The organism is Bacillus sp. ok061 (genome assembly GCF_900108285.1).
GTDB classification, from domain to species: Bacteria; Bacillota; Bacilli; order Bacillales; family Bacillaceae_G; genus Bacillus_A; species Bacillus_A thuringiensis_S.
This window is the reverse complement of the sequence record NZ_FNUW01000005.1, coordinates 146,128-261,470: the sequence shown is the minus strand read 5'-3', so window position 1 is coordinate 261,470 and position 115,343 is coordinate 146,128. Positions and strand designations below refer to the sequence as shown.

Sequence of the window (115,343 nt, the reverse complement as noted above, 5' to 3'; positions counted from 1 at the left end):
CCGCTTCAACAGCTTTTTCAACATCTTCTTTTGGAGATAGTGGAACGTAAGCGATAATTTTTCCAGTCGCTGGATTTGGAACTGCTTCTACTTCCGTACCTGTCGATTCAACCCACTCACCGTTAATGTGATTTTTTACTCGTTTAATTTCAGTTGTAATCATTGTATTCTCTCCTTTGTATAATTTATTTTTGATTAGAAATTAATTGCTCGCTAACTTTCTTATATAAAGCAGCCATATCGTTTTCACCATATCCAGCTTGACTCGCTTCGTCATATACGTTTAATAACATTTCGCTTACCGGTAAATGGAGTTCGCTTTCCTTAGCTAAGTCAACTGCAAATCCTAAATCTTTCTTCAATAAGTTCACAGTAAATCCTGGCTCGTAGTTTTCAGGTGCTATAAAACTTTTAAAATTACGTTCATAAATTCTACTTTGACCGTAACTTACATTTAAAATATCAAACATTTTATCTAAATCCATATTGTTCTTTTTTGCTAATGTTAAAGCTTCACTCACACCAGCTGTATAAAAACCAATTAATAAGTTATTAATTAACTTAACAGTTGTACCACTATCAATCTGCTCACTAACGTGGAAAATATTCGCGCCTAGTACGCCCATGATAGATTCCGTTTTCTCATATACCTTTTTTGATCCACCAACCATAAACGTTAATGTACGGTTTTCGGCTCCGATTACTCCACCACTCACAGGTGCTGCTAAAAAGTCTACTTTCTTTTCCTTTGCAGCTTCCTCTAATTGTTTGTTTAACTGCGGCGATACCGTACTTGTATCAATGAAAACTACATTCGAGTGACCATTTTCAAATAATCCTTCTGCTCCAAAATATACCGCTTCAACAGCGCGAGGTGAAGGTAAACTTGTAAAAACTACATCACATGTTTCTGCTAGTTTTAAGATTGATAGACCGATAATTCCGCCTTCTTTTTCAAAGGACGCTTCTGCCTCTTTATTTAAGTCCACGCCATATACTGTGTAACCTGATTTAACTAGATTTTTTGACATCGGAAGACCCATGTTACCTAAACCGATAAAACCAATCTTTTTCATATCGCTTTCCTCCTATTTACACAATATATTTCCCACGATTTATAATAGCTTTCGCAATTTCTCTCTTCTTCGTAAATACGTTCGTGTATAAAGGTACTAATAATTGACGGATTTCAGCTAAAATCACATGTCTATCTTGTTCTTCTGTGACAGCCGCTGAAAGTACAGAAATCGCCGCTTCTTCTACTTTACGATATCCTTCTTCACAAATAACATCCGTTATTTGTTGCTTCGTACGTTCTTTTTCCTCACCATTTTTACTTACTGCTTTTCTCGTACGTAAAAACGCTGATTCCATGACGTACACGTCCGTCAACATATTTGATATTACACGTGAATATTCTTGTTCTTGGTCGATTTTTAGACTTGGAGTTTTAGAGAGCGTTTTCAAAGATTGTTTCAACAATTTTTTCGCTAATAAAATGTAACGATGGTTTCTTTCGACATTTGCTACATCACTTTCTACTTCAGTATCTTCTAATGGTTCGATTTGCTTCATTAACATTTTGGCAACTGTTAATCTATTAATTTCGTTCGTTCCTTCAAAAATACGACTAATTCTAGCATCACGATATAATCGTTCTACCTCATACTCTTGCATATAACCGTAACCACCATGAATTTGTATAGCTTCATCTACAATATAAGCAAGTGTTTCAGAAGCATTTACTTTATTTAGTGCACATTCAATTGCAAATTGAGACATTTTTTTCATAAGATCTTCATCGCTCTCATGAATTGCTTCATCAATTACACCTGCTGTACGGTAAGCTGCACTTTCTGCTCCATATGTAGCAATGATCATATTTGCAATTTTCTCTTGAATCATCGTAAAGTCTACTAATTCCGTTTGGAACTGTTTTCGCTCTTTTCCATATTGAACTGACAAACCAATTGCTTGTTTTGCTGTTCCAATATTTCCAAAAGCAAGTTTAAGTCTAGCAAAGTTAAGAATATTAAGAGCTACGTGATGCCCTTTCCCAACTTCCCCTAAAACATTTTCAACAGGGATGACAACATCTTCTAAAATAAGAGTCGCCGTTGAAGAACCTTTAATACCCATTTTCTTTTCTTCTAACCCAATGGATACACCTTCACATGTTCTTTCGACAATAAATGCTGTCATTCCTTTATTTGTCTTCGCAAAAACAACGTATACATCTGCCATATGAGCATTTGTAATCCATTGCTTCTCACCATTTAACTTCCAAGCTGTTCCCTCTTCATTCAATACTGCGCTCGTTTTTGCACTTAATGCATCCGAACCAGCATTTGGCTCAGTTAAAGCATAAGCCCCAATCCATTCTCCCGATGCGATTTTTGGTAAATATTTTTCTTTCTGTTCTTTCGTTCCGTAATATATGTAAGGCAATGTACCGACACCAGCGTGTATATTAAATGAAACGCTAAATGCACCAGCGTAACCCATTTTCTCTGCTACAAGACCTGAGACAGCCTTTCCTAACTCGAACCCGCCATAATCTTCTGGTACCTCAATGCCTAATAATCCAAGTTCCCCAGCTTTCTCAAATAATTGACGAGAAACTTTATAGTTATGTTGTTCAATATTCTCCATTTGTGGAACAATTTCTTGTTTAACGAATTGTTCTGTCGTTTTTGCGATTAAATCTTCATCACCTGAAAAATCTTCTGGTGTAAAGTAAGTATGATTTATATCTTTATTGAGTGAAAAAAATTCATCCCATGGTAACTTCGTTTGCTCCATATGTATCCCCCTATCATTCGGCCTTCATAGCTTTTTGCTTATGCTCGTCTACGATGAGTGGAATATCTTTTTTGAAAATAGAAGGCGATGATTTTTCACATCAAGCATTTTATTTTGCCAAAGATGTATTTTCATCGCCTTCACTGCTTTATCTATTGATCTTCTGATAATACTGTTTTTGCAATACCAGTATCTAACTCTTCAAAGTCATGATATGAAATTGTTTCGTATAATTCACTTCTCGTTTGCATATTAGAAAGTGCATCTTTTTGAGAACCTGTTTCTTTAATTAAAGTAAACACATTTTCATACGCTTTCGCTGCAACGCGAAGTGAAGTTACAGGATAAATAACCATTTGGAAGCCCATGTTCGCAAATTCCTCTGCACTATAATATGGAGTTTTTCCGAATTCAGTCATATTCGCAAGTAAAGGTGCATTTACCTTACTATTAAATAGACGGAATTCTTCCTCTGATTGAAGCGCTTCAGGGAAAATTGCATCTGCACCTGCTTTTACATATGCATTTGCTCTTTCAATTGCTTCATCTAATCCTTCAACGCCGCGAGCATCAGTACGTGCTACAATGTATAAGCTCGGTGCAACTTCTTTAATCGCTTTAATTTTTTGAACCAATTCTTCTGTAGTAACAAGTTTCTTACCATTTAAATGTCCACATTTTTTTGGTAATTGTTGATCTTCAATTTGGACAGCTGCTACTTTCGCTTCCACCATTTCTACAGCTGTTCTCGCTACATTTAGTACACCACCAAATCCTGTATCAATGTCAACAAGAACAGGTAAGTCTGTAGCTCTTACTAAATCTCTTGCTCTCTCAGCCACTTCAGTAGACGTCACGATACCTAAATCTGGTAAACCTTTACTTGCAGTATAAGCAGCTCCGGATAAATAAAGAGCTGAAAAACCTGTATTTTTTGCAACTAAAGCCGCCATTGCATCATGAGCACCTGGAATTTGCAAAATTTCATTTGCTTCTACTAAAGCTCGGAATCGATTCGCAAGCTCCTCTTGTGTTGACTGCTTTTTCACAACCCAAGCCATTCTAAATTCCCCCTATTATTAAATTAAGAATAGATCTACAAATTCGTTTACATTCATATTTTCTAGTTTTTCTTCATTTAAACAAACTTCATGAATTTCTTCTTGTTGCTTACTAGAATAATGACCTGCCATATTTGCAGTGAATTTTTGAATAACTTTTGGAATTGCTTCGTCTCTACGGAAACGGTGACCAAGTGGATATTCACATTCCACATTTTCTGTTACTGTGCCATCCTTAAAGTGAACTTGAACAGCGTTGGCGATTGAGCGCTTGTTCGGATCAAGGTAATCTAAACTGTACTGTTTGTTTTCAACAACAACCATCTTATTACGTAATTCGTCTACACGTGGATCGTTTGCTACTGCATCTTCATAATCGTCTGCAACGATATCTCCTTTTAATAAACCAATTGCGGTAATGTATTGTAAGCAATGATCACGATCAGCTGGGTTATTTAATGGACCTTCTTTATCAATAATACGAATTGCTGATTCATGAGTTGTAATTGTAATACGGTCAATTTCACCTAATCTTTCTTTAATTTCCGGATGCAACTTCACTGCACATTCTGCAGCTGTTTGTGCATGGAATTCTGCTGGATATGATACTTTAAATAATACATTTTCCATTACATAAGACTCTAGTGGTCTAGCTAATTTTAATTCTTGTTTGTTAAATAATACATCTTGGAATCCCCATCCTGGTGCAGATAATGCTGTTGGATAACCCATTTCACCTTTTAGAGCAGTCATTGCAAGATGAACACCGCGGCTTGTTGCATCACCTGCTGCCCATGATTTACGTGAGCCAGTATTCGGAGCATGACGATATGTACGAAGACTAGAATTATCAATCCATGCATGTGATAATGCATTAAAGATTTCTTCACGTGTTCCGCCAAGCATTTTTGCAACTACGGCAGTTGTAGCTACTTTTACATACAATACATGGTCAAGACCAACGCGGTTTAAGCTATTTTCTAAAGCAAGCACGCCTTGAATTTCATGTGCTTTAATCATCATTTCTAGTACTTCACGTACTTTTAAAGCTTCTTTTCCTTCTGAAATACGAACGCGACTAATATAATCTGCGACCGCTAATATTCCGCCTAAGTTATCAGATGGATGTCCCCACTCTGCTGCAAGCCAAGTATCGTTATAATCTAACCAACGGATCATACATCCGATATTAAATGCACCTTTTACTGGATCTAGTACATAAGACGTACCTGGTACACGTGTACCATTTGGCACGATTGTTCCTGGCACAACTGGTCCTAGTAATTTCGTACATTCTGGATATTGCAGTGCTAAAATTCCACACCCAAGTGTATCAAGTAATACGTAACGAGCTGTACTGAATGCTTCTGCACTAGTAACCTCTTTATTCAATACATAATCCGTAATCTCTTCTAATAATGCATCTTTTTGCTTAATTTCATTTGTTTTAATCATGCTATCCTTCCCTTTCTGTCGAAAATTCGTTATTATTAATGATGGGTGTCGGTCAAACACCCATCTGGCGGGCGGCGCTAACAACTCCCCAGTTGTTCTTATTTACTAAGTACATGTCGCTCGCCAATATAATTTACACGTGGACGGAACAAACGATTATTTGCATGTTGCTCAATAACGTGCGCACATAATCCTACTGTTCTAGAGCTAAAGAAGATTGGTGTATAAAGTTGAATTGGAATACCTAACATCCAATATACTGGAGCTGCATAATAATCAAGATTTGGATAAATTCCTTTTTCCTTCTCCATAATCTTTTCTCCAGCTTCACACATTTCATATAGTGTATAATCACCTTTTACATCGCATAACTGTTTTAAAGCTTCCTTCATCATAAGTGCTCTTGGATCCATTTTCTTCATATAAACACGGTGTCCAAAGCCCATAATTTTTTCTTTGTTATATAGTTTCTTCTGTAATAACTCTTCAAATTTCTCAACATTACCAGCTTCTAAAAGCATGTACATAACCGCTTCATTTGCACCGCCATGTAAACTTCCTTTTAAAGATGCAACTGCCCCTGTTAAAGCACCATATAAATCTGATTGTGTTGATGCAATAACGCGAGCTGTAAATGTAGAGTTTGGCATTTCATGTTCACTATATAAAACAAGGGAACGATCAAAGATCTTTTCCTCAAGTTCAGTTGGTTTTTTTCCAGTTAACATATAGAAGAAATTCGCACTATAAGATAATTCTTTAAGAGGTTCGATTGGCTCCTCATTATTTAAAATATGATAGCTATTCGCTACAATGTTTGGCACTTTACTTAACAGCTTGTACCCTCGGCTTTTATTCACTTCTAACGAACGGTTTTCGATATCATTATCGTAACCAGCTAATGCCGACACACCTGTACGTAATCCATCCATAGGATGCGTCTCTTTAGGCAATGCCTTTAGTACGTTGAATACACCTTCTGGTACTGCATATTCTTCTTTTAATTTCTTTTCAAGTGTTGCTTTTTCATCCTCATTCGGTAGGTGTTCCTCCAATAAAAGGTGCACAATGTCTAAATACTCTTTTGTTTTTGAGAGTTCGATTAAGTCATACCCTTGAATTACAATTTCACCTTTTACTGTGTCAAGAAACGATATCTTCGTCTCCGCTGCCACTATACCATCTAATCCCGGGGAAAATTTTTCTTCAGCTTTCATCATTATTTCCTCCAATCCTAATAGATCTTCGTGCACATAACTGTAAGCCTTTACAATATTGTGAAACTACATTTCTATTTCAATGTATCAGAGTTTTTAGAAGATTTCAATTTATTTTATAATGATAAGTTTCCTACACTTTTCTTACTGTAACAATACAATTTTTTGAAAATAATTCTTATGTTTTATAAAGAAAGAATAGACTTCTTTACGTATTTTTAAAAACAAGATATAAAGATTCTTCATATAACACCGCCAAATATACTATTATTCTAATTTTATTTGCGAAATAGAAAAAACGAGCTGTACACAAATACAGCTCGTTACTATATGATATTTATTTCACTATCTCTTAAATATAATTTTTATATAAAATTTATTCATTTTTAATAAAGTTATTATTTTACATAATTAAATTGAATTTCTTCCATTTCCTCATGATAACTTACAAATAAATCATAGTTTTGAAAATACCAAAGATCATCAGAATCTACAAAAAATATAATACCTTCCTTCTCAACTGACACTATTTCCCCATCTAGTTTCTCTGCAACAACCCCTAAAGAATATCCGGGCTGAATTGAACTACCCCCTCCATACCTTACAGTAAAACGTACAGATTCACCGTGCTTTATACGTAATTCTTCCTGGAACCATTGTAGAGCTTTACGATCAATTGAAATTTCCATCTTTATTCCTCCAGTTTACGCAAACTCTTTTTTTCCTAATCGCTGTTTTACAAAGAAGACGAAAATAATTAAGGCTATTAATGCTGAAATTGCACTCCCTGAAAATAAAATACGATAACCAAACATTTGTGAAACCACTCCAAGTAAAATAGCACCTAACCCGATTCCTAAATCAAACGCTGTAAAAAATGAAGCGTTCGCAACTCCTCTCTTACTCGGATCAACAATTGTAAGCATTGCCGCTTGCAAAGCTGGCTGCGCTGAACCAAATCCAATACCGTATAATGTTGCTGCGATAATTACACCTATCAAACCATTCGAAATAGTTAAAACAACTATAGCTAAAATAGTAATACATAATGCTGGGAGTATGATGAATACTTCTCCATATCTATCTAATAGTTTTCCTGAAATTGGTCTTACAATTGTTAATGCAATTGCATATACAAGAAAGAAAGTTCCCGGATTCACATGAATTGATGATGCAAATAACGGTAAAAATGTTGTTATTCCTCCATATGCAAACGATAAAAAGAATACTACAATCGTGATTGTTAATACGGATTTCTCAAATAGCTGAATTTTCCCTTTTTCTTTTTGTGGCGTAAATGGCATCTTCGTTATTAGTGATAATACGACTGCCATAAAAGATAACAACGTCGCTAATAAAAATAGACCATTAAATGAATAATTTTGCACAACCCATAATCCAATCATAGGTCCGATGGCCATTGCAATTGTCATCGCCATCCCGTACCAGCCCATTCCTTCTCCACGGCGTGAATCTGGAATAATATCAGTTATCGCTGTTCCAACAGCTGTTGTAGAAACAGCCCATGTTACTCCGTGAATAACACGTAAAACAGCTAAAAGGACAATAGTCGATGCTATATTATAGGAATACATCGTTAATCCAAAAAAGATGAGTCCGAAAATAATAAAGGATCTTCTACCATATTGATCTAGCATTCCTCCAATAATCGGTCGTATTACTACAGCAGCTATTGTAAACATCCCCATCATGAGTCCAACTTGCGATTCATTGCCACCTATCTCTTTAATAAAGAGCGGTAGCGTTGGAACAAGTAAATAAAATCCTGTAAATAAAAATAACATTGCGAAAGTCATTTGAATAAATGATTTCGTCCATAATCGTTCCATAAAAATACCTCCATACACTCGTAAAATATTACGATTAACAACCTCATTGTACATTTTATTGATCTCTTTTCCCTCCGCAAATAGACGTATCTTTTCATATTAAATAGTCCACCATCAGCTTACATTAGTCTTAAGACTTTGTACGCATGTTTTAAACGAAAGTCCTATATATGTACCTTTATAAGCGTGAAAAGAATATACTAATTTATTAACACAACTTAGGAGTGAATATTTTATGTGGGTATTATTAAGAGTAACTGCCGTAGTTCCTTCGACTCCTGGGATACATGTTCCTGCAGTTCATACAGCTAGCTCCGATGTAGGAATTGAACTTCCCGCCACTTGGCAACAATATCAAATTCCCGGTCAAGTTACCCCCTCATTTTGGCATCATGGTACACACCCCAGTAGTACTACCATTTATAGCCATAGTTATCCTCCACTACCTCCGACTCAAGTCTTTTATCATTTCCCTTCAATTTATTTTCAAAATTTTTATGGTACGTTTAACATTTAATAGCTATCACTGTATTACCCCTACATTTTGATAAAGCGAACCTTTAATCCAGTTTCAACATAAAAAAGTCGAATTCCTTAAATAAGAAATCCGACTTTTTAATTGTTTTCCAAACTAATGTAACCGTTAAAGAAAGACATTTATTAAAGATTTGAATATAATTCCCACTTGTTTAATGCTTTATGTAATCCATCACAGTTAGTCCCTTTCCGGGATAACCCACACGTACAATCATTTCTCTCTTTACGTTACATTCCACATAAACTACATTCACTCTTTTTCTTCTATCTAGCCCTTAACATAAAATTTTCTATAGCAAAATAAAAAAAGCACTTAAGATTGTAAATTCCCACAAATCTTAAGTGCTTTTTTGAAAACTTTTCTATAAATTTTTCTTATTGTCCATTATTGGCAGGAACCTCTCCTGCATTTCCACCATTATTTGGTTGTCCTGTTGCAGGTGGGGTCGGAGTTCCTTGACCTCCATCATTATTCGCTGGAGGTGTCGTTCCTTGGCCTCCTCCGCTATTTGCTGGAGGTGTCGTTCCTTGGCTTCCTCCGTTATTCGCTGGAGGTGTCGTTCCTTGACCTCCTCCGTTATTCGCTGGAGGTGTCGTTCCTTGGCCTCCTCCGTTATTCGCTGGAGGTGTCGTTCCTTGACCATTTCCGTTATTTTGTTCATTTTGTTTCTTTTCTTCTTCTAGTTTCTTTTGCTCTTCTAGTTTCTTTTGTTCTTCTTGCTTCTTAAGTTCCTCTTGTTGCTTTTGTTCTTCTTGTTTTTTCAGTTCTTCTTGTTTCTTTAATTCTTCTTGCTTTTTCTCTTCTTCAGTTTTTTGCTGTTGATTTTGTTTTGGTTGCTCCGTTGTATCCGGCACGCTAGTATTTGGCGATGAATCACGTTTTTCACCTTTTATACGTAGCTCACTACCTTCTTGAATAACGCTACTTGGCATTTTAAAGCGTGATTTATCTGTAGCCATTTCGCTCATCATTTCTTTAAAGATCAACTGTGCAATTTTCGTATTTTTACTACTAATATACTCGTCTTTACCATCTTTCATATACCCAGTCCATACTGCCATCGTATATTGCGGTGTATATCCAGCAAACCAGCTATCACGAGTTGCACTTTCTGGAATTTTATATTGAGCTAATTGTTTTGATGAGTAGTTTGTCGTACCCGTTTTACCAGCTACATCTAAAGATGCTACATTTGCAGATGTACCAGTACCTGATGTAACTACAGAACGAAGCATATCTGTAATCATATATGCTGTAGAATCTGTCATAACTTGTTTTGGTTTTTGTCCAAAACTTTGTGACTTACCATCTGGATAAACGACTTTCTTAACAAAATGCGGTTTCGTATATTTACCCTCATTACCAAATGCTGCATAAGCGCCCGCTATTTCAGTTGGTGATACTTCATTTGTACCAATCGCTGTTGATTCAGTCGGTGCTGCATTAAATGTAATGCCTAATTTCTCAGAGAAGTCTTTTGATTTATTAATTCCGACTTCTTTCGCAGTCTTAATTGCTGGGATATTTCGTGACTTTTCTAATGCTACACGCATTGTAATTGGACCCATGTGACTTCTATCTGAATTTCGTACTTCTTGTCCCGTTGAATACTTAAATGGAGAGTCATCAATTTGATGGTACGTAGCCCATTTTAAATATTCAATTGCAGGAGCGTAGTCGAAAATCGGCTTCATCGTTGAACCAGCTGCACGATCTAATTCAATTGCCATATTGTGCCCTTTAAATACAGCTTTATTTTCTCCACGGCCACTACCTATAGCACGAACTTCTCCTGTTTTCGTATCCATAAATGTAAATGCACCTTGGAATTTATCGTTCGGATAATCAATGATATTATTATTTAAAATATTATCAGCAAGTTTCTGTGCTTTCGGATCTAACGTTGTATAAATTTCTAAACCGTCAGAACCGATATTAGCATCTGGCAATTCTTTTTCTACTTCTTTCACAACTGCATCCATAAATGCAGGATATGGCATTGTTTGTAGTTGAGTTGCAGGCTTGAGTCCCTTTTCTACGTCAACTTTTGATGCTTCTTCCATTTCCTGTTTTGTTATATATCCATGTCGATTCATTAAGTTTAGAACAACATTTCTTCTTTCTGTTGCTTTTTGAACATTTTCTTTTTTCGTTGGATCATAGTTATTCGGTGCTTTCGGTAAACCTGCAAGCATCGCAACTTCTGGTAATGTTAAGTCCTTCAATTCTTTACCATAGTAGTTTTGTGCTGCTGTTGCGATCCCATATGAACGGTTTCCTAAGTTAATTTTATTTAAGTACATCTCTAATATCTCATGTTTTGAATACTGTTGTTCTAGCTTATAAGCTAAATATATTTCTTGCGCCTTACGCTTTGGTGTTTTGTCCATTGATAAGAAGTAGTTTTTAATAACTTGCTGTGTTATCGTACTTCCACCTTGAGAACCATAATCTCCTTTAAGACTTACTAGAACAGCACGGGCAGTACCTTTAAAATCTACTCCGCTATGCTCATAAAAACGTGAATCTTCTGTCGCTAAAAATGCATTTTCTACTAATTTAGGTATTTGCTCATACGTAACATTCGTCCTTTTTTCTTTTCCATATTCATATACCAAATCCCCGTTTTTATCATAAATTTTTGAGGATAACGGATTAACAAGTTTTGCTTTCTCAAGTTTTGGTGCATCCTTAATCATTACAAAAAAGGTAGCAACCCCCGCCACTAAACCAACAATACCAAGTAATAAACAAGTAATTAAAAACTTGCGAAAGAATGATGTTTTACCTTTTGGTTTTTGTGTTTTAGAAGCTGGCTGTTTTTTCTTTTTAACTTGTCGTCGTTCCTCTCGAGAACGATAATTTTCTGACATGTTACTTTCTCCTGCCTTTCAATTCTCCCGTTGATTTACTTAAAAATATTGAGGTCACTTTCTAAAATGAATTTGATTAAGAAAGTATATTGACCTGGAGCATTCAATATTTTCCCAATTCACAGATTATAATTTTTAGAATACTTCTTATACAAACTATTTTCACTTCTATTTTTCCTAATAACGCTGCCCCTTTAAGCATAGAATGTAAAAAGTGAATTTTTAATACCTCGTATAAATAATATACCTTTTTTTCAAATGGTCAATATTTTCTTATTTATAAATCAAAGGTGAAATAAAAATAGCACAACGATATGTACTTCGTGTGAACTTCCTTATAATTACGTATAACAAACATTTAATATATTGCATATAAGTATAATACCTCTTAAATTATAAGGATTTCAACTTCACAACCTCAACATCTACAAGAAATTATTAAAAATAAAAAGTGAGGAGTTGCGTAATGATGAAGCTATCTCCCGTGATTTCAAAAAATATAGTTGCTGTTGGCTATAATCCTTTTTCTATGATTTTGCGAATCCAATTAAAGAATGGTATGTACGATTTCTTTAATGTACCAGAAAGTATTTATATTGGCCTATTACATGCACAATCTAAAAGTTATTACCATAAAACTTATATTAAAAATTCTTTCCGCCACACAAAAATTTAAACTTAACACCCACAAAAAAAGGAGGTTAATCCTCCTTTTTTTAAAAATATTTCACAGATGAATTATCTTCGATTCCTCTTATTAATTTCATCATATGCTTGAATTTGTTTTTTCAAACGCCGATCAGCTTTTTTATCATGCACTACAAGAATTGCGTGTATAACTCCTGGAACCCAAAATATTAATGTTAATATGAAATTTATGATTGCCTGAATTGGTTTTCCACAAAATAATACAGCAACAGGTGGAAGAAAAATTGCTAATAAATACATCATCCCTTGAAAACTCCTTATTTTGTATTTTATATATCACTTTTCAAAATATACGCAAAAAAACCTACTACCATTTTAATCTTAACCTGCCTCTAAAATCAATGTATCTCCTTCTATTTATATAAGTATTTCAGACTTTTCATTGTTTTCTAGCCTATTTTCTTCCTCTATTGCAGTTATTCCAATTGCAGAAATTAACGTTCCTATCGCTTGTATCCAAATACCAATGAGTGCAATGATTCTCTCATCCTTCTTATCAAAAATACTATCTTTATTTTCTTTCTCATCTTTCAATACATTTAAAACACCTTGATACGCTTGTAATCCAGCCCCTAAACTTTGCATGGAGTTACCTAGTATAATAATTTTCTGTAATACATTTATATCCACCAAAGCTGCTTCTACCCCTAAAAAGGCACCAATCGATTGTAAACTGTTCCCTGTAATGATAAGATAATCATTTTCTTTCAATTGTTCATTTATATTAAAATATATTCCTATTACATTTGATATATTTCCTAATGCTAATAACTCAATTCCTATTTGATCAAGTAATTTACTTTGATTCTCTCTTTTTTCTTCCCCATCATCATAATTGCTCGCAATGATTTGTAATATATACCCGAGGGCTTGTAATGAGCTTCCTACAATAACAAGTTCCGATTCAACTTTCTCTTCTCCCATAAATCCTCTTGTCGTTCCAATAGCAGCTGTAAGATTCCCCCCTACTTGAAACCATGCCCCTGTCAATTTTAAACTGCTTGGATTCATTTTTATCACCTATTCAAATATTTTCTAAAGCTTTCAAAACAAACAAATCTCACCCTTAATCTTTTATTTTATTTTTCAGATGTAATTTTGTGAATGATCTAATGTGCTACTAATATAAAAAGCACCTTAAAGGTGCTTTTTATACGCATGCTGGGCATGTCAATGAATCTCCATTTTTATCTATTGTTATATTCAATATATATTCAATTGCGTTATGTGACCAAGTTTCAGGTGTAGGCGATTCATTTATATATTGTGGCGCACATGACTTCAGCATTGGAGTACTAATACTCCCCCCCAGGATCTAAAGCAACTACAGCCATGCCATGGGGTAATTCCAGGGCCATAGATTTAGTGATACCTTCAATTGCAAATTTCGAGGCACAATATGGCGCAAGCTCAGCTTCACCTTCTCTCCCCCAACTAGAACTCATATTAATGATAATTCCTTCTTTCCTAGCTACCATTGCGGGAACAAACGCTCTTATTACATTTACTACACCATTCACGTTTACATTCATTACATTTTCGAATTCTTGAGCCGTAATTTTCCAAAGTTGTGCATTTTGATTTACAATCGATGCATTATTTATTATCAGATCGGGAGCCGTATGTCTATTAAATATATAATTTGCCCAGTTATTAACTTGCTGAGAATCTGAAACATCAATTACTTGGAAATCATGTATTTTACTGTACTGTTTTTTTAGTTCTTCAATTTTATCTTTTGAACGTCCACAACCATATATGTTCCACCCTAATTCATGAAATCGATCAACCATCGCACGTCCTAACCCTTGTGTCACACCTGTAATAATTACAGATTTACTAATTTCTTTTCGCTTCATTTCTCTCATCCTCCTTCCCTATATCTTACTCTCTTCATTTTTATTCAGCGATTTACTATAGTATCAACTCAACTCATACTTTAGTAATGGTTTTGATATTGCATACATAAGTAAAAAAAGTAACCATCATGGTTACTTTTTTCTATATATCTAAAAATTCATTGTTTATTTCATTATTGTTTTTACATTTCAACTTCTCTTTTCCACATTTCTCACACCGGTAAATATAAACTACACCTAATGTACCTTTTTTAAAATCCTCATTATCCTGCATCTTAATAAAAATATATTTATGTTTACAATGCGATTCACCCAAATAATTTTTAAACCACTTTTTCAACACAACACATTCCACCTTTATGATAGAACCTTTATTTAGCTGCTTTATTATATACTTTTATTTAAATGTTCAATCTCATCTTGCAATTTTTTAAATTGCTCAAAATGCATGGTAATAGATTGGCTACTACCATAATCAACATTTTGTTTCACTAATATAACACCCGTATCATGAAAAAGCGCTTCAAGTTCTTTCCTAATAGACACTTTCGCAATATGGGCTGTTTTAATTGCAGATAAAATTGCAATTTCATTAAACTTTAATTTTATTTCATTTGGACAAAATGCGTCTTCAACTAATATAACTTCATTACTATAAATTAATGCAACAAGATTACTTGATTTGGCATCTGTTAAATCAACTTTTTTCATAATATCTTTCATTACATTTTGCCTCCTTTATTTTCATATATATCAATTATACAAATTTTTTAAAAAAATTACTCAACTTTATTATATTAATTTTAACACACTTTTATTGAAATCTACGCTCCAAACGTTTTACTATTCCACAATTTTTATTGTATGAACCATCTGGACTATAACTCCATATAGTAATGTTAACAACTTATTATAAAGCAGGTGAAAATTATGCCATCAGTTGTAGGAAATTTAGTTGTACAAAATAGCAATGGATCATTTAACTTAGGTGATTTCTACAACGTATCTCCGAAAGAAAATACGAAAGCTTATAATGGTTCCGGCGCATCAAACGTTGGTTTTGTTGTTAATACTTTTAGCGGTGTTAGCGCGACCAATACATTTGATTCTGACCTTGCAGATCAAAACCAAGTGGGTACAGCCTAATCTTATGTTCAACTTTCTGTATAGAAAATTTTAATTTGTCTATACTATAATCAGGCTGTTTGACAGCTCTTGTTGATTTTGGAGTACCCTATCTTTTTCTCCCTTTCCCTGGGGCTCAGCAGCTAGCACGAAGCTAGCTGCTTTTTCTTGTATTATTTGTCTCATAAATCAGAAATAAAAGAAGCTGCCATTTAATATTCAGCTTCTTTTACGTTATTTCAATAATATCCATAGCGTTAAATACGTAAGTTTTATAAAAGGCGTCTGTACAAATTACAATTTGTTTTACCGGATTGATATGTACAACAGTCATGTAGCTTGTTAGTATGTAACCATCTTCAAAATATGTTACCAATATTTCTTTCTCAGACAGTAATGACGTTAATAATTTATCAGAAATTCTCTCTTTTGCTTCATTTGTTAAAAGCGGTTTTTGTACTTTTAATTTCTCTCCAATAATCTTTCTCATATTTAAAAGTTGTTCGGACATTACTGTAAACGGAACCCACTCTCTTTCTTCTTTTTGTATCTTTACATCGTTCATTTTTTATCTCCTTGATCATTTATACATTTATTTAGCCATACTATCCCTTAGTTATTTTTAATACTTACTAAACTCGGATTTACTTCTAAACTATAATTAGGTTACCTCTTAAAAGAACATTCGTTCCTATTATACACGAACTTACGTTCTTTTGAGAAGAGCCATACTTATTATTTCTTAACAAAAAACATAATTTTATTTATCTCCATACTTTTTTCCTTTATCAAATAAACTTCTCATTTCTTATATAACATGCATATAACAACTAAAAGGCGACTTCACCCAAAGTGAAATCGCCTTTTTCTAAAAAATATTTCAAAGCTTATTTTTCTATCCTAACTAATGTTCTTTCTGGAATACATAATTCATCTATATTAAAATGATTTATTTTTAAGTTCAATTCCCCTACTCGTTCCTTATCTTCATCACCAACCCAACAACTAAATAATTCAAAATAGTCTCCATCTTCCAAATAACCTTCCATAATCTTGCATAAAGTTAAAAGTTTTTCTTTCGCTTCTTTTTTCCCTTTACATTTTGCCACTCGACAAGTTCAATTCCCCAACTAGTTGAAACCTCATATGTGTAATTTGTTTGGAATTGATAATCTTGTACAATTTCAAGCATACTTTCATCTGAAAAACACGGTCCAAAAACAATTAGATTATTAGAATCCGGATCCGTTAACGGAATTTCTACATTACAGCCTATGTAACTTGCTAAACTCATTTTATACTCCTCCAGTATTCGTATAAAAAATACTTCATAGTATATTTATTTACTTAAATATAAAATCCCTGCCTAAACGAAAAAGTTTTAAATTTTTATCGTTTATTAACCATCTATAACTGAAAACATATACTATGATGAACGAACTCACAAAGCATAAGAAAAGAGAGCATTTACAACACTCTCTTTTCTTACATACTCTATGGAACTTTACAAAACTGAATCAATGATTTTTATTATTATATTTTATTACATATACTTAGGTTGTACTATTATATGTAACTCTCTCTCTGTATCCGCTTTTTTCGGATGACGAAAATAATTAAGTTCGTACTTTAACACTTTATACTCAACCATCCCGATTTTAATCCCTTTCGTTTCTTTTAATATAGCCAATAAATCACTTACATTTTCATCATATGACTCAAAAATTTTCGCGCCGCCCTCTCCTTGAAAGATTACTTTCATATATTCTCCACCACCTTAATTTATTGATGTGGTAAATGACGCGTTTAAAACGATTCATTCTTTATCCTAAAATTTTCATATGAAAAAGAACATCCTTTCCAATCGAATGCTCAGCTTTTTACTAATTATCCATGTTAAATATTTATTCAAAAACATTATATGTATTATTTTTTAAATTATGTTCGATATCTATTATTAAAGAGTAAATATATGTAATAAACTTGCATAATGAAAACCGTAGAATATCCACTTTCGTTGAAATAATTATAATCCATAATTTCCCATTGTAATTCTTAATATTTAAATGTAATATTGTATTGTCTTACTATCTATTTATAACTCACACACTAATTAGAAAAAGGGAACTCTATATGAGTTCCCTTTTCTAATTATGATTACAGTCATTATTTCTTTTCTAGAAATTTAAATGTATCTTTAAATTCTTTATTATTCACTTTAATATCAGCGTCTTTCAATAAATCATTGACTACTCGTTGTTTCCATTTACCTGTCGTATCTTGTAGTCTTTGTTGTTCTATATCTTTACGAATTTTATCCTTTACTTCATCAAATGGCTTCAATTCTTTTTTATCCGTCACTTTAATAATATGGTAACCGTAAGTTGTTTTAACCGGCTCACTTACTTGGCCTGCATCTAATTTATACGCAGCTTCCTCAAATTCTTTCACTGTTTGTCCAGGGGCAAAACCAGATATTTCCCCGCCCTGTTCCTTTGAACCAGTATCTTCTGAATACTGTTTTGCTAAGGCAGCAAAATCTTCACCATTATTTACTTTCTCCTTTATTTCTTTAGCCGTTTTTTCATCTTTCACTAAAATGTGACTTACTTTCATTTCTGGTTTATAGTTATCTTTCACATCTTTATCTGTAACTGTTGCTTTAATTGCTTTCTCAAATGCAATTTCTGGCTTCATTTTTTCTTTTAATTCATCTTCATTTTTCAACCCAAGTTGTTCTAAAGTCGATTTAAAGTTTTCACCCATTTTATCTTTTGCTTCTTCTACTTTCTTTTTTGCTTCCTCATCTGAAACTTTATATTTATCTAGCAATGCCTTACTTAACATCATTTGATATAAAGTACTTTCTCCATATTGTTGTCGTAATTCTTTACTTAATTCTTTCTCTGTAACATTTCCTACTTTTGATGTTACTACGTTGTCTGAGGAACCACATGCAGATAATGCTAGCATCATGCATGAAATAATTGTTCCAATAAATATTTTCTTCTTTTTCAATTCAAATACCTCACTTTTATCATTATGCAAATTAACTATACACAGTCATTGTGAAAACAGTGTGTTTTCTACATGTAATTCATTTCATATGAGTAGACTATGTATCATGTATTTTCACTTTTAAATATAAAGAGTCTTCTTACTATGTATAGTAAGAAGACTCTTTATATGCTCCCCAAAAAATATAGCTTCTATAGTTACTTAATAATTACATGTTTTTCAGGTATCCAACTATTCTGCCCGATATCTACCGCATTTCCCACTCTACCCCACACTCGAAAAGATGTCGATCCATCTATATTTCCTTTATAATTCATACATTCAGGCTCTTCATAATAATTTACTCCGTAACCGACAGGATATTTCGAAGTTGCATAAAACCATTTCACATTAAAATGTTTTAAATATGCCCACTGCTTATCGTTCCCTAAACAAATCATATCTTGCTCACCGCCTCCCCAATAACCTGTTAAGATTAAATATGGAATTTTCTGAGTGAGTGTACCTGTAAATTGAGGATTCATGGGGTTTTCATATAAATTTATTCCGTATCCATCAGGATATTTCGAAACTGCAATACCAATGCCATTCGGTTGCTGTGTATACACTATGTTAGATTGATTTGCTTTGTTGGAATCTATAAACCAAGAAAGTGACTTATTTCCTACTAACCGATTCAGATCACATTTCCCAATCCCAGGAACATTCCCTGAATCCGTATATTGCCACATATCGCATGGATATGCTGGCTTATTCCCTCCATAACGAGGGATCCATACGAAATCAGCTTCAATATTACGTGCTCCAAATGATAAATACGTGTGATGCCCTACATATAATCCTACTTTTTCCGCACCTAAACGGCGTAATTCATCAATAAATGCCTGTGTCCCGCCTTGCATATCTACCATCGTTTGAACTTCTATGTCCGCTACCCAAAACTTAGCAGATTGATCACCACGATTCCAAAAATCTTGTGCCTCTTTCTTTGCATCAGCAATAGATATAAAACGGCAAAAAGCATAATTACCGAATGGGATACTATGCTTTTTCATTTCACTAACATAATTTTGATACATAAAATCCACCGTATTAGAGCCATCTTGAACTCTAGCAATCACTAAATCTAGCTGAGATGCTGCAATATCCCAATTAATAGTTCCATTCCATTTTGAAATATCTACAATATACCCCATACATTCCAGCTCCTTTTGAATGTCCTATTCATAGCTTGTTTTATTGTAAGCCTCCTCTCTCTAAAACTAGCTATCTATAATATAAATAAAAAGAATCTTTACTGTTTTTCAAAAAATATTCTCATATTCGAAATATACCCTACTATTCATTTATTATGTAATCTCGTCCTATCAATTAAGGTATTAATCATTTTTACGGATATTAGAAAAAATTCCCCTATATTATTAAATTAAAACTTCCAATATCAATTCCCTTTCAGCTAATATAAATCATTTCTCATTTTCTATATATTCTTAAATCAAAATTACTATCTTTCCATGAAATTTGAGATTTAGAAAAATTTTAATTAATTGAAGATTATTCCTGTTAACCTACAATTGTCCAACCTGAACACTATTGGTGCATAAAAAAGACATTTTCTATTACTAAAAATGTTTTTTTATAGTCTAATAAAACAATTTTGGTGTTAAATCTTTATTTTGTAATTGTGTATTTTCACTGTTCATAACACAACTTGTAGAAAATAATATTGGGCTATCACAAACCTCATCATTCATTACATCACGAAATACATTGGCAGCAACACCTGTAAACGTTTGACATAAGTTAGAAATATCGTCATTGAAAAACTGAATGACTTCCGCAGTGAAAACCGGAAAGACAACATTCGGTCCGCCAGGGAACTGAGGCTGTACCACAACTTGTTCAAAATAAGGATTATTTTCTAGTGCTACTTGAAATAAATGAGCTATTTCAAATGCATCTAGTGGACAAGGAAATGGATTTACAATTTCATTCTCATTATTCGTTACAATAACTGTCACACTTACATTCCCAAATTGTACAAAAGATTTTAAAAACGTTGCTAACGCTCTCGCTTTTTCATTACTTAACGCATGCACTAAAATAATATAATTACCACCAACAGGAATAAGCGGCCCAACTGTAACAGTTGGATCAGCACCTATTGAATTTTTTAATTCATTAAAATATGTGATCCAAGGTGGCGAAAGCTGAACTTGTACATTTTCTTCCAATATTTTATACTACCTCCTTATACAATTCTTACTAACATAATATGTAACAAACTAAAAAATGCATTAGTTATATTAATTAAACATTTTATTTCACATTCTCAATTTCCCCTTTACATCTTTAAGCACTTTTACTACTATGAAATTCTTTATTATAAGCAAATCCACTGAAATTTCATATTATACTAATACGACTCTATATCCTTTAAATTATAATACTCAATATTAGGAGCTGATTTCATGGAAAAAAAACCTATCGTTTTCAAAATCCCACCAAATTCAAAACTAAAAGTTACATTTTTCGGTCCTTGTAACGAAGTAATTACAAATGTCTCTATAATTAATCAACTATGCACCCCTAAATGTCAAACTATCACGCAATATCCAGACTTTAAGAAATATGTAACTGAAGTACGATCGTTATCCCGTTGTTAGTCCGCATAATGCACGATTTTCACAACTTCGTTACCTAAAATAACTGAAAAAGAAAATAACTGCATTCCTAGACTAAAATTACTCATTTTATGATATTCCATTGATAATTCATTGATTTTTTACACGTTTTTATTAAAAGGACATATATTATCGTATGGAGATTATCCACTCATAAAACCTATCTTTCTTTGGAGCGTACTTTTTATGTATGCTCTTTTTTTATGTAATCGTCCCCCTTCTAACTTGACCAACAATATATTAAAATTCTTTATGTACTTAAGGAGGTCAAATATGTTTAAGCTGCATCCAATACTACTCATCTTAGGATTGATTTTATTTTTATATAGTGTAATCGCCTTTATGTTATTCTTTTCAGTGTATTAGCATTACCTACACAAATCTATGTCCAATATGTAATTTCTATATAGTAAAGAAAAAACGTAATAATACGATATTTTATGTATTCCGTCTTTCTTGTTCTATAAGAAAACTAGTAAACTTACTAACACTGAGCTTTCACAAGCTTGTTACTTATTTACATATTATTTTGTTCATTATCTGAAGAAGGTTGAAGCCTCTACAAATTAAACTATACTTTACCTATTTACTTATATATTTTAGAAAGACAATAATAATCCCCCACCATTTGGTAAGGGGATTAACTAAACTTACTAAAAAACATTTAATGATCTGTTTTATTTAATTGGAGAAGGAAATCTTGCTGCTTCAAAATGTGCCCCATCTTCTAAAGGACTTAAAACCCCATCTATACTACTTTGTGCATAAACCTCAACTTCATCCCCTGCATTCAATTGAACAATCGTCGAAACACTTACGACATTTCCAAAACTTATTGGACCAAAAAAGTCATTATCTATAGCTATCGCTGCGTTTCCATTCACACGAATTTCTACACGCGCTCTATAATTTAAAGTTGGATCGTTTGGAAAAAAACCAATCGTTCCAATAATAGAATATACTCCTTTAGTCTTCGGCATAAAAATAGATGTTGCTGGATTATACTCATTCGCTAAATCAAATTGTTCATTTTGAAATAACACTTTCACAAAAGTATTAGCAGGAACATTTTGATTCACAGTATTTCTAGCTCTAAATGCCGATGCTCTAACAAGATTGTCCTTGTTATCATGACACTTACTAGTGTTCTTACAACAATCATGATGCTTATCTTTATACTCCTTACAATACTTACAGTAGTAATAACAAGACATACGAATTCCCCTTTCAAACTTATTACTATATATTATGTAAGATTGATTTATAAGGTTTGGACTAGCTATTTTTATTATTCATAAGGGCGCTATTAATCTGCACCCTTATTTATATATACCACTTCATTCCTTACTAGTTATAAGTTGTACACAGTTCCATATGGAATAGTAAGAAAAGAACTTCCGTACGGTGTAACATGATGTACTGGGTAAAAATACTCTACGGATGAGTAATATGGTTGTACTCCTTGCTGCTGCATTTGCATTTGTTGTTGCATTTGCAATGCTTGTTGAATAGCTTGGACTGTACTTTGTGCTCCACTATACGTTATAGATGTACCATATGCTGGTCGCATGCCAGCTTCAGAATTAAAATATGAATAAAACATGATTTTCAACTCACTTCCGTATAATTTATTACAAATTATATTATGATTCTTTATTTCAGTGGGTACTATAAAGCTAGTCCGCTCGCTTATATTCAAATGACAAAATAAAAAAGTAGCTGCTAGACTACTTTGAATTCTTCTTATCACCAAATAAAATGATATACATATTCTCCTGTTACACGCTCATTAATTCCCGCAACCCTAACGAACCTCAGTAAATCCGCTCCTTGAAGAAAATATACCGAAATCGTAACCGGTACTTGTGACCACATGAATTGATAAAGCTCATTCATTCTCTGATTCGTCGTAACGATTAAATCATTTACAGGTCCATGATTCCATGCAGAGGTTTGAACTGAAGTGAAAGAAAGGTCTTTCCCATTAACCACTATTCTTGATACGCTTTGAGTTATGTCCACAATAATCCCCTCCAACATTACAAAAATTGGACCTTTTTTAGTTCATATTATTATAAATATTCTTGACTGTAATAAATGTTTAAGGCAAATCCCTAATAAAGTGAAACTTTAATCAATGGGGGTCTTACTGCCCGTTAATGCGGGATAAAAATTTTTAAATAATATCCCTTAACTCCCATTACAATCATATAATTTCTAACCTTATTCAATTTTTGTAATTAATATAAAAAGGCATCTTAATTAGATGCCTTTTACTTATCTTTCACTACAATTCTACTATTAAAATAGCAACGCCAAATCCAATACATACCAATCCTATTAACATGAATAGCAATCGGAATCCCCATAAATCACTGATTATTTCTATAATATGCACCAGCACAATAATAATAAAGTGAAACTTTAATCAGTGGGGGTTTTGTTTATCCCCACTGATTATTAGTTGAACTAATCGGGCTTTTACGGGCAGTTGATCCCCCACCTAACTTCTTTGCTCCCGCTGAATTTTGAGGTGGAGGTCTTACTGCCCGTTAATGCGGGATAAAATCTTTAAATCCACTGAAACCATGTTCCTTTGTCTCTCTGATTCCATCAATTACAGTCAGACAAACAATAAAAACACCTAAACTAATTAATATAAAACTTAATACAAGCATTCATATATCCTCTTTTTCTTTTATCTCGCATTAACGAACACTTCCACTTTAAAATTCAGTACATACGAGGACGTAAGGTGAAAAATTAACTACCCGTAAAACCTGATTAGTGCATGCTAATAATTAGAGGAAGGTGGTTCTCTCTTTACTTTATATTATCATGAAAGGATATGAGCTTCGGAGTTATTTCTTTATAAAATAAAAAATAGCTAATTCAATACTTAAAAAGTTAAAAGAGCATCAGATTGACTAGTATGTAGATGGTTAAATGAATGTAAAATACTTTTAAATTATCTACTCTTTTTTTAGCTCGGAAGTAACTCTCATTTCGTTACCTCCAATTAACGCTTTTGTTCAATGTAGTTAGTTATTTTCTTGTATAATAAAAGTTAATTAATCTAGAAGGGATTCTGAGAAAAAGCGAAAAATCAGCTGGAAAGCTTATCGATTTAAATATTTATTCGAAATTAATAAGCGATTAATTTTAGTCACTCTGCCCATACTTAATCAAAGTGCCGGCTTCTTTAATTTCTGTATAAAATTCAAAAGTTTGACACAATCCTGGAAAAAGCTTATAAAGAAAAGTGAGGTTCCGTTATTTTCACACTTAGTAGCGCAGTCATGTTACATACAATTTTATAAGTGTGAACGAACTACAAAACTAAAAAACAAATAATAAGTTTGCAAATACGAATTTTGCATATAAATTCGTGTGATATTGAAAGGAGTTTTACTTATGAAAGAAATTAAAACAGAACAAGAATTCAAAGACATCATCGCAAGCGAGGAGCCAGTAGTTGTTAAGTTCTTTACTACATGGTGCCCGGATTGCGTACGTATGGACAACTTTATCGGAGATGTAATGGAAGAGTTCAATAAATTTGAATGGTATTCTATCAATAAAGATGAGTTTCCAAGTATCGCTGAAGAGTATCAAGTAATGGGTATTCCAAGTTTACTTGTATACCAAAATGGTGAGAAGCTAGGCCACTTACATAGTGCTAATGCAAAAACTGAAGAGCAAGTTACTGAGTTTTTAGAAGCATACTAAGATGAAAACCCTCTGGAAAATATTTTTCAGAGGGTTTTCATCTGTTTTCACAATTATCTTTTGACGTTTTTCATCGTTTAATGAATTACACCTTGTCATTATAAGAATAATACATAGTAAGAAAAGTATTCGTTTCTTCATCCTCCTATCTCTTTAGTAAATAAACTCCAATTCGGTTTACCCCCTGACTTTGTACTTTTCAACATATTTTTCCTTCACGAAACTTTGTTATCCCCTTCTTAAAAAGCTATAAAACGTCAACAATGTTTGTATAGACCCACACGACTTTCATTTGATACTCTATTTATAGAAAGAAATTCCTTTAAAGAAAGGTGAGTGATTAAAATGGATACTCTTTCTCATAAAGAAGCTGATAAAGGTGCTATTGTCAGCATTATGGCCTACATATTTTTATCCTCTATGAAAATCATCATCAGTTATATTACCCTCTCTAGCGCATTACGTGCTGACGGTTTAAATAACTTAACGGATATCGGTGCTTCTTTAGCGATATTAATTGGTCTAAAAATATCTCGTAAACCTCGTGACCCAGATCATCCGTATGGGCATTCGCGGGCCGAACAAATCGCATCACTTGTTGCGTCCTTCATTATGGCAACAGTCGGATTAGAAGTTGTTATTAGTGCCATTCAATCTTTCTTAAATCCGAAGCAAGCAGCACCTAATGTACTCGCTGCATGGGTTGCTTTATTTTCTGCTGTCGTTATGTACTGCGTGTATTTGTATACGAAAAAAATTGCAGCACGAACAAAAAGTAAATCATTAGAAGCCGCTGCAAAGGATAATTTATCAGATGCACTCGTAAGTATTGGTACTGTAGTAGGTATTGTCGGTTCTCAGTTCCAAATGCCTATTTTAGACCCTATTGCCGCTTTAATTGTTGGTCTTATTATTTGTAAAACTGCATGGGAGATTTTCGTAGAATCTTCTCATATGCTAACAGATGGAATTGATCCTGATAAAATGGAGGAATACGCTGATGCTATTGAGCATATTGGCGGTGTGGAAAACATTGTAGATATTCGAGCACGTATGTACGGGAATCAAACGTACGTTGATATTACAATTGAAGTAGATGCTCGTATGGATGTTGGAGAAAGTCACTGTATTACTGACAATATCGAGGCTATGCTTCGCAAAAAGTTTGGAATTTACCATGCACACATTCATGTTGAGCCAATGAAAAAAGAACCTATTATGACATAGGTTCTTTTTTTATGAACGTTTTATGAAATATAACACATAAAACGAGCCAGCTACCGCCAGCTGCCCATCCTGCTAATATGTCAGATGGATAGTGCACGCCAAGATATATTCGGCTAACTGAAATAGATAATACAACAAAGCTTGCTATAAGAATAATTAACAATTTTTTATGCAACGAAATACGATCTTCAGTAATTGTGACGTATGCAATAAATCCTAAAAAAGCAGTAGCATTCATCGTATGACCGCTCGGAAAACTATATCCAGTTGCAGTAACAAGCTGCGTAACATCAGGTCTTGCTCGTTCGTACCATAGTTTAAGCAGACTGTTTAAATAACGAGATCCGTAGTAATTAATTGTTAGAAGCAATGCACTAAGCAACTTTTTTCTAACGAGAAAATACATTACAAGAATAATGAGTAATGGGAAAAATATCCTTTTAGAACCGATAAAAGACACCCAAGTAAAATAGGTCGTCAAATAATCGTTTCGAAAGCTTTGAATAAAATGTGCGACTATATTGTCAAAATTCTCAATACAAGCGGTATGATACGAAAGTGATAATACGACAAAACAAATGAGTAACGTAAAACTTAGCAAGTATAAATGTCGATATCGTTTCACATACATAACCTCACTATGCAAAAAAATGGAGCGGTTGTTTTAGTTTTCCTCTCCATTTCTTTTTTATGCATAGTTTATTAAAAAATATAATTATTAATTTTTTGCTTCATCTCAGGGATATCTTCTCTTGTTACGGTAAAACGAATCACCTTCTCATCAAGATCAAGCGCCTCAGCGAATAATCCAGCTAAGCCACGGGATTTTCTATCTACTTCCATAATAATTTCTAGTCGATCGTATGCACGTGGCAAGATTAATAATTCTAATTCATCTAATTTCCCATAATACTCTCCAGAAACTGGAATAAACTCGAATTCTTGTGCGAATGGAATTTGCTTACGTAATCGATGCGGTAATTCTTCACATTCTATATGACGTGCTTTAAACCCTAATTCATTTACACTATCTAAAACACTACTTAATAATGCATTGGGTAACACTTGAACGTAGTCGCGGTCACTTGGGTCTATACTACGTTTAATATCAAGACCTGTATGAATCCAAACCATTTTCATACCAAGTGTAAGTGGTGCTTCAATTGGCATTGGAAAAGAAAATGGAATTTCAACTTTTTCATTCGGTTCTATAGAAAATGGTTCTGTTAAGCGTACTCGCTCTAAATCATACGTTGCTGTTACTTTTTTATCATCCACTTCTCGTACATACGACGTCGATAATGTTAAGTAAATGCTTTCAATTTGTTGGCTAACTGAACCTCCAGTTATATGAACCTTTCCAACTATTTCTTCCCCAACAATATACTCATCTTTTTCAAGAACAGTATCTACCTTTGCACTTCCAATACCAACGCTTGCTAAAAACTTTTGAAACATGGAGTCTCCATCCTTTCTAAAGCAGAAGCTACATCTTGTTTTAAATCTTGTACATTCTCATAGTACGGCGTTTTTATTTGTAACATTCGCATAAGCATTTCGCGATTATAATTTTCCAAAGTTAATTCTTCGTACCATGGTTTTTCCTGGTTTTCATTAGATTCATATCCTGCATATAATAAAAATAACGAGAAATGACCGAGTGCATAAAAGTCGCTACGAAAGTGGACTTCTCGCATCAAAGCTTGTTCACCTTCGTAAGTTGTAGCTCTCTCATCACCCTCACCTTTCCATTTAGCCAATCCAAAATCAATAATACTAATTTGATTTTCTTTCATTAATATGTTTGGAATGCGTAAATCTCGGTGAATAATGCCTTCACTATGAAACACCGATACAATTTCTAATATTTCATATAAAATCTCAAAAACTTCACGTTCTGTATATACATACCCATCTATGAAAATATAATCTTCAAAATTTTTACCAGGCATGTACTCCATCACAAAGAAGCTCTTTTTCTCCCATATGAAATGATCATACAGACTAGGAATTGCATGATGATTTAATGTTTGTAAAATCATTTTCTCTTGTTCAAATGATTTTCTACCAGACTCATATCTTTGTTTACTTTGTCTTAATTGTTTTAAGACTTTATATCTATTTATTTGTAAATCATTAACGACATATGTAACCCCATAACTGCCCATTCCAATTACTGATTCAATTTTATAACGTTCTGCAACAATTGTATTTTTTCGCAGTGGTCTATCAAATAAAGCTAGTACACGACGCCATTTCATCAGCTACTTGAAAAGAAGCTACGGCTTTTACGTTTTCTTTTATAATGTTGATGTCCATAACCAGATGAGCGTCGTTTATAATCGCTACTTGAATAAGAGCGCCCTCTACGACGATAATCACTACTTGAATACGAACGATATTTTTTCTTTCCTAATAAAGAATCAATAATTTTTTTGAACATCCCTTCACCTCTTGAATAAAATTTCCTTTTAATTATACCAATAATTATTGACTATATTTGTGACAGGTTTGTAAAGAGTAAAAAACGACGAGTTATGCCCGTCGTTACTTTCATTCATCCTCTTCATCAAAAACTTCATCAATCATGCATTTCTCTAATAAATACTCAAATGTAATATCTGCGAGATCTTCAATTTCTTCTCGTTTGGGGACGTACCCTCTTTCAATTAGTTGCTCATAAAAAAACTCCGCAATCTCTTCCGTATCAATCACGACTTCAATTTCCTTCATGAGCATCACTCCTTTATTTCTGTTTTATGAAAAAATCTCAAAATTATGTATATGAGATTAGAAAAATAGATTTTATTTTTTTATAGGTCATAAGCTTTGGACGAGATGCATACGATTGTAGTACAAGCTATTCAAAGGGGGAAATAATAATGGAAAATCAATATGAAGTAGGACAAACAAAAGAAGAGTTCATGCATGAAGATCAATGGGCAGACTCTCTTATAAAGTGGCTTTTTATTTTTTTAATAGTTGTAGGCATACCTTATACTGCATATGTTGTTGTTCAATTTATTCTCTCTTTCTAGTTAACTATTTTTTCTCTGTCAATTTAACTAAATAATTATGAACAACATCCATTACAATTTTATATTCTTCATCTTTAAATGTATCGAACAATAATTGATAATCGTTATAAATGTCAAGTAATCCATCAATGATTTCTTGACGATTCGTCTTAACACTCACTTTTTTCGAGTTGTTAATTGACTTTAACTTTCCTAAATCCAATTTATTCATACCTGCTTTATCTTGTTTCATTTTCTTCAAAATTGCATTTGCCGTTTGAGCATTGGCGAGTAACGTTAAATCTGATTCATCCGCTTCTAACCATTCACCATCCGTAATCCGTGACAATTCATAAATTGTATCTTCCCATGCGTCATTCTTATATCTCCATACTTCTGTACGAAAACCAACAATACGGAAAACATCTTTATCATATCCAGTTACTTGCACAAGATCACCAAACGTGAAATTATAATTTAATTCAATCCACTCCGTATCGCCCTTTTTCATATCTTGCTCTGTAACGTGCTGCAATGTTTGCTCTACGTAAAATCCATCGTGATTATTGACTTCGTATACATAAACTCCATCTAAAACCTTCATATTTGTGATTTTCCCAACGGTTCCATATAGCGTAATCACGACTATGTCCCCTACGTTGTATTTAGGTTGTTTTTTTCTTGCCATCTCTATCTCTCCTTTTTTTGACGTCGTGATTTTGATATCAGTATATGCAACCTACATAAAAACGCTTATCACAGAAGCTTATATTCATAAATTTTTTCAATAAAAAATATAATCTTATAAAATTTACATTACAATCAAAAAAAAGCTAGTAACTAGACTAGCTTCAAATCAACAAATTTCGTATAAAAAAACATACAGAATACTTCACTTTAAAAAAGTAACGTATTCTGTATGTTTTCAAATAGTTTTTATCTATCTTGTATGTATAAATCCCAGGCTTCATCAAATATAGACATACTTTCTAGCATTCCGCTCAACTCTAGGTATGAACTAATTTCATCATAGTCTTCAGATTGCTTCGGAAAACTTAAGTCATCATACATCGCCTCTGCTAAATCTGAAATTTCATTTCTAAATAAAGCTGCACGATGCTTCATCATATAATGGTAAAATGTCTTTTTCAAAAATATTCCCTACCTTTCTAACTTGGGTACATTATACAAGGCAAAAAAGAAAAAAACCAGCATAAAAGCTGGTTAAAAGTCGAAATAATTTCTTTTTAATAGACGCGGTCTTCCCATTAATTCTTCATATGTTAGTTGTTTTGGTAAATCTTTCGTATAAATTAAAAATAACTGATCTTCAATTTCTTTTACTGTATGGTCTGATTGATAGTCCATCCCGCACGAGGAACAAGAAATACATGGTGTCTTTTGGATTTCAATGGCTTTCGTACCATCTGGTAATTCCCAATATACAGTATTCAAGCTTTCTTTCGCTTCTGTACTGTCACACCACATACAATTCATACTGCATCACCCTCAGTTTTTTTGTCGTTTTCTTCTAATTTAGCCATTTGCGCTTGATATTTTTTATCTTTTAATTGATCGCGCTTATCACGTTTATCTTTTAAAGATGCATGAGTATCATTATCTTCGTAGTCTTTACGACGGTTCATACGCTGTAAGTCGTCTGGAACGAGGTTAAATTTCTTATCGCTCATAAGACCTGCGATACCAACATCTGAACGTTTTTCTTCGTAGTTCGGATAAATCTCTTTAAAGTATCCTTCCGCTCTTCCTGGAATATAGCTCTCTGGCTCTGGATACGTCGTAATAACACCTTCAAAGTTACGAAGTACAACTTTATCTGCACTTTGTGAGATTAAATAGTTTGGTTGAAGTGCAATTTTACCGCCTCCACCTGGCGCATCAACAACGAATGTCGGAACAGCGTAACCAGATGTGTGCCCACGTAAACCTTCAATAATTTCAAGACCTTTAGATACTGGTGCACGGAAGTGACCGATACCTTCAGATAAGTCACATTGATAAATGTAGTATGGACGTACACGGATTTTTACTAAGTCATGCATAAGTTTTTTCATAATTGGAACGCTGTCGTTAATACCAGCTAAAATTACTGCTTGGTTTCCAACTGGAACACCAGCATTCGCTAACATTTCACATGCCTTTTTCGATTCTTCAGTAATTTCAATAGATGTATTGAAATGTGTATTTAACCATACTGGATGGTATTTTTTAATAATGTTACATAAGTTTTCTGTAATACGTTGCGGGAATACTACTGGTGCTCTCGTTCCGATACGAATAATCTCAACATGCGGAATCTCTCGTAAATTTTTTAATACATATTCTAAAATTTTATCGTTAATTAGAAGTCCGTCACCACCGGAGATTAATACATCTCGTACTTGTGGCGTTTCACGAATATAAGCAATTGCATCATCTAATTGTTTCTTCGGTACACCCATTCCAATTTGTCCACTAAAACGACGACGTGTACAGTAACGACAATACATAGAACATTGATTTGTTACTAAGAATAGTACACGGTCCGGATAACGATGTGTTAGCCCTGGAACTGGTGAATCTTCGTCTTCGTGAAGTGGGTCTTCTAAATCATATTTTGTTTTATATAACTCTTCCGAAATCGGTACTGATTGCATCCGAATCGGACAGCGTGGATCATCAGGATTCATTAGCCAAGCATAGTACGGTGTAATGTTTAACGGGATCGTTTTCGTTGAAATTTTAACGCCTTCTTCTTCTTCAGGTGTTAAGTTAATCACTTTTCTTAAGTCATCTAACGTTTTGATCGTATTCGTTAATTGCCAAACCCAATCATTCCATTGCTCTTCAGTAACATCTTTCCATAATTCGATATCCTTCCAGTGACGATTTGGTTTGTATACATCATGTAACATTGCTATTCCCCCTTTTTATACGCTCATCCTTTATATAAGCAATAGTTATGCCAACTTTGTATTGTTGATAAGTAAATGTGCGGAGAACCCTATTACATAAGCGAAAAAATATTTTTAAGCGTTGTATGAGATCAATAATTAACATCACATTCATTACTTTTTATATATGTAAACGCTCTTTTATTGGTGCAAACACACAAAAACCGCCGATTATTCGGCGGTTTTGTCGTACTTGCTCAGTTTATATTGAAGCGTTTGACGAGGGATACCTAACATTTTTGCGGCTTGTAGTATATTCCCTTCCGTTTCAATCAACGCTTGATCTATTAATTCTTTTTCTGTTTGATGAAGTGCTTCTCTAAGTGGCATTATACCTTTTTTCTTCGAAAACTTCTCTTTCCGAAATGTACGTGGTAAACAATTGGCTGTTAATGTATTCCCTTCTGCAATAATAACAGCATGTTCAATCGTATGTTTTAACTCCCGGACATTTCCAGGCCACTGATAAGCTTGCAGTCTATCTTTTGCTTCCTCATCAATTTGAAGTACACCTTTTTTATAACTTTTATTATATTCTTTCAAAAAATAAGATGCTAATAATAATACATCCTCAGTTCTTTCACGAAGCGGTGGGATATATAATGAAAATACGTTTAAGCGATAATATAAATCAGTACGAATTTTATTCTCTCGTAAACATATTTCTGGAGGCTGGTTCATTGCGGTAATAACACGAACATCTACTTTTCTCGTCTTATTATCACCAATTCTTCTAATGACTCCATCTTCTAACACTCGTAACATTTTTGCCTGCAAATCAAGAGGCATCGAATTCAGTTCATCTAAAAATAATGTACCACCATCAACAAGTTCAAATAGCCCAGCTCTTTCAATCGCTCCTGTATAGCTTCCTTTTGTCGTTCCAAACAATAAACTTTCTAATAACGATTCTGGTAAAGCTGCACAGTTTTGTGCAATAAATGGCTTGTTTTTTCTTTTAGAAGCTTCATGAATTGCTTGTACGAACAGTTCTTTTCCTGTCCCTGTTTCACCATATATTAAAACATTTGCGTCTGTTGGTGCCACTTTTTGTGCTAACTCTTTCGTCTGTTTAAACCGCGTATCATTTGTCACTATCGTCTCAAATGCAGCATGCTTTTTAATCAATTTTTTTCTAGATGACCGCTTTATTTTCGACTGTAAATCAACAATTGTGTCAGTAAGTTTTTGAATTGTAGAGTAATCCTTTGCAATTTCAACAGCTCCAGCAATATTCCCATCTATAAAAATAGGTAACGTCGTATTTACTGTACAAACATCTTCACCATTTAAATTTTGATAATGCTGTACTTGATGTACGATAGGTTTTTTTGTATCTAATACTTTCATCAATGTACTCGTTTCCCTTGATAAAGACGGGAACACTTCTAACAAATGCTTCCCTAACACTTTTTCAATCTTGGATCCATCGTGTTTTGCAGCTACAGAGTTATAAAATATTGTAATTCCATTTTCATCTACAGCGTGTATAGCCTCATCAATACTGCCCAAAATCGCTTCAATGACTTCTTGTGTCGAAACTGCTAGCAATGTCATCCCCCCTTTTGCCGAAAATTCAGCAATTACATGCCGAATTTTCGGCATACCTATGTGCGATTGTAAGCATGACGATTCCGTTCTATAATTTTGATCAATTTTATATTTTAATTAGTACGGCTTTTTCGAACACCCAGCTCCACCTAACTATTTTGCTTTACAGCCGAATTTTGAGGCGGAATTTTTACTGCTTTCGAATAGCTAGATAAATCTTTCACCCATATATTCATATCTTCCAACTTATCGAAAATGTAGCAATTATTCGCCAGTCTTCCTGTATAAGTATAGCCTAATTGATGAAATGCAGCATTCATTCCGAAAGAAAGCGATCGAGCAATTGTATAGGAACAGAAAATAGATCTTTCTCGGAGCTCTTCCTCTAATTTAATTAGTAAACTTTTCATAAATCCATGTTTACGATATTCAGGTAAAGTAGCACAATTTGTTAATTCTGCATTCCCTTCTTTTATATTCATTTCTGCAGATGCTGTACTAATAATTTCCCCCTCAAATTCATACACGTAGTAAATTGTATCGTCTTCTTTCATCGTCTGTAATACATAACTCGCTTCATTTAAAGGTGTCGGATACACTTCAAATACTTTTCCAAAGACAGTCGCCAATTCTTCTGCATCTTCTTCAGTCGCTTTTCTCAGCAGAAATTTCTCTGGAACTACTTTTTCTTTTATTTCTTTTCCTTTTACACCGCTTAATATAGTATCCTCCTGAGTCCAATGCATACTATTTCGTCTTTCATCATTATTATATTTCACAAAAAAGTATGCATCGTGTCCTTGAAAATAATGAGGTATCGTTGCTTCCAACAAAAAACCGAAAGAGAGCCATGTTGAAACATGCTCTCCCTTTCCTTTAATAATACATTTAGTGAAAGAATGTTTCTCTGCTAGTTCGTCAATTGTTTGTATAATACTTTCAACATTTCCTGTATAGTGGTCTACTCGGATACGTTTATTAAAATAATCTAAAACGCCTTCTACTGTATAACAATTCGTCTGTTCTCTAAAACATTCATAGTATTTCATTTTTTCACCTCACACCAATCTAGTAATGTACATGCAATAATTTTTGCGGCAGCTATCATTTTATCAACTTCTATATACTCGTTTGGATAGTGTGCTACTTTTGTCTCTCCTGGACCAAATACTATAGTTGGTACTCCTGAGATTTGTGTAAATAAACCTCCATCAGTCCCCCAAGGAGAGGCTTCAATAATTGGTTGGTTCCCTTCGATTTCGACAAAGTTATGATGAAGTGCGGTAATGAGTTCATGATTTTCTTCTAATTCACCAGGAACCCATCTCGCTCCAAACCATTCTACTTCTACCGGATTTTCAACAAACCAATTGTCCACATCATTTAATTCAGCAATCCAATTCTCAAACTCTTCTTTTGCCGCCTCTATAGTCTCATTCGGCGCAACACCGCATCTTCCTTCTAAAATTAATTCATCGGGAACAGAACTTGGCCAACTCCCTCCTTCAATTTTCCCAATGTTAATTGGAATTGGAATCGGAATTCCTTTAAATAACGGATCTGTGATTCGACTATTTCTTTTCTCCTCTAACTTTCTTACATGTTCTATAACAAACATACTTTTTTCAATTGCACTAACCCCTTCATAACGCGTTCCACCGTGTGCTGCTTTCCCTTTTACACGTAGACGAAACCACATGGAACCTTGTTGTTTCGGGAAAAACTTCATATTAGTAGGCTCTGGAATAATGACACCATCTGCCTTATATCCTCGTAATATAGTTGCTAATGTTCCTGCTCCGCCACTTTCCTCTTCTATTACACTTTGAAAATAGATGTCTCCTTTTAATTCAATGCTAGATTCAATAATCGCTTCCATCGCAAGCATGAGTGCGACATTTCCCCCTTTCATATCCGTCGTTCCACGGCCATATATACGATTTCCTATTCTCTCACCACTATAAGGATGATGTTCCCACTGGTTCACATCCCCTTCTGGAACTACATCAATATGCCCATTTAATATCATAGATTTCCCGTCGCCACTTCCTTTTAAAGTTGCTACAATATTTGGGCTATCTGAAAAACTTGTACGGGGTGATACAAAATAAGGATGATCTTTCATTTTAGAAAAAGAAGGCTCCCATATATCGAGGTCTAAACCTAATTCACGTAATTTTTCAATCACAATTGCCTGCGCACCACTTTCATCACCAGATACGCTCTTTTCTTGAATTAATCGTTTTAAAAATTTCACACTTTCCTCTTCATGGCTCTCAATATAATCACAAACTTGCTTTTTTAATTGCTCCATATATTACATCTCCCTTCATTCAATTACTAGTAAGTTAGAACTAATTTGAAAATCAGCTTCTGTATGTCGTTTTACATCTTCTACTGTGTATGGGCTCATTAATTCTTGTAATATAAGTCCACTCGGAGTTACCTCCATGACCGCCATATCAGTAATAATTAAATCTACACATTTCTTTGAGGTTAATGGCAATGTACACTCTGAAACAATTTTTGCATTACCGTACTTATCAACATGATTCATCACAACAACGACCCGCTTCGCTTTTTGTGCTAAATCCATTGCTCCACCAATACCTGGAACACGTTTTCCAGGTACAATCCAGTTAGCTAAATCACCGTTTTCACTTACCTGTAATGAACCAAGAATCGTTATATCTAGCAAACCTTTCCGAATCATACCAAACGCTGTGCAGCTATCGAAATAACTCGCTCCTGTTATAAGAGAAGTTGGTAAGCCTGCTGCGTTACACAAATTTTCATCTTCATTCCCTTTACTTGGCGTTGGTCCCATGCCGACGATTCCATTTTCCGCATGAAACATAACATTTATATCGTCAGGCAAATGATTTGGTACAAGCGATGGTATGCCAATACCTAAATTTACAATCATGCCATTTTGTATTTCTTTCGCCGCTCGCCTAGCAATCTTATCCCTAACTTCTACGCCCATACCCATTTCCAGTTCACTCCTTCCGACGGTACAATATAATTTACGAAAACTCCTGGAACGACAATTTCCTCTGGATCTAAACTTCCTAGCGGGACTATTTCTTCTGCTTCTACAATTGTTATATCCCCAGCCATAGCTACGTGAGGATTCATATTTCGTGCACTTTTGTCAAAAACAAGGTTACCAAACGGATCTGCCTTTTTCGCATATACAATTGAAACTTCAGCAGTTAATGCTGTTTCAACTAAATATGTCTTACCATTCATTTCAACTGTTCGTTTTCCCTCTTCCACAATCGTATCAACACCTACATCAACTAAAACACCACCAAGACCAACGCCACCAGCACGAATGCGCTCTGCTAATGTTCCCTGCGGAGAAAACTCAATTTGTAATCTTCCCTCGTTTAGTTGCCTTCCTGCATTTGGATTGGAGCCAATGTGAGAAGTAATTAGTGATTTAACTCTTTCATTTGTAACAAGACGACCGATACCTACATCAGGAAATCCAGTGTCATTTCCAACCAAATTTAAATTTGTAACGCCTTTTTCTAAAATTGCCTGTATTAAAGATGGAGGGGATCCAATCCCTCCAAATCCCCCAAACATTAATGTCATATCATCATGGAACAAAGAAATTACTTCCTCAATTTCTTTTAATTTACCGAATGTATTTGTAATAGTTGTCATGCGATACTATGCCCTCCTTTTTGCATCATCTCTTCCACACTTTTAGAGAAAATTGAAAGTAATTCATCTAACTCGGAATATGTAGTTGTCATTGGCGGTGCTACAAGCAGTGCACTATCTTCTTTTCCTGCTTGCCCTGAAACTGCTTGGTATAAAAGCAGGCCATTTTTAGCTGCAACCGAAATAAGCTCCGACGCTTTTGTAAACGGTTGCAATTCTACTCCAATCAGCAACCCTTTTCCTCGCACATCAGCAATGATTGTCGATTGTTGTTGAACTTTCTGTAAGCCTTTTATTAAATACTCTCCCTTTTCTGCTGTTTTTTCAGGGAGATTATGTTTCTCCATATATTCAATAACAGCTAAAGCCGTTGCTGCAGACAATGGATTTGCACTTAACGTATGACCGCTCATTACTGAACGTGATCCACGTAATATTGGTTCCATAACACGATCACTTACAACTGTCGCTGCCATCGGTGTATATCCCGCTCCTAACCCTTTACCAAGTGTCATAATATCAGGTTCTACACCCCAATGCTCCATCGCAAACCATGCTCCCGTACGACCAAGCCCAGTCATTACTTCATCCGCAATAAATACAATATCGTAATGGTTGCAAATATCTTTAACGACTTTATAATAGTCTTTTGGCGGAACAACCGCGCCTCCAGCTGCTCCGATAATCGGCTCAGCAATAAAAGCAGCAATATGCTCTGCACCAATTCTTTCAATTGATCTTTCTAATTCAGTCGCACATGCCAGCTGACAAGTTGGATATACCTTTTGAACAGGACACCTGAAACAATATGGAGCTGGTATAGTTGGATAATCTTCCAAAATAGATACGAAACGTTGTCTACGTAGTGGGTGACCAGACATCGATAACGCACCCATCGTAATACCGTGATAACTCATCCATCTTGATAAAATTTTATGTTTCCCTTGAATACCTCGCTCTTGAAAATGCTGAATTGCAATTTTCATAGCTGTTTCATTTGCTTCCGTACCACTATTTACAAAGAAACTCCAGTTCAAATCTCCTACACTTAAATCACTTAACTTCTTCGCTAATTTTTCAGCTGGTTCACTCGTAAACTGTGATCTATAAACAAAAGCAATCTCCTCAGCTTGCTTTTTAATAACGTCTGCAATCTCCTTTACGCCATGCCCAATACCTGCCGTAATTGCTCCTGACGAACCATCAAAATATTTATTACCATTTTGATCATACAAATAAACACCTTTTCCATGTGAAATCATTGGATACGGCTGACCAACAAGTGGTTTAATTAAGTAATCGCGCATAGCGCTCCCCCATTTCTCCAATTTGTATATATATATGAAGAAAATTGACGTTTCTTTCATAAAAAAGAATCCTCTGCAAAAGCAGTGAATTTATCAAAAAACTATTATAAAATATACAAATGAGTGCTTAAAAATACCTATAAAACAGAAAATTCAGAACTCAAAACGAAGACCAACCCTTTTCTATACGCCCAAGTAACCCTCCCTTTTATATGAAATGACTACATCACCAAATGTTTTTATAGCATAATGCCACCTGCCCTCAAATGCCGACATTCTGTACACTTCGACGGAACTCCCGTTAAACTCCTTCCTATTATCCTACTTTAAATTGCATATTTTAAAACAAATTTCGACAACGCTACACCTTTCTAATCAGTTCAGATTCATATTTAATATGTGAATTTTTCATTTTTAAACTATAAAAAAAGAACCGATTAACCACATTAATCAGTTCGTCATGACGCTCTCTTATGGGTTAATACTGTCAATTGCTAAAATAAATAGAAAAATCAAGTTTACAAATTCATCCTACAGCCTATAACACAAAACCTTTTCATAACTTCATTCACAATTACTATCAGGATATCCCTATCCCGAAGTGGCATCCCTTTCCTCAGATTCAAACTACCTTTCCTTTATAATTTATGTAGGACAATTATCACTTTGTATGTGTATTTGCCTATAATTTAAAAAAACCCTAGTTTTCTAGCGATTGCTGGACATGTATTCAATATGTTATTGAAATGCACTTTCAATTTGGCATTTATTTTACTTTCGTGCAATCATATGTACTGCTTTACTCTGCGAAATACTCGTAAGCACAAGCACCTCTTTATGACAACATATTTGTTGTAAATTTTTAATTTTCCCCTTTATAAAATCATTTTTTCGCATAACCGCTTTCTTGCTTCGCATATAATTTTAATGATGACAAAGGAGGAATGTTCATGTCTCAATCTGAAATTGAAAAATATGGACAAGAAGTTACGCAATACGAACAGCTCGCACGTTACTATCAGTTTCGTGATCCTAAAAAATATATAGAATTATATATGAAATATTGCGATGCACTTTCAAAACTTGTACAGGCGCATGAAACAAGGGATTCACAAGAAGCTACTTTACCGTCACATATAAGAATTTTTCATGCCGATCCAAATATACCGGCGGTTGACATTTTAGTAAACGGACAAAAAGTTATTAAAAATATTTCATTTAAGCAATTCAGCCCTTATTTATCATTAGTACAAGGTAAATACCGTATAGATATTGTCCCTGTCGGAAATGAAACTCCAATCTTTTCAGCATTGGTACCAATAATGGGAAATCATACTTATACTCTTGCTGCAATAAATAGTGATAATCACCTACAATTACAACCTATACTTGATAATACACATTTACCAGCTGGTCAAGCCAAAATACGCTTTGCACATTTCTCTCCAGATACCCCTGTTGTAAATATCGATTTAAAAGATGGAGATCATTTATTTGAAAATGTACTCTTTAAACAGATAACAGATTTTTTGCAAGTTAGCCCCGGTACAGCGGATATTGAAATTTCACTCGCAGATAATAAAAACGTTTTATTGACTATACCGAAATTCAATGTTGAACCAAATGTTATTTATACAATTTCAATAGTAGGTTATTCAACTAAAGATCCTAAATTAGAAGCCGTTATACTCACAAATTAAAACAGTCTACACCATTCATTTGGTGTAGACTGTTTATTTTTGAAATGCAATTTGAAATTCTGTCCAATCGTTATCTGATCGACACATAATGGACCCATTATGTTTTTCCACAATTTGTTTACATACAAATAAGCCAATACCAGTTCCTAACTTTTTAGTAGTTACAAACGGTTCAAAAATCGTTTCTACATTTTCAGCTGGAATCATTGGTCCATTATTTTTTATCACAATTCGAATAGCTTGATCTTCTTCAAATACATCAATGATAATTTTTCGTTCTTCTTTCATTGATTCAAGAGCATCAATTGAATTCATTAATATGTTTAAAAATACTTGTCTTACTTCACTTCGATAACCAACAAGCGGAATTGGATACGGTAAATTCTTTTCAATTGCAACATTCGCATTGACCAAACTCGGATATAAGAATTGTATAATGTCTTGAAACAAGTCATTAAGCCAAAACCGTTCCGATTCATTCCACATTTCTTTTTTCGATACGAGTAAAAATTGCGAAATACGAAAATTTAATTGATCTAATTCATGCGAAATAATATCTAAATACGATAAACTCGGATGATCTGCCTTTAATAGTTTGACAAATCCCATAATGGAAGTAAGCGGATTACGAAATTCATGTACAAAACTAGCTGACATTTGCCCTAAAATCGTCAGCCTTTCTTTATGTGTTTCATTAATATATTGCTGTTTTTCCTCTAAATTCTTCGATATAATTTCCGAGTATTTTAAAACAGTATAATAAATTAATTTGTCAAAACAAGTATGTATTTTTGCCATAATTGGTTTCAATTCACGAGCGCTAACATCTAATTCACACATCGCTTCGAAAAGTTCATTTCTTCCCACGTTTGCGTTATAAACAAAATCTCCAATATTCGCATCTGCTCCAGCACGTTCAATAGCAATTTTCTCGCATAACGGTTGAAGATAATTTATATCTTTATCTTCCATAGTAAGTTCGATAATCAACTCTAGTAAATCCTCTCCATTTTGAACTACTTCTAGTTTAAATGGATCTTTTTCGGAAATTATCATTTTGTTTTTCCAGTTCTCTACGAATTGGTGCCTATTGTTTTTCAAGTGTGAACAAAATATTTCTTTAATATCCTTATCGATTGGAAAAACCTCCATTCCCTCCATTTCCATACGACGAATACCCTTTATATTTTGAATATTAACACAAAAAAGATGATTCGTTAATAGATTTTTGTCACATTTTGTTAATTTCTGTTGATAAAATTATTTTTTTCTTTCTTATTTAACTAATTGTATGCAAATACCCTTTTTCCTTCACACATTTTCATTATTTCCGTAGTCAACACGACTTTTTTTGCATCATTTTTAATTCTTGCGTACAATAGAAAATGAAAGGTGTGAAAAATATGGTAAATAAAAATGTGGAAGATTATCTCCAAGAAGGCATTTACGGCCAAAAGCAAAACAAACCAGAAGAACGTAATATGTATTTAACTACATTACGTGAGCGTGTAGAAATCGCTTTAACGATCGGTCAAGTAATGCAAAGTAATGTATACTCTGAAGTGGCGGGTAGCATGCGCTCTTCTCAATCATTACAACTCCTCCTAAATGGTGGCATTGCTTACCCACATTTATCAAAATACATTAAATTAGCAAACGAAAAAAATGTTCCTTTTACAATTGTTCAAAATAAAGATACAAAAACACCAATCGGTTTAGTATTAACTCATGCTACTGCTGTAGATAAAGAACAAATTTATGTAGAAGATACTATTTTCAAACAAGAAATGAAGTAAAAGTTACACTTAATTAAATAGTTACTAGAAGCGTAAAAAACGAGTATGGAATCGTAAACATTTCCTACTCGTTTTTTTAGCGCAAAGTCTAAGTTTTTCTAATTTATTTTTTAATACATACTAATTTCATTTCTGTCATTTCTTCTATTGCATATTTAATTCCTTCGCGCCCCGTGCCACTTTCTTTCACACCACCATAAGGCATATGATCTACTCTGAACGTTGGAATATCATTAATCATGACACCACCAACCTCTAACTCATCGATTGCACGCATTGCTTTAAATAAATTATTTGTAAATACTCCTGCCTGTAAGCCGTAACGCGAATTATTTACTTGCTCAATCGCTTCATCAAATTCTTTAAATGTATTTACTGTCATGAGTGGACCGAATACTTCTTGGCACTGCACAGATACATGATCTGGAACATTTGTTAATACAGTCGGTTCAAAAATTCTTGCATCCCGCTTCTTACCACCGCATAAAACAGTTGCTCCTTCCTTGATTGCTTCTTGAACCCACATATCAATTCGCTCTACATCTTTTTTTGAAATTAAAGCTGATACATCCGTTTCCTCAAGCAGTGGATCACCAACAACAACTGATTCCATCGCTTTCTTTAGCTTCGAGAGAAATTCATGCATTTTCGTTTCATGTACAAAAACACGTTGTACGGAAATACAAACTTGCCCATTATTAACAAATGCTCCCCATTTTACACGTTCAATTATTTCATCTGTTAACTCTACATCTTCATCAATAATAACAGCAGCATTTGAGCCTAGTTCTAACGTAACTCGTTTGAGCCCAGCCTTTTGTTTTATTCCGATTCCAACTTTTGGACTTCCGGTAAAAGTAATAGCAGCAACGTAATCATTTTTGACGATTGCCTCACCAACCGTAGCGCCAGGGCCAGAAATGATATTTAAAGCTCCATTTGGCAATCCTGCCTCTTCAAATAACTCAACTAATGCATAAGATGATAATGGCGTTTGATCAGCTGGCTTTAATACAACTGTATTTCCAGCAGCAATTGCTGGTCCAACTTTATGCGCTACTAAATTTAACGGGAAATTAAATGGTGTAATAGCCCCTATAACCCCAATCGGCTTTCGGATTGTATATGCAATACGCCCATCCGCACCAGGTGCGGCATCTAATGGCAATGTCTCACCATATATACGCTTCGCTTCTTCAGCTGCAAATTTGTACGTTTGAACAGTACGATCTACTTCTCCCCTTGCAGCACGTATTGGTTTTGCAGCTTCTTTTGCAATAATCTCTGCAAATTCTTCTCTTCTTTCATCCATTTTTTGTGCAACTTTCTCTAAAATAGTCGCACGATCATATGCAGATAATTTATTCATTTTTATCATTGCATTTTTTGCAGAAGTAACAGCCTCTTTTACATCTTCTTCCGTTCCTTGTGCAATTTCCGCTAATGTTTCTTCAGAATATGGTGCGTATAATGGTTTATACGTGTTTACAGATTTCCAATCTCCATTTATATATAAATGCTTTTTCATACTTCTTCTCCTTCCAAATATATGTATACAACAATACTTCACCTAGTGAAAGGTCTGACTTATGTCATTGTATCATAGCCCCTATCCCTCAAAAAACATTATGCTCAAAAAAACTCTGCTATTTAGCAGAGTTTACGAGCTAATTTGCTCTTGTAATGAAATTTGTTTTTCATCTTCTAAAATAACAATCGATTCTACTATCTTTGTAACTTCCAATCTTTTTATATAGTGTCCATCTAATTCTTTCACACAAAACTTATAATTTTCAATTTCAATGGAATCCTCTTCAGCAATCTCTATATTCTTCGTTAAAATCCAACCACCAATTGTATCAACACCATCATCATCAATCCCTAAACCAAATAACGTATTCACTTCACTAACAAGTACTTTTCCCTCTAGTATCGTCTTCGTTTCACTAACTTGTTGAATTTCTGGCTGCTCATCCGTATCAAACTCATCCTGAATATCTCCAACAATTTCTTCCAGAATATCTTCAACAGTAACAAGTCCAGATGTCCCACCATATTCATCTATCAATATAGCAATATGTGTTCTTTCTTTTTGCATTTTTAAAAACAAATTATGAATTGGGATAGAATCGATAACTAAAATAATTGGTCTCATATATTGCTCTACTGTCTTTTTATTAACAGCTTTATGTTGTACAAACTCAGTAAAAATATCTTTAAAATTCACAAAACCTATTACGTGGTCTTTATCGCCATCAACTACTGGATACCTTGTATATTTTTCACGAGACATTTTTTGCAAAGCTTCTTCAGCAGGCATTTCTTTACTTATAATATTCATTTCAGTTCGAGGTACCATTATTTCTTTTGCAATCCGATCATCAAATTCAAAAATTTTATTTACATATTTATATTCAGATTGATTAATTTCACCATTTTTATAACTCTCTGAAACTAACAACCGTAATTCTTCTTCTGAATGAACCTCATCATGCCCCTTCGGCGGTTTCAACCCTAGCAGCTTCGTAATGATTCGAGCTGAACCATTTAATATCCAAATAAATGGGAATGCAATACGATAAAAGAAAATTAACGGCTTAGAAACAAGCAAACTTACTTGTTCAGATTTTTGAATTGCAAATGTTTTTGGGGCCAATTCCCCTATTACAACATGTAAAAAAGTAATTAACAAAAATACTAAAATTACAGCAAAAATGTCTGCTAGTTGAGTAGAGATATTCCAATTTGCAAAAAGCGTATCAAACATTTGCTTTAACGCAGGTTTACCAAACCACCCAATTCCTAAAGCTGTAACAGTAATTCCTAGCTGACAAGCAGATAAATATTCGTCTAAGTTTGTAATGACTGTTTTCACCGATGTTGCACGATTATTTCCTTCTGCAATTAAATAGTCAATTCGTGAACTTCTCACTTTAACAATTGCAAATTCTGCTGCAACGAAAAATGCCGTTAAGGCAATTAAAACAATCACTATACTTATACTATATATGTCCAAATACTTTTCCTTACTTACATTGTAAGCAAGGAAGCCACCTCCTACTTAATTTTATTCAAGTGAAGTAAGCATTCTAATACTCTAACAAAATTCTACATTAGCAACCACCTTTTTATATATTATATGCATACATAAAAAAGATATTTATCATTATGATAATCTAATTCATTTACACTAGTCAAATTATTCTAAATGTTACGATAAAACATTTTTATTTAAACGAACTATTCTTCTCAACTCAATTTCGTGAAAAAACACTTTCTTTGCCGATTCCACACTTCTTTTGTCGCACTTGAAGGGAACTTACTTCATAGCTCGAAATCATTCAACAGGATATATATAGGAGGGATTATTTTGGAATATAAAACACCATTTATCGCAAAAAAATTAGGTGTTAGCCCAAAGGCTGTTGTCCGGATCGCGCAACAATTAAATCTTACGATAGAAAAAAACAAATATGGCCACTTTATTTTCACACAAGATGATGTCGATCAAATGTTAGAACACCATCTATTTCAAATAGAGCAGTCTCAAAATCCTCAACCTACTCAAAAGACTTCCTCAAATGAGGTTGAAGAATTAAAAACTCAAGTCAATACAATTGTTCAAAACATATCATCGAATGATTTTGAACAATTAGCTGATCAATTAAACACTATGACGAGAAGACTCGATCGAATGGAAGAACAAATGCAAGATAAGGCAAATGATGTCGTCACGTACCAACTTTTACAACACCGTCGTGAAATGGAGGAAATGTTAGAACGAATTCAAAAATTAGAAGCTGCCCTAACGAAAGAAGAACCCATTTATATTACTCCTGATTCAAAACCAACATACGAACGAGAAAAGAAACCGAAGCGCCGCAAAATGATTTTTAGTATATTTGGATTATAATTTTTAGACCCTTATTAAAATAATAAGGGTCTTTTTTAATGAAGAGTTATATCTTATAAAAATATTATTCTCTTTATTATACATATTCACTTCGTTTTATTTCGTTAACATAATATTTTTACTGTATTCTGCAATTAATGCCTGTGCATGAGCATTCCCTTGAATCACATCACGAAATTCTTTTAAAGAATACAAATGCGTAACCCCTTTTCGAGCATGAATTCTTACTGGTACACCTTGTAAAGTATCATGAAACTGAAATGGATTATCTATCGGTTCAATTGGAAAACCGAGTGTAAGTAAATACATATACATTCTTTTTGTTACTGCTGCAATGTACCATTCAGCTTTTGTTTCTAACGCATGTATAAATAAAATAGCTGTTAGCCTTTTGAAATGTCCTCTCCCACGAGACGTTTTCGAAATACTTAACTTGCCTATTTCATACACATTCTTCAAATCTTTTACTAAATCATTTTTAGAAAACGGATAGAAAAACTCAGAATTTGATTGTTCAGGTACCGTATACTTAATACATTCTACTGTACCAATAGGATGTTCATCTTCTATTAATAAAAATCGTGATGGATTTAAATTACGTTCTACGAACATTAAGTTTCTTTCTTCACAAAAATCTCCCCATAGTTGCTCGAACCCAAAATGTTCTTCCTTTGTTTGAACACGCTGGAACATATTTAACCGCCTTTCCCATCGTCGCTCTGTTTTTGATAACGCTTTCACTATCTATCATATAAGAACAAATCTTCGTATGCAACTAAAAATATTTATTACTTATTATATTCTGCAAAATGAATTAGATTCCAATTTAATCGACTTTTATCCCGCGCTCACATTCCTTTTAATAACACATTCGTATCACTTTTCAAATCTAACTTACAATATGTTTCTTTCCATACAGCATATAATTCTTCTTAATCTAAAAAAATCCTTTATGAAAAAGGATTTCTTTTACTTCTCAATGCTTTTTAACCACTTTTCAAAAATTTGTACCATCCCATGTTTTCCAGCTAATTTCTCTTCCCCTTGTTTCGTCTTATATGGATATAACTGTAAGAAAACACCACATCCAGACTCAATTTTTTTACTATGCATATGGCTTCCTGGATATACACAAATGACTTCATAAATTGACCTTCGATAATAGACTCGCTTTCCATCCTGTTCTTCTACATACTTTATAGACCAATACTTATACATTTGCTCAGTTGCTTTCGTATTTCCGACGTGCTGAAAAATATTGTACATTGGACTATACTTCACTTCAATAATAATAGAAGATTTATATACGTATTTCCCATCTTCTTTTACATAACAGTCTAAGCGAATATCTGGCTTCTTCGTATCCTCACCATTGTAAAAATTACTCCCTTTACTTAATGCAATAAGAGGATGTGTTTCAATTAAGTCATTAAATGCGACATGCACCTTTAAATCATCTCGTTGTAAAACTACTGTCGTTCCATCTTGTAATCCATCTACATAAAAATGTTCTTGTATTTGTTCACGAATGGAATTTCTAGCCTCAAAACCAATTTGCTCTAAAATTGAAATAACGATAAAAAAAGCGTAATATTCATACACTAAAAACGTTGGCTTATAAACAAATAATAACGATGGAGATTGATCCGTATACTGCGGGAGTACTTCTAAATGATGTAGTAATTGTTGATGTGGTATCGGTAGATCATGTAAGTTCATGTTACTTGTTTCAGTAACTTCCCTCCAAAACGAGGAGTGCATTAACATTTGAAAGTATTGTACATTTTCATGAACAATGTGCGCCAATATTTTATATTCTTGTATTTTCATTGAGCTCTTTCGTAAATCGGCTTCTTTTAGTAAATGTATATTTTTATATTTTTGCTTCTCTCTATCGGTTACTGATCCATTACGCTCAATTGTTTGTATAATTGTTTTTACGGCTTGAAACTCTTCTGATTTTTTCTTTTTTTCTCTTTCTAATATTTCAATTGTTTGACGTAAAAAACTTTTAGCTTCAATTAAATAGTGATAAAATTGCATCGATTTATATTTAAGAAATGCATTTTCCTTACTATTTTTTTGTTCTATAAACTTACGATTATAATGTTTTGCATAAGGTTTTCTTTCTGCCACTATGGTTCCTTTTCTTGTTGGCTTTCTCTCTTTTCCTTCCCATTTATATACATTTATAAATTTTGAGCTTGATTCTATTTTCTTAAAGATTTGCTTTATCATCTTCATTTTTTGGGGTAACTTTCTAAGCAACACTAAATAAGAAGAATCCTCAATATCGCTAAGTGCAGAGAAAGTCTTTTTATAATAACCTCTATCCAAAATCAACTCATTTAAAATTGACTTCACATAGTCTTGAATCATTTCAAATTGATCATCAAAAAAGTTTTTCGGTACGATTTGAAAAGCACCATAATACGTTGTATCTTCTATACGAACTTCAAAATGGTATAAACCACAGCGCCATGGATAAAAGAATTCTGTTTTCCCATGTTCATATATTAATACTCTTTGTTTTTTTTCATTTATTTCATATTGAGCCTCTTTTATATTTTTCTGTCCCTCATATACTTTATTCCATATAAAAGTAATATTCATTGGGATTTCATAATTGTACTGCAATCTAATCGGTTTTAATTCTTGTACTTTATAAATGCATTGAACTAATGCTGTAGTAGATGTACAAAGACGATTTAATAAAATATAATCTCCTTTCCCCTCATTTCCAATGATTAACTTTAATACAAAAGGGAGCGTTTCATTCGTATCAACGATTTTTGTTTCGTAACGCCCTTCATTTTGCATATCCATACAGCTCCAGTTCCCTACGTTTTTCTCGTATATATGCTAAAGAGTGTTCAAATGTAGATACTCTGTTTGCAAGTGCAGATTGCAAAAGAGGTACTAAGGTCGCTCCCCTTTTTGCTTCTTCAGAAAGTAAAGAACCAACCATCATTTCGGTCCCTCTGATTTTCGTCAATACACGCTGCTTTATTTGTAAATCAAACCCTTCTTCTCTACTGATCATATAGGTATGGTTATTTTGGAACGGTATATTTTGCAAATAAGTCGCAATTGCGTTTGCACATCGGAAAGAAATTCCCTTAGACGCATCATGTGATGACAATACGACATGCAACTTATCTAATAGCTCTAATTCTTCTTCAGAAAACACTTCAATCATCGCTTTATTTCTCATCCAATTTATCCGAAATTCTCCCGCTGTTACTTTCAAAGGTGGGTGTAATACGACTTTCCCCAGTTCCATGCCCATCTCACAAAACGGAATTTTTTGTAACGTTATTAAGTTCGTTCGGTCTAATAATCGATCGGAGAGCTCTTTCGTTGTTTCATCAAAATTCACAGTACCTACAAATATAATATTTTCTCCAATTTCAATTGTTGATGGAATTGAATTCTCAATGTCCTGAACACCCTCATACAAGTTTAAAATACGATTTTTTGTTTCAAGTTGAAGAACAGATAAAAATGGAGTAAACCAATGCTCAATATGTGACATGTTCATTTCATCAAAAACGATTATATACAGTTGATTGGGATTTTCTTTCGCCTTCATTAACGTCCTAACTAACTTCGTTTCACTTTCAATAAAAGTACCATTTGGATGAAGGTAACCAAGTAAATCATGTGGTTCTTGATACGATGGTGAAATTGGAATCCAAACCAATTCTTCCCCATACTGTAATCCTAATGCTTCTGCATAAGTTTGCACAAAACGTGATTTCCCAACGCCCGGTATACCACCAAGAATCGTTAACATATTTGTTTTTACACTTATATGGAAATTATAAATATCCGTTGCATCCAAATATAGCCCTTTATTATGCACCATACTTTGTACATACTGTAAAAAGGACGATTCACGCTCATCCCATTCCCATTCATCTTTTTGCACTTTTATATCCTCTACTTCAACTAGCTTACCTTCTTCATGCATTCGTTTTTTTAATTGCTCATACACATGATCACTTACAAAATATAATTGATCTTCTACCGCTATTTCTACATACTTCGTCCAGTCACTGCAGTTTATATATTTACATTCACGTTTCTGTTCAAAATATGCGATTGAGCTAATTGATGACTTTAAGGATATGTTTCCATACAGTCTTCCATCGTGCCACAATAATTCGGGAGGCTCAAAGTCCTTCGGAAATTTAGGCATTAGGAATGATAAATAACCGTTGCTAAGTTTTCGTTCTAAAGATTCTCTTTTTTTATTATTTGTAACTTTAGGTGCCGGAATCATTTTATAGCTGCTTGCTATTTCTTTCGGTTCTTCTGTACATATTAACTCCACGTATACATTTCCTCTTTCATAATAAAGACGAAACATCACTAATTGCTTTTCTAATTTCCTCTTCTTTAATTCCAAAAAGATTTTTTCATTCTTTTTATTACTACATAATCCTTCAAATACATAGGGTTCATTTGCAAATTGTTCCTGTAAAGTGAATGGTATTGGCGATAAGCATTGTACAAAGAAATTCTCTCCACTCTTCTCTTTTTCAGCTTTTGTAAATTTCCCTAAAAATCTCATATAGTACATTCGTTTTATAAAACTTGGCTGAAGAGCTTTATGTAATTTCACCTTAGTCACCTTCTTTTTTCATACTATTCTTAGTGTATGAAAGAAACGAAAAACTAGAAATAAAAAACCTGACGTTATCCGCCAGGTTCAAAATTAAAACGTATATTAATGAGAAGGAAATGCTTTTTTCTCTTGTAAAATTGCATTATGAGCAATTTTCATTTTAGCAAGTACGTAACGTAATCGATCTTCAGCGTTTTCATCTTTACTTTTTTGCAATTCCGCCAAATTTTCAACAGAACTTGCTAAATTCTCAATGACTCCTCTCAGTTCAGGATGATGATTAAAAAAAGATTCTTGCACTAATACTTTCCTTAACTCACTAGCTAAATCAATTATTCTAGACAACTGTTCTTTTTCTTCCATTCTCATCCCTCCTGAATATCTTATGTAGTAAATATTCTCTAAACAAAGAAAAAAGCCCTTTAAATGAAAAGGACTTTTTACATTTTTATATTTCCAGTTAATAACATATACAGTGATATGATAGCCGCAATAATAATTGCCCACATCACATATTTCTCTGCACCTGCAAAGCAACGGTTCCCTTGTTCTTTTCTTGCAAACGTGTAAACAATAATTCCAATTCCATACACAATTGAAACTAGTAGTAAATTCTTTAAACCAGCTGCATAAAGAAGCCATACAGAGTAAATAGAAGCAATTAAAGCTAACGCTCCATTTTTTAATTTAGCGTCTTTTAGCTCGTTTGTAATGACTAATTTAAATTGGAATAACGCTGATAATAAATATGGTAATAAAATTGATGTTGATGCAATGAAATACATAATTTGATATGTTGATTCTGAAAACAGAACGATGATAAATATAATTTGGGCAACACCATTTGAAATCCATAATGCCATGTGCGGTGTTTGCTTTTTATTTGTCTTCGTAAAGACTTTCGGAAATACGCCATCTTTTCCGGCTACATGAGAAATTTCAGAAACAAGTAAAAACCAGCCAATTAATGTACCGACAAGTGAAGCAACTAACCCAATGTTAATCGCAACTGCACCCCATGAACCAACAACATGCTCTAATACATGTCCCATTGACGGAGTTTCTAGCACAGAAAGTTCGCTTCTTGTCATCGCTCCCATTGACAGAACAGAAATTAAAATATATATGGACATTACTAAAATAAGTCCCATTACTGTTGCCTTACCAACATCTCGGCTATTCTTCGCTCTTCCGGATAATACAACCGCTCCTTCAACTCCAATGAAAACCCAAAGTGTTACAAGCATTGTATTTTTCACTTGACCAAGTATAGCGGAAAGTGAGAAGGTTCCTTCTCCCCAAAAATCATGTGTAAATGTGTCCCAGCGAAAGGCTGTTACCATTACAACAATAAATAAAACGATTGGAACTAACTTCCCTATTGTTGCGATAACATTCATAATAGAAGCTTCACGGATTCCAAATAAAATTAGAAAATGAAGTGTCCATAATAAAAGTGATGCCCCAACGATAGATGCAACATTATTTCCTCCTTTGAAAATTGGAAAGAAATAACCTAATGTACTAAACAGTAACATAATTGTTGCGACATTACCTAAGATTCCTGCTAGCCAATATCCCCAAGCACTATTAAATCCAATATATTCACCGAAACCAGCACGTGCATAACTATAAATTCCACCTTCAAGTTCCGGTTTTTGTCTTGCTAACGTTTGATATACGAGCGCAAGTGGAATCATTCCCATCGCTGTAATACACCAGCCAATTATTATTGCACCACTGTTTGCTCCTACTGCTAAATCATGCGGTAAACTAAAAACACCGCCACCAACCATTGTTCCAACTACTAATGCGATTAACGGAAAAAATCCTAACTTCTTTTCTATTTGTACCACCCCATCTGTCATTCTAGGTGTTATGTTCGTTCAACTATTAAAGTCACCTTTTTCTCTAATAGACGTTTCTCTTATATTTTTTCAGGAAAACATTACTTATTCTAAAAGAAAATGAACAAAAATGGAATACTTTTTTGAAAAAATGTATAAGTATGCACAAAAAAACCGCTCATTTTGTAATGAACGGTCATTTAAAACATATAAATTTGTATATTTCTTGTAAATTTAACGAAGTAAATTCTCTTTTTCTAAAAATTGTTTTGCGACTTCTTCACTACTTTTACCATTTACGTTAACTTCATAATTCATTTTTCGCATTTCTTCATCTGTAATCTTTCCAGATAATTTATTTAATACCTTTTCAAGTTCAGGATATTTCTGTAACGTTTCTTTTCTTAATAATGGCGCTCCTTGATAAGGTGGGAATAACCCTTTATCATCTTTTAACACTTTCAGTCCGTATTGCTCCAATTCACTATCTGTTGAATATGCATCAATTACGTTAACATCTCCAGATTGAATTGCGCTATAACGCAGCTTCGGCTCCATCGTTTTAACATTCGAGAACTTATAGTTATATAATTTTTGCATTCCTTTATAACCATCTTCACGATCAGCAAATTCCAATGTAAACCCTACTTTGGCTTCCTGCACAACATTCCCTAAATCAGAAATTGTATTTATATTCTTTTGATCTGCTATTTTTTTCGGCATGGCTAGTGCATATGTATTGTTATACTCCATTGGCTTCAACATAACCATATTATATTTCTTTTCCATTCCAATGCGAGCCTGATCATATACTTCATCACGATTTGTGCTCTTTGGTTCTTCTTTCACGAAAGTAGATAAAGCTGTTCCTGAAAATTCTGGGTATATATCTACTTCCCCGGATTTCAACGCTTCAAATACAAATGCTGTTTTTCCAAGACCTGGTTTTAATTGTACGTTTAAATCGGTATCTTGTTCAATAAGCTGCTTATACATTTGAATTAAAATTTCAGGTTCTGATCCAAGTTTGCCCGCAATAACAATATCTTTCTTTTCTGTACTCCAAAGAAATGGAGAAGCAATCATTATCCAAACAATACATATCGTCAATATAACACGCTTAGAAGAGCGTTTCGGTCGTTCAAGTATGCGAAGTACTATATCAAAGAATAAAGCGAGTAACGCGGCTGGTACGGCCCCTAAAATGATAAGTGCATGATCATTTCGATCTATGCCTAATAATATAAGCTTACCGAGCCCACCAGCACCAATGAGAGCTGCTAATGTAGCCGTTCCAACAATTAATACCATCGCTGTACGAATACCGGCCATAATGATAGGCAATGCAAGAGGAAGTTCTACCTTCCACAATCTTCTCCAACTATTCATCCCCATAGCTTTCGCGGCTTCTATTAGAGATTCATCTAATTCCCTTATTCCTGTATATGTATTTCGTAAAATAGGTAATAGTGCATACACAACTAATGCAATAATCGCTGGAAGTTTTCCGATTCCTACTAACGGAATTAATAGTCCGAGTAATGCAAGTGATGGCACTGTCTGCATTACTGCAGAAGTTCCTATTATAAATTCAGCCATTCGTTCTTTTCTTGTTAATAAAATGCCAAGTGGCACCGCTATAATTACTGCAAAAAATAATGAAATAAGCGATATTTGTAAATGCTCACTTAATGCAGTTAGTAATTCTATTTTTCGTTCTTGGAACGTTTGTATAAAATTAGTCACTGTTTAGCCTCTTTCCTTCATTTGTTCAACAATGTAATTGACGATATGACGACTTGTTAACGCTCCAATATATTGACCGTTTTCTTCAACTGGAACGATCTCCTCATCACGCACACGAACTAACGCTTCTTGTAAAGAAGAATGTAATGATAGTGCCTGCCCTTCTAATTGCACACTTTGATCAAGCGGCAATACATCTGCTACACTTTTCTCCTCATACCAAGTTCGTCCACGATTTCCAATGAACTCCTCTACAAATTCATTTTTCGGATTATGTATAATTCCTTCTGGTGTATCTAGTTGAACAACTTTTCCTTCTTTCATAATACAAATGCGATCTCCAAGTGATAATGCTTCTTGCATATCATGTGTTACGAACACGATTGTTTTTTGAATCTTTTTTTGCAACTGTACAATATCCTTCTGAAGCTGTTCCCTACTTAATGGATCTAACGCACTAAATGGTTCATCCATAAGAACGATTTTCGGGTTTGCGGCTAATGCTCGCACGACACCGACACGTTGTTTTTGTCCTCCTGACAATTCATCAGGCATACGATCTCGATATATATCCGGATCTAATCCAACCATATGTAACAAGTCATCGACGCGTGCTTTTATTTCCTTTTTGCTAAATTGCCTCATTTCAGGAACAACTGCAATATTTTCAGCGATTGTCATATGAGGAAACAATGCAATCTGTTGCAACACATATCCTATATCCCAACGTAATTCGTTTATATTATATTGTTGAATATCTTTTCCATCGATTAAAATCGATCCTTCAGTCGTTTCGATTAAACGATTAATCATCTTCATTGTCGTTGTTTTCCCGCAACCACTCGGACCGATGAGAACGAAAAATTCTCCCTTTTTAATTTCTAAATGCAATGAATCCACTGCTTTCGTGCCATCTTCATACGATTTTGACACATGATTAAATTGAATCACAAACACAACTCCTTTACTGTTGTTTCCTTTATTTTGATGGAATATGGCATTCATTTCAAATGATACGCTTTTAAATTAAAAAAGAGCTCGCATTTGAGCTCTAACGGTCGAACAATATTGTTTTCATAATAGCAGCATATTCGCGAACATACATTTTTCTCTTAGAACGAATTGGTGTTTCAGCAGCTAATGCCTCCATCTTCATGCCTAAACGCTTTGCAATTATTTTCGTTCGATATAAATGATACGTATTACTTACAACTACTGCATGTTTCACATTATATAAATCCATACTAAACTTTAAGTTTTCATACGTATTTGTAGATTGATCTTCTATTAAAATACGACTCTCATCTATACCGTGTACCATTAAATAGTTTCTCATGCTGTGAGCTTCCGGTATATCTTCATCTTCTCCTTGACCACCTGAAACAATTACTTTCGATTCAGGATGGGAAAATAAATACTCCAACGCTACATCCAAACGATTTTGAAGAGATAAAGACGGTCTATCTCCAAATAACTTTGCACCCAGTATAAGAACGTACGGAGAGTGATAGCTCAACTTTTCACGAGCAACTTTGTTCATTCTAAACGTCATATAAATGATATATAGTGGCGGTAATAATAAAATGATAAGAAAGATCCATTTGTTCATAAATAAGTTTGCACTCCCTTTCTTTTTATTATACAGAAAAAGAAAGGGCGGCAGAAGTGTTTTTTTAAACGATTGATTTATTAGAAACATTCGCCGCTACTTTACGTTGTGATAGTACATAATAAATAGCGATTCCTAATGAGAAGATCAATATGCAGCTTAATACGTAAAACGGAAGCATTACTCCGGCTTTAGATACACCCGCTGTAAACAGCATTAATAATACAATTCGTATTCCAGTACCAATTAGGCGAAATAAGCTGTCTACACGTCCCATTACTTCGTTTGGAATTTCCTCCATCATCAATACATTTCTCGCCACTCTTGTACCCGCATTTCCAACTGCATGAAAAATTGCAAGTCCATATAAGAAAATTACGGAAGGTTCAATAATCATTACGGTAATTGAAATTACATAAATGAACATCGTCATAACGATTGAAACTTCTGTTTTTACATATTTCATTATGAGTGGAATACAGATTCCTGCAACAACCGCTCCAACACCGTACATCATCCCCTCTATTGCGTATACAGAGGCATTGGCTTTAAGTATATCCGAAATATAAACTGGTATTAAATAATTTGCCATCATAACACCTATAAACGGCATATAAGTGGCCAGTAAGAACCAAAAGAGCTTAGGACGTTTTTTCATAAAGTGAATTCCTTTAAATAATTGCTTCTTAAATGTTATTTTTCTTTTCACTTCTTTTTTCTTTACGTACGGTATACATAAGAAAAGAAAAAATGCTCCAGCAAAAGTTAACATGTCTACTAACAAAATCCACTTCAAAGATACAATTTCAATTAAGAAGCTCGCGGCCGCTCCAGAAATAACTTGTGTTAACTGTCCTTGTATTTCCATCGTTCCACTTAAACTTTTATAATGTTCCGCTTGAAATATCTCTTGGTTGAACGCAAATATTGTAGGATAAAATAATAAATAGTAGAATGATCCGGCTATATAAATAAGAATATAGTGAATAGAATGATAAGGTTGCCCCGCAAATCCCCATATAACCATTATTCCAATTACGGCAATTCCGATTCCTTCGTTACATAGCAATAAAGATTTTCTTGAAAAACGATCAATACTTTGCCCAATGAATGGTGTTAATAAAAACATAATGAGGGTTGCAATGATAGAAACATAACCAAACGTTGTCTCTCCTCCACTCTCTTTAATTAACAGCCACGGAATCGTTATCATAACAATTCCGGAACCAATAGCAGATAGACTATTGGCCCCTAGAATGTAATACAAGCGAGAATCATGATAAAGTGAGGACATATCACTCCACTCCTAGTTGCTTTTTCACCTCTTTATATACGCTCATATATGCTTTTAATTCTTTAACTACATCATGAATTAATGGTTTGGCATCTTCCCCAAGTTCACCATCTTGCACATGTAATCCATCAAGCACAACTTGTTTTGGAATGGCATTTGCATAAACACCTCTAGCGACCGTTCGCATGCTGTTTAATGCATTTATTCCACCTTTACCGCCACCAGCAACCGCTAACAACGCAACTGGTTTATGAATAAATTCACTACTACTTAAGTAATCTAAAGAGTTTTTCAGCGCACCGCTCATCGCATTATGATATTCTGGTGTACATAATATAACCCCATCCGCAGCTTTCACTAACGTTTTCAATTTTTTTACTGCCTCTAAATCACGTTGTGACTCTTCTCCATTGTATAAAGGTAACTCCTCAATTGCTAAATCATATAATTCCCCTTCAAATTGATCCGCAATATATTTTGCCACCACGCGAGTTCTACCAAATTTTCTTGGTGTACCGTTAATAACGACTAGTTTCATGATTATTTCTCCCCTTTGTTTTCAAGTTCTACTTATATATTATCAGAAATTTCTATACAAAACACAATATAAAGAGTTAACTTGTTTCATAAAATAGTATGATAAACAAAAAAGAACTCATACTTTCGTATGAGTTTCGCACAATTACTTTGTTTCATCTCTCAGACTCAATGTACCTAAACTTTCATTTACTTCAAAATGATTATATGCTTTTCCTGCTAATTTTTTCCGTTCTTCTGGTAATTCTATATATTTCATTACGTTTTCAATTATTTTTTCGTACGGAGTAAATACAATTCCCGGCCACTCTACCTCATCTTCTGGATTACTATTTTCGGAAATAATAAATTTCTTATTTGCGACTGCATAAGACACGCGAGGTGTTTCAAGAATTCCTGATAAGTAAAAATGAATATTTAATATAATTTTAGCTCTAGCAATCAATTCATTTCTAACAATTCCCCACGCATTATTTTTAAAAACTATATTTAAATTCGGGGCAATCGCTTTTAGATGATCAAAAATAGCTTGCCGCCTCGGATTAAGAGCACCTATAAACAGAATATCAATATCTTCAGTAATCTCATCTTCAAATGCATCTTTTTTTATTTCCAAAGTTGGAGCATAGCTCATTTCTACATGTTTTATTTCTTTTCCTACCCCTTTTTGTTTTAGCCATTCTATATTTTGTTTACTATAATCCCAAATCACTCTATCTTTTAATAATATTAAATAAAGGGGGTGCGCATATGGACTTCCTTCGTATAGCTGTTCTAAATTATAAATAATTGCATCTTTCGGAAGAAGATTCGGGTTATATGCGTATGTATGTGCTCCAAAAACAACTGTATTCTTTACATTTTCCAGTATTGTTTCTGATATAATTACTGTATTTCCCTCCTGCTCCAACCGCCACTTTAAAGCTCGCGCAACATCTATGAAACTACCGTATGTCTTTGGGCATATAAAAAGACAATAATCATATTCTTTATTCAAATAAGCTTCCATTAATTTCAAATTATTTTTATATAAATCTACATCCGGATGTTTAAGTACCAACTCATTTGCATGTTTTCTTGCTACTTTATATAATCCAGCATAATAAGCAGCGATGCATCTCCTTAATTCGATTCTTTCCCGGTCCTCATCTAATACATCCATGTTTAAAAGAAGATTTGCGATACAATACGCTTTTAAATGATCACGATCATAATAATAGTCTAGTAGTGGCATCAATTCTTCATACGTATTTCCATGCACCGATTCTCCTAGTTCAATCGCCCATCGCATTAATTCCATGATTACTCCACTACTCCTTTAACCGAAAATGTATTTAATAAAATTTCGCATTATTCTCTACTACATTTGCTATATGAAATGGAATCTCTTCTTTAATCGATTCCAAATACTTTTGCGACACGGCCCCTAAATGTTTTTTATGAGGTATATAGAAAGCACTAATAGAAATTTCATAATCAAATAAGTAATCATACACATGATAATCTACAAATAGAAGATCATCCTTTGGAAAAGGAATTTCCTTCCCTTGCAGAGCATACATCAAAGCAATATTGTTTTGAGATCGTAATCGATACAACCTTGCAAGTTGATATAATGGTTCAGCCCGAGTTGGTCTATATTCCCACGCTTTTTGAAAATAAAAAACAGCTAATGCTAAATATTGCTCTTCTTGCCCTTTAACATTCTCTTTTTCATCAGCATCTGTCACTTCATTTTGTTTATTTGCTGAACGATTTGCTAACTGCTCATAACAAAATCCTATTCGCAATAACGAATAGAATACCTCTTCAACCCATCCCCCTGCTTCCACTCGCTTTTTATACCATTTAATCGAATCTTCAAATTGACTTAAATGAAAATAAGTCTGCGCTAAATAAAATAAATATCTTATATGCAAATCCGGCGTTGTTTCTGGGTCGTTTATTCCTTGTAATAACAACCTCTCATCTCTTTCAAATTTATCAGCTTTACTCCCGCCATCTCCAGGGTCATTCACGACAAGAGTCTCTAACCGATCTACCCTCGTATTGTAATTCACTCCAACTTTTGAACGATCTATATCCCAATACTCATGAGTAACACCGACAGATTTCCATGGTAAAGAAGCTTTCAAAAGACGTGTAAGCCAATATTTAATATGAACATCATATTGCAATGTAAGATAATGATCTTCCGTTAAGCTCTTTTTATCGAAATTCGGATCAACCTCTAAAATCATATCTGCATCTAATATTAATAAATAATCCGCTTCTGGATATGTTTTTTGCGCTAATGAAACAGCTAAGCTTCTGTTATAACCAAAGTTTTTAAACGGCTCATGATGAACCGTTCCAGGTATCTTATTTTCCTTACACCAATTTTCAATAATTTCAGGCGTATTATCCGTCGATCCAGTATCACAAATAGAAACAAAATCTACAATTGATTTTGTTGCATTTAAACATCTTTCCATAATTCTAGACTCATTTTTGACGATCATACAAAGACATAACTTTTTTTCTTCCTTTACAGACTTCACTTGCTCATTTCCCATTTAACCACCTCATATTTTATTAACACGCTCTTCTTATATGTAACAACATTTCTTAGCTATACTGATGACATAAGCACCCTTTTACTATTTATGAAAACTTCATTTTATTTATTCTTACTTTTATGTTGGGACATATTTCATACTTCGCTTTATATTTGATACAATCAATACAAAAAAATATAATATGGGAATCCGTACATTTCAAAGTCTAAGAGGAGGTTATATTTTGTTGGATTACATTTGGCTAGATGACAAATCAACAATTTTAGAACAACTACCAAGCAACTTTAAATCTGCAGCTATATTGCTACATCCTTTTGTCCAAATGCCTTTAGGATGGGAAAAGTCCGTGAGAAAAAGCCCATATGAGCACATCTATCCTAGCGCTGAAGAAATCATTCATAATGGGAAATCCGTTTCTTGGAAGGAAATGATGTCTTATAGTGGATTACATTCATACGCAGAATTAGCAATGGCCATGTTGACTTCCATTAGTGCCTTTACAGAAGAATATAAAAGAGAGGATTTAGCTGAAAAGCTACATTCAAACTTTAAAAAAGATCTTTATTATCCAACAGAAGATTATACGTCTATATTTTTATTACATAAATTACTTAAACTCCTCGGTTCTAAAGGTGCAAAAAATCTATATTTCTCTGAACCAATTCTTGATACAAACGGATTATTAAAGGTAAATAATACTACTCCATTAGATATTTGGGACATTAGCAATAATGAGTTAATTATTACTGGCGAAGACAATGAGTATGCGTTTATGAGTATATTTGATTCCTTTATAACTTTATTATTAGCTAAAGAAGAAAATATAGAATATATTGTTCAATCAATGAATGTTGAAGCTGTCATTTGTGACAAAAAAACGATGATTGATTGGTATTTTTAAATTAGTAATTTCTTAAACTATAAAAAAGAAACTTGCGCTTATGCACAAGTTTCTTTTCAAAAACATCCTTATTTTTTTACAACTTCATGTCCACCGAACTGATTACGTAGTGCTGAAACTACTTTTCCATGGAATGTATCATCTTCCTGAGAACGATAGCGCATAAATAATGACATAGCGATAACTGGTGCTGCAGCTTGAAGTTCAAGTGCAGTTTCAACAGTCCATTTTCCTTCTCCTGAAGAGTTCATTACACCTTTAATGCCATCTAGTTTTGGATCTTCTGCAAATGCTTTTTCAGTTAAGTCCATTAACCAACCACGGATAACTGATCCGTTCGCCCATACTTTTGCAACATCTTCATAATTGAAATCAAAGTCACTCTTATCTAGTACTTCAAATCCTTCAGCGATTGCTTGCATCATGCCGTACTCAATACCGTTATGAACCATTTTTAAGAAATGACCACTACCAACACGGCCAGCATAAGAATAGCCATTTTCTACTGCTAAATCTTTAAATAAAGGTTCTAATTGGTCGTAAATTTCTTTTTCTCCACCAACCATTAAGCAAGCACCGTATCTAGCTCCTTCTACACCGCCTGATGTACCGATATCTACATAATGTAATCCGAAGCTTTTTGCTTCTTCAGCACGGCGTAACGTATCTTTATAGAATGAATTTCCGCCTTCAATAACGATATCACCTTCATCTAATAACGGATATACATCTTTTAGTACTGACTCTACAACTTCTCCTGCAGGCACCATTACCCAAATTGTACGAGGAGCTTCTAGTTCAGCGATCATTTCTTTTAATGTATGACGTGCAGTAATTCCTAGTTTTCCTGCCTTTTCAACAAGCTCTTTATTTACATCGTATACAACTACTTCATGCTTGTCTTCATGTAAGTGTTCAGCTAATGGGAATCCCATTTTTCCTAATCCAATTAAACCTAGTTTCATATTAATCAATCTCCTATTCTATACAAATATATTTAATATCGAAATTAGCCCAAGTGCTACTACAGATAATATAGTCTCCATTGCAGTCCATGTTAATAATGTTTCTTTCACAGTCATTCCGAAATACTCTTTAATCATCCAAAATCCTGAATCATTCACGTGTGATAAAATTAATGATCCTGCACCTGTTGCAAGTGCTAATAATTCAACATTTACACCTGGTGTACTTGCTGCAATCGGTGCAACAATACCAGCTGCTGTCATCATAGAAACAGTTGCCGATCCAGTTGCGATTCGGATTAGTGCCGCAATTCCCCACCCTAATAATATCGGTGAAATATGCGATTCTTTCGCCATATCTGCAATTGTCGTTCCAATTCCAGAATCTAATAGTACTTTATTAAATGCGCCGCCTGCACCAATCACTAACAATATGTTTGCAATTGGCCCAAGGCAATCATTTGTAAATTGTAATACTTTATCTTTTGAGAAACCTTTTGCATATCCAAGACTAAAGAAAGAGTAAATAGTTGCAATTAATAAAGCCACAATCGGATCTCCAGTAAAGTGTAATACTTGTGCTAGTTGACTCGTTTTATTTAATGCAACTTCCGCTATTGATGCACCAAGCATAAGAAATACTGGAAGTAAAATTGTAAACAATGTATTCCCAAAGCTAGGAAGCTCTTTTTTATTATCTTTTTCAACAAATTGCTCCGCTATATCTAACGGTACTTCCTTATGTATACGAGCTCCAATCCATTTCCCGTAAAGTGGACCTGATATGATTGCAGTTGGAAGTCCGACAATTAATGCATATAAAATTGTCTTCCCTACATCTGCTTTAAAAATACCAACTGCCGCCATTGCCGCTGGGTGCGGTGGAACAAGTCCGTGTACGACTGACAGTCCTGCTACTAGCGGAATACCAATTGTAATAAGCGATACCCCAGTTTCTAACGCAATTGTAAATACTAACGGAATTAATAGTACAAATCCAACTTGGAAAAATACCGGAATCCCTACTAAAAATGCAACGAACATCATCGCCCAGTGAACTCGTTTCTTCCCAAAACGATTAATTAATGTGTTAGCGATACGTTCAGCACCACCAGATTCGGCCATCATTTTTCCAAGCATCGTTCCTAGTGCTAAAACTATTGCTAAAAATCCTAACGTATTACCAAGCCCTAGTTTAATAGAATCAATAATTCCTGGATCTTTTGGTGAAGTTCCAATTAAAGGCATTCCCATTGCTAATCCTACACCAATTGCTGTTAAAATTAATGCGACAAATGGATGCCATTTTACTACCGTAATAAGTAAAAGTAGTATGACAACTGCCGCTAGTACGATCCCAACTACCATTTCTCCCAATCCCCCTATTGTTTACGTTGGAAAGCAGCTATACAATCAAATTCTTCTTTCAAGCGATTGTAAAGTCGTTCATACATATAAAACATTTCTAAATATATAGCCGTATTTTCTTTATTCGGTACATGGTGATGAACAATATCAATCCAATCCTTTACCTCTTCAAGAGAATCAATTTTTCCTACAGCATATAAAGCAACTGCCGCTGCCCCAAGCGCAGATGCTTCATGACTTTCAGGTACAAGCAATTCTTTCCCCATCATATCGGACAACATTTGTCTCCAAAATGCAGATTTCGCAAACCCTCCTGAAACTCGTATTTCAGTAAGTGGCCCTGTACAATCTCTAATTGCGAGTGCTACTGAATATACACTCATACAAACACCTTCCATCACTGCACGTATAAAATGTTCTCGCTTATGTTGAAGATTGATTCCAAAGAATGTACCACGAGCATTTGCATTCCAGTAAGGTGCGCGTTCTCCAGATAAGAAAGGTAAGAACAATAGCCCATCCGCTCCAGCTGGTACGCTTTCTGCATATTTAATTAATAAATCATAAGGATCAATTCCGAGCTTTCTTGCTACTTCTTGCTCTGGACTACCAAATTCATCACGTAACCATCTCAGTAATATTCCGCCGTTATTCGTTGGACCACCGATTACCCAGTGCTCATCTGTTAATGCGTAACAAAACGTTCTCCCTTTCTCATCTGTATTTATATTTGATGAGATTGTTCGAACCGCACCACTCGTTCCAATGGTAATTGCAGCCGCACCCGGCGATATCGCCCCAACTCCTACATTTGCAAGAACCCCATCACTTGCTCCTATGACAATTGGTGTCTCTGCACTTATCCCCATCTTCTGTGCTAATTCTGGCTTCATACCTGATAAAATATATGTAGTTGGTACAGGGGTTGATAATTGTTCTGGTGACATATGTAACATAGTTAAAACATCTTCATCCCAGTTTAATGTTTCTAAATTAAATAACCCCGTAGCAGAAGCAATCGAATAATCAACTACGTAGCGTGAAAATAATTGGTAAATCACATACTCTTTAATGGAAATGAATTTATAAGCACTTGTATATAACTCTGGTTCCTCTTCTTTCATCCATAACAATTTAGAAAGTGGTGACATCGGATGAATTGGTGTACCTGTACGTCTATAAATTTCATGCCCATTCATTTGTTGTAATAATTTTTCTGATTGCTTCGTACTTCGATTATCTGCCCAAATGATAGAACGCGTTAATGGCGCACCATTTTCATCTACTGCAATTAATGCGTGCATAGCTGTACTAATACCGATTGAAGAAATATCTTCTGGTAATACATTACCCTTTTCAATGGCAACGCTTACACTTTTGTATACAGCGGCACATATTACATCAGGATCTTGCTCAGCCCATCCGACGTTCGGTTGAATAATTGGGTAATCGATTGCATGTGATGCAATGACTTTTCCTTTTTCTGTGAACACAACCGTTTTCGTACTTGTGGTACCGATATCAATCCCGATTACTCTCCCCCTTGTTTCCATGCGAATCTTCCCTTCATTTCTAGCAAAATACGATTTAGTAAACCGTTTACATGAATTAGTATATAAAATATTTTTTCATTTATCAAGTTATAAAAAGAAAATTTTTTTCATACAAAAAAATAAATCTACTCATTCCATTTCACTTATACACTAAATTTAGCTACTCCTTGCGGTAAAATTACGTTATATTCGTTACGCAATACACTCTTTCCTCTCATTAACAACACATACATAGTCCTCCACACGTTCTACTCATTTGCATGAAGAAAGAGTTGAAAAGCAATATTCATTTTTAGCGGTCACGTAATATCGCTATCAAGCCAAGAAAAGTAACTACCCGCAGAATGAAAATTCTGTGCATTTTGCTCTTGTTTATTGTTTTAAGTTCACTAGTCCTTTTGTCTTGATAAAAATAGAGCGCGGCCCCTACTATTACTTTTTTATCTTGTAAATATATCTTGCATACTATAAAATTCAACAGTATTTTTATTTTTCAGAAAAATAAAACAATAATATAGAATTTATTGTATAATGTTGTAAAAAGATGTCGGAGGGATTTAATGTTAAATACAATATCTCAATTCACAATTAAGCTTTCATCAATTCTTTTATCACTCTTACTATTATTAAATTTACCTTATTTATTTATCACTCAACAAGGATTTACCTTTCAACCAATTTATTTTTTTAATCAGATCGTTACCATGTTAAAACAGGTCTTCTCCCCTGAATCATTAGTGATTATAGGATCCGACCCGAAGTTTGGCCATTTCAAAAAAACACCATTATTTCCAACTGTTTTAGAACCTTACCTATATTCATTTACTATATTATTTTCAGCCTTTTTTCTTGCTCTCTTTTTATCATCTAGCATGGCATTTTTTTATTTTTTAGCAAAAGATTATATAAAAAAATGGATAAACCGAATTGTGTTCATATTAGAAGCTGTCCCTGATATGATGATGATGATTTGTTTGCAAATATTTTTCATATGGGTACTTCAGAAATTCGGGGAATCTCCTGTCACTATTATTTCTTTTAATGAAAATCGAGCTTATTTACTCCCTATTTTATCATTAGCTGTCTTACCTACATTACAAATGTTTCGGATGATGGTGTTATACATAAAAGAAGAACAAGGAAAACATTACGTAGAGGTTGCATATGGAAAAGGCCTTTCATCAAGTTATATACTATGCATTCATTTATTCAAAAATATATCTATCCACTTCTTCCACCATTTAAAAACGATTTTTGTTTTCTTACTTTCTAATTTATTCATTTTAGAATTTGTTTTTAATATGGAAGGCATTATTCAATTTTTATTTAATAAGGCGTTTGTTTCACCTCCAGCTGCATTTATCATACTTGTTATGATTATTTTACCGTTTTACGCCATTTTCCAAATAATCTCATTCATGATGAATAGATGGAAAAAGCAATTGAAAGGAGTATCATTATGAAATCTATTTGGAAATCAAAACGCTTTTTAATCGGCTTTACTTATTTATTCATACTTATTTCAGCTAGTTTTATTTATAGTTGGTTCTTTAAAGATAACATCCCAAAACCTCCTCAGTTACTTTACAATGAAAATAACGAATTACTTGGAAAGGCTCCCTTTCCGCCATCGTTAATTCCACCTTTTGGATCTGATCGTTTTGGAGAGTCTGTTTTCTTACAAATTGTAGAAGGAGCAAAATTCACTATTTTATTAGCCGTGGCAATTAGCTTCTTTCGAATTTTATGCGGAACATGTATAGGAATCCTCTTAAGTTTATTTGCTCCAAAACTCAAGGGATTTTTCCAGTCATGCTCAGAAGTTTTTTATTATATTCCAACTCTATTTATCGCATTCATACTCATCACGCCCGTTAATATTGTAATCACATCAAATGCTGATGGGGTAGATCCAAATGTTTCATTTACGTTTTATCAAGTACTCGTACTTATTTTCGTCGCTCTACCTACACTTTCTTTATACATATCCTCAGAAGTTGATGAATTTATGAAACGAGATTACATCTTAAGTTCACAATTACTGGGTGCTAGCCGTTTTCATATTATCAAAAAACACTTACGAGTCTTATTACTTGACCGCTTATTTGTATTATTTATGGAACATATCGTCCAAACACTCATACTCGTTATCCATTTAGCGTTGCTTAACATTGTAATTGGCGGGATACAAATGCGTGAACTCTATGACGGAGTGCTCAAACCTGTTTCTCTATCTAATGATTGGGCAGGCCTTATTGGATTAAATCGTAATGAAATGAATCTTTCATGGTGGATTATTTTTTATACTCTCGCTTCATTCTTTATTACGATTCTATTTATTAAGCTTATGACCATCGGGATTCAAGATGCACTGAAAGCAAGAGATTCGCAAATTGCAGCAATTCAAACCGTTCCAGATCATAAAAAATTTGTTAAACATAAAGATTCTTTTTCGTTTGCAAATAAAGTGAACCTTTAATCATTCCTCGTTAATCGGCATTGGTATTGGTATTAGTGGAATATAAAGAAGATGATCCCTATTGAATACAGGGATCATCTTTTTATGCCGTCTAACTTTTTTACATGTCCTTTGCTAGACTCATGCTTTTTATATTTAAAGTGAATTATTTGCAATTACAATTATGCTGTTTAAAATCAATTACCATGCGCCCTTGAATTCTACCTTGTTCCATTTCTTCGAATACATTTTGTACTTTATCTAGAGAACAAGTTTGAACAACCGGCACTACTTTTCCTTCTGCCCCGAACATAAATGCCTCTTCTAAGTCCTTACGAGTACCGACTAGAGAACCAACTACTTCAATTCCATCCAGTACAAGTCGTGGAATGTTTAAATCCATAGTTTCTACTGGTAGCCCTACTGCAACTACTTTACCGCAAGCACGTACTGCATCAACTGCTGAGTTAAAGGCTACTTTAGAGACTGCTGTTACTACAGCCGCATAAGCGCCACCAAACTCCTCCTGAACAATTTTATCAGCAGGACCTTGAGAAATTGGATTGATAGTCATATCAGCACCAACTTCTTTCGCTAAGGCTAATTTGTCGTCATTAATGTCTACTGCGATTACCTTTGCACCAAATACATTTTTAGCATATTGGATAGCTAAGTTACCTAATCCACCGCAGCCATAGATTACAATAGGTTGACCAGGTTTAATATCTGATACTTTAATAGCTTTATATGTAGTTACACCAGCACATGTAATGGATGATGCTTGAGCAGGATCTAATCCTTCTGGTACTTTCACTGCATAATCAGCTGTAACGATACATTGTTCAGCCATACCACCATCTACTGAATAACCAGCGTTTTTAACTTCACGGCAAAATGTTTCTCTACCAGTTACGCAATATTCACAACGTCCACAAGATTGGAACATCCATGCAATACTTACACGATCACCTATGTTTAGTGAAGTAACATCATCAGCTATTTTCGTAACAATACCTACACCCTCATGACCAAGAATACGGCCATCAGTGTTACCAAAATCATGATTCGCAACGTGTAAATCAGTGTGGCAAACTCCACAATACTCTACATCTACTAACGCTTCGCCTGAGCGTAACGGACGTAATTCTTTTTCAATCACTTCGATGTTTGCTTTGCTGTTTTTATTAACCACTACCGCTTTCATATGTGATCTCCCCTTTAGTGTTTTAGCGTTTTAATGAGTTTATCTCACAACTACTTTCCTCACTACTTTGGCTAGTTATTGTACCAAATTTAAGTGTTCAATCATCATTACATCTTCATCATAACATGACACTTCATAAACAGTTTGTGAAATTATGAACAATACTTGAATTATTACACAAATCGGTCTTTATTTTAAATTTTAAAAAATGAGAGTTTATCACTGACTATAAGTAAGTCATACATTTCTAAAAGAAAAGAAAAGAAAATAAATTAACAAACTTCTCATTGATAAAAAAAGCTCTTCACTCAATATTTTCTACATTTAAACACTTAGTTTCACAGTAATAGCCTTTGCCACCAACATAAACTTTTTCTATTTTATTTTTGCTATTGGTTGCTAATTTAACTAATATTTCAGAAGGCGAGTGTAAAGAATAACCTTGTTCAAATACATAAACTTCTTTTTGCAAGTAGTGCTGTTCATAAAGGTAGCAAGCTAATGCACCGTTTGAAGTTCCAGTCGCTGCTTCTTCATTGATATCGTATAGTGGAGCAAAATTTCTGCATATAATTCGATTGTCATTAAAAGTGTATAGATGCATCCCGACAACATTATAATACTTGCTGATTTCTTTAATTTTTTCAAAGTTAGGTTGCAGTGTATGTAATTGTGTTTCGCTTTTTATAGGAATTAAAATATCTTTTAAGCCCGTGGAGACAATTTGAATTGGGTAATTATTGCCTATATCTTTAATGTCAAAACAGTCGATGAACTCGTTTGGAGATACAACATCATAGAATATCGGTTTGTTTTGTTCCATGAATATAATGTCATCTTTTATGGTAATAGCAAGAACACCGCTGTTCGTTTCAATCGTATAGCGATTCTTGAAAATTTTATTTAAATGCATCAGTATCGTGAAAGAGCCGATTGTGGCATGACCACATAAATCAACTTCTTCTTTTGGTGTAAAATACTCAAATTTATAATCAGCAATTTCAGATTCTGATATAAATGCGGTTTCCGCATAGCCCAGTCGTTTGGCTATTTCCATTTTTTGAGTAGTAGTCAATGTATTCTCTATAAATACCACTCCTGCTTTATTTCCACCTTTATTATCCTTGCTAAATGCACTTGCAACATAAACGGATATTTTCATAAGACACCTTCCTCGCTTATAGTAAATTGTAATATAGAAAGCACTACGTATAAATGTCATTGGATAAATTATCAATAAAACAAGAGACAAACTATTTTTTTAGCATCTGAACTCTCCAAAAATAGTTTGTCTACAGTCTGAAAGCTCTTCATTTGAAGAGCTTTTTTTATATTCGCTTCATCGAAATCGTTTCACGTATACTTTGTAAATTTTTTAGCGTTTCCTCTTGTCGCTGCAACGACAACCCTACATACAAAGTATCTAATAAGCTTAACTGTGCTAATCGTGATGAACTTGCTTCTGTGCGGAACTCAGTCTCACGTGTTGATGTATATAACGTTATATCAGCAAGTTGACTTAATGCTGATTTCTTATAGCTCGTAATCGCAATAATTTTGGCCCCTCTTGCTTTCGCTACTTCTAATGCTTCAAGTAATCCTTTATTGCTACCAGAGTGAGAAATGCCAATAACAACTGAATTTTTCGAGAGTAAACCTGCTCCCATAATTTGAAAATGCGAATCAGTATGAGCGATACAAGAAATACCCGTTCTCATAAACTTATGATACGCATCCATCGCAATAATACCAGAGCCACCATTTCCATAAAACTCAATTCGACTTGCTTCTTGCAAGGCTCGTACAGCCTGCTCAAGTGCTGTTTCATTTAGCAAATGTAAAGTATCTTGCAGTCCTGTAATATGCGAATGAAAAACTTTTTTAGCAACAGTTACCATACTATCTTCTGCTGATACCTCTTCATGAATATTTTGCATTGGTGTATGTACAATTTCACGGGCTAATGTAATCTTTAAATCTTGAAAACCTTGCAAACCAAGGTGTTTACATAAGCGGAATATCGTAGCTTCGGAACTATTCGTAACTTCAGCTAATTCTGTAATAGATTTATGTACAACATCTTGTGGATGTTTCAAAATATGTTCGGCAATACTTCGCAATTTCGGTGATAAACCATTTAACGAAGCCTGAATCTTTCCAATCCCACTTCTTGTACCAGGCATAGCATATCCTCCCCTTCCATCGTAGCTTTATCCTGTAAAAATCGATTAGTTTAACTAATTATCAGTGGGGATGGTCCCCCACTGATTAGAGTTTCACTTTATTGTACCTAATTATTGAAAGAAGAAAAACCTATATTAGGGATTACTATAAATTTTAATTGCTCCTATGTATTCTGTCATACGATATAACAGAATTATTCATACTTATGAATAATTCTCCCCATGTTTCACTGCGTATAATGCGGCTTGCGTACGATCATCCACTTCCAATTTAGCTAAAACGTTTGAAACGTGTGTTTTCACAGTTTGTTCTGTAATATGAAGTTCTGCTGCAATCTCCTTGTTGCTTCTTCCTTTCGCAATTTCACGAAGTACCTCTTGCTCTCTTTTCGTTAACATTGAAAAAGGATTTTCTATTTCCTTCTTTACTGTGGAACGCCCCATTAATGCAGGTGTTACTTTCGGGTGAAAATTTGCATTTCCTTGATGTACTGCAATAATAGAAGCGACAAGTTGCTCAGGTTGTACTTCTTTTAATTGATAACCATCTGCTCCAGCTTCAAGTGCTGGTATAACATAATCTTGCTCTGAAAAACTACTTAATATAAGTATCTTTATCGTCTCATCGTATTGCTTTAGACGTTTTGTCGCCTCAATTCCATCCATTTTCGGCATTGATACATCCATTAGTACGACATCTGGTTTTTCTTTTTGCACGAAATGTAATGCCTCTTCGCCATTTTCCGCTTCCCCAATAATTTCAAATTCTTCTCTCGTTTTCAAAAAGAATACAAGTCCTCTTCGAACGATATGATGATCCTCAACTAATAGCAATTTAATTTTCAACCTTATTCTCCCCTTCAAATCGGCAATTGAATTTCTATTTTTGTACCCTTTCTCAGCTCTGTTATAATTTGAAACGATCCCTTCATTAACTGAATACGTTCCTTCATACTTTTCAGGCCAAGTGCTGACTCCCTTACTTGCTCTTGTATAAACCCTATTCCATTATCTTCTATGTAAAAATATAACTGGTTATTTTCTATTTTTAAAAGAACATATACCTTTTCACACGAAGCATGCTTTTTACAATTATGTAGCGCCTCTTGGCTAATACGCCATAAAACTTCTTCTATTTCATCCCCAATTGAAACCATCCCATCAATTCGAACTTCCACTTGAACTCCTAACAACTTCCCGTAATTTTGAATTGCTTCTGCTAATCCTTTCTCTAATCCTTCAGGTCTTAATTGCCAAATTAATAGCGTCATCTCTTGTAATGCTTCTTGTGATAATTCTCCAATATAACTTAACATCTCTTGCAATTCTCTATCTTGCGTCATATTCAAAGTACCTTTTGCTGTTAGCATAATAGAAAATAACAATTGTTTTACTGAATCATGTAAATCACGTGCAAGTCGATTTCTTTCCGCTACCACAACATATTTACGTTCTTTCTCAACTAATTGAATACGTTGTATTGTCGTTCCAATTTGAAATGCAATTGATTCTAATAACGCTAACTCTTCCTCTGAAAAATGAGTCTTATGAGGGGCAGCCACATTTAGTAGACCGAATTTTTCTGATCCAGACCTAAGCGGAATTGTCGCATGATGTGTAACATCTTCTGTCTCTCCCCAATTACATTCAATTGCATCTTCTATTCGCTTACATTCAATAATATTAGTCGCTTTTTCCAATCTCCCATTCACAAAACGTTCTACACACCAACAGTTTCCTTCACACATCGGCTTCTTCTCTTGCCAAGTAAGAGCCTCTGGTAAATTTTCGTCTACAAGCATGCTGTGCTTCCCACTTTCATCAATAAAGAATATCCACCCTGTTTGTAAATTCATAACTTGTAACAATGTATGTAACACTTTTTCTAACATATCCTGTAAGTTTGTTGCTTCATTTAATAATTCAGCAATTTCTTTTAATGCTTCTAAACGATGCATCTCTTTTTCTTCAAAGTTCATTCTCATCACCAACTACAATTATAACATTAAGAAATTTCTAAATTCTATAAATAAAAAAGAGCTAAATTCCTTCAGCTCTTTTTCCTCAATCATTTTATTATTTTTTCAAACTTTAGCAGCGAAACTACACCCCTTGTTGAAATTATTCTTCTTTAGCTGTCCGATAAAGATTGTCCACCATGAATATGCTGTAAACTTTCAGTAGTAACAACCATATTCGCTGCCGGCATTTGCACTTGATTCTTATGGAATATAGACATTAATTCAAATCTTACTTGTCTAGAAGTTTCAAAATAATCTTCTGGCTTTATTAAACCTGTAATACAAAATTCATAGCCAACATATTTCAGGTTAGGATTTAAGTCTGTAACACCGACGTATTTAAATGGTTCAACAGCCTCATCCTCTACTCTATAAAGAGTTTGATCCAATTTTTCATTGCATATAACACATACTTCTTCTAACAATTCCTTCACTCTTGTTGGATCTTCCTGATAACTTACCGTGATGCGTTCAATTACACGCATCCATCCTTTATTAAAATTTTGTATCGTTCTAATCTCTCCGTGTGGGATGGTAAGTAATTTTCCTGACCATTCACGTATTTGCATAAAACGAATACTAATCTCTTCAATAGTTCCTGAATTTGTTCCGTTAAAAGTTACAAAATCGCCAACCCGAAACTCTTTGTCCGCTAATCTTGCAAAGCCTAATATAACATCTTTTAACATCTGTTGTGCAGCAAAACCGATGACAACTCCAGCTATCCCTGCACCTGCAATAATACTTTTTATATCTACAAATTGGCTAATTAAATATATGATAAGACTGATGATAATGATATATCTAAAAATAGATCGAATTACACTTTGAATCGTCTGCTCTACCTCTTCATCAAAAAAGCTTGATTTCCTAAAAAACCAATCAATAATACGGTTTATTACAAACGAAATAATGATTAAAACTAAAGCAAATAGCAAAAATCTTAAAAGTAAAAACTCCCTTACATAATTAAAAAATTCTTCAGTATACGTTAATAAGCTCATTTAACCACTTCCTTACTAATAAAAAATTCATAATCATCTAATTTTTTTAGGGAAATCTATTATCCTAATTAAAAATGCCACTACCCTTACTATGTATTTTGACTCTATTACTAATTCACTTTAAACAGTATGTCTAGATGTTCTTTTTCCTCTTCCTTTAAATATACCCTTTTTAATAATTTAAGGGGAGTTAATAGTGAATTTTTTAATATCAAAACTTTATTCTACTCATTACGATTTCAACGAATTAATTAAGTACAAAAAAGAGCTGAATTCATCAGCTCTTTTATTCGATATTAATTGTTGTCTTACTGTTTTTTTCTTCTTCCAATTTTGGTAATTCAATTGTCAGTACGCCATCTTTATAATTTGCTCTAACATTTTCTCCCTCAACTTGTTTAAAACTAAAGCGTCGAGTTACAGAACCTATAGAACGCTCCTTACGAATATATGTGCCGTTCTCATTTTTTTCTTCTACTTCATTATGATTCGTTGCTTGAATCGTTAATACATCTTGTTCAAAATCAACTTGAATGTTTTCTTTTTGAAAACCTGGTAAATCTGCTTTCACAGTATATTTATCAGATTGTTCATGAACATCTACTTTAAAGGTATCCATGTTCATCGGTTTAAAAAAAGCATCTGTCATCCCTTCTAATAAAGAAGGCCCAAAATCAAAAATACCATTTTGACGTTTTGTTATCTCTGGAAATAAATTACGCATATTTTTTTCCTCCTTATTATTTATGAATGAAAGATTATCTCTTTCTGTCTTTATTATAGCATTTGGTCAAAAAAGGTCAAAGTTTTTATTTGACCTTTTTTGATGTATATTTTACCAAATATAACACATGCGATATTTGACATCTCTCGTCCTTATAAAGAGGAATATATTTATATCATAACGAATAGTTTATATGCTTTTATTTTTCCTTACGGAGGTTACATACAATGGGGTATATCGAAGAACTTAGAGAAGTTGTCGGATCAAGGCCACTCAATTTAGCAGGCGTTGCGGTAGCTGTTTTCAATGAACAAGGACAAATATTACTACAACAAAGGCGAAATGGCATGTGGGGTGTCCCAGGAGGTTTTGTGGAACTTGGTGAATCAACAGAAGAAGCTGGAAGACGAGAAGTACTTGAAGAAACAGGAATTGAAATTGGTACACTTCAGCTAGTAAGTGTGTTTTCAGGTAAAGAATTTTTTGTGAAATTACCGAACGGAGATGAATTTTACCCTATAACAATCGCTTACCTTTGCAAAGATATTACAGGTGGCTTGCTAAGAGCTGATGGAGTCGAATCATTACATGTACAGTTTTTTAATTTAAATGAGCTACCACAAAATATTAGTCCATTCATAAAAAAATTAATTGAGCAAAATATCGTCTCGGTTTAAACGCAAAAAAGAGACCTTTTTAAAGGCCTCTTTTTCATTTCACTTCTGCATGTAAACAAGATTTAAAATGTCCAAGTGCAAATTCATGCCCTTGCGCATTAAAAGATGCAACTGCCTTTTCATAAACAACAATTTTAAATCCTTTATTATACGCATCTACTGCTGTATGAAGAACGCAAATATCAGTACAAACACCTACAAGATGAACTTCTTCTATTCCTCTTTCTCTTAACTTCATCTCTAAATCTGTTCCAGCAAACGCACTGTATCGCGTTTTATCCATATAATATACATTCTCAGCATTTTTATATGTTTCGTATACTTCTTGTAACTCACCGAATAAGTCTCTACCATTTGTACCTGCTATATTATGAGGAGGGAATAATTTCGCTTCGGGATGATATTCATCATTTTCTTCATGTTTATCAATTGCAAACACTACGTAATCTCCATTTTCAATATATTGCTTCGTTATATGTACAATTTCCTGTTCGATTTCTTGACCTGGTTTTCCGCAAGTTAAAGCGCCTTTTTCCGCTACAAAATCATATGTATAATCAATATTAATAAGAGCTCGTTTCATAACTACTATCTCCCCTTCTCCTGTTTCACAGTAAACAATAGAAAATTTGTTATTACGACATCGTATGTACTATTCGACATTTCAAATGAAATACCTACATTTTTCTTGTAAAACTTATCTTAATCAAAGTTTATCATAAAACAGGCACACAATGACAAAACATATACTTCCCATTAACAAGTCATAAGTTTGATAATTAAACGTAAGTTGATTAACATCTTGTATATTAAACCAAATTACTGACATGATTATACTAATCAAGAAGATACGAACATATCGATTCATACCTTCAACCTCTTTCTCCATCATAGTAGTAACAAGTGATTCCTTACTGCTTAATCATACTAGAAAACGAAATAAATTATTCCCTATTACACCATTCCATCCAAACAAAAAAGCACACTACTTTTTTGAGTAATGTACTTTTTATTCTGATTAAGACGCAGGCTTTGTCTCAAATGTTGCTTGATTAAAACTAATAACCTTTCCTTTCGGGTCATTGTTTTCATACTGAACTGCAGTAATTGTATGACTACCTGTTTCCAGCGTCTTTTCTTTTAATTGTACTGTTGTCTGTGTTGTACTAGTTACTTGATGTTTATCTGTATACATTTGATCTACAAATATGAATGTTTCTTTATCACTTTGAAAATTAGAAAGTTCTAATTCAACTTGCTGAATTAAAGTATCCTTTTTGATGAATACAGTCGGTATATTTCCATTTTCAGAAGTACCATCTGGAGTAATAACTTTTACTTTCCCTTCTCCAATTGACATTGCGCCTTCAGGAAATACAACCATATTCTCATCACTTGCGTTTACAACTTGTTCTTCCTGTTTTGATTGCGCGTCCTCTTTTTCCTGTGGAGCACCGCAACCTACTAATAACAATACAGACAATCCAGTGATTATGAATTTTTTCAAAATTCATCCCCCCTGTCATTTGATTATAATTTATTATACAAAAATAACTTTTAAATTTTAAGACAACTTTTAAAACTTTTATGAACATATAGAAGCTTGCTCACGATTAATGTATCATACTTTCCTTAATAGAACATTAATTTTTTTTATGAAATAAATAGTAATTCCTTCTTATTTATCATTTTAGCCCAACAAATCGATATAATACCCGCTCCAAAATAAAAAGACATTGATATGTCCAATGTCTTTTTATTTTGCACTTTAAAAAACAAATGTTGTGATTTCTTCTACTTCTTTTCTTGGAAGTTTTTTTGGCTTATCTTTCGGAAATCCGAGTGAAATAACCATATTTATTTGTTTTTCAGGCTCAATTTGTAAATATTGACGCAGTTCATCTTGAGCTAGCAATACTGGCCCTGTCATTGGACAAGTACCAAGTCCCTTTGCATGTGCAGCTAACATTAAGTTTTGTGCCGCTAAACAGCTACTCTTAATCCCTTCTTCTTCCCAAACTGAATCTGGAACAAAAGCAATGGGATCAAATATCTTTTCACGAAACTTTGATTCATATGGTGTTGCCAAGCATACGATTAATACTGGTGCCTCAGAGAAAGCTGTCGCATATGGTCCGAAAGAACGCGTAAGTAATTTCCCTGCTTTCTCTGCTCCATTGTCTGTTGCTTTTGCCGCAAGTTTATGTAAAGCATCCCATGTCATTTGTTCAATTTCTTTAATCTTCTCTCGGTTCATAATGACCAAGAATTCCCACGTTTGTGAGTTCGTATCGCTCGGTGCATAACGAGCACAATCAATTATTTCTTTTATATCATTAGTAGACACTTCTTGTTCTGTGAACTTTCTAACACTTCGTCTTCCGTGAATTACTTCTTTAAAATCTTCATAATTCATACATTAAATCCCCTTTTTACAGCGTTTTCAAATCTTGTCCTACGCTTGAATTATATCATGAAAAAAAGCTGGAGGAATACCAGCTTTTTTCTTCAATATTAGTTCATAACTTTAAACAATCTAATACTTTCTTCATATGCCACTTGGAGTTTCTTTGTAATTGGTCCTCTTTCGCCGTTTCCAAACTGTTCATCACCAATTTGAACGACTGGGAATATTTCAAGCGGCGTCGCTGTAAAGAAGCACTCATCAGCCTCATATACTTCTTGTAATGAAAACTCTCGTTCCTCTACTTCGATATGTAACTCTTTCGCTAATGTAATAACATAGTGCCGCGTAATGCCCTGTAGAATGAAATTGTCAGCCGGATGTGTAATCAATTTATTATTTTTCACCATAAAGAAATTTGAATGACACCCTTCAGTCACAATGCCATCTCGTACTAATATTGCTTCTTGATACCCTTGTTCATTTATTTTATTTTTAATCATGATATTTGGTAAAAGATTTAATGATTTTATATGGCAAAACTTCCACCTGATGTCCTCTTCTACCGTTACCTTAATCCCAGCCTTCATTGAAGCAACTGGTCTTGGGAACGAAACAAGATTTGCAAAATATGTCGGTTGTAAATCTGATTCATATACATGATTGCGTGGTTGTGCGCCTCTTGATATTTGTAAATATACATTCCCATCTTCTTGAAATTGATTTTTTTCAATCATTTGATGTAACTCTTCCACTAATTCTTCCTTCGTAAATGGTGGAATTAGTTTTATTTCTGCCATAGAGTTAAAGAATCGTTCCAAATGTAAATCTAATAAATGAGGTTTGCCATCGTATAGTCTAAATACTTCATAAATACCATCACCAAATTGGAAGCCGCGCTCTTCTAATGCGACCATCGGCTGTTCTTCCTTCGTATTAATCATTCTCCCATTAAACAAGATCCACTCTTTATGAGTAGCTTTCATTCTTCCCCACTCCTTTATCACATGATTGATTTTATTGTACAACTTATGTCACCCTTGAAGAAGGAATTTTCTGTATTTTAACAAACAAAAAATACATCACTTCGTAAAAGTGATGTATTTTATCATTTATTTAAGGAAATATTTTTCAATATCATCTAACATAAGGTTCGCAGCTTTAATACCGCCTGCTGTATTCCAGATTACTTCATCTACTTGGAATACTTTATTATTTTTAGAAGCCTGTAGTTGCTTAAAGAGTGGATCTTCTGTCCATTCCTTTGCTAACGAATTTCCTTCATTATTCTTATCTGCATCTTTATCAGACGTGAAATAGAATAAGTAGTCTCCGTCCATATTTGGAATTTGCTCTTTTGTAATTCCTTTTATCGCAAAATCATCTTTATCTTGTAATGGTGGTCGTTTAAATCCAATATCATTTAAAACAACTCCCGAGAATGAGTTTTTTTGATAAATACGAACATCACCTGGTACGAAACGAATAATAGAAACTTTAGAATTCAATTTATCGCCTAACTTCTCTTTCATTCCTTCAATACGTTTTTTATAATCATCAAGAGCTTTTTGCCCTTCTTTTTCTTTATTTACAGCTTTTGTATAAAGCGTAAAGTTTTCTTTCCAATCACCGCGTAATGTTTCTGCATAAACAGTTGGTGCGATTTCTTTTAGCTGATCATATATTTTTTCGTGACGCATTTTATTTCCGATAATTAAATCTGGCTTAAGCTTCATTACTGCTTCTAAATTAATATCACGTTCAGTTCCTACAACTTCCGTATTTTTTAACTCTTTCGCTACATGAGGGTACCATTCATCACCAGCACGTGGTTTCGTAGTCCCCACTGGCGTTACGCCCACAGCTAGGAGAGCCTCTGCACCTTCATTTGTTAAAACAACAACTTTTTTAGGTGTACCATTTACTGTCGTTTCGCCCATTGCATGCTTTACCGTATATGAATCTTTTGCTTTAGCTGATATATCATTTTCTTTTTTCTCTTCTTTACTACATCCTGCAATTACAACCATGAGTATCATAATGCAGAACATAATTAGTTTTTTAGTATGTATCATATGTCCTCCCTAGATGAAATCGATTATCATTAACAATTAAAGATTAATGTATACTACATACATTGTCAATGTATATCAGAAAACTTTTTTAATATATACCATTTCGATTCTATTGGCTTTTCTAATGTTTCTTTTTAACACATAGTGTATAAGTATGAAAATTTATGTTGTTATTACAATGCGTATCTGAGTTATACATAACAAAGATACGCATCCATATTGCATTATCATTTTAATTCCTAATATTGAGTATACTTAATATACGATGGATCATTATATACCCACTGATTTCCACCAAGGTTTAACCAACCATTTTCATTTATATATACTAAATAAGATTCTGGAGGATTTAATTGACGGATAACTGTAGATGTAGTTGATGGACCACTTCTTAAATTTACATTCATCCCTTGTATATATGCAACCCCAATCGGACTTCCATCACTATTGCTTGTCTTTACAAAATTAATGTAAGAAGGATCATTATACACCCATTGTCCATTCCCCAAATCTAACCATCCGTTACTTTCCTGATATACAACGTAAGATTCTGGAGAATTTAATTGACGAATAACTGAGGAAGAAGTTGATGGACCATTTCTTAAATTTACATTTTTCCCAAGGATATAAGCGATTCCCTTCGTTTGAGGTGTCGGTTGTGGGTTAGGAGGTTGTGGATTTGGAGCTACTCCAAAAATAGCCGCTATTCCATTTGCATACGCTTGACTTAGATCTTCAATAAATTGTGAATTCTTTAATAAATTTGCATCAAACGTTGTATCAATAAAGGCAGTCTCAGTTAAAATTGCATCCATTGCGGTTTCTCTTAATACCGCATAATTTTCTTTTTTCGCTCCTCGATCACGAAGACCGTATTTTGTTAATACAGGATTTACTGCTGTATGCATCTTTTGTTGCTTTGCATATGCAGTGCTGCTGTTGGATAACGCATTATAAATATAGCTTTCAAAACCTGTACCCCCGCCGCTATTAATATGAAATGAAATAAAATAATCCGCACCAAAAGCATTAGCAATATTAGCACGTTCCGATAAGGAAATAAACACGTCACTATCACGTGTCATTTTAATTGTAATTGGGTAATTTACCGTTAAAATATCTCGAACGCGTCTAGCAATTTGAAGCGTTAAGTTTTTTTCTACTAAGCCATTACCAACAGCACCAGAATCATATCCACCGTGCCCTGCGTCTATAACAAGTTTCATTTTACTACCCCGCCCCTTTCTTGTAATATGTTAGCATTGCTACTCGTCCTATTTTATGTGAAATGTACAAGTTCTGTTACAATCACAAATAAAAAAACCGCCTTATGTAAGGCGGTTTCTATCATCTTGCTTTAACCAATTTAAAATAAATATATACGATTGATAGTGAATATAACGTATGCAAAATAAAATAAATAAAAGTACTATTCCAACACCACTATAAAGTAAACCGAACTTTAAAAAAACATTCACAAGTGGTGGAAAGTTCATTATATTTTGTAATGTACTAAGCATACAAAATATAATGAAAAAGACAGGGACGTATTGTAATTCATACGGCTTTCTTTTCTTACTCATTCTTTTCCGAATGATTATATGACATAGTTCTGCTACTATAAAGCACCCTCCAATTAATACAAGACCAGAAGTCATTGTCATACATCCACCTGCCTTATATTTATTGTATCGCATAAATAATCATCGTTATATTTTCTTCACATACGCTCCATCTTCTGAAGTAAAGCCAAAACTCTCTATGAAAGAATGCGCTTTTTCTGTCAATTCCTCTTGTAGCACTTTTATTTCTTTCACATTTCTTTGTTTCATCATTTCTTCAAATGTAAAATACGTATTTGTACCATAACCATAACCTTGGTAATCAAAATGAATAATTAGCTGTGATAAAACAGCTCGTTCCTCTTGAACACTATAATCTATTACACCAATATATGTATCATCAACTTTCACACAATACTGTACCTTTTTCTCACCTAAACTATGCGATTTAAACATTTCTTTAACAACGCTTTCATTTTCTACAGTAACTTTCTCAAACGAAATCATATGTTGTCCATCCTTTTACTATTATTGTATCAATAATACTTCCTATTTATGAAAAAAACCTTAAGACCGTATGCGATCTTAAGGTTTTTCTAATTACACTAAGCTATACGCACGTTTTGTTTCTTCATGGAACTTATTCGTATCGTATTTATGCTCAACATAAATTTGGTGCCATACCATAAACGCAAGTACAGTCCAAATTTTACGGCTATAATCGCCTTTATCTGCACAATGTGCTTCCAGTAAGTTTAATACATACTGTTTGTCGATTAAATGCTCTGTTTTACTCTCGTTTATAATATTGATAGCCCAATCATGCATTTCGTCTTTTAACCAGTGACGAATTGGTACTGGGAATCCAAGTTTTTTACGATCTAATACGTGATCTGGAACGATTCCGCGTGCTGCTTCACGTAAAATAGCTTTCGTAGTTCCGTTAGCAATCTTAAGTTCAGTTGGAATTTTAGATGCAACATCGAATACTTCTTTATCTAAGAACGGTACACGAAGTTCTAATGAGTTTGCCATTGTCATTTTATCAGCTTTTAATAAAATGTCACCGCGTAACCATGTGAACATGTCAATGTACTGCATTTTACTTACATCATCATAATCTTTAATCTCGTTATACAATGGTTTCGTGATATCCATATAGTTAACACTTTCATTGTAATACTTCATTAATTCAGCTTTTTCTTCTTCACGGAAGATTTTCGCATTTCCATAGTAACGCTCTTCAATTGGTGTACATCCACGCTCTAGGAAGCTCTTACCTTTAAATCCTTCTTTAAGAGCACCACTCAATGCTTTTAGAACGCTCTTACCTGGGCTAGGAATGTAAGAGAACATTTTTAGTGAGTTTGGCTCACGGTAAATGTTATAACCACCAAATAGCTCGTCTGCGCCTTCACCTGAAAGAACAACTGTTACATGTTTACGTGCTTCTTTAGCAACGAAGTACAATGGTACAGCTGCTGGATCAGCTAAAGGATCATCCATATGCCAAATGATTTTTGGAAACTCATCCATAAATTCTTTCGCTGAAATGAATACGTTATGGTTTTTAACGCCTAATTTCTCAGCAGTTTCTTTTGCAACATCAACTTCACTGAAACCACGTTGCTCAAAACCAACAGAGAATGTTAAAAGATTTGGATTCATTTCTCTTGCGATAGAAGCGATGATAGATGAATCGATACCACCAGATAAGAATGAACCTACTGGTACATCACTACGCATATGCACTTTTACTGAATCATATAGTACATCACGAATTGCTTGGATATGCTCCTCTTTCGTTGCACCTGAAGCATTGAAATAAGGTTTCCAGTAGCGATGGATTTCCATCTCTTTACCGATTTCTTTTACGAAATAATGACCAGGCTCGATTTTATTAACATCAATTGTTAATGTTTCTGGCTCTGGGCCATATTGGTACGTAAAATAATGTTGTAGTGACGTTGGATTAACGCCTTTATCTTCCATCACATGCATAATACTTTTCTTCTCAGATGCGAAAAATGTAGTATCACCTTGCTGTGCGATGTATAGAGGTTTAATACCGAAGTGGTCACGTGCACCGAAAAGTTTCTTCTCTTCACGATCCCAAATCATAAATGCAAACATACCACGAAGGTAGTCTACACATTTTTCTTTCATATGTGCATACAATGCAATGATAACTTCTGTATCAGATTGCGTTGCAAACGTTGCACCTTTTTCAAGTAACATTTCACGTAATTCTACATAGTTGTAAATTTCACCATTAAAAATAATTACATATCGATCATTTTCATAAGTTAGCGGCTGATGTCCTGCCTCTAAGTCAATGATACTTAAACGGCGGAAGCCAAATTGTACATGTTCATCACGAAAATATCCTTCGTCATCTGGACCACGGTGGAAAATCATCGTGTTCATATTTTCAAATTGATGTTTTTCTGTTTCTGAAAACTCTCTAGGGTTTTCACATAAACATCCTACAAAACCACACATACTTCTTACCCTCTTTCGGTTTTCATTCTGTTTCTATACTACTATATCAACCCTATTTATACTAGCATAATCAACTGAATATGGCGACCAAAAACTATAAAAAAATCACTCCATTTCACATTTTTAACAATTTTTTATGAAAACATGAAAACTAGGCACTCACCTTTCTCCGCTTTTGTCATATGATATTGCAAATTGATTTCTAGGAGGGAATACCATGAGTGAAGAAAAAAAAGATTCTTCTCGCCCACCGGTTCGTAATTACTTAAAGCAAATTGATGATTTCTTCGAGCAAACACCTCTTCGCAATGTAATCGCTGATTTAAATCATTTTTTCCAAAAAGGAAACCGTTTATTAACATTCCCTGTAGATTTATATGAAGTTGGTGAAGAACTCGTTGTTACAGCTGAACTACCAGGTATACAAAAAGAGCAAATCCAAATTGAAATACAAAGTGAATACTTAAAAGTTTCTGTAAAAGAAGAGATACTCGAAGAGGAAGAAGAAGAAACATCCCATAACTATTATCGCCGAGAACGTTCCATTTCAGAAGCATCAAGATTAATTAAGTTGCCGTATTCAATTAATAAAAAAGCAGCAAAAGCTTCTTATCAAAACGGCGTATTAGAAATTCGGGCGCCGAAACTTCCCCAACAACATGATATTTTATCCATAGACTAATGCAAAAAAAATAAGGGTGCTTTGCACCCTTATTTTTAATCCACTAATCGCTTCATATCACGTATAATGTCTTCGTATGGCGTATTACTAATGCCACTATACTTTTTCATTACTTTTCCGTTTTGATCAATTAAATAAAATGATGTACCATGCATGACCTGACCGTTCTCCGGCTTATCTACAAGTGATTGGAAATTATCTTTTGAAAACTTTGTAATATCTTCTAACGAATATCCCGTTAATAAATTCCAGTTACTAGTATCCTCTGTAAACTTTTGAATAAAAGCTTTCAGATTTTCTGGTTTATCAAGGTCTGGATCTACACTAAATGAAACAAACTGAACGTCTATCTTCTCTTCTTTCGCCATCTTTTGCAGCTTGGCCATATTTGCAGTCATTGGTGGACAAACTGTTTGACAATTTGTGAACATAAAATCTGCAACCCAAACTTTCCCTTTTAAATCTTTTGTACCAAATTGCTTTCCATCTTGATTTGTAAATTGGAAAGTTTCTAAATCCCAATTTAATGGTTTACGAAGCTTTGAACCTGATCCACTACATCCAGCAAGTACAAAGAGACAAAATACAACCATAAGACCAATTATTTTTTGATAACGCTTCATTTATAAACCTCTTTTCTCTATCCTAAATTTAAATAGGTTATGTTTATAATAACAAAAGTTAACACTACGAGAAAATTGTTTACTACATTTGTTCACGAAATCGTACGAATTTACGTATGTTACTTCTTTATTTCAAGCGAATTACTAGACAAAATATATTTTTTTACTATTATTTCTATAAATAGAAGTGATAAAACTAATTTTATTGTTACTTTTGTAAATATCTTTCCCTATTTTTTAACAATCCCTTAAACATTAATCCATGTTTTACACTGTATTCCTTAACAACATTTCGGTACAATACAAATACAACGATTTTAAATGAGGTGATGTTCATGGCAAAGCGCTATGAAAATATGGATAATGTTAGTACAAAAAAATCAATTCGCTCTTTTTTACGCTGGCGTAAAGAACGAAAGCAAAACAAAAAAGATTTTTCTTTCTTAGTAGAACAATCACCCGTTAAACAAAGTGCATTTTTGCAAAGTAATGTAAAAAAAACGACTGTCACATGGATTGGGCATTCTACTTTTCTTATCCAAACGAATGGACTTAATATATTAACAGATCCAGTTTGGGCCAATAAATTAAAGCTAGTTCCAAGACTTACAGAACCTGGACTCTCTATAGAAGCACTACCTAAAATTGATATTGTCCTTATTTCACATGGTCATTATGATCATTTAGATTTTTCAACTCTTCGTCAGTTGAATGATGATGTTCTATACCTTGTACCTATCGGATTAAAAAAATTATTTACTCGTAAGAAATTTAAACATGTAGAAGAGTATAAATGGTGGGAAAGTACGATAATTAACGAAGTTTCTTTTCACTTCGTACCTGCTCAGCACTGGACGAGAAGATTCTTATTTGATATGAATACGTCTCACTGGGGGGGATGGATTATTGATAATGAAACGACTATGGAAACCATATATTTTTGTGGCGACAGTGGCTATTTCCAAGGTTTCAAAGAAATTGGTGAACGCTTTTTAATTGATATTGCTCTTATGCCCATTGGCGCTTATGAACCAGAATGGTTTATGAAAGTATCTCATGTTTCACCTGAAGAGGCCGTGCAAGCTTATTTAGATTTAAGCGCTACGCATTTTATACCAATGCATTACGGAGCTTTCGCACTCGCCGATGAAACACCTCGTGAAGCAATAACTAGACTTCGAAATAATTGGAATTTGCGCATGTTACCGTGGGAACAACTGCATGTACTCTTTTTAGGTCAAACTTTTATTTATAGTAACGCAACAAATGATAAGCAAATAAACGAAAAAATTGAAACTTTACATGTGTAACGTAACGACTGATTTTCTATATCCAACATATAATATAGAAAATCCTATAATGAAACTTTAATCAGTGGGAGTTTCTTTATCCCCACTGATTATTAACCTTCACCAATCGGGCTTTTACGGACAGCCCGCCACCTAACCTCTTTGCTCCAGCTAAATTTTGAGGTGGGAGTTTTACTGTCCGCAAATAGCGGGATAAAGGGTGTTTTCTATGAATGAATATTTACAGACTCGCTATATCATTAGCGGTAGTGCCTGTATAGCTCTTCTTATTTCTTACTTTCTATTTACATAAAAAAGCTACTTGAAATATATTTTCAAGTAGCTTTTTTATTACTCTGCTAAATACATAAATCCGATTGCACCCGGACCTGTATGAGTACTAATTATAGGCGTTGTATAGAAAATTTCTGATTGAGCAAACCCACTCACTTTTTCAACCGCCACTTTCATACTTTCAGCTAAAGGAATTGCTTTCGCATGCGGAATTGCAACAGCCTTTACAACTTTTCCAGCTGTATCTTGCTCAAATAACTTAGCTAATGTTTTTACAATTTGGCCTTGGCTACGAACTTTCGTTACAGGATTATAAACACCGTCTTCAAGACTAGCAATTGGCTTTATATTAAGCAGCGAACCGATAAACGCTTTTCCTTTACCGATACGTCCACCCTTCACTAAGTTTTCTAATGTATCTACTACTACATATAAACGAGTATTCTTTCTTACTTCATCTACACGTTTTAAAATTTCTTCTAGTGAGCGCCCTTCATTTGCCATTTTTGCAGCTTCAATTACTTGATATGCTAAAGCATGTGTAATAAATTGAGAATCAACAACTGTTACTTTTGTATCGGTCATTGATGCAGCACTATTTGCTGTTGCTACAGTACCACTCATTCCACTTGTCATATGAATGGAAAGTACTTCACTTCCATCTTCACCTAACTTGTCATACATTTCTACAAATGTACCCATTGCTGGTTGCGATGTTTTTGGTAATTCCTCTGATTTAAGCATTTCTTCAATAAATTCATCTGGTTGTAGATCAACGCGATCTAAATATGTTTGTCCATTTACAGAGATTGATAATGGTAGAACATGAATGTCATACTTCTCGATTACTTCTTGTGATAAATCTGCCGTTGAATCTGTTACAATTTTAATTTTTTGCATATTATATTCTTCCCTTTCCAATACGCTCTCCTTGTTATTATACTAGTATTCCCATTGCTTTCAACAATTTGGAACGAAATTTCATCAAATTAATTATATTTTTATATCTAAAATGAAAAAGACAGAGCTCCTAACCCTGTCTCTACTCTATATCATGCATTTTTTTCAAGAGTATTTGTTTTATATACATTTAAATAATCATTCCACTTCAAACAATTTTGTAAATATTCACGGAAAGAATATGAAAATCTTGGATGTTTTTGTTTTTGAATTTTTGCAATAAATAATTGAAGACGAGACTGAATTAGAAACGATAATGGATGCTGCGCCTGTAGGACAGGGATTTCGAATATTTTAATACAATCCCCTGTTGAATGAGTGAAATAAAAACTTTTCGTAATCACAATATCAATCCTCTTTTTCATTGGATTTTTGAACTTCCTCTACTTTGCGTTGTAACACGTTGTTTAAAGTGGAGTAAAATCAGACTTATATGATTTCTGTAGTCCTTATGGCTAGAAGATTTATACTCTATTCATCTCCACCTAATCCATCTTCCCATCCTAAATATCTCCGAGACGGGAATCTCATTATCCATCAATTGTTTAATACATTTAGTATAAGCTTATAAAAGCGCAAAGTTTGTCTAAATTTTGGAGATTCTATAATTTTTTTCTTCTATATATTGTATACGTTTATAGCTATAGTATAACCAATAAATAAAAAAGTGCCTTTATAACGAGGCACTTTTCGACTGCATTTCTTCTCTTTTCTTTTTCCTCTTACTAACAACCTTTGATAAAGCAATACTTACTTCATAAATACAAATAAGCGGCACCGCAACTAAACTATGAGATAAAAAGTCAGGCGGTGATATACAAGATGCAATGATAATCAGTGCTACGTAAGCATATCTTCTTATTTTTATTAAAAATTCCGCCGTAAGTATTCCAATACTAGTTAAAAACATTACAACGACTGGTAATTCAAAAATCACAGCAAATGGAACTGTTAAATTAAGTACAAAATGAAAATACTTTTCTGTCGTAAACATCGTATTAAACATTTCATTACCTATTGTAGTTAAAAAGTGAAATAGAAACGGCATTACAATAAAGTATCCAAAACATAAACCTGCGATAAATAATATAGACAATACCGGTATATACATTATTGTCATCTTTTGTTCATTTGGATGTAAACCCGGTTTTACAAATAACCAAATTTGTATAGCAGCAAAAGGAATTGTACAAACGATAGCAAATACTGTAGCAATCGAGAAAAAAATCCACAATACATCACTTGGACCGAGAACAGTTAATTTCATTGGTAAATCTTTTACAAGCCAAAAATAAATATCCTTTGTAAAAGTAAATCCAATAATTAAAAATAGTACAAAGGATAACACTGTATATATTACTCTTTTTCGAAGCTCAACAATATGTTCTACTACGCTCATTTCCCGATCTTCCATCTCGTTCACCACACTTTATTTATCCATTACAAGGAAAATACATTACAGTTTTTCTTTCTTTTCCTTTTCTTGAAATGCGTCATCTGTCAATTCTTTCGTTGATTTTTTAAACTCTTTTAACGTTTCCCCTAAAGCCTTCCCGATTTCCGGCAATTTTTTAGGTCCAAATAAAATGAGTACTGCTACTAAAATTAAAATTAACCCTGGAAAGCCAATATTTGAAAACATTTCCCCATCCCCTTTATTAGTAGTTTCCTTGTCCTACTATTACATAATTTTATTTTGTCAAAAAAGTTTGAAAACGTCAACAAATCCATTGCCTTTTGTCAAAAAAATTCAAAAATATAATCAATTATACAAATTTCATTTTCTATTGCTCTTGTGTATGATATGGTAAGGGAAATGACATATTATTTTATGATAGTAGAAAGGATTTGCATTATGACTGAAAAAATGACACGAATGACCCAATTTGTAAAAGAAGAAATTGCAAATGCAATTACACATGGTATCGGTGCCATTTTAAGCATCCCTGCCTTAATCATATTGATTATTCATGCTTCTAAGCACGGTACCGCATCAGCTGTAGTCGCATTTACTGTTTATGGTGTAAGCATGTTCTTACTGTACTTGTTTTCAACATTGCTACATAGCATTCATCATCCTAAAGTAGAAAAAATATTTACTATTTTAGATCATTCAGCCATTTACTTATTGATTGCTGGCACGTATACTCCTTTTCTACTTATTACACTTCGTGGCCCATTAGGATGGACGTTGCTTGCTATAATTTGGACACTTGCAATCGGAGGTATCGTCTTCAAAATCTTCTTTGTACGTCGCTTTATAAAGGCATCAACTTTATGTTACATCATTATGGGCTGGCTCATAATCGTTGCCATTAAACCACTTTATGAAAATCTAACTGGACATGGTTTTTCACTGCTTTTAGCTGGTGGAATTTTATATTCTGTCGGAGCTATATTCTTCCTTTGGGAAAAGCTACCTTTCAACCATGCCATATGGCACCTGTTCGTTTTAGGTGGTAGTGCGATGATGTTCTTCTGTGTACTCTTTTACGTCTTACCTACAGCATAATAAAAAAGGTTTCAGCTTACTATAAGCTGAAACCTTTTTTATTACTTATGTAATTGTGATGCGATAACTTCCTGTGTATGCTTCGTTAATTCTTTAATATCCATATTCGCATACTCTTCAGGTGTAATCGGCTTAGAAATTGTTACTGTTGCATGAGCTGACTTCATACGATTTCCATTCGCTTCAAACATCTTATATGTACCATCTAACGTTACAGGTAAAATTGCTACACCTGACTTTACTGCAAGATGGAAACTACCAGCCTTAAACTCTCCAACTTCGCCACCTTTACTTCTCGTTCCTTCTGGGAAAATTACGATAGAATGTCCATTCTTTAATAGTTCGATTCCATCTTTAATTGCTTTAAGAGATTGACGACGATCGCTACGATCCATAAATACACAATTCATAAGTTCCATCCAAGTTGGTACAACTGGGAACTTTTTAATCTCTGCTTTTGACACGAATCCAATTGGTTTATTTAAGTAACCTAGTAAAACAGGGATATCCATATTACTTTGGTGATTACTTACAACTAGTACCGGCTTGTCTTTCGGAACATTTTCAAGCCCTTTCACTTCTACTGTCCCTCCAGCTACACGTACCATTTTCTTACCAAACCAATTTGTCGTTTTGTACACAGCATTATCTTTTTCTTTTGGCGCCATCGTATTTACTTGTCTTTTAAGACGCCACATTCTCGGTGTAATCGCAATTACAATTAAAATTAAATAAAAGATTTTAAAAAACGTTTGAATCATACAGAACCCCCACCTATTATCATTCCGACCTTCATTATACTAGACAAACGAAGGAAAAAGAAGAAAAAAAGTCCAAACATCAAGTGTTCGGACTTTTTAAGCATTCTATATTAGAAACGTTTTGCTAATTCACGAGCATTAGCAATTGCCGCTTCTTTAATTTCTTGTGCTTTTTCAGGGTTTGCATTCATACCTTCAACTGCAATATAATCAGTATCATTTACACCGACAAATCCTAATACAGTTTTTAAGTGATTGCGTCCGAAGTCTACAGCTGCGTATGCTCCTTCAGAATATACGCCACCTGTTGCTTGAATGTGAAGTGCTTTTTTACCTTCTAATAAGCCGACTGGACCATTTTCAGTATATTTGAATGTTTTACCTGCGATTGCTACGTTATCTAAGTATGCTTTTACTACTGGTGGATAGCTAAAGTTCCACATTGGAGTTACGAATACATAACGATCTGCATGCATAAATGTTTCTAAGTTTGTGTTCATTGCTGCTACTTTTTGTTGTTGAGCTTCCGTTAAAGTTTCAAAGCCTTCACCTGCTGCAAATTTACCCCAAGCAGCAAATACATCTGCATCGATTGCTGGTACAGTAGTATTGAATAGATCAATTGTTACAACTTCGTCTTGTGGATGCTCGTTTTTATAAGCCTCGATGAAAGCTTCCCCTACTGCCATTCCGAAAGAACCTTCTGCTGAATTTGGATTTGCTGTGATAAATAGTACTTTTGTCATTGTATTCTCTCCCTTTTCTCTCTTTATCTTCAATTCAAGATTTGTTTTTTAAAAGTTAATAACTTACCTTATGTAAGTATAATACAAAAAGTTTTAATCAATGTCAATAAAAAATAGCTACTTTTTTTTCGTAAGTTAATGATTTATTTTGTTTCTCTAAAATTTAGTATACAGATATTAAGAATTCTCATACAAAAAGGCTACCTCTATAAATTATAGAGGTAGCCTTTTATTACATATTATTTTTGAAAAACATGTTTTACTTTTTCAGCTGGAATGTTACTTCCGCCTCTACCTTTTACATCTTCAATCATCATTGTAATGACCATATCTGGCGAATTCAAATCAAATGCAGCGAACCAGCCTAGTTCTTTTCCTTCGGCTTCTTTAGATACTTTTAATTCCGCTGTACCTGTTTTTCCAGCAAGAGTCATTCCATCAATCTTAGCAATTTTCCCTGTACCATCCGGATCATTAATTACTTTCGTCATAGCAGTTTTTAATATATCCTGATTTCCTTTAGAAATTACATTTTCTTTCCAAGCTTTTGGTTGTTTATCTGTTTTAATAATATACGGTGATGGAATCGTTCCATCATTTACAATTGGCGCATACGTTAAAGCTAAATGAAGAGGAGTCATTAATACTTGTCCTTGTCCATATCCTGTATCTGCCATTTGAATATCATTTTTAATACCGTCATTTGCAATTTTAGAAGCAGGGAATCCATATTCAATTGGTAGTTTCTCATCGAATCCGAATTTTTTCGCTTCACTCATAAACTTGTCTTTTCCGATTTTCAACGCTTCTTGTGCGAAGTAAATATTATCCGAGTATTTCATCGCCTTATCAAAATCAATCGGATTTGCATCTTTCACACGCGTTACATAATAATTACCCCAAGAAGAATCTTTTGTCCATTTTAACCCTTCAATTTTTAACTCTTCTTTCGGATCGATCGTTTTCGTTTCAAGACCAATTGCAGCTGTAATTGGTTTAAATACAGAACCTGGTACCGATAATTGTGTAAAGCGATTCGTCATCGGTTTTTTCGGATCATTATTCCAAGCTTCGCGTTGCGCTTTCGATGTTCCTCGTGCAATTAAATTCGGATCATATGCTGGACTACTTACTAGTGCAATTGTTTCTCCACTTTTCGGATTAATTGCTGCACTTGAACCAGCTTCGCCCTTCATTTCATTGTAAGTTTTTTCTTGAACAGCACTATCAATAGTTAAAGTTACGTTTTCTCCATCAACAGCATCTGTTTTTGCCAAGTTTTTAATTTCTTTTCCTTGTGCATCTTCTACAAAGACACGGCCACCTTTTTTACCGCGTAGCTTTTCCTCTAATACTTGCTCCAAACCAGCTTTACCAACTGGATCATCAGCTTGATAGCCTTTCTTTTGAAGCGTTTTTAAATCTTCAGCATTTACCTTTCCGATATAACCAGTTAGATGAGCTGCCGCTTCCCCTAATGGATATGTACGAACATTTACAGGTTTTGTTGAAACACCTGCTAAATCAATATACGTATTTTGCGTTGCCCCTTCAGGCAAAATTCCAATTGGTACGAGATACCCTGGTTTTACCCATTTAGCAGCTAATTTTTGATCAATTTCTTCTACAGTCATATTTAACAACTTCGCTACTGTCTCTTTCGTTTGCGGAGCAGTATCGTCTAATTTTTCTGGAACTATTCCAATTTCAGAAGCTTTCCCATTCGTTGCAAGACCTTTTCCATTACGATCGTATATTTCACCACGTTTTGGCTGTGTCGTCTGCATACGCACTTTACTATCTTTCGTCATGCCAGGGAAAATAAAATCAGGAGTCCAATCTATTTTCCAAGATTCTTTATCTCCATCTTTTTCTTTCACCATTTTTGCTTCATGGCCAAAAGTAATTTTACCACCAACTGTATCCATGCTTACTTTAAAAGGAACAGGGCCTTCATCTTTTTTATCTTCTTTTACTTCCCCTGTTTCTACCTTTAAGTCGTTCACTTCGATACCAGAATAAATTTTTTCATATTTCTCAGTAAACTCTTTCTTTGAAATATCTTTTTTTGCATTTTTTGATAGTTGATCATACATATCTGCAAATTTTTGTTTATTCCATGCTTTTACATATGTATCAAACGCTTCTTGTGGTTTTTCTTCTTTACCGCATCCAACTAACATGAATGCTAAGCAAAGAAAAAGAATCCCCCATATCTTTCTCAATCCATTCTCCTCCTCTTTCTATATTAGTACTTTTGCAAATTTTAGCATTTTTTACATGCTACCTATCATTATAGCACTATCGAATCTCATCTATAAACTTATATTGGTGAATATAAATAAAAAGATTGATGCGAATTCTCACATCAATCTTTTTATTTATTGTTGTTTCTCATATACGTGGTAATAATACGTATACGGGTTTTTTTCATCCGTTAAACCTTTTTCTACAAAAATCTCTTCCCAATTTGTCATATCTATTTCTGGGAAGAATGTATCTCCTTCAAATGCATGATGGATTTTTGTTATATATAACTTGTCTACATAAGGTAAAAAGAGATCGTAAATTTGCGCTCCGCCAAAAATAAAAATCTCTTCTTCATTTTTACATAGTTCGAATACTTCTTCTACAGAATGAACAACTTCACATCCTTCAACGTGATATCCTTCATTACGAGTTACAATAATATTACGTCTTCCAGGCAGCGGTCTACCAATCGCTTCATAGTTCTTTCTTCCCATAATAAGCGGGTGACCCATCGTTGTTTTCTTCACGTATTGTAATTCACTCGGTAAACGCCAAGGTAAATTATTATCTTTACCGATTACTCTATTTTCGTCCATTGCGACCATAAATGAAACAATCATTTTTTCATCTCCTCTACAATTATACTGCAACCGGTGCTTTAATTGCTGGATGTGGATCATATCCTTCAATCGTTAAATCTTCCATTTCAAAATCGAAAACAGATTTCACATCTGGATTTAATGTAAGTTTCGGGAATGGACGTGCTTCACGTGCCAATTGCTTTTCTACTTGTTCAAAATGATTTGTATAAATATGTGCATCACCAATTGTATGAACAAATTCCCCTACTTCAAGACCACATTCATGTGCAATTAGATGTGTTAGTAGTGAATAACTTGCGATGTTAAATGGAATTCCAAGGAATATGTCACCACTTCTTTGATATAGCTGACAAGAAAGTTTTCCGTCCGCTACATAAAACTGGAATAATGTATGACAAGGCGGTAATGCCATACTCGGTACGTCTTCAGGATTCCAAGCAGAAACGATTAAACGACGTGAGTCTGGTGTTATTTTAATCATTTCAATTACATCTTTTAATTGATCAAGTGTCTCACCGGCTGTCGTTTTCCAAGCACGCCACTGTTTACCGTATACGTCTCCTAAATAACCATATTTATTTGAGAAATCATCATCTTCTAAAACGTTCTTTTTAAACAATTCCATTTGCTCATCGTACTGTACTTTAAATTCTTCATCTTGTTGTGAGCGAAGACCGAAATCGGTCATATCAGGCCCAGTATACTCGTCACTTTCCACCCAGCTCTTAAATGCCCATTCATTCCAAATATTATTATTATGCTGCAATAAATAGCGAATATTTGTATCACCTTTCATAAACCAAAGCAGTTCACTTGCTACAAGGCGAAATGGTACTCTTTTTGTCGTTAATAAAGGAAATCCTTTACTCAAATCAAAACGCATTTGATATCCAAATACAGATACAGTTCCTGTCCCTGTACGATCTTCTTTCTTCGTACCATGTTCCATTACATGGCGGCATAAATTTAAGTATTCATTTTCAGCATGTTTCATATGTAGGAAAACCTTCTTTCAATCGTATATGCAATTTATCATAACATGAAAAATGGTAAAGTTAATAATCCTAATTAATAAAATTTCTTGCACTAATTCTTACAAAATTATTAACTTTCCAAATTTAAAAAGGTTTTCATTTTCTATTACCGAAAGTATAGTGCGGTAGAACAAAATTTATATTTGGAGGTTAGAAGTATGTCTAAAATTGGAACGCCTGTTATGACTTCTTTACAAACAACGGTTGAAAAAATGATGAAGGATTTAAATGTTCCTGGTGCTGCTGTCGCTGTAATAAAAGACGGTGAAGTTATTATTTCAGAAGGTTTCGGCTATCGTAATATAGAAACAAAAGAGGCTGTTACACCGCATACTCGATTCGCAATCGGTTCTTCAACGAAAGCTTTTGGCACACTTTCATTAAGTTTGTTAGCACAACAACAAAAATTTAATTGGGATAGTCCTGTCCAGTCTTATATACCTAACTTCTCTTTATCTGAAGTACTTGCTAGCTCACAAGTTACCGGACGAGATTTAGCTTCTCATCGAACCGGTGTAAGCCGTCATGAGGCTCTTTGGTATAGCTCTTCCTTATCTCGAAAAAATCTCGTTGAAAAAATAAAACATTTACCACTTGATGCGCCGTTCCGAACAGCGTTTCTATATAACAACTTAATGTATGCAACAATTAGCTACATTGTTGAAAACATTACAAATCAAACGTGGGAGCAATACACTACAGAACATATTTTAGAACCTTTAAATATGAGACATACAAACTTCTCTGTTAACGATTCACAAACTACAGATGATTACGCTTTACCTTACATTGAAAATGACGGTGAAATAAAAGCAGTTCCATTCCGTAACATCGATACAGTTGGCGCTGCTGGGTGTATTAATTCCACAATTGAAGATATGGCAAATTGGGTACTTCTCCACTTAAATGAAGGAAAATTTGGAGATCATGAATTAATCTCCTCTGAATTATTACAACAAATGTATACACCACACAATTCAATTCCCGACCAACCGGTTTTATCACTTCCTGAATCTCCATTAAATAGTTACGGTCTTGGTTGGTTTATTAGCGCTTACCGTGGTAATAAGGTAATTCATCATGGCGGTAATATTGATGGGTTTTCAGCACTTGTTTCATTCATACCAACAGAAAACATAGGCCTTGTCATTTTAACGAATGCTGGAGGAACATTACTTCCTACTTATCTCGCTAATCAAATTTATGACGAACTACTTGAATTAGAATCCATTGATTGGCATAAACGTGCTGTAGAAGATACTGAGAAAATGAAGGAAATGATGAAAGAAGCAACTGAATCGCTTCCTGAACAAATTAAAGGGACTACACCTTCTCACAAGTTAGAGGATTATACTGGTACTTTTGAACATCCTGCATACGGAACATTACAAGTATACAAACAAGATGATTCGTTATTTGTACAATTTATGGAGATGGAGGTTCAATTGCACCATCATCACTACGACATCTTCTCTGCAAAAATTGACTTATTCCAAATGAAAATGAGTTTATTATTCGCTTATGAAATGAATGTAAGAGGTGAATTCCCATCCCTTCAGTTACATGTACCTGCTATGTTAAGTACTCAGCCGCTTACATTTAAGAAAATTAAATAAGTATTTTGATGGTAAAAAATAAAGGTAGGTGCGAATCACACCTACCTTTTCTATTTCATATCAATCTTATCTGGTTGAAACCAAATCGGCTTCGATAATTCAAAGTTTTTATGATCTTCCAATACAATATGAAGACGCTCTAACGTATCATCCAACATATGCGGTGCTGCTCGTAATGTCCAGACAACTGATGAGAAAACTGTCATGCCAACGTACACCGCATATAATTTCCAGAACTCCTCTGGTATTCTCTCATTAAAGTATCCTTCTATTTGTCCGATTGAATATGGAATACTAATGTCTCTTGCAAATAATGCAATTTTTACGAAATCATGCAGTGGGTCGCCCCAGTCATAACCATTGAAATCAACTACACCTACATATTTCCCATCCCGTACAATTATATTTTCTAAATGAAAATCATCGTGTTGAAATCGATTTGGGCGATCCTTTACATACATTTCATTTTCATCTATAAACTTAATAATTTTATCATCATTTTCAATTTTAATTCCGCATGTTTTATACGCCTCTAAATATTTCCTATGTTTTTTCATTGCTCTTTCATACCACGGAAGTATATTCTTAGGAGCTTCAAGTGTATGCATTTTCACTAAATCTTTTCCTGCCTCTATGCCAATATCATATTGTTCTTTTGGTGAATACGTAGACAATAGTCTCTTCGCATCTTCCCCTTCTAAATATGAAAAAATACTATAGCATACACCTTCTTCTTCCAATATACCTATTTCAATTGGCCTTTGTGCCTGTACGTTACGTTTTACCATTTCATTTAAAATTTGAAACTCTATTTTCTTTCTTTCATACTCTTTTATATCGCCTGTCCGAAATAAATATTTTTCATTATTTGCATTCGTAATTACATATTTCTTATCTGGAGAGAAACCTTTAGAAATTTCTTCAATATTCGCTGCATCTTTTACAATTTGTATATTGTTTTGCTGCGCTGTAATTATCTTCATATCTATTCCCCTTACATTTCTGCATTTGGTGTATAGGCTACTTCTACAATAAACCCATTCGGATCGTAAAAATCAATCGTATAGTACCCTTCTGAATAATGATTCATTTCAATTGGACCACGTATTACCTTCACTTTCGTACTAGAAAGAAAATCTGCTACTTCATCAACTACTTCTCTATGAATAGCTTGATAACAAATATGTCTAGGCCCTAACGTCCTTACGATTTCCTCATCTACTTCTTTAAAGTATATTTCACTTTCTCCCGTGCTATATGCTACTTCATTTAACTTTCTCCATCCAATTATGAAAAACAACTTATTATAAAAAGAAATGGACTCCTCTAAATTTGCTACCCAAAATTCAATATGATGAATGCCTGCTCGCAGTGTATTCATATTAAGAATACGCTCCTTGTACTACTTCCACAATTTCCATCGGCTTATGAACCATGTAATCTGGTGCATCTTTTTTCACTGTTTCAATGACATCATATCCCCAAGATACCCAAATTACGTTCACTCCAGCCTTTTTACACGCTGCTACATCTCGCTGTTCATCACCAACGTATAACATATCTTTCTCTGTTATTTTTTTCGATTTTAAAAATCTTTTTATCATTTTATCTTTACCAAACAGATTTTTAGAACAATACACTTCTTGTATATTTTCTATATCATTCTTGTGTAAAAATGCCCGAATATGCTCTTCTGAGTTAGATGATATAACCGCAATACCGTATCCTTTTTTATATAGTTCATCTAATACATCCTTCATCCCATGAAATAAAACAAGATCTTTTATAGCAGGCTGATATAATTTATAAAACTCCAACGCTAATATCGGTAATTTATACAGTGGTACATCGAGTTGTTTACATCTCTCTGGCATCGTTAATTTACGTAAATGTTCAATTTCTTCTTCCTTTACCGTTTTATATCCGTGCTTTTCAGCAATTTGATTATAAATTGGTACAAATATATTTTGCGAATCTACTAATGTGCCATCAAAGTCAAAAACAATGTATTTTTGCATCTCCATACTCCTTTTACTTCTTTTTTCTAAACCTATGTTATTCAACAACATAGTTGTCTGTCCCTTCTATAAACATAAAAAAGAACAAGATTTTCTCTTGTTCTTTTTAAGACAACCATTTCGGCGGTACATTCGTATTCCAATAAATATTTCCTAACTCATGATGTCCAGAGTATCCATCATCAAAACGGTGATAATGGAAATTAAAATAATAACCATCTTGCGGCGGATGATCTCTTCTTACATGGAAACGCAATAAATCATTTCCTGATTTCGTATCATAGACGTGAAAAATCTTTTCATTATTTCCACCAGCTGGTTTTTGAGAAATCGCTAATGATTGTAGTGAGTCTTCTGGTACATCACTAGCAAGCTCAGCAATTGCCTCTTCAATTTTCGGTAATATTACATCTTTAAATTCATCTTCAATTACTGGACCAATTTTAGTACCAAACTTTTGCATCGACTGCTTCTCTGCTTCTTGCATTGCATAAGTAATAAAAGTATCGGTGGTTAACCTGTCATTCGTTTCTTCATATGTATAGGACGTGCTCTCCAAACTTTGTTGCCCAGCTGTGCTCGTAGGCTTGTCCGCAGCTTTGGCATTATCAAGCAATATGGAAGGAGGCGTCACTAAACCAAATGTAAATACGGTAATTAATGCGACTAAGGTTTTTCTAAACCAATTTGGCATTTATGTTCCCTCCCCTTTCACTCATTATTTTTTATATAACGGTGGTTTCTTCTATTATACAAAATGATTATAATTTTTGCACTTTACAATTTTGTTAACGTTCACATATTTTTCACTTGAATATGAAATTGTAAGATTTCATACAATATTAATACCACAATATTGAGGAGGCACTTAAATGACTTTAGATGTCATGTATTCCGCCGCAAGCATACTCGTTTTAGTATATTTTATTTATCAATGTGTTACAGACTAGAAAAAGAGCCGTCAATGGCTCTTTTTTAATGGTAAAAATACAATCCATACAATTAAGAAAATAAAAACAAAGCCACCAATCACAGCTGGCAATAAATAAAACTGGGCAAGTATAACTATTCCATACAAGAGTATTGCTGGTAGTAGTAAATAACGATCTGCCTTCCACCTTAGCAAAAGTAATTTTCCTTCTTCACAATATAAATGAAGAAACATTTTTTTCGTAAATTCATTCCAATAATCACGCGCATAGCGAGAAATTGCAACTACAGCAAATACAAGAACAATAGCTGCAATCCACCTTGGAGTCATGATTATACTTGCAGTACTCATACATACAATTTGAATATAAAATATTCGTGCAGTACTTGTACGGAAAAATTCTTTCAAAAAAGATTCGACAATACGAGAATCTGCTTTTTTCCTAATAGTCTTTTAGAACGCGGAAACATCCACGGTTTTTTATTCGAGCTACTCGGTTTAGCCGCATGACCACCAACTTGCATAATTCCGCTCGTCCAGCGCATGCTTTCCTCTTTTTCTTTCTCGATTTCTTTAAAAAAGAACTTTTTATAATTCATTTTCTCTTTTACTAATACACTACTTAAGAAAATTACTAGACCGATAAATAGAATTGAATAATATAGATTTTTATAAATAAAAAATAAACTAATTCCAAAAAAGGACAAGCTCATAGAAAATACTACATTTTTTACAATCCATAAAACCCATCGTTTCCCCACCTGTACATGAATAAATCTTGTTAACAACGACAACATAAATCGAAATATAGTAAAGAATACCCAAAATAATACGACTTGTATCTCTGTTACTCCGATACTTTTCATCAACACTGGTAACATAATAACGACTACTATTACATTCGTTATCGCTATTCGAACAAATGTGTACATCATGCCATACTGGACTAATTTTCGCATATGTGTTGCATACGAAATTAAAAATAAACTATCCGCTTGCTCAAAAAATGAACGAACTCCTCTCGGATATGTTACTAGATAAAATGCGAGTAATCCTAATCCGAAATAAATCGTCTCTTCCATTGATAATTCATTTATCCATAGTGACCTATAATAGATTCCCATAAATATAAGTGTTGGAATAATAATATATAACGCGACTGTCCAATCTGTTACCGAACATATAGACTTCCGCTGGAGCTCATGACATAATCTTTTATAAAATTGTTGTTTAATCATGTTGTTCACGCCTTACAATTATATCAAAGCAGTCTAGTAATGAGCTATCCGGCATTTCCGCTAACATTTGAATAGATTCTAAATGTCCATCTGCGACTAATGTACCTTGTGAAATGAGTAAAAATCTTTCACAAATTTTTTCAGCAGTATCCAATACGTGCGTACAAAGTAAAATTCCTGCTCCGCGCTCTTTTTCTTTATATAAATAACTTAAAAACTCTTTCGTAGCTACTGGATCTAAACCGATAAAGGGTTCGTCAATTATATAAAAATCTGGCTCAGTTAAAAACGCCAATATTAGCATCGATTTTTGTTTCATACCTTTTGAAAACTTTGATAAATATTCATGTTTATGCTTATCCATTCGAAAAGTATGTAATAATTGTCCCGCTCTTTCTTCCCAGCTTCCCATTTCACTTCCACGAGCTGCCATTAATAATTCAATATGTTCCCAGAGCGTCAAGTAATCATAGTATGTTGGATGTTCTGGTACGTATGCATACGGATTTTTCTTTTCACCGAATGATATTTCACCGTCCATATTTACAAGTAATCCGAGCATCGTTTTTATCGTCGTACTCTTCCCAGCACCATTTGCTCCAATAAGAGCAACTAGTTCACCTTTTTCGATAGAAAAAGCTATATCACGAATTGTTTTTTCGCCTATTTCATATCCAGCTGAGCGGATATTTACTTCTAACATGCATTTCCCCTCTTTCCATTTCCAATACAATCAAGGAAAAGAATAACATATAACTATCTATATATCATTATAAAATATTTATTTTTATAGCAGGAAAAAACATTTTTTAACAGAATACTAAATGTTTGATTACATTTTATTGGAGTGGATAATATGTCTTTTCAAATTCGTGAAGCAACGATAGATGATATAGACGCACTTTGTTCTTTAACGAAAGAATTAAAAGGTTCCTCTATTTCCTATGAAGATATGAACAATCGATTACAATTCGTACAAATGAGTCCGTTTGATTTTCTATATGTTTACGAGGAAGAAGAAGCTATATTTGGATTACTTGGATTTCGTATACGTGAAAATTTAGAAGATGTAACACGTTATGGAGAGATTTCAATTATTAGCGTTGATTCTAACATACGACGTAAAGGCATTGGACAAGTGTTGATGGATTATGCAGAACAATTAGCAAAGAAACACAATTGCATTGGCACATGGCTAGTTAGTGGAACAAAAAGAGTAGAAGCTCATCCTTTTTACAAAAAATTAGGATATGAAGTAAATGGCTACCGATTTGTAAAACATTTTTAAACTACTTATAAATTGAAGGGACTATAACTATGACAAACATTAAAGCAATTTTCATTGATCGTGACGGTACAATTGGTGGTGACACTACAATACATTATCCAGGATCTTTTACATTATTTCCATTCACAAAAACATCCTTGCAAAAACTAAAAGCTAAAAATATAAAAATTTTCTCTTTCACAAATCAACCTGGGATTGCAGATGGAATAGCAACTGTAGCCGATTTTGTACAAGAATTAGAAGACTTCGGTTTTGATGATATTTATGTATGTCCTCATAAACACGGTGATGGTTGTGAATGCCGTAAACCAAGTATAGGCATGCTGCTTAAAGCAGCAAAAAAACACAGGCTTGATTTAACACAATGTGCTGTAGTTGGTGATCGCTGGACTGATATTGTTGCAGGAGCAAAAGTAAATGCGACTACGATTCTAGTCCGAACAGGCGCTGGGTATGATGCTTTGCATACGTACCGAGACAAATGGGCACATATTGAACCAAACTACATTGCAGATAACTTTGAAGATGCAACAAACTGGGTTTTAAATCAACTATAATACAAATGAAGATTTTGATTCACTCGAAATAATTTAAAACATAGTTAAAATATCCTTTTTGGAAAATAATTGTCTTCCACAAAACGGATCACCTCAAAAGGTAGCAAGTTACCTTTTGATACGCAAACATTGCAATTCAGATTGTATTTTTTATTACTAACAGCAATTAACGTAAAGAAGGAATAGCTTAGTGGCTATCCCTTCTTTATTGACTTCTATTATTTACATTTGTTATTTGTTTTTATTGAGTATTCTCATCGTTTTTATACTCCAGAATATCCCCTGGCTGACACTCCAAAGCTTTACATATCGCTTCTAATGTTGAAAAACGAACCGCTTTTGCTTTCCCATTTTTCAAAATAGAAAGATTCGCCATCGTAATTCCAACCTTCTCCGAAAGCTCCGTTACACTCATCTTTCGTTTTGCTAACATGACGTCAATATTAATAATAATTGTCATATCTGCCACCTCAGACTGTCAAATCATTTTCTGATTTTATGTTAATTGCCTCTTGTAGAAGGCGTTGGAGGATAGCAGCAAAAACGGCGATAACGAGCGAAGCAAAAATGATAATAAGTCCCACTAATCCAATAGGAGGGTCCATTTTCTTCGCTATAAAATGAAAAAGTGGCGAACTTAATACATACAAACCACTGATTGTAATTGCACAGCGCTTTATATTCTTTAACGCCTTTACTGATAATTCCGAGAACGCTGTGTTCTCATCAATGTACTGTAAAAGATTGAAAGCCTGATAAAGAGCAACGTAAAAAGGCACAGCTGCTCCATACATCACAATGAAAACAAGATATTTCATCGGGGCAATATTAGGATACAAATTTGCTGCGAAATTCGCCATTTCCGGCACTAAAAATATGCATAAGGCAAGCACTGCAATTCCAGCAAGAAAAATAATTACTTTTAAGAACGTTGTTGAACTTCGTTTAAGATTCATTTATAATACCTCACTTATTTAATGACAACATAATTTTACCACATCATTTATTGTTTAACAATAAATAAATATCGTTTTTTTCATTATTGTCATACTTTTTAATTTCGGCAAAAATAAAAAAGAATTTCTCATTACAAAGAAATTCTTTTTCTTGAAAATGTCTCTTTCAACTTAATTTTTTAAAACGTTAATTCGTAATGGAAATAACGATTATCTCTCAAATAACCATTTTCAGCGTATAATCGTTGTGCTGATAAATTATCAATCTCTGTTTGTAATTTTACACCTTTTGCTCCATTTTCTAATGCGTATTCTTTAGCAGCTTCTAATAATTTTTTACCTGTTCCGGCTCCACGCTTCGTCGCTTGTACAAATAAATCATTTAAAATCCATAATTCTTTCATTGAAATGGAAGAAAATGATGGATATAGTTGTGTGAACCCAATATATTCGCCGTCTTCAACTGCTACGAAAATAACGGACTCTTTTCTCTCAATTCGGTTTCGTAAAAATACTTTTGCCCCTTCTAAATCAGAATCCTGCCTATAAAACATGCGATAGTTATTAAAAACTGATGCTATTCCATCTAAATCTGCAATTGTTGCCTCATATATTCTCATTTTACTCCATTCCCCTTCCAATACTGTCTCATTATATCCGTTGCCCATTTAGGCTGGTGTATTTCTTCTTTCGGCATAAACTCTTTCATTATTGGTTTTATATCCAATATAGGAGTGCCATCAATAGCATCTAACCCCTCAACAATAATTGATTTACCTTCTCTTTGGATCACCTTTACAATTGTTACACCTATACGATTCGGACGATTTTTCCCGCGCTGTGCAAAAATACCTACTTCAGGATAATCCCTATTATTTCTAGGATGTCTAGCAAAATACTGAATTTGCTCGTCAGTTACCTTATGAAAATAAAAAACAACTTCAATATGAGAAAAATCTTCAATACCTTGTATACTTTCTTCTGCATACATTTCAGTTAAAATTATACGGGATCTTACTTCTCCCCACTCATCATCTTTTATTTCCTTTCTTTCATTATGTACAAATGCGATTGGTTGAACTGAAAACATACGCATTCCCCCTTATATGTAACCACTTACATTATAAAATATTTTCTGAATGTTTTCCAGATATACGAATTAAGTTTACATAATATAATTATAATCTATTTATCTAACGCTACCTTAACTGCTTCAATTGCAAGTATATGAGTCGTATCAAATATCGGGACAGATACGTTTTCTTGCTTTATTAATAATCCTATTTCTGTACAGCCTAATATGATTCCCTGTGCCCCTTTTTGCACTAACTCTTCAATGACTCTTTTATAATATTCTCTAGATTGAGATACTATTTTTCCTAAACATAATTCTGTATATATTACTTCGTTTACTTTTTCTCTATTTGTTCCTGATGGTACTATTACTTTTATATCATGCTCTTCAATACGTGACTTATAGAAATCTTGCTCCATTGTATATTTAGTTCCAAGCAGACCAACCTTTTGAATGTCTTTTCTTTTAATTTCTTTTGCAGTTGCATCGGCAATATGTAAGACTGGAATATCAATTTTCTCCTTTATTTTTCCAACTACCTTATGCATTGTATTTGTACAAATGATTATAAAGTCTGCTCCTCCCTTCTGTAATGAATACGCCGCATTCGCTAAAACTTCACCTGCTCCATTCCAATCTCCTCTAGACTGGAATCTTTCAATCTCTTCAAAGTCCACACTATTAATCAAACATTTTGCTGAATGTAGCCCTCCTAATCTCTCTTTTATTTCTTCATTAATAATTCGATAATATTCAGAAGTTGATTCCCAACTCATACCACCTATAAGACCTATTGTTTTCATACAAACACCTACCTAAACTATTTTTATAAAACTAATAACAATGTTTTATTATGTATATTATATACAATAAAACAAGACTTTAAGTTTGGAATATAAAGTCTTGTTTTAACGGAAATATGGAAATAATAAAGAATAATTCTACTTTCATTTCCAAGGAAATTTTTATAGAATATTCTGAAATTAACAATCTGATGTTTTTATAAATTCTTTATACTTATAATTAAAACACTCTCGATACAGCTCTTTGATTTCATCATATGATGGAACACGTGGGTTATTAGCTGGGCTACCACTTTCAATTGCATCTGATGCCATTTTAGAAATAGCATTTTCAAATTCAATTTCATCGATTCCGTATTCTTTTAAATTTGGAATACGAAGATCAAAGCAAAGTTTTTTTATTTCCCCAAGCGTGTAGTCTGCTACTTCCTCATCAGAATTCGAATACAAATCCTTATTTAAGTTACGTCCAATTTTTGCTAACCTTTTCACTGCACTTGTTTTTGTAAACTCTAACACTGTAGGTAATAGTATAGCATTTGATATTCCATGCGGTACATGAAATAATGCTCCCACAGGCCTTGACATTCCATGAACTAATGTAACTGATGCATTAGAAAATGCAATTCCAGCTTGTAAGGAAGCAATCATCATCGCTTCTCTTGCCTCCATATTACGTCCATCTTCATATGCTATACGTAAATATTTCATAATACTTTCAATAGCTGAAAGAGCAAGTACATCTGTAAGTGGTTGTGAAAATTTAGAAATATAAGCTTCAATCGCATGACATAACGCATCTATTCCTGTTGCTGCCGTAATTTGTGGTGGTAACGAACTTGTCAAAACTGGATCTATAATTGCTACTTTCGGTATAAAACTAGGATGCTTCATCATCATTTTTACATCTGTTTTTTTATTCGTAATTACTGCTACACTTGTAACTTCCGATCCAGTACCAGAAGTTGTTGGAATTGCAATAAGTGGTAGTGGATTGTTTTCTATTTTAATATCCTTTTGGACATAATCCTCAACTTCTCCACCATTTGTATATAAAACCGCTACTGCTTTCGCAGCATCAATACAACTTCCACCACCAATACCGATAATAAAATCACACTTTTCCTCTTTACAAAGAAATAACGCTTCTAACACGTGTACATTTGTAGGCTCAGCATCCACTTTATTATATGTACTAACAGTAATACCTTTCTTATTTAGTTGTTGTATACACTTTTCAACATATCCTAATTTCTCCATAATTGTATCAGTAACTATAAAAGCTCTTTTCCCTAACTTTTTTGATTGTTCCCCCAGTTTTTCAAGCGAATTCCTTCCATATAATACCGACTTTGGCATACGAAACTCAGAAACTTCTTGCAAGTACTCCACCCCTTCTTATCCTAATTAATATTTTATGATATAAATTATCGATTTGATGAATCTTTACGATTCGAATTTTTAATAGAGTCCTGTTAAAGTATAGAACGCGATAACTAAAAATACAGCAACCGTTTTCAAAATAGTAATAGCAAATATATCTTTATATGACTGTTTATGTGTTAATCCTGTTACTGTAAGAATAGTAATAATAGCCCCGTTATGCGGTAGTGTATCCATTCCTCCTGATGCCATTGATACGATACGGTGCATAACTTCTAATGGAATATCAAATTGATTGGCCGCTGCAATAAATTTATCTCCCATTGCACTTAATACTATTCCCATACCTCCTGATGCAGAGCCTGTAATTCCAGCTAAAATATTCGTCGTTACTGCACCATTCACTAACGGATTTGTGAAAGTAGCAGAGATACCATCTCTCATAATTGCGAAGCCTGGAAGTGCTGCAATGACACCACCGAATCCAAACTCAGCTCCTGTATTCATCGTTGCAAGTAGCGCTCCACCAATACTTGTATTCAATCCAGCTTGGAAATCTGTTACTACTCGCTTCCAATATAATAATAACGTTGTTAAGATCCCTATAATAAGTGCCAATTCTACAGACCAAATTCCTACTACTGCACTTAATTCTACTTTTCCAAATGCTTTCATACCAATTGCAGAAAAATCAAAACCGCTTGGATACCACTTCGGGATCATAATAGTAAACACTTTATTCATTACACCTACTAAAATAAGTGGTATAAATGCAATAAGTTGTTGTGCTCTTGTGATTTCAATGTTATTAATTAATGGCATATTTTTTTGTTCTAATTGCAAAGATGCTGCCATTTCAGTATTTCCATCATTAAAACCAAAATATCCTTCACCTGCTGCTTTTGCCTTCTTACGTCTACTCTCTAAATATAGTAAACCTAATGTAAGAACAAAAATTGCTCCTACAATCCCAAGTATCGGTGCAGCATAAATATCCGTTTTAAAAAATGTTGTAGGTATTACATTTTGAATTTGTGGTGATCCAGGTAGTGCATCCATTGTAAACGTTACTGCTCCAAGAACAATCGTTCCAGGGATTAAACGTTTTGGAATATTAGCTTGTCGAAACAACTTAGCTGCGAACGGATAAACAGCAAACACTACTACATACACACTAACACCACTATACGTTAAAATAGCCCCCATTAATACAATCGCTAATATAGTACGTTTTTCACCAACTAACTCAATAATCGTTTTTGCGATAGAATCTGCAATTCCTGACATTTCCACTACTTTTCCAAATATTGCTCCTAATAAAAACACAGGAAAATATAACTTTATAAAACCAACCATTTTCTCCATAAAGATATTAGAAAAGAAAGGTAATACATAACTAGGTTCTGTCAAAAATACTGCAAATAATGCAAATATCGGTGCGAATAAAATAACAGAAAAGCCTCTGTATGCTACGAACATAAGTAAACTTAGTGCTAATAATATAATAACTAACTCCAATTTTACCCCTCCATTAAACAGAATATTCTAAATTTTTATGATAAACTTCTACTAATCTTTTAATTCTGACATCCCTCCTCTTATTCATACAATTTTTTCATGCTAAAAATGTCTAATTATAAATATTCGATTACATATGAAAAATCCCTTTAAACAGAAACGAATTCCTCATCATACGTTATAAAGGGATTGCTAGCATCTATATTTACTAATTTATTAAACTTTTTTCTACACAAAAATGATACAGTTCTTCAACATCTTTCACTATGTAAGTCGCACTAACTTCAGTCAGTTCTTTCTCACAGCCATAGCCATATAAAACACCAATTGAAGCAATTCCATTCTGATTCGCACCTATTATATCGTGCTTTCTATCACCAATCATAACAATTCCTTCTTTATTAAGTTCATTTGTTTCTAAAATATGAACAATAATCTCTTCTTTTTTTATTCTTGTACCATCTAAATCAAATAGAAAGGTTTTATACATGTTTCATTCCCCACTCATTTTACTTTATAAGTAACCGATAACATCTTTTTCCTACTTCTCTCTCTATTATACTATCATTATTCACTTTTCTGAAAAATCACTTTTCCTATGTCACATACTTTCAGTTACAAAATACGATAGATATGATAAAGTAAAAAAGTTACAATTATTTTAATAGAAACTGGTGAAACAAATGTCAATTACTCTAATTTTTATAATGGTTTTCACAATTGTGATCCATGCAGTTGAAACAAGCTCTTATAGTATTCGATTAGCGGGGGTTCGTTTAAAGAAAATTGCTGTTGCATTATCCGTCGTAGGAATCGTATTACTCATTGCAAGAACTTCAAACTTACTACAAGCTTTTTTACTTGGCGGGATTGTCGACGAAGCAAAAGGAGATGCTTCTATTGATTTAGAGTATATTATACGTCTTGTACTATTATCTGCTTCTATCGGTACATTTCTTGCGATTATACTGTATCCAACTTTGACAAAACTATTTGGATATGTCATTCAAAACTTTGAAACAGACGGTTCTTTCATTCGAATGATGAAAACGAATAACATTCAAAAATTAAAGTACACAAAAAAATATGTCCGCTTTCCAAAGTTAGAAATGATTCATAGACTGCGTATCGGTGGTATTCCAAAGCGTATAATGCTTATTAACATGTTCGCTACTGCAATTTATACAGCGGGGGTCCTTTCCGCACTATATGCTTCTTTTTTAATTCCAGCTTTCGCAACAAAAGCCACTACAGCTTCTGGTCTTATTAATGGTTTTGCTACTATTTTATTAACAGTGCTACTAGATCCACGTATTGCTCTTTTAACAGAACGAGCTCTTCAATCAGAAGAAGGTGCTGAAGCAATGAGTAAAATGTATGCTTGGCTAATGATTTCTAGACTTTTTGGTACATTACTAGCTCAACTGTTATTTATACCAGGTGCTTACTGGATCACATGGATTATAAAACTTATGAATTAATTCACTCTCTAAAAAAAAGCAGGTGAGATAACAAATGACTATACAAACAGAGCAAGATGTCATTCACTTAATAGAAAACGACGACTGGATGATGAATGTATTACAAATGGCAAAATCACTAGAGCTACCTGATTGGTGGATTTGTGCCGGATTTGTTCGTTCTAAAATTTGGGATACTTTACATAGCTATAATGTCAGAACAGCTACGCCCGATGTCGATGTTATTTATTATGATCGTTTACATAAAGATGAGATAGATGAAAAATCATTAGAAACGAAATTAATGAATATGGATGCCACTATCCCTTGGTCAGTAAAAAATCAAGCTCGTATGCATATAATGAATAACATGCCGCCATATTCTTCTTCTGGTGATGCTATTTCTAAATTTCCTGAAACAGCAACCGCTTTAGGAGTTACGCTTGACGAACAAAATAGGGTCATTTTAACAGCTCCATGCGGAATAAATGATGTACTTTCACTACAAGTGAAACCGACAGCTCATTTTCTTGAAACAAAAGAACGTATACATATGTACAAAAATAGAGTTATAAAAAAGAATTGGCAAAGTAAGTGGCCTAACATCACAATCACATATCCAGAAATTTAGAAAGGGTGCCTCTCATTTATAGAAGCACCCTTTTCTTCATTTCAAAAAACGTATGACTGTTTCTGCAAATCTATCTGCTTCCTCATAATGAGGTGAATGACCGCTCTCTTCAAATACGATATACTTGCCGTTTCGGGCATCTTTATTAAATGTTTTAATTTGTTCTTCACACGTTACTACATCATGTTTTCCTACTATTAATAACATTAGATTTTGTACATCTTTTATTTTTGATAATAATGATGTATGACATGCTCCCTCTAATTTTAATCTATCAAAGTGCATTTTGGAGCGATTTGAAAATATTTCCCACTCTTCATCACTGTATAAACTCTCGTCTGTCCTATCTTCCTTATTATTGTAAATCTCCATTCTTTTTTCTTCTAATTCAGCGCTTAATCTTATATAAGCTTCTAACAATTCTTCTGGACTAGCATCGCTAGATGAATAAGCAAGAGACTCTTCTGCTACTTCTTCTTTTCCATACTTTTTTAATAAATGCCCTGTCTTTTGCAACAAAGCTCTACTTGTTAATGCAAAATCAAAAGTTGGTCCTTCAAATATTATTTTCTCTATTGAACTTGGATATATCGAAGCATAAAGCAATGCTACATATCCACCGAAAGAATGTCCAATTATAGACCACTTCTCAATTTGCAATACTTTTTTTAATTCCTCACAGTCTTCAATCAAATCATTTAATCCAAAGGCTTCGTCTTCAGTAATTTCTTCTGAACGACAAACACCTCTTTGATCTATCATAATCACATATAAGAAATTTTTTAATCTTTCCGCTTGATGAAATGAAAAATCATAGCAGCTCTCTCCTGGTCCACCATGCAAATATAAGACTGGTTTATCTTGAGGATTTCCATGCGTTTCAACGTATAGCTTTTTCCCTCTAATATTCATGTATTTCCCTGCTTCTATCAAATTTGCCTTTATGATCATCACCTTCTTTTTTACTGAATATTATAACATTTAACATTAAATAATCCCTATTACATTTAAGAAGACGATAATTATTGCAAGTGGTGCTACAAATCGAAGTAAAAATGCCCAAAAAGTAAATACTTTCTTTCCATAATTTCCACCTACAAAAAACTCTGCTTCTAGTACCTTCTTCTCCATTTTGAATGAAACGAAAATACTAATAAATAGTGCTCCAAGTGGCATTAATATATTACTAGATAAAAAGTCTACTGCATCAAAAATATTTTTTCCAAAAATCGTAATATCACTCCATACTCCAAATGATAACGCAGATGGTATACCTACTAAGAAAATACAGAAACCGATCATCCATGATAATTTCGTTCTTCTTTTTTGTTCACCATTTGCTAATGCCGAAACAACTGTCTCTAATAGAGAAAATGCCGATGTTAATGTCGCAAATGTAAATAGGGCAAGAAATACTGTTAAGAAAATTCCACCGAATGGAATTTGACTAAATACAGATGGTAATACGATAAATAGCAATCCAGGCCCTTCTGTCGGCTCCATTCCTAATGAAAATACCGCCGGAAAAATAGCAAGACCTGCAAATAATGAAACAAATAAATTCAATCCAACAATTGTTATTGCTGATTTTGGTAAACTTTCTTTTTTATTTAAATAGGAACTATAAGTAACCATAATTGAAATCCCAATACTAATCGCAAAGAATGATTGGCCCATTGCGAACAAAATACTTTCCGAAGTAATCTTTGAGAAATCTGGTTGTAAGAAAAACTTCACACCTTTCATTGCGTTATCAAGTGTTAATGAACGAATGATAAGAGCGACAAATAAAACGAACAATGCTGGCAACATATATTTACTTGCTTTTTCAATTCCGTTTTGTACACCTTTTGATACAACCCATATCGTAATGAACATAAAAGCAAAATGTCCCATAATAGCCCAAGCGGGATTCCCAATTGTTTCAGTAAATAATGCACCGTAATTTTGTCCTGGAGTAATAAGTTGACCAGTTATTCCTCTGAATAAATAAATTAATACCCATCCACCTACAACACTATAAAACGAAAGTAGTATAAAACACGTTCCAACACCAAGGCGTCCAATCCAGTGCCATCCTGTATTTGGTGCAATGCTTTTAAATGCTCCAACTGCTTGTTTCTGCGTACTGCGTCCAATCATAAATTCAGCTATAAGTAGCGGTAGTCCAATTAATACAGTAAATAATATAAAGATTAAAAAGAACGCTCCTCCCCCGCTCTTCCCAGCAATATAAGGAAACTTCCATATCGCGCCAAGTCCAATTGCTGATCCTGCTGCTGCCATTATAAAACCTAATTTCGAAGTCCATTGCTCCGTCTGTTTCATCTCATTTTCCTCCTAATTAAATCTTTTTATATAAATAATTAAATTTTATAGCCCTATCCAAATAAACCCCCATTTCTTCTTCCATATAATAAAAAAATGGCCTAGCATCTCTATATAAAGAGACGCTAAGCCATTTACTTAACGCGGTACCACCCTTATTGATTCCATTATGAATCCACCTTAGTAGTAATCGTTTGATTACAAACCTAATATCGAAGGTTAACCGTTAAGATTTACTAAGAATGTGATTCCGTTCCACCTTACTGCTCCTAGGCGAGTTCAGGATGTCATTTGACTATGTCGCACCAACCCATAGCTCTCTGTACAAATACATGACCTTACTACTCCTATTCAACACATTTTAATATTTAGAATATATTTTCTTTTGAAATTAATATGAAGTATATCGGTTATATTTGTAACTGTCAAGGGGGGATATTATTTTTTTTCGAAATGGTTCATATTTTAACTCACTTTTACTAGGCTTATTAGCAAAAGAAAGAGTCTATATTTTCACCTTTTCAAACGAACTATAAAAAAAGAATCTTCGCGATAATCGCGAAGATTCTTTTTACGGTATAAGACGAGTACAATCTCTCGGAAAAGCACTAGCCTCTCGTACATTTGTTAATTCTAAAAGTTTATATACAACCCTTTCTAACCCAATTCCAAAACCTCCATGTGGTGGACAACCATATCGAAATGTATTTAAATAAGATTGAAATTTCTCTGGATGTAATCCTTTTTCTTTAAACGAAGCGAGTAACATTTCATAATTATGAATTCGCTGTGCCCCTGACGTTATTTCTAACCCCTTATATAATAAGTCGAATGAATCGGTAATAGATGGATTCTCTTTATTCGGCATCGTATACATCGGTCTCGCTTCTTTCGGATAGTGTGTAATGAAAACAAATTCACTATTATATATTTCCTTCACATATTTCCCTAGTAACTTTTCACCTTCTGTATCTAAATCCCCTACAGGAGATTCTTTACGATACTTATTTTTCAAGATTTCTTGTGCTTCTAACAATGGAATTTTAGGAATTTCAGTAATAACAGGTACTTCTATTTGTAATAATTGTAGTTCTTTATCACATTTTTTTGCTACTTGTTGAAACATATATTGTAAAACATCCGTTTCTAGTTGCATCACTTCATAAAAATCATGAATAAAACCAAGCTCTACGTCTAACGATATATATTCATTCAAATGACGAGAAGAGTTGTGATGTTCCGCTCTATATACAGGTGCAATTTCAAAAACACGTTCTAACCCACCTGCGACCATCATTTGTTTGTAGAACTGTGGTGATTGTGCTAAATAAGCTTCTTTTTGGAAGTATGGAAGCTTAAAAACATTCGCTCCTCCTTCTGCCCCTTGCGAAACAATTTTTGGAGTAAATATACGTGTGAAATCGTTCTCTATTAGAAATTCACTAAAGCTCTGAACGAATGTAGATTTCACTTTAAAAATCGCTGCGGTTCGCTCATGCCTTAATGATATTACCCGCTCATTAAGTAGTTGATCTAAGCCAACTTGTAACTTCTTTTTATTTATTTCAAATGGAAGTGGCTCTGCACCGTTTATTACTTTCACTTCATGAGCAAGTACTTCAACACCCAATTCTGTTTTCGATGTCTCGACTATTTCACCAATTACGTGGACGACACTTTCTACATCAACTTTATATCCAGCCAATTCATTTTCTAATACACATTGAATTACTCCTGTTCTGTCCCGTAATAATAAAAAACTAACATTTCCAAGATGCCGAATTTTTTTTACCCATCCTTGAAGTAATACAACCTTTCCACTTTGTTCCGTACATTCTTTTGTGAGTGAACGCTTCATTATTGAATTCATTATTTTTCCCTCCAGTAATTTTATATTTATTTACGTT

At 33.8% G+C, this 115,343-nt stretch carries 119 protein-coding genes, 6 pseudogenes and 1 other annotated feature (1 of these 126 running past the window's edge); of the genes and pseudogenes, 23 read left to right on the top strand and 102 right to left on the bottom strand.

Features of this window, described 5'->3' with window-relative positions:
* The 8 genes from C4S65_RS10025 to C4S65_RS09990 all read right to left on the bottom strand — a co-directional run.
* A protein-coding gene (locus C4S65_RS10025) for a CoA-acylating methylmalonate-semialdehyde dehydrogenase (RefSeq protein WP_061667582.1) crosses the window boundary here: on the bottom strand, positions 1-163 show its 5' end (the start). The gene continues 1,298 nt to the left of window position 1, outside the view; the window shows 163 of its 1,461 coding nt (coding positions 1-163); it begins with the start codon at positions 161-163; its stop codon lies beyond the left edge, outside the window.
* A gap of 22 nt (positions 164-185) precedes the next feature.
* Positions 186-1,076, bottom strand: a complete 891-nt coding sequence (locus C4S65_RS10020; protein WP_061667583.1) for an NAD(P)-dependent oxidoreductase — start codon at positions 1,074-1,076, stop codon at positions 186-188.
* A 16-nt stretch (positions 1,077-1,092) separates the two neighbouring features.
* The gene (locus tag C4S65_RS10015) at positions 1,093-2,802 is read right to left on the bottom strand and encodes an acyl-CoA dehydrogenase family protein (protein WP_098838374.1); all 1,710 of its coding nucleotides are present in this window, start codon (positions 2,800-2,802) and stop codon (positions 1,093-1,095) included.
* Positions 2,803-2,954: 152 nt separating this feature from the next.
* A complete protein-coding gene (gene prpB / locus C4S65_RS10010) occupies positions 2,955-3,863 on the bottom strand; it encodes a methylisocitrate lyase (protein ID WP_000312640.1) in 909 nt (302 codons plus the stop codon).
* A gap of 18 nt (positions 3,864-3,881) precedes the next feature.
* Positions 3,882-5,318: a 2-methylcitrate dehydratase gene (prpD, locus tag C4S65_RS10005; RefSeq protein ID WP_000598124.1), complete on the bottom strand. Its 1,437-nt coding sequence runs from the start codon at positions 5,316-5,318 to the stop codon at positions 3,882-3,884.
* Between the two features lie 98 nt (positions 5,319-5,416).
* Entirely contained in the window at positions 5,417-6,538 is a 1,122-nt protein-coding gene (gene mmgD / locus C4S65_RS10000) for a citrate synthase (protein ID WP_001987369.1), read from the bottom strand.
* A gap of 395 nt (positions 6,539-6,933) precedes the next feature.
* Positions 6,934-7,224 carry an iron-sulfur cluster biosynthesis family protein gene (locus C4S65_RS09995; RefSeq protein ID WP_098838375.1) on the bottom strand — a complete coding sequence of 97 codons (291 nt, stop codon included), beginning with the start codon at positions 7,222-7,224 and terminating at the stop codon, positions 6,934-6,936.
* Positions 7,225-7,239: 15 nt separating this feature from the next.
* Positions 7,240-8,385: an MFS transporter gene (locus tag C4S65_RS09990; RefSeq protein WP_042973301.1), complete on the bottom strand. Its 1,146-nt coding sequence runs from the start codon at positions 8,383-8,385 to the stop codon at positions 7,240-7,242.
* Between the two features lie 235 nt (positions 8,386-8,620).
* On the opposite strand from C4S65_RS09990, the gene C4S65_RS09985 reads away from it, so the two are divergent.
* On the top strand, positions 8,621-8,902 hold the full coding sequence (locus C4S65_RS09985) for a hypothetical protein (protein WP_061667587.1): 282 nt from the start codon (positions 8,621-8,623) through the stop codon (positions 8,900-8,902).
* 395 nt (positions 8,903-9,297) lie between these two features.
* On the opposite strand, the gene C4S65_RS09980 is transcribed toward C4S65_RS09985, so the two are convergent.
* On the bottom strand, positions 9,298-11,796 hold the full coding sequence (locus tag C4S65_RS09980; RefSeq protein WP_001293954.1) for a PBP1A family penicillin-binding protein: 2,499 nt from the start codon (positions 11,794-11,796) through the stop codon (positions 9,298-9,300).
* Positions 11,797-12,262: 466 nt separating this feature from the next.
* Between C4S65_RS09980 and C4S65_RS09975 the strand changes: the two genes are divergently transcribed.
* A complete protein-coding gene (locus C4S65_RS09975) occupies positions 12,263-12,472 on the top strand; it encodes a KTSC domain-containing protein (protein WP_000977079.1) in 210 nt (69 codons plus the stop codon).
* A gap of 62 nt (positions 12,473-12,534) precedes the next feature.
* On the opposite strand, the gene C4S65_RS09970 is transcribed toward C4S65_RS09975, so the two are convergent.
* From C4S65_RS09970 to C4S65_RS09950, 5 genes and pseudogenes are all read right to left on the bottom strand, one after another.
* A complete protein-coding gene (locus tag C4S65_RS09970; RefSeq protein WP_000990219.1) occupies positions 12,535-12,747 on the bottom strand; it encodes a YqaE/Pmp3 family membrane protein in 213 nt (70 codons plus the stop codon).
* A 114-nt stretch (positions 12,748-12,861) separates the two neighbouring features.
* Complete coding sequence (locus C4S65_RS09965; RefSeq protein ID WP_001070032.1) at positions 12,862-13,515, bottom strand: hypothetical protein; 654 nt, start codon at positions 13,513-13,515, stop codon at positions 12,862-12,864.
* A 139-nt stretch (positions 13,516-13,654) separates the two neighbouring features.
* Positions 13,655-14,363: pseudogene (locus C4S65_RS09960) on the bottom strand (SDR family NAD(P)-dependent oxidoreductase).
* A gap of 142 nt (positions 14,364-14,505) precedes the next feature.
* Positions 14,506-14,706, bottom strand: a complete 201-nt coding sequence (locus C4S65_RS09955; RefSeq protein WP_000915144.1) for a hypothetical protein — start codon at positions 14,704-14,706, stop codon at positions 14,506-14,508.
* 44 nt (positions 14,707-14,750) lie between these two features.
* Positions 14,751-15,086 carry a hypothetical protein gene (locus C4S65_RS09950; protein ID WP_000651906.1) on the bottom strand — a complete coding sequence of 112 codons (336 nt, stop codon included), beginning with the start codon at positions 15,084-15,086 and terminating at the stop codon, positions 14,751-14,753.
* Positions 15,087-15,293: 207 nt separating this feature from the next.
* Here C4S65_RS09950 and gerPF point away from each other — a divergent pair, with 207 nt between their 5' ends.
* Positions 15,294-15,509 carry a spore germination protein GerPF gene (gene gerPF, locus C4S65_RS09945; RefSeq protein WP_001141569.1) on the top strand — a complete coding sequence of 72 codons (216 nt, stop codon included), beginning with the start codon at positions 15,294-15,296 and terminating at the stop codon, positions 15,507-15,509.
* Positions 15,510-15,717: 208 nt separating this feature from the next.
* On the opposite strand, the gene C4S65_RS09940 is transcribed toward gerPF, so the two are convergent.
* The 6 genes and pseudogenes from C4S65_RS09940 to C4S65_RS09915 form a co-directional block, all read right to left on the bottom strand.
* Complete coding sequence (locus C4S65_RS09940) at positions 15,718-16,053, bottom strand: YolD-like family protein (RefSeq protein WP_001999741.1); 336 nt, start codon at positions 16,051-16,053, stop codon at positions 15,718-15,720.
* Between the two features lie 322 nt (positions 16,054-16,375).
* A pseudogene (locus C4S65_RS35670) lies at positions 16,376-16,782 on the bottom strand (hypothetical protein).
* 249 nt (positions 16,783-17,031) lie between these two features.
* Positions 17,032-17,250, bottom strand: a complete 219-nt coding sequence (locus C4S65_RS09930; RefSeq protein WP_000864279.1) for a hypothetical protein — start codon at positions 17,248-17,250, stop codon at positions 17,032-17,034.
* Positions 17,251-17,654: 404 nt separating this feature from the next.
* Positions 17,655-18,506 (bottom strand): peptidylprolyl isomerase PrsA, encoded by an 852-nt coding sequence (locus tag C4S65_RS09925; RefSeq protein ID WP_061665994.1) that lies wholly within the window; start codon positions 18,504-18,506, stop codon positions 17,655-17,657.
* Positions 18,507-18,703: 197 nt separating this feature from the next.
* Positions 18,704-19,702, bottom strand: a complete 999-nt coding sequence (locus C4S65_RS09920) for a glycoside hydrolase family 25 protein (protein WP_000540651.1) — start codon at positions 19,700-19,702, stop codon at positions 18,704-18,706.
* A gap of 447 nt (positions 19,703-20,149) precedes the next feature.
* Positions 20,150-20,740, bottom strand: coding sequence for a hypothetical protein (locus tag C4S65_RS09915; RefSeq protein WP_061665993.1), 591 nt, complete (start codon positions 20,738-20,740; stop codon positions 20,150-20,152).
* Positions 20,741-20,977: 237 nt separating this feature from the next.
* Between C4S65_RS09915 and C4S65_RS09910 the strand changes: the two genes are divergently transcribed.
* Positions 20,978-21,172, top strand: a complete 195-nt coding sequence (locus tag C4S65_RS09910; protein ID WP_000412557.1) for a hypothetical protein — start codon at positions 20,978-20,980, stop codon at positions 21,170-21,172.
* Positions 21,173-21,867: 695 nt separating this feature from the next.
* Here the strand turns inward: C4S65_RS09910 and C4S65_RS09900 are convergent.
* From C4S65_RS09900 to C4S65_RS09885, 5 genes and pseudogenes are all read right to left on the bottom strand, one after another.
* Positions 21,868-22,404: an ABC transporter permease gene (locus C4S65_RS09900; RefSeq protein WP_042972451.1), complete on the bottom strand. Its 537-nt coding sequence runs from the start codon at positions 22,402-22,404 to the stop codon at positions 21,868-21,870.
* Positions 22,405-22,541: 137 nt separating this feature from the next.
* Complete coding sequence (locus C4S65_RS09895) at positions 22,542-22,793, bottom strand: DUF3947 family protein (protein ID WP_086406107.1); 252 nt, start codon at positions 22,791-22,793, stop codon at positions 22,542-22,544.
* A gap of 143 nt (positions 22,794-22,936) precedes the next feature.
* Positions 22,937-23,212 (bottom strand): hypothetical protein, encoded by a 276-nt coding sequence (locus C4S65_RS09890; protein WP_140337723.1) that lies wholly within the window; start codon positions 23,210-23,212, stop codon positions 22,937-22,939.
* A 530-nt stretch (positions 23,213-23,742) separates the two neighbouring features.
* Positions 23,743-23,868 (bottom strand): hypothetical protein, encoded by a 126-nt coding sequence (locus tag C4S65_RS35130; protein ID WP_003306972.1) that lies wholly within the window; start codon positions 23,866-23,868, stop codon positions 23,743-23,745.
* Between the two features lie 232 nt (positions 23,869-24,100).
* Positions 24,101-24,199 (bottom strand): annotated as a pseudogene (locus tag C4S65_RS09885) (2TM domain-containing protein); the annotation flags it as partial.
* A gap of 70 nt (positions 24,200-24,269) precedes the next feature.
* Between C4S65_RS09885 and C4S65_RS35665 the strand changes: the two are divergent.
* The 3 genes and pseudogenes from C4S65_RS35665 to C4S65_RS09870 all read left to right on the top strand — a co-directional run.
* Positions 24,270-24,350, top strand: a pseudogene (locus C4S65_RS35665) (GNAT family N-acetyltransferase); the annotation flags it as partial.
* Positions 24,351-24,604: 254 nt separating this feature from the next.
* Positions 24,605-24,919 carry a thioredoxin family protein gene (locus tag C4S65_RS09875; RefSeq protein WP_000658787.1) on the top strand — a complete coding sequence of 105 codons (315 nt, stop codon included), beginning with the start codon at positions 24,605-24,607 and terminating at the stop codon, positions 24,917-24,919.
* 345 nt (positions 24,920-25,264) lie between these two features.
* Positions 25,265-26,146, top strand: coding sequence for a cation diffusion facilitator family transporter (locus C4S65_RS09870; protein WP_000380385.1), 882 nt, complete (start codon positions 25,265-25,267; stop codon positions 26,144-26,146).
* Here the strand turns inward: C4S65_RS09870 and C4S65_RS09865 are convergent.
* From C4S65_RS09865 to C4S65_RS09845, 5 genes are all read right to left on the bottom strand, one after another.
* Entirely contained in the window at positions 26,136-26,771 is a 636-nt protein-coding gene (locus tag C4S65_RS09865; RefSeq protein ID WP_002082842.1) for a phosphatase PAP2 family protein, read from the bottom strand. The genes C4S65_RS09870 and C4S65_RS09865 overlap by 11 nt on opposite strands.
* A gap of 77 nt (positions 26,772-26,848) precedes the next feature.
* Complete coding sequence (locus C4S65_RS09860; protein ID WP_098838377.1) at positions 26,849-27,604, bottom strand: sporulation protein; 756 nt, start codon at positions 27,602-27,604, stop codon at positions 26,849-26,851.
* Complete coding sequence (locus tag C4S65_RS09855; protein ID WP_061665990.1) at positions 27,586-28,407, bottom strand: protein kinase; 822 nt, start codon at positions 28,405-28,407, stop codon at positions 27,586-27,588. The genes C4S65_RS09860 and C4S65_RS09855 overlap by 19 nt, the downstream gene beginning before the upstream one ends.
* Positions 28,407-28,589, bottom strand: coding sequence for a hypothetical protein (locus C4S65_RS09850; protein ID WP_000473371.1), 183 nt, complete (start codon positions 28,587-28,589; stop codon positions 28,407-28,409). The genes C4S65_RS09855 and C4S65_RS09850 overlap by 1 nt, the downstream gene beginning before the upstream one ends.
* 110 nt (positions 28,590-28,699) lie before the next feature.
* On the bottom strand, positions 28,700-28,879 hold the full coding sequence (locus C4S65_RS09845; RefSeq protein ID WP_000658451.1) for a YozD family protein: 180 nt from the start codon (positions 28,877-28,879) through the stop codon (positions 28,700-28,702).
* 149 nt (positions 28,880-29,028) lie between these two features.
* On the opposite strand from C4S65_RS09845, the gene C4S65_RS09840 reads away from it, so the two are divergent.
* Entirely contained in the window at positions 29,029-29,184 is a 156-nt protein-coding gene (locus tag C4S65_RS09840; RefSeq protein ID WP_000431486.1) for a DUF3930 family protein, read from the top strand.
* A gap of 4 nt (positions 29,185-29,188) precedes the next feature.
* Here C4S65_RS09840 and C4S65_RS09835 read toward each other — a convergent pair whose 3' ends face one another.
* The 10 genes from C4S65_RS09835 to C4S65_RS09790 form a co-directional block, all read right to left on the bottom strand.
* A complete protein-coding gene (locus tag C4S65_RS09835) occupies positions 29,189-29,851 on the bottom strand; it encodes a hypothetical protein (RefSeq protein WP_000101499.1) in 663 nt (220 codons plus the stop codon).
* A 248-nt stretch (positions 29,852-30,099) separates the two neighbouring features.
* On the bottom strand, positions 30,100-30,315 hold the full coding sequence (locus C4S65_RS09830) for a YozE family protein (protein WP_000750717.1): 216 nt from the start codon (positions 30,313-30,315) through the stop codon (positions 30,100-30,102).
* A 72-nt stretch (positions 30,316-30,387) separates the two neighbouring features.
* Positions 30,388-30,660, bottom strand: coding sequence for a YokU family protein (locus C4S65_RS09825; protein ID WP_000995766.1), 273 nt, complete (start codon positions 30,658-30,660; stop codon positions 30,388-30,390).
* On the bottom strand, positions 30,657-32,078 hold the full coding sequence (ablA, locus tag C4S65_RS09820) for a lysine 2,3-aminomutase (RefSeq protein ID WP_000902142.1): 1,422 nt from the start codon (positions 32,076-32,078) through the stop codon (positions 30,657-30,659). The genes C4S65_RS09825 and ablA overlap by 4 nt, the downstream gene beginning before the upstream one ends.
* 210 nt (positions 32,079-32,288) lie before the next feature.
* On the bottom strand, positions 32,289-33,674 hold the full coding sequence (rocR, locus tag C4S65_RS09815) for an arginine utilization transcriptional regulator RocR (protein WP_086406105.1): 1,386 nt from the start codon (positions 33,672-33,674) through the stop codon (positions 32,289-32,291).
* A gap of 143 nt (positions 33,675-33,817) precedes the next feature.
* Positions 33,818-34,717: a putative beta-lysine N-acetyltransferase gene (gene ablB / locus C4S65_RS09810; RefSeq protein ID WP_098285317.1), complete on the bottom strand. Its 900-nt coding sequence runs from the start codon at positions 34,715-34,717 to the stop codon at positions 33,818-33,820.
* Entirely contained in the window at positions 34,714-35,982 is a 1,269-nt protein-coding gene (locus C4S65_RS09805; protein ID WP_098285316.1) for a peptidase, read from the bottom strand. Before C4S65_RS09805 ends, ablB begins: the two co-directional genes overlap by 4 nt.
* A gap of 15 nt (positions 35,983-35,997) precedes the next feature.
* Positions 35,998-36,660, bottom strand: coding sequence for a CoA transferase subunit B (locus C4S65_RS09800; RefSeq protein WP_000525278.1), 663 nt, complete (start codon positions 36,658-36,660; stop codon positions 35,998-36,000).
* On the bottom strand, positions 36,645-37,343 hold the full coding sequence (gene atoD, locus C4S65_RS09795) for an acetate CoA-transferase subunit alpha (RefSeq protein ID WP_000208110.1): 699 nt from the start codon (positions 37,341-37,343) through the stop codon (positions 36,645-36,647). Before atoD ends, C4S65_RS09800 begins: the two co-directional genes overlap by 16 nt.
* Entirely contained in the window at positions 37,340-38,650 is a 1,311-nt protein-coding gene (locus tag C4S65_RS09790; RefSeq protein ID WP_001205885.1) for an aspartate aminotransferase family protein, read from the bottom strand. The genes atoD and C4S65_RS09790 overlap by 4 nt, the downstream gene beginning before the upstream one ends.
* Positions 38,651-39,600: 950 nt before the next feature.
* Between C4S65_RS09790 and C4S65_RS09785 the strand changes: the two genes are divergently transcribed.
* On the top strand, positions 39,601-40,350 hold the full coding sequence (locus C4S65_RS09785; RefSeq protein WP_086406103.1) for a DUF4397 domain-containing protein: 750 nt from the start codon (positions 39,601-39,603) through the stop codon (positions 40,348-40,350).
* Positions 40,351-40,383: 33 nt separating this feature from the next.
* Here C4S65_RS09785 and C4S65_RS09780 read toward each other — a convergent pair whose 3' ends face one another.
* Positions 40,384-41,517, bottom strand: a complete 1,134-nt coding sequence (locus C4S65_RS09780) for a BA2291 family sporulation histidine kinase (protein WP_000425085.1) — start codon at positions 41,515-41,517, stop codon at positions 40,384-40,386.
* Between the two features lie 236 nt (positions 41,518-41,753).
* Here C4S65_RS09780 and C4S65_RS09775 point away from each other — a divergent pair, with 236 nt between their 5' ends.
* The gene (locus C4S65_RS09775; protein WP_000247560.1) at positions 41,754-42,146 is read left to right on the top strand and encodes a YueI family protein; all 393 of its coding nucleotides are present in this window, start codon (positions 41,754-41,756) and stop codon (positions 42,144-42,146) included.
* 103 nt (positions 42,147-42,249) lie between these two features.
* Here C4S65_RS09775 and C4S65_RS09770 read toward each other — a convergent pair whose 3' ends face one another.
* Together C4S65_RS09770 and C4S65_RS09765 are read right to left on the bottom strand one after the other, a co-directional pair.
* Positions 42,250-43,674, bottom strand: coding sequence for an aldehyde dehydrogenase family protein (locus C4S65_RS09770; protein ID WP_061665987.1), 1,425 nt, complete (start codon positions 43,672-43,674; stop codon positions 42,250-42,252).
* Between the two features lie 132 nt (positions 43,675-43,806).
* Complete coding sequence (locus C4S65_RS09765; protein ID WP_000356248.1) at positions 43,807-45,162, bottom strand: hemolysin family protein; 1,356 nt, start codon at positions 45,160-45,162, stop codon at positions 43,807-43,809.
* A 354-nt stretch (positions 45,163-45,516) separates the two neighbouring features.
* Here C4S65_RS09765 and racA point away from each other — a divergent pair, with 354 nt between their 5' ends.
* Positions 45,517-46,059 carry a chromosome-anchoring protein RacA gene (gene racA, locus C4S65_RS09760; protein ID WP_000456014.1) on the top strand — a complete coding sequence of 181 codons (543 nt, stop codon included), beginning with the start codon at positions 45,517-45,519 and terminating at the stop codon, positions 46,057-46,059.
* 96 nt (positions 46,060-46,155) lie between these two features.
* On the opposite strand, the gene C4S65_RS09755 is transcribed toward racA, so the two are convergent.
* The 12 genes from C4S65_RS09755 to C4S65_RS09700 all read right to left on the bottom strand — a co-directional run bounded on the left by C4S65_RS09755 (position 46,156) and on the right by C4S65_RS09700 (position 60,277).
* Complete coding sequence (locus tag C4S65_RS09755) at positions 46,156-46,752, bottom strand: hypothetical protein (protein ID WP_000487795.1); 597 nt, start codon at positions 46,750-46,752, stop codon at positions 46,156-46,158.
* A 276-nt stretch (positions 46,753-47,028) separates the two neighbouring features.
* On the bottom strand, positions 47,029-48,879 hold the full coding sequence (locus C4S65_RS09750) for a hypothetical protein (RefSeq protein WP_086413789.1): 1,851 nt from the start codon (positions 48,877-48,879) through the stop codon (positions 47,029-47,031).
* Complete coding sequence (locus C4S65_RS09745; protein WP_000766193.1) at positions 48,869-50,686, bottom strand: AAA family ATPase; 1,818 nt, start codon at positions 50,684-50,686, stop codon at positions 48,869-48,871. The genes C4S65_RS09750 and C4S65_RS09745 overlap by 11 nt, the downstream gene beginning before the upstream one ends.
* 105 nt (positions 50,687-50,791) lie before the next feature.
* Positions 50,792-51,052 carry a hypothetical protein gene (locus C4S65_RS09740; RefSeq protein ID WP_000391447.1) on the bottom strand — a complete coding sequence of 87 codons (261 nt, stop codon included), beginning with the start codon at positions 51,050-51,052 and terminating at the stop codon, positions 50,792-50,794.
* Between the two features lie 77 nt (positions 51,053-51,129).
* Complete coding sequence (gene arcD, locus C4S65_RS09735) at positions 51,130-52,557, bottom strand: arginine-ornithine antiporter (protein WP_000129442.1); 1,428 nt, start codon at positions 52,555-52,557, stop codon at positions 51,130-51,132.
* Between the two features lie 213 nt (positions 52,558-52,770).
* On the bottom strand, positions 52,771-54,282 hold the full coding sequence (locus C4S65_RS09730; protein WP_098838380.1) for an ABC transporter permease/substrate-binding protein: 1,512 nt from the start codon (positions 54,280-54,282) through the stop codon (positions 52,771-52,773).
* Between the two features lie 3 nt (positions 54,283-54,285).
* Entirely contained in the window at positions 54,286-55,233 is a 948-nt protein-coding gene (locus C4S65_RS09725; RefSeq protein WP_000614072.1) for an ABC transporter ATP-binding protein, read from the bottom strand.
* 100 nt (positions 55,234-55,333) lie between these two features.
* Positions 55,334-55,891 carry a YdcF family protein gene (locus C4S65_RS09720; protein ID WP_001045714.1) on the bottom strand — a complete coding sequence of 186 codons (558 nt, stop codon included), beginning with the start codon at positions 55,889-55,891 and terminating at the stop codon, positions 55,334-55,336.
* Between the two features lie 64 nt (positions 55,892-55,955).
* Positions 55,956-57,185: an MFS transporter gene (locus tag C4S65_RS09715; RefSeq protein ID WP_061665985.1), complete on the bottom strand. Its 1,230-nt coding sequence runs from the start codon at positions 57,183-57,185 to the stop codon at positions 55,956-55,958.
* A 1-nt stretch (position 57,186) separates the two neighbouring features.
* A complete protein-coding gene (locus tag C4S65_RS09710; RefSeq protein ID WP_098838381.1) occupies positions 57,187-57,723 on the bottom strand; it encodes an NADPH-dependent FMN reductase in 537 nt (178 codons plus the stop codon).
* A 144-nt stretch (positions 57,724-57,867) separates the two neighbouring features.
* Complete coding sequence (locus C4S65_RS09705) at positions 57,868-59,022, bottom strand: hypothetical protein (protein ID WP_000422322.1); 1,155 nt, start codon at positions 59,020-59,022, stop codon at positions 57,868-57,870.
* A gap of 34 nt (positions 59,023-59,056) precedes the next feature.
* Entirely contained in the window at positions 59,057-60,277 is a 1,221-nt protein-coding gene (locus C4S65_RS09700) for a glycosyltransferase (RefSeq protein ID WP_000526229.1), read from the bottom strand.
* A gap of 139 nt (positions 60,278-60,416) precedes the next feature.
* On the opposite strand from C4S65_RS09700, the gene C4S65_RS09695 reads away from it, so the two are divergent.
* Positions 60,417-61,181: a DUF2711 family protein gene (locus tag C4S65_RS09695; RefSeq protein ID WP_061665984.1), complete on the top strand. Its 765-nt coding sequence runs from the start codon at positions 60,417-60,419 to the stop codon at positions 61,179-61,181.
* A 68-nt stretch (positions 61,182-61,249) separates the two neighbouring features.
* Here C4S65_RS09695 and gnd read toward each other — a convergent pair whose 3' ends face one another.
* From gnd to gntK, 3 genes are read right to left on the bottom strand one after another with little or no spacing between them, the layout of a single operon-like run.
* Positions 61,250-62,146, bottom strand: coding sequence for a phosphogluconate dehydrogenase (NAD(+)-dependent, decarboxylating) (gnd, locus tag C4S65_RS09690; protein ID WP_000765982.1), 897 nt, complete (start codon positions 62,144-62,146; stop codon positions 61,250-61,252).
* Between the two features lie 18 nt (positions 62,147-62,164).
* Complete coding sequence (locus tag C4S65_RS09685; protein WP_116365477.1) at positions 62,165-63,514, bottom strand: GntP family permease; 1,350 nt, start codon at positions 63,512-63,514, stop codon at positions 62,165-62,167.
* A 14-nt stretch (positions 63,515-63,528) separates the two neighbouring features.
* Positions 63,529-65,067, bottom strand: coding sequence for a gluconokinase (gene gntK, locus C4S65_RS09680; protein ID WP_000449999.1), 1,539 nt, complete (start codon positions 65,065-65,067; stop codon positions 63,529-63,531).
* A gap of 560 nt (positions 65,068-65,627) precedes the next feature.
* On the opposite strand from gntK, the gene C4S65_RS09675 reads away from it, so the two are divergent.
* Together C4S65_RS09675 and C4S65_RS09670 are read left to right on the top strand one after the other, a co-directional pair.
* Positions 65,628-66,530 (top strand): ABC transporter permease subunit, encoded by a 903-nt coding sequence (locus C4S65_RS09675; RefSeq protein WP_000935303.1) that lies wholly within the window; start codon positions 65,628-65,630, stop codon positions 66,528-66,530.
* Positions 66,527-67,546 (top strand): ABC transporter permease subunit, encoded by a 1,020-nt coding sequence (locus C4S65_RS09670; RefSeq protein WP_061665981.1) that lies wholly within the window; start codon positions 66,527-66,529, stop codon positions 67,544-67,546. Before C4S65_RS09675 ends, C4S65_RS09670 begins: the two co-directional genes overlap by 4 nt.
* A 145-nt stretch (positions 67,547-67,691) precedes the next feature.
* On the opposite strand, the gene adhP is transcribed toward C4S65_RS09670, so the two are convergent.
* The 7 genes from adhP to C4S65_RS09635 all read right to left on the bottom strand — a co-directional run bounded on the left by adhP (position 67,692) and on the right by C4S65_RS09635 (position 74,661).
* Positions 67,692-68,729: an alcohol dehydrogenase AdhP gene (gene adhP / locus C4S65_RS09665; protein WP_000649130.1), complete on the bottom strand. Its 1,038-nt coding sequence runs from the start codon at positions 68,727-68,729 to the stop codon at positions 67,692-67,694.
* Positions 68,730-69,033: 304 nt separating this feature from the next.
* A complete protein-coding gene (locus tag C4S65_RS09660; protein ID WP_061665980.1) occupies positions 69,034-69,891 on the bottom strand; it encodes a PhzF family phenazine biosynthesis protein in 858 nt (285 codons plus the stop codon).
* Between the two features lie 166 nt (positions 69,892-70,057).
* Positions 70,058-70,912: a MurR/RpiR family transcriptional regulator gene (locus tag C4S65_RS09655; protein WP_001119645.1), complete on the bottom strand. Its 855-nt coding sequence runs from the start codon at positions 70,910-70,912 to the stop codon at positions 70,058-70,060.
* A 204-nt stretch (positions 70,913-71,116) separates the two neighbouring features.
* A complete protein-coding gene (casR, locus tag C4S65_RS09650; RefSeq protein WP_000694624.1) occupies positions 71,117-71,758 on the bottom strand; it encodes a two-component system response regulator CasR in 642 nt (213 codons plus the stop codon).
* Positions 71,759-71,772: 14 nt separating this feature from the next.
* Positions 71,773-72,870, bottom strand: a complete 1,098-nt coding sequence (casK, locus tag C4S65_RS09645; RefSeq protein ID WP_170959196.1) for a two-component system sensor histidine kinase CasK — start codon at positions 72,868-72,870, stop codon at positions 71,773-71,775.
* Positions 72,871-73,043: 173 nt separating this feature from the next.
* Positions 73,044-73,937 (bottom strand): mechanosensitive ion channel family protein, encoded by an 894-nt coding sequence (locus C4S65_RS09640; protein WP_000055429.1) that lies wholly within the window; start codon positions 73,935-73,937, stop codon positions 73,044-73,046.
* 286 nt (positions 73,938-74,223) lie between these two features.
* Entirely contained in the window at positions 74,224-74,661 is a 438-nt protein-coding gene (locus C4S65_RS09635) for an Hsp20/alpha crystallin family protein (protein ID WP_001245058.1), read from the bottom strand.
* 227 nt (positions 74,662-74,888) lie between these two features.
* Between C4S65_RS09635 and C4S65_RS09630 the strand changes: the two genes are divergently transcribed.
* Positions 74,889-75,338 carry an NUDIX hydrolase gene (locus C4S65_RS09630; RefSeq protein ID WP_098447937.1) on the top strand — a complete coding sequence of 150 codons (450 nt, stop codon included), beginning with the start codon at positions 74,889-74,891 and terminating at the stop codon, positions 75,336-75,338.
* Positions 75,339-75,372: 34 nt separating this feature from the next.
* On the opposite strand, the gene C4S65_RS09625 is transcribed toward C4S65_RS09630, so the two are convergent.
* From C4S65_RS09625 to asnB, 10 genes are all read right to left on the bottom strand, one after another.
* Positions 75,373-75,921: an isochorismatase family cysteine hydrolase gene (locus tag C4S65_RS09625; RefSeq protein WP_000816791.1), complete on the bottom strand. Its 549-nt coding sequence runs from the start codon at positions 75,919-75,921 to the stop codon at positions 75,373-75,375.
* 123 nt (positions 75,922-76,044) lie between these two features.
* A complete protein-coding gene (locus tag C4S65_RS35125; protein ID WP_098447938.1) occupies positions 76,045-76,230 on the bottom strand; it encodes a hypothetical protein in 186 nt (61 codons plus the stop codon).
* Positions 76,231-76,356: 126 nt separating this feature from the next.
* Positions 76,357-76,845, bottom strand: a complete 489-nt coding sequence (locus C4S65_RS09615; protein ID WP_000713494.1) for a hypothetical protein — start codon at positions 76,843-76,845, stop codon at positions 76,357-76,359.
* Between the two features lie 261 nt (positions 76,846-77,106).
* On the bottom strand, positions 77,107-77,754 hold the full coding sequence (locus C4S65_RS09610; protein ID WP_061665977.1) for a nitroreductase family protein: 648 nt from the start codon (positions 77,752-77,754) through the stop codon (positions 77,107-77,109).
* Positions 77,755-77,852: 98 nt separating this feature from the next.
* Positions 77,853-78,728: a D-amino-acid transaminase gene (gene dat / locus C4S65_RS09605; RefSeq protein ID WP_000648395.1), complete on the bottom strand. Its 876-nt coding sequence runs from the start codon at positions 78,726-78,728 to the stop codon at positions 77,853-77,855.
* Positions 78,729-78,854: 126 nt separating this feature from the next.
* The gene (locus tag C4S65_RS09600; RefSeq protein ID WP_000581983.1) at positions 78,855-79,817 is read right to left on the bottom strand and encodes an iron-siderophore ABC transporter substrate-binding protein; all 963 of its coding nucleotides are present in this window, start codon (positions 79,815-79,817) and stop codon (positions 78,855-78,857) included.
* Between the two features lie 239 nt (positions 79,818-80,056).
* The gene (locus tag C4S65_RS09595) at positions 80,057-81,043 is read right to left on the bottom strand and encodes an N-acetylmuramoyl-L-alanine amidase (RefSeq protein WP_097960466.1); all 987 of its coding nucleotides are present in this window, start codon (positions 81,041-81,043) and stop codon (positions 80,057-80,059) included.
* Between the two features lie 102 nt (positions 81,044-81,145).
* Positions 81,146-81,475 (bottom strand): hypothetical protein, encoded by a 330-nt coding sequence (locus C4S65_RS09590; RefSeq protein ID WP_000200463.1) that lies wholly within the window; start codon positions 81,473-81,475, stop codon positions 81,146-81,148.
* Between the two features lie 51 nt (positions 81,476-81,526).
* Positions 81,527-81,886 carry a GNAT family N-acetyltransferase gene (locus tag C4S65_RS09585; protein ID WP_000622687.1) on the bottom strand — a complete coding sequence of 120 codons (360 nt, stop codon included), beginning with the start codon at positions 81,884-81,886 and terminating at the stop codon, positions 81,527-81,529.
* Positions 81,887-81,979: 93 nt separating this feature from the next.
* Positions 81,980-83,881 carry an asparagine synthase (glutamine-hydrolyzing) gene (gene asnB / locus C4S65_RS09580; protein WP_000333814.1) on the bottom strand — a complete coding sequence of 634 codons (1,902 nt, stop codon included), beginning with the start codon at positions 83,879-83,881 and terminating at the stop codon, positions 81,980-81,982.
* A gap of 217 nt (positions 83,882-84,098) precedes the next feature.
* On the opposite strand from asnB, the gene C4S65_RS09575 reads away from it, so the two are divergent.
* On the top strand, positions 84,099-84,563 hold the full coding sequence (locus tag C4S65_RS09575; protein ID WP_001288084.1) for an Hsp20/alpha crystallin family protein: 465 nt from the start codon (positions 84,099-84,101) through the stop codon (positions 84,561-84,563).
* Between the two features lie 35 nt (positions 84,564-84,598).
* Here the strand turns inward: C4S65_RS09575 and C4S65_RS09570 are convergent, their stop codons facing one another.
* A complete protein-coding gene (locus C4S65_RS09570; RefSeq protein ID WP_000833341.1) occupies positions 84,599-85,186 on the bottom strand; it encodes an SCO family protein in 588 nt (195 codons plus the stop codon).
* A 335-nt stretch (positions 85,187-85,521) separates the two neighbouring features.
* Here C4S65_RS09570 and C4S65_RS09565 point away from each other — a divergent pair, with 335 nt between their 5' ends.
* Positions 85,522-86,496, top strand: a complete 975-nt coding sequence (locus tag C4S65_RS09565) for an MBL fold metallo-hydrolase (RefSeq protein ID WP_001129638.1) — start codon at positions 85,522-85,524, stop codon at positions 86,494-86,496.
* Between the two features lie 330 nt (positions 86,497-86,826).
* On the opposite strand, the gene C4S65_RS09560 is transcribed toward C4S65_RS09565, so the two are convergent.
* From C4S65_RS09560 to C4S65_RS09545, 4 genes are all read right to left on the bottom strand, one after another.
* Entirely contained in the window at positions 86,827-87,669 is an 843-nt protein-coding gene (locus C4S65_RS09560) for a DegV family protein (protein ID WP_042973291.1), read from the bottom strand.
* A gap of 152 nt (positions 87,670-87,821) precedes the next feature.
* The gene (locus tag C4S65_RS09555) at positions 87,822-88,073 is read right to left on the bottom strand and encodes a DUF2535 family protein (protein ID WP_000629012.1); all 252 of its coding nucleotides are present in this window, start codon (positions 88,071-88,073) and stop codon (positions 87,822-87,824) included.
* A 329-nt stretch (positions 88,074-88,402) separates the two neighbouring features.
* Positions 88,403-89,143 (bottom strand): twin-arginine translocase subunit TatC, encoded by a 741-nt coding sequence (gene tatC, locus C4S65_RS09550; RefSeq protein WP_000390119.1) that lies wholly within the window; start codon positions 89,141-89,143, stop codon positions 88,403-88,405.
* A gap of 42 nt (positions 89,144-89,185) precedes the next feature.
* On the bottom strand, positions 89,186-89,371 hold the full coding sequence (locus C4S65_RS09545; RefSeq protein ID WP_000492442.1) for a twin-arginine translocase TatA/TatE family subunit: 186 nt from the start codon (positions 89,369-89,371) through the stop codon (positions 89,186-89,188).
* A 213-nt stretch (positions 89,372-89,584) separates the two neighbouring features.
* Between C4S65_RS09545 and C4S65_RS09540 the strand changes: the two genes are divergently transcribed.
* Entirely contained in the window at positions 89,585-90,241 is a 657-nt protein-coding gene (locus C4S65_RS09540; RefSeq protein WP_000136889.1) for a hemolysin III family protein, read from the top strand.
* Positions 90,242-90,282: 41 nt separating this feature from the next.
* On the opposite strand, the gene C4S65_RS09535 is transcribed toward C4S65_RS09540, so the two are convergent.
* The 5 genes from C4S65_RS09535 to C4S65_RS09515 form a co-directional block, all read right to left on the bottom strand.
* On the bottom strand, positions 90,283-91,002 hold the full coding sequence (locus tag C4S65_RS09535) for a lysophospholipid acyltransferase family protein (protein ID WP_000616582.1): 720 nt from the start codon (positions 91,000-91,002) through the stop codon (positions 90,283-90,285).
* Between the two features lie 110 nt (positions 91,003-91,112).
* On the bottom strand, positions 91,113-91,748 hold the full coding sequence (locus tag C4S65_RS09530) for an FMN-dependent NADH-azoreductase (RefSeq protein WP_000170028.1): 636 nt from the start codon (positions 91,746-91,748) through the stop codon (positions 91,113-91,115).
* A 239-nt stretch (positions 91,749-91,987) separates the two neighbouring features.
* Positions 91,988-93,973, bottom strand: a complete 1,986-nt coding sequence (gene pbpC, locus C4S65_RS09525) for a penicillin-binding protein 3 (RefSeq protein WP_098472047.1) — start codon at positions 93,971-93,973, stop codon at positions 91,988-91,990.
* Between the two features lie 156 nt (positions 93,974-94,129).
* Complete coding sequence (locus C4S65_RS09520; protein ID WP_016081787.1) at positions 94,130-94,618, bottom strand: dihydrofolate reductase; 489 nt, start codon at positions 94,616-94,618, stop codon at positions 94,130-94,132.
* A gap of 19 nt (positions 94,619-94,637) precedes the next feature.
* The gene (locus C4S65_RS09515) at positions 94,638-95,594 is read right to left on the bottom strand and encodes a thymidylate synthase (RefSeq protein WP_098838383.1); all 957 of its coding nucleotides are present in this window, start codon (positions 95,592-95,594) and stop codon (positions 94,638-94,640) included.
* A 198-nt stretch (positions 95,595-95,792) separates the two neighbouring features.
* On the opposite strand from C4S65_RS09515, the gene C4S65_RS09510 reads away from it, so the two are divergent.
* A complete protein-coding gene (locus C4S65_RS09510) occupies positions 95,793-97,250 on the top strand; it encodes a serine hydrolase (protein ID WP_086406091.1) in 1,458 nt (485 codons plus the stop codon).
* Between the two features lie 50 nt (positions 97,251-97,300).
* Here C4S65_RS09510 and C4S65_RS09505 read toward each other — a convergent pair whose 3' ends face one another.
* The 6 genes and pseudogenes from C4S65_RS09505 to C4S65_RS09480 all read right to left on the bottom strand — a co-directional run bounded on the left by C4S65_RS09505 (position 97,301) and on the right by C4S65_RS09480 (position 102,140).
* A complete protein-coding gene (locus C4S65_RS09505; RefSeq protein WP_000692068.1) occupies positions 97,301-98,233 on the bottom strand; it encodes a phosphotransferase in 933 nt (310 codons plus the stop codon).
* An 11-nt stretch (positions 98,234-98,244) separates the two neighbouring features.
* A complete protein-coding gene (locus C4S65_RS09500; RefSeq protein ID WP_001094661.1) occupies positions 98,245-98,631 on the bottom strand; it encodes a VOC family protein in 387 nt (128 codons plus the stop codon).
* Between the two features lies 1 nt (position 98,632).
* Positions 98,633-99,268, bottom strand: a complete 636-nt coding sequence (locus tag C4S65_RS09495) for an HAD family hydrolase (protein WP_042973285.1) — start codon at positions 99,266-99,268, stop codon at positions 98,633-98,635.
* 106 nt (positions 99,269-99,374) lie between these two features.
* Entirely contained in the window at positions 99,375-99,962 is a 588-nt protein-coding gene (locus C4S65_RS09490; protein WP_001134421.1) for a YpjP family protein, read from the bottom strand.
* Positions 99,963-100,229: 267 nt separating this feature from the next.
* A pseudogene (locus C4S65_RS09485) lies at positions 100,230-101,437 on the bottom strand (ABC transporter permease).
* The gene (locus C4S65_RS09480; protein WP_000895248.1) at positions 101,430-102,140 is read right to left on the bottom strand and encodes an ABC transporter ATP-binding protein; all 711 of its coding nucleotides are present in this window, start codon (positions 102,138-102,140) and stop codon (positions 101,430-101,432) included. The pseudogene C4S65_RS09485 and the gene C4S65_RS09480 overlap by 8 nt, the downstream one beginning before the upstream one ends.
* Positions 102,141-102,293: 153 nt before the next feature.
* Here C4S65_RS09480 and C4S65_RS09475 point away from each other — a divergent pair, with 153 nt between their 5' ends.
* On the top strand, positions 102,294-102,725 hold the full coding sequence (locus C4S65_RS09475; protein ID WP_000009776.1) for a GNAT family N-acetyltransferase: 432 nt from the start codon (positions 102,294-102,296) through the stop codon (positions 102,723-102,725).
* 29 nt (positions 102,726-102,754) lie between these two features.
* The gene (locus C4S65_RS09470) at positions 102,755-103,282 is read left to right on the top strand and encodes an HAD-IIIA family hydrolase (protein ID WP_000181779.1); all 528 of its coding nucleotides are present in this window, start codon (positions 102,755-102,757) and stop codon (positions 103,280-103,282) included.
* Positions 103,283-103,523: 241 nt separating this feature from the next.
* On the opposite strand, the gene C4S65_RS09465 is transcribed toward C4S65_RS09470, so the two are convergent.
* The 8 genes and pseudogenes from C4S65_RS09465 to C4S65_RS09430 all read right to left on the bottom strand — a co-directional run.
* Complete coding sequence (locus C4S65_RS09465; protein WP_000152534.1) at positions 103,524-103,742, bottom strand: helix-turn-helix transcriptional regulator; 219 nt, start codon at positions 103,740-103,742, stop codon at positions 103,524-103,526.
* Positions 103,743-103,752: 10 nt separating this feature from the next.
* The gene (locus C4S65_RS09460) at positions 103,753-104,238 is read right to left on the bottom strand and encodes a DUF2975 domain-containing protein (RefSeq protein WP_001050147.1); all 486 of its coding nucleotides are present in this window, start codon (positions 104,236-104,238) and stop codon (positions 103,753-103,755) included.
* Between the two features lie 179 nt (positions 104,239-104,417).
* Positions 104,418-104,858, bottom strand: a complete 441-nt coding sequence (locus C4S65_RS09455; RefSeq protein ID WP_001223851.1) for a GNAT family N-acetyltransferase — start codon at positions 104,856-104,858, stop codon at positions 104,418-104,420.
* Entirely contained in the window at positions 104,855-105,328 is a 474-nt protein-coding gene (locus C4S65_RS09450) for an SAM-dependent methyltransferase (RefSeq protein WP_000493249.1), read from the bottom strand. Before C4S65_RS09450 ends, C4S65_RS09455 begins: the two co-directional genes overlap by 4 nt.
* A gap of 95 nt (positions 105,329-105,423) precedes the next feature.
* The gene (locus C4S65_RS09445) at positions 105,424-106,116 is read right to left on the bottom strand and encodes an aspartate/glutamate racemase family protein (protein WP_103945210.1); all 693 of its coding nucleotides are present in this window, start codon (positions 106,114-106,116) and stop codon (positions 105,424-105,426) included.
* Between the two features lie 180 nt (positions 106,117-106,296).
* A complete protein-coding gene (locus C4S65_RS09440) occupies positions 106,297-107,499 on the bottom strand; it encodes an iron-containing alcohol dehydrogenase (RefSeq protein WP_001158666.1) in 1,203 nt (400 codons plus the stop codon).
* Positions 107,500-107,577: 78 nt separating this feature from the next.
* Positions 107,578-109,017, bottom strand: a complete 1,440-nt coding sequence (locus tag C4S65_RS09435) for a GntP family permease (RefSeq protein WP_000424325.1) — start codon at positions 109,015-109,017, stop codon at positions 107,578-107,580.
* Positions 109,018-109,225: 208 nt separating this feature from the next.
* Positions 109,226-109,486, bottom strand: a pseudogene (locus C4S65_RS09430) (HAD hydrolase-like protein); the annotation flags it as partial.
* Between the two features lie 214 nt (positions 109,487-109,700).
* Between C4S65_RS09430 and C4S65_RS09425 the strand changes: the two are divergent.
* On the top strand, positions 109,701-110,498 hold the full coding sequence (locus tag C4S65_RS09425; protein WP_000028919.1) for a lipid II flippase Amj family protein: 798 nt from the start codon (positions 109,701-109,703) through the stop codon (positions 110,496-110,498).
* Positions 110,499-110,532: 34 nt separating this feature from the next.
* Positions 110,533-111,108, top strand: coding sequence for a nucleotidyltransferase family protein (locus tag C4S65_RS09420; protein ID WP_000155292.1), 576 nt, complete (start codon positions 110,533-110,535; stop codon positions 111,106-111,108).
* A 36-nt stretch (positions 111,109-111,144) separates the two neighbouring features.
* Here the strand turns inward: C4S65_RS09420 and C4S65_RS09415 are convergent, their stop codons facing one another.
* The 3 genes from C4S65_RS09415 to aspS form a co-directional block, all read right to left on the bottom strand.
* Complete coding sequence (locus C4S65_RS09415; RefSeq protein WP_001026105.1) at positions 111,145-112,020, bottom strand: alpha/beta hydrolase; 876 nt, start codon at positions 112,018-112,020, stop codon at positions 111,145-111,147.
* A 75-nt stretch (positions 112,021-112,095) separates the two neighbouring features.
* Positions 112,096-113,436, bottom strand: a complete 1,341-nt coding sequence (locus tag C4S65_RS09410; RefSeq protein WP_000814533.1) for a sodium-dependent transporter — start codon at positions 113,434-113,436, stop codon at positions 112,096-112,098.
* Positions 113,437-113,551: 115 nt separating this feature from the next.
* Positions 113,552-113,800 (bottom strand) — a binding site (T-box leader).
* Between the two features lie 207 nt (positions 113,801-114,007).
* Complete coding sequence (aspS, locus tag C4S65_RS09405) at positions 114,008-115,306, bottom strand: aspartate--tRNA(Asn) ligase (protein ID WP_001084711.1); 1,299 nt, start codon at positions 115,304-115,306, stop codon at positions 114,008-114,010.
* Positions 115,307-115,343: the final 37 nt, after the last annotated feature.

Excerpts from the sequence above, each read along its gene's own strand:
- C4S65_RS10020 (WP_061667583.1), bottom strand. The coding sequence starts at position 1,076 with ATGAAAAAGATTGGTTTTATCGGTTTAGGTAACATGGGTCTTCCGATG.
- C4S65_RS10015 (WP_098838374.1), bottom strand. The coding sequence starts at position 2,802 with ATGGAGCAAACGAAGTTACCATGGGATGAATTTTTTTCACTCAATAAA.
- prpB (WP_000312640.1), bottom strand. The coding sequence starts at position 3,863 with ATGGCTTGGGTTGTGAAAAAGCAGTCAACACAAGAGGAGCTTGCGAAT.
- prpD (WP_000598124.1), bottom strand. The coding sequence starts at position 5,318 with ATGATTAAAACAAATGAAATTAAGCAAAAAGATGCATTATTAGAAGAG.
- mmgD (WP_001987369.1), bottom strand. The coding sequence starts at position 6,538 with ATGATGAAAGCTGAAGAAAAATTTTCCCCGGGATTAGATGGTATAGTG.
- C4S65_RS09995 (WP_098838375.1), bottom strand. The coding sequence starts at position 7,224 with ATGGAAATTTCAATTGATCGTAAAGCTCTACAATGGTTCCAGGAAGAA.
- C4S65_RS09990 (WP_042973301.1), bottom strand. The coding sequence starts at position 8,385 with ATGGAACGATTATGGACGAAATCATTTATTCAAATGACTTTCGCAATG.
- C4S65_RS09985 (WP_061667587.1), top strand. The coding sequence starts at position 8,621 with ATGTGGGTATTATTAAGAGTAACTGCCGTAGTTCCTTCGACTCCTGGG.
- C4S65_RS09980 (WP_001293954.1), bottom strand. The coding sequence starts at position 11,796 with ATGTCAGAAAATTATCGTTCTCGAGAGGAACGACGACAAGTTAAAAAG.
- C4S65_RS09975 (WP_000977079.1), top strand. The coding sequence starts at position 12,263 with ATGATGAAGCTATCTCCCGTGATTTCAAAAAATATAGTTGCTGTTGGC.
- C4S65_RS09970 (WP_000990219.1), bottom strand. The coding sequence starts at position 12,747 with ATGATGTATTTATTAGCAATTTTTCTTCCACCTGTTGCTGTATTATTT.
- C4S65_RS09965 (WP_001070032.1), bottom strand. The coding sequence starts at position 13,515 with ATGAATCCAAGCAGTTTAAAATTGACAGGGGCATGGTTTCAAGTAGGG.
- C4S65_RS09950 (WP_000651906.1), bottom strand. The coding sequence starts at position 15,086 with ATGAAAGATATTATGAAAAAAGTTGATTTAACAGATGCCAAATCAAGT.
- gerPF (WP_001141569.1), top strand. The coding sequence starts at position 15,294 with ATGCCATCAGTTGTAGGAAATTTAGTTGTACAAAATAGCAATGGATCA.
- C4S65_RS09940 (WP_001999741.1), bottom strand. The coding sequence starts at position 16,053 with ATGAACGATGTAAAGATACAAAAAGAAGAAAGAGAGTGGGTTCCGTTT.
- C4S65_RS09930 (WP_000864279.1), bottom strand. The coding sequence starts at position 17,250 with ATGAAAGTAATCTTTCAAGGAGAGGGCGGCGCGAAAATTTTTGAGTCA.
- C4S65_RS09920 (WP_000540651.1), bottom strand. The coding sequence starts at position 19,702 with ATGGGGTATATTGTAGATATTTCAAAATGGAATGGAACTATTAATTGG.
- C4S65_RS09910 (WP_000412557.1), top strand. The coding sequence starts at position 20,978 with ATGGAAAAAAAACCTATCGTTTTCAAAATCCCACCAAATTCAAAACTA.
- C4S65_RS09900 (WP_042972451.1), bottom strand. The coding sequence starts at position 22,404 with ATGTCTTGTTATTACTACTGTAAGTATTGTAAGGAGTATAAAGATAAG.
- C4S65_RS09895 (WP_086406107.1), bottom strand. The coding sequence starts at position 22,793 with ATGTTTTATTCATATTTTAATTCTGAAGCTGGCATGCGACCAGCATAT.
- C4S65_RS35130 (WP_003306972.1), bottom strand. The coding sequence starts at position 23,868 with ATGCTTGTATTAAGTTTTATATTAATTAGTTTAGGTGTTTTTATTGTT.
- C4S65_RS09875 (WP_000658787.1), top strand. The coding sequence starts at position 24,605 with ATGAAAGAAATTAAAACAGAACAAGAATTCAAAGACATCATCGCAAGC.
- C4S65_RS09870 (WP_000380385.1), top strand. The coding sequence starts at position 25,265 with ATGGATACTCTTTCTCATAAAGAAGCTGATAAAGGTGCTATTGTCAGC.
- C4S65_RS09860 (WP_098838377.1), bottom strand. The coding sequence starts at position 27,604 with ATGTTTCAAAAGTTTTTAGCAAGCGTTGGTATTGGAAGTGCAAAGGTA.
- C4S65_RS09855 (WP_061665990.1), bottom strand. The coding sequence starts at position 28,407 with ATGAAATGGCGTCGTGTACTAGCTTTATTTGATAGACCACTGCGAAAA.
- C4S65_RS09850 (WP_000473371.1), bottom strand. The coding sequence starts at position 28,589 with ATGTTCAAAAAAATTATTGATTCTTTATTAGGAAAGAAAAAATATCGT.
- C4S65_RS09845 (WP_000658451.1), bottom strand. The coding sequence starts at position 28,879 with ATGAAGGAAATTGAAGTCGTGATTGATACGGAAGAGATTGCGGAGTTT.
- C4S65_RS09840 (WP_000431486.1), top strand. The coding sequence starts at position 29,029 with ATGGAAAATCAATATGAAGTAGGACAAACAAAAGAAGAGTTCATGCAT.
- C4S65_RS09835 (WP_000101499.1), bottom strand. The coding sequence starts at position 29,851 with ATGGCAAGAAAAAAACAACCTAAATACAACGTAGGGGACATAGTCGTG.
- C4S65_RS09825 (WP_000995766.1), bottom strand. The coding sequence starts at position 30,660 with ATGAATTGTATGTGGTGTGACAGTACAGAAGCGAAAGAAAGCTTGAAT.
- ablA (WP_000902142.1), bottom strand. The coding sequence starts at position 32,078 with ATGTTACATGATGTATACAAACCAAATCGTCACTGGAAGGATATCGAA.
- rocR (WP_086406105.1), bottom strand. The coding sequence starts at position 33,674 with ATGACATTGCTAGCAGTTTCGACACAAGAAGTCATTGAAGCGATTTTG.
- ablB (WP_098285317.1), bottom strand. The coding sequence starts at position 34,717 with ATGAAATACTATGAATGTTTTAGAGAACAGACGAATTGTTATACAGTA.
- C4S65_RS09805 (WP_098285316.1), bottom strand. The coding sequence starts at position 35,982 with ATGGAGCAATTAAAAAAGCAAGTTTGTGATTATATTGAGAGCCATGAA.
- C4S65_RS09800 (WP_000525278.1), bottom strand. The coding sequence starts at position 36,660 with ATGGGTATGGGCGTAGAAGTTAGGGATAAGATTGCTAGGCGAGCGGCG.
- atoD (WP_000208110.1), bottom strand. The coding sequence starts at position 37,343 with ATGACAACTATTACAAATACATTCGGTAAATTAAAAGAAATTGAGGAA.
- C4S65_RS09790 (WP_001205885.1), bottom strand. The coding sequence starts at position 38,650 with ATGCGCGATTACTTAATTAAACCACTTGTTGGTCAGCCGTATCCAATG.
- C4S65_RS09785 (WP_086406103.1), top strand. The coding sequence starts at position 39,601 with ATGTCTCAATCTGAAATTGAAAAATATGGACAAGAAGTTACGCAATAC.
- C4S65_RS09780 (WP_000425085.1), bottom strand. The coding sequence starts at position 41,517 with ATGGAAATGGAGGGAATGGAGGTTTTTCCAATCGATAAGGATATTAAA.
- C4S65_RS09775 (WP_000247560.1), top strand. The coding sequence starts at position 41,754 with ATGGTAAATAAAAATGTGGAAGATTATCTCCAAGAAGGCATTTACGGC.
- C4S65_RS09770 (WP_061665987.1), bottom strand. The coding sequence starts at position 43,674 with ATGAAAAAGCATTTATATATAAATGGAGATTGGAAATCTGTAAACACG.
- C4S65_RS09755 (WP_000487795.1), bottom strand. The coding sequence starts at position 46,752 with ATGTTCCAGCGTGTTCAAACAAAGGAAGAACATTTTGGGTTCGAGCAA.
- C4S65_RS09750 (WP_086413789.1), bottom strand. The coding sequence starts at position 48,879 with ATGCAAAATGAAGGGCGTTACGAAACAAAAATCGTTGATACGAATGAA.
- C4S65_RS09740 (WP_000391447.1), bottom strand. The coding sequence starts at position 51,052 with ATGGAAGAAAAAGAACAGTTGTCTAGAATAATTGATTTAGCTAGTGAG.
- arcD (WP_000129442.1), bottom strand. The coding sequence starts at position 52,557 with ATGACAGATGGGGTGGTACAAATAGAAAAGAAGTTAGGATTTTTTCCG.
- C4S65_RS09720 (WP_001045714.1), bottom strand. The coding sequence starts at position 55,891 with ATGAACAAATGGATCTTTCTTATCATTTTATTATTACCGCCACTATAT.
- C4S65_RS09715 (WP_061665985.1), bottom strand. The coding sequence starts at position 57,185 with ATGTCCTCACTTTATCATGATTCTCGCTTGTATTACATTCTAGGGGCC.
- C4S65_RS09710 (WP_098838381.1), bottom strand. The coding sequence starts at position 57,723 with ATGAAACTAGTCGTTATTAACGGTACACCAAGAAAATTTGGTAGAACT.
- C4S65_RS09705 (WP_000422322.1), bottom strand. The coding sequence starts at position 59,022 with ATGGAATTAATGCGATGGGCGATTGAACTAGGAGAATCGGTGCATGGA.
- C4S65_RS09700 (WP_000526229.1), bottom strand. The coding sequence starts at position 60,277 with ATGGGAAATGAGCAAGTGAAGTCTGTAAAGGAAGAAAAAAAGTTATGT.
- gnd (WP_000765982.1), bottom strand. The coding sequence starts at position 62,146 with ATGAAACTAGGTTTAATTGGATTAGGAAAAATGGGATTCCCATTAGCT.
- C4S65_RS09685 (WP_116365477.1), bottom strand. The coding sequence starts at position 63,514 with ATGGTAGTTGGGATCGTACTAGCGGCAGTTGTCATACTACTTTTACTT.
- gntK (WP_000449999.1), bottom strand. The coding sequence starts at position 65,067 with ATGGAAACAAGGGGGAGAGTAATCGGGATTGATATCGGTACCACAAGT.
- C4S65_RS09675 (WP_000935303.1), top strand. The coding sequence starts at position 65,628 with ATGTTAAATACAATATCTCAATTCACAATTAAGCTTTCATCAATTCTT.
- C4S65_RS09670 (WP_061665981.1), top strand. The coding sequence starts at position 66,527 with ATGAAATCTATTTGGAAATCAAAACGCTTTTTAATCGGCTTTACTTAT.
- adhP (WP_000649130.1), bottom strand. The coding sequence starts at position 68,729 with ATGAAAGCGGTAGTGGTTAATAAAAACAGCAAAGCAAACATCGAAGTG.
- C4S65_RS09660 (WP_061665980.1), bottom strand. The coding sequence starts at position 69,891 with ATGAAAATATCCGTTTATGTTGCAAGTGCATTTAGCAAGGATAATAAA.
- C4S65_RS09655 (WP_001119645.1), bottom strand. The coding sequence starts at position 70,912 with ATGCCTGGTACAAGAAGTGGGATTGGAAAGATTCAGGCTTCGTTAAAT.
- casK (WP_170959196.1), bottom strand. The coding sequence starts at position 72,870 with ATGCATCGTTTAGAAGCATTAAAAGAAATTGCTGAATTATTAAATGAA.
- C4S65_RS09640 (WP_000055429.1), bottom strand. The coding sequence starts at position 73,937 with ATGAGCTTATTAACGTATACTGAAGAATTTTTTAATTATGTAAGGGAG.
- C4S65_RS09635 (WP_001245058.1), bottom strand. The coding sequence starts at position 74,661 with ATGCGTAATTTATTTCCAGAGATAACAAAACGTCAAAATGGTATTTTT.
- C4S65_RS09630 (WP_098447937.1), top strand. The coding sequence starts at position 74,889 with ATGGGGTATATCGAAGAACTTAGAGAAGTTGTCGGATCAAGGCCACTC.
- C4S65_RS09625 (WP_000816791.1), bottom strand. The coding sequence starts at position 75,921 with ATGAAACGAGCTCTTATTAATATTGATTATACATATGATTTTGTAGCG.
- C4S65_RS35125 (WP_098447938.1), bottom strand. The coding sequence starts at position 76,230 with ATGATGGAGAAAGAGGTTGAAGGTATGAATCGATATGTTCGTATCTTC.
- C4S65_RS09610 (WP_061665977.1), bottom strand. The coding sequence starts at position 77,754 with ATGAATTATGAAGATTTTAAAGAAGTAATTCACGGAAGACGAAGTGTT.
- dat (WP_000648395.1), bottom strand. The coding sequence starts at position 78,728 with ATGAAAGCTACTCATAAAGAGTGGATCTTGTTTAATGGGAGAATGATT.
- C4S65_RS09600 (WP_000581983.1), bottom strand. The coding sequence starts at position 79,817 with ATGATACATACTAAAAAACTAATTATGTTCTGCATTATGATACTCATG.
- C4S65_RS09595 (WP_097960466.1), bottom strand. The coding sequence starts at position 81,043 with ATGAAACTTGTTATAGACGCAGGGCACGGTGGATATGATTCTGGTGCT.
- C4S65_RS09590 (WP_000200463.1), bottom strand. The coding sequence starts at position 81,475 with ATGACTTCTGGTCTTGTATTAATTGGAGGGTGCTTTATAGTAGCAGAA.
- C4S65_RS09585 (WP_000622687.1), bottom strand. The coding sequence starts at position 81,886 with ATGATTTCGTTTGAGAAAGTTACTGTAGAAAATGAAAGCGTTGTTAAA.
- asnB (WP_000333814.1), bottom strand. The coding sequence starts at position 83,881 with ATGTGTGGTTTTGTAGGATGTTTATGTGAAAACCCTAGAGAGTTTTCA.
- C4S65_RS09575 (WP_001288084.1), top strand. The coding sequence starts at position 84,099 with ATGAGTGAAGAAAAAAAAGATTCTTCTCGCCCACCGGTTCGTAATTAC.
- C4S65_RS09570 (WP_000833341.1), bottom strand. The coding sequence starts at position 85,186 with ATGAAGCGTTATCAAAAAATAATTGGTCTTATGGTTGTATTTTGTCTC.
- C4S65_RS09565 (WP_001129638.1), top strand. The coding sequence starts at position 85,522 with ATGGCAAAGCGCTATGAAAATATGGATAATGTTAGTACAAAAAAATCA.
- C4S65_RS09560 (WP_042973291.1), bottom strand. The coding sequence starts at position 87,669 with ATGCAAAAAATTAAAATTGTAACAGATTCAACGGCAGATTTATCACAA.
- tatC (WP_000390119.1), bottom strand. The coding sequence starts at position 89,143 with ATGGAAGATCGGGAAATGAGCGTAGTAGAACATATTGTTGAGCTTCGA.
- C4S65_RS09545 (WP_000492442.1), bottom strand. The coding sequence starts at position 89,371 with ATGTTTTCAAATATTGGCTTTCCAGGGTTAATTTTAATTTTAGTAGCA.
- C4S65_RS09540 (WP_000136889.1), top strand. The coding sequence starts at position 89,585 with ATGACTGAAAAAATGACACGAATGACCCAATTTGTAAAAGAAGAAATT.
- C4S65_RS09535 (WP_000616582.1), bottom strand. The coding sequence starts at position 91,002 with ATGATTCAAACGTTTTTTAAAATCTTTTATTTAATTTTAATTGTAATT.
- C4S65_RS09530 (WP_000170028.1), bottom strand. The coding sequence starts at position 91,748 with ATGACAAAAGTACTATTTATCACAGCAAATCCAAATTCAGCAGAAGGT.
- C4S65_RS09520 (WP_016081787.1), bottom strand. The coding sequence starts at position 94,618 with ATGATTGTTTCATTTATGGTCGCAATGGACGAAAATAGAGTAATCGGT.
- C4S65_RS09515 (WP_098838383.1), bottom strand. The coding sequence starts at position 95,594 with ATGAAACATGCTGAAAATGAATACTTAAATTTATGCCGCCATGTAATG.
- C4S65_RS09510 (WP_086406091.1), top strand. The coding sequence starts at position 95,793 with ATGTCTAAAATTGGAACGCCTGTTATGACTTCTTTACAAACAACGGTT.
- C4S65_RS09505 (WP_000692068.1), bottom strand. The coding sequence starts at position 98,233 with ATGAAGATAATTACAGCGCAGCAAAACAATATACAAATTGTAAAAGAT.
- C4S65_RS09500 (WP_001094661.1), bottom strand. The coding sequence starts at position 98,631 with ATGAATACACTGCGAGCAGGCATTCATCATATTGAATTTTGGGTAGCA.
- C4S65_RS09495 (WP_042973285.1), bottom strand. The coding sequence starts at position 99,268 with ATGCAAAAATACATTGTTTTTGACTTTGATGGCACATTAGTAGATTCG.
- C4S65_RS09490 (WP_001134421.1), bottom strand. The coding sequence starts at position 99,962 with ATGCCAAATTGGTTTAGAAAAACCTTAGTCGCATTAATTACCGTATTT.
- C4S65_RS09480 (WP_000895248.1), bottom strand. The coding sequence starts at position 102,140 with ATGTTAGAAGTAAATATCCGCTCAGCTGGATATGAAATAGGCGAAAAA.
- C4S65_RS09475 (WP_000009776.1), top strand. The coding sequence starts at position 102,294 with ATGTCTTTTCAAATTCGTGAAGCAACGATAGATGATATAGACGCACTT.
- C4S65_RS09470 (WP_000181779.1), top strand. The coding sequence starts at position 102,755 with ATGACAAACATTAAAGCAATTTTCATTGATCGTGACGGTACAATTGGT.
- C4S65_RS09465 (WP_000152534.1), bottom strand. The coding sequence starts at position 103,742 with ATGACAATTATTATTAATATTGACGTCATGTTAGCAAAACGAAAGATG.
- C4S65_RS09460 (WP_001050147.1), bottom strand. The coding sequence starts at position 104,238 with ATGAATCTTAAACGAAGTTCAACAACGTTCTTAAAAGTAATTATTTTT.
- C4S65_RS09455 (WP_001223851.1), bottom strand. The coding sequence starts at position 104,858 with ATGAGAATATATGAGGCAACAATTGCAGATTTAGATGGAATAGCATCA.
- C4S65_RS09450 (WP_000493249.1), bottom strand. The coding sequence starts at position 105,328 with ATGTTTTCAGTTCAACCAATCGCATTTGTACATAATGAAAGAAAGGAA.
- C4S65_RS09445 (WP_103945210.1), bottom strand. The coding sequence starts at position 106,116 with ATGAAAACAATAGGTCTTATAGGTGGTATGAGTTGGGAATCAACTTCT.
- C4S65_RS09425 (WP_000028919.1), top strand. The coding sequence starts at position 109,701 with ATGTCAATTACTCTAATTTTTATAATGGTTTTCACAATTGTGATCCAT.
- C4S65_RS09420 (WP_000155292.1), top strand. The coding sequence starts at position 110,533 with ATGACTATACAAACAGAGCAAGATGTCATTCACTTAATAGAAAACGAC.
- C4S65_RS09415 (WP_001026105.1), bottom strand. The coding sequence starts at position 112,020 with ATGAATATTAGAGGGAAAAAGCTATACGTTGAAACGCATGGAAATCCT.
- C4S65_RS09410 (WP_000814533.1), bottom strand. The coding sequence starts at position 113,436 with ATGAAACAGACGGAGCAATGGACTTCGAAATTAGGTTTTATAATGGCA.
- aspS (WP_001084711.1), bottom strand. The coding sequence starts at position 115,306 with ATGAATTCAATAATGAAGCGTTCACTCACAAAAGAATGTACGGAACAA.